Here is a 115,343-nt window from a genome sequence, read left to right as displayed (position 1 = left end):
GAATATCTGTAATTTGCTCAAATATGGAAGAAATAAAACGTGTTTTTTTGTTTGGAAATTTTTTCTGCAAATAAGCAAAAAATGATTGTGACGCCAACCGGTACGATAATTTCCGGCTAGCAATCACAATCATCCATAGATTCATTTCTATAATCGTTCGCGAGCCTTCTTGAGTGTGAGCGAATTGGCAATCGCCGTCCACATATCGGTAGATTCAGAACCGACATACCAGTAGGCCAAGCCGCCAATTTGCCACTGCAGGCTTGCTTGTACTTTTAATCCCATTGATCGGCTTTCCTCCAGCCAGATCGTATGTGTCACTCCTTGTTTTTGATAGGTAGAACGGTATTGTCCAAGAGAGTCATCCCACTTTGTGGTTGCTTTGTACTGGGAGATCAGTTGATACGATTCTGGGATGCTCAGATCGACTGACTGCAGCTGTTTACCAGACTGATACCAGTCACGGGTGTATAGCGGCAGGCCGACAATCAGCCTTTGCGCAGGCACTTCACGCAGCAGATCAGAGATGATTTGCTTGATCCATGGCAAGGAGGCAACAGAGCCTGATTTGATCCCGCCGACCCAATGTTCTTCATAAGCCATCAATACAAGATAGTCTGCATATTTCGCCAGCTTCGCGAAGTCATAAGGCTCGCTCCAGTCTGTACCCGAGTCAGGTGGGATATCGACGGACAGTACAGCTCCCTTTGCATGCAGTGCAGTAGCTAGCTCCTGAATAAACAAAGTAAAGTTGTTACGATCAGCAGGTGCGAAGCCTTCGAAATCAACATTGATTCCATCCAATTGGTACTTGTCGATAAAGCCTGACAATTTTTGCACAACCGCTTTGCGCTTGCTTGCATCCGAGAGTGCTGCATGCGTAGCTGCACTATCAAATTTATTGCCAAAGAGTGCCCAGACCTTCTTGCTATTGTCATGTGCCCAGTGAACAAGCGAAGTATCAGTCAAATCACTAACGGTGCCATCCTTTTGCAGGAAATACCAGCGTGGCGAGATCGTGTTGACACCACTCTTTTTGACTTGTGCAATAAATTCCTCTGTCGTGGATTGATACTGCCATCCGAGTGATACAAGCGGCTTGGAGGAAACTGGTTTTTCATTCAGATCATCCAGAATTCGCTGTAAGATCACGGCTGTTTCCTGTCGAGACAGAGCAGCTTGTGGGCGGAAGTATCCCTGGTAGCCGACCAGCCAATTTTTTTGGATCGCTTTGCTAACCGAGTTACGTGCCCAGCTTGAAACAGTATTTGCATCCTTTACGCCGAGGCTAGTTGTAGTAGAGGCGTCTTGTTCCAGTGCGCGAACGAGAAAAGCGGCAGCTTCCTCCCGGGAAATCGTCCGCTTTGGAGCAAATGTCGATGGGCCAATGCCGTTCGCGATGTTCAGAGCGGCTGCGGCCTGCACGTATCCGTATGCCCATGAGCTTTTTGGGACATCTGTATAGGAGACGACGGTTCCCGATACAGGCTTAATTCCCAGTGCGCGACCCAGCATCGTTACGAACTCCGCACGGGTGACAGGGCTGGTGGGATGGAAATACCCGTTTTCATCCCCAGCAATGACACCAGCTTCATAAAGCGAGCGAATTTGCTGCTCTGCATAGCTGTTTCCAATATCACGCAAGCTGTTCGTAGATGCAGTGGAGGCAGGAACTCCGATTGCCAGTGTGAGGCTGTACATCAGCAAAACAAGTGAAACAAACCAAATATGTATACGTTGTTTATTCATCATACATCCAGTATAAGGAGAGATAACCAGTCTTTCATTGGCTATTTATTGGAAAAAGGGATGGCAAGTGAACTCTTTAGAGAGCTTGGCGATGTGGTATGATAAGAAGGCAATGGCAGGAGAGAGAAGATACGAAACGAGGCGGGAGAGAAATGGAAGACGTACTTATCGTAGGAGGAGGACCATGTGGCCTGGCAGCGGCGATTGCTTGTAAACGAGCAGGGCTGGATCCGATCATTATCGAAAAAGGATCGCTTGTCCACTCCATTTATCGGTACCCCACATATATGATTTTTCACAGCACGCCAGAGCTTTTGGAGATCGGCAGTGTTCCATTTGCAACGGCGAACGACAAGCCGACAAGACAGGAAGCTCTCAACTACTATCGTTTGGTAGCCTCGCGTGAAAACCTTCGTGTGAATGTCTATGAGACAGTTACCGGAGCAGTACAGACTGCAGGTGGGTTTCGCGTGACTACGACAGATCGTTTTTCGACGTCGCATGTATACGAGACGAAAAATTTGATTATTGCAACTGGCTATTTTGACAATCCAAATCACTTGGGCGTACCAGGTGAAGAACTGCCCAAGGTCTCCTCTTTTTATAAGGAAGCTCATCCTTTTTCGGGAATGAATGTAGCGGTGGTAGGTGGTAACAATTCGGCAGTTGATGCTGCGATGGAGCTGGAGCGGGCAGGGGCACATGTGACGGTCATTTGCCGCAGACCTGAGCTGTCCGAAAAAGTGAAGGCATGGACAAGACCCGTTTTTGAGAGTCTCATCACTAAAGGGCGCATCCGTATGTATTTTGGAGCAAATGTAACAAGTATCGAGGAGCGTTCGATCCACGTAAATACGGGTTCAGAGGTTATCAGCCTGGACAATGATCATGTTTTTTCCTTAATTGGCTATCGTCCAGATCGATCCTTCCTGCATTCGCTTGGCGTGAAGACCGACCCAGATTCAGGAATTCCACAGCATGATCCAGAAACGATGGAAACGAATGTCCCACATCTCTACATCGCAGGAGTGATTGCAGCGGGCCACCACGCGAATGCTATCTTTATCGAAAATGGCCGTTTTCACGGGGAAGGAATTGCCCGCCACATCACATCCGGTATAGAACGCTAAGTCATTACATGGTCCACTTGAGCTGCTTGCCGCCAATCAGGTGATAATGCAGGTGGAAAACGGTTTGCTGACCATGCTCGCCGATATTGGTCACGATTCGGAAGCCTTGTTCTGTAACGCCCATTTCTTCCGCAACTTTTTGCAAAGAGAGGTGGAGATGACCGATCAGCTCTTTGTCTTCAGGCTCAATCGCGAGGACAGATTGAATATGCTTTTTTGGGATCATGAGTATATGAACTGGAGCAATCGGATTGATATCGTGAAAGGCGACCACATGCTCGTCCTCATATACTTTTTTGGAAGGCAATTCACCATTTACGATTTTGCAAAAAATGCAGTCCATTTCAGTCAACATCCTTTCTTATATGGAAATACGTGTAAAGCCTACTTCGTCATGAAAGTAGGCTTTACCTGTTTCTCTATCGGAATCATTAGGCAGCTGTAGACAAATCCGTTCCTCGTATGTAGGGACTTGTCCATTACAAAGCTGCAGATTAGCAGAGGACAGCCAGTAGTTTTAGGCAAAAGTAGTTTCCAGAAAACGAAGTACCTCACGCCACGAGTGCTCGGAGGCATAGGCATTGTTTTTTGCTGTTCCACCGTTTAAACGTGTACGCGTGGTCGGGATATAGGGAAAACGAATGGCGTGACCAGTGTCCTTATATGTAAGATGCACGATACGGTGCGGAAACTGATTCGCTTGCAAGCGTTGGACCATTCGCTCACAATGCTCGGCGGCTGGCCACCAGTGATCGTCATCAGATGAGAGCAGCAGAATGGGACCGTTGATCCTTTCGACCGGAATCGCAGCATCCTCCAGCCATTCGCACGCCCTCCAGGCAGCGGCGTGAATATGGTCGATGCGCTCGCCTGCATCCAGCAGCACCTGTGATTCAACCGATTGCTCCTGCGTCCAGTGAACAAAAGGGAGCGGTTCACCACGGAAGGACCAGGAGGACTGAGGGGAAAAAATCTCGGAGTCAGCCGATTCGCGATCGCACCCAATGGATACCGTAGAGCTGGGACTAGAGGCAATGACTGCTTTTATTTCAGGATCGATGGAGCCCATGACAAGCGCCAGTTCTGCTCCTTTTGAACGTCCAAAGACGACGATCTTCTCTGGGTCAACAGTCGGTTGGTGCTTGAGCCATTGAACTGCTTTCTGTACATATTCGAGGGGAATTTGACGAATATCATCAGGTAGGTCATCACACTGGAAGTAAGCGAGGGCAAGTGCTGGAAAGCCATTGGAAGCAAAAAGGGCAGCGAATTGCGAGGACGAACCAATACCACCTTCACTTCCACCCAGTACGAGAACAGCAGGACGATCCTGTGCTTGTGAGTTGTAAAAAAATTGCCCGATCAGACCATTCTCGCGGACCTTCACAATCGAGACATCACGGGAGGCAAAGAAGCGTTTAACGGTAGCTGTCGAGACGGGCTTTTCGTTTACCTCAGCGGTCAAGACAATCTCGGTAGAGCGAGGTGAAAACTCAAAATCATCGAGATTGTATGGACTGTAAAAACGCATCGCCTTGACATGCATCGACCAGAACAGTCCCATCGGATCAATACCTTCGTATGTGCCGAATAGAGGGGCCTGCGAAACCAGATCAACATTGCCGTCCTCATCTGCTTGAAATATGGCGTGAGAGGAGGCGGTTAACTCGCCTCCGGGAAGTCCGTTATTTAAAGTAGCGTGTAGTGTGATTAATTGATGAGGAGCAAAGCCGCTTAGTGTAATATGAACAGGTACGTCTAACAAGGCCGTTGCTGGTGAGACATCAATCTGTGGACGCATCATGCAGACAACACTCCTTTTCAAAAAAATGGAATCAAGACAAGGTAATTATAGTTGACTGAAGAAAGATACGACAAAAACAGATGTGACGGAATGGTTAACTTGACTTCTGTCTGTCGATGTAACTATAATCATTACAACGAAAGGGTGACCTTTATGAAAATTAGTAGCCGCTTCTCGGTAGCTGTCCATATTTTATCGCTACTTTCGATAGAACCGCATGCTCACAATACATCCGAATGGATTGCAGGAAGTGTCAATACGAATCCAGTTATCATCCGCAGAGTGCTGGGGCAGTTAAAAAAAGCGGGGCTCGTCAACGTCCGTGCAGGCGCTGGTGGAGCGACCCTCGCAAAAGATTTGGAGCAGATCACGCTTTTGGATGTCTATCGTGCTGTTGATGTGGTCGAAGAAGGGCAGCTTTTTCATATCCATGAACAACCAAACCCGCAGTGTCCGGTGGGGGCCAATATCCAGTTTGTGCTGGAACTGATTCTTACTCGTGCCCAAAATGCAATGGAGGATATTTTAGGAGGCGTGACAATGTCTCAATTGGTTTGTGATCTTCGCGTACAGATAGAGCAGTCCAGCTGATAGCGCCTTGTTTCTATCGTGCTTACCATCTTGCTTCAAGCAGGGGATATTTCCCGACGTGTCGTATGATATTACAAAGGAGACTTCATTGTATCGGAGGGACGCGGACGTATGACCATGCAAAAAATCATGCAACCGATTACCACCTACCTACGCCCAACCGACACACTGGAAGATGCCGCTCGCGTGATGCTGGAGACGCAGATGGATATGCTTCCGGTAGGAGACGCTCAGGGCAAATGGGTAGGTGTTTTTTCGCATCGCGAGTTGTACCGGATGATACTGGACAAGCTACCTGTGACTACGGCAATTGAAAGCTATATGAACACGGATATCATGATGGCGTTATTGGACCTGATTTGTGATACGAGTGGAGACAGGGGTGAGCCTGGAAGGGTGATCAGTCAGGTCCGCGCACACATGATACTCGATAAAAGCGACCAAGGAAATCGTCAATTGGATAGAGGTGCACAAAAACAGTCTCCGCAAGCACAGTATGACTGGGGACATATTTTATCGCTCGATAAAGCGGTGATTCAATTGATTGACCTTGCGAAAAAGGCGGCACGTAGAAATACGGCTGTCATGATTCGTGGGGAGAGTGGCACGGGCAAAGAATTGTTTGCACAAGCCATCCATAATGCCAGCCCACGAGCTTCCAGACCGTTTGTTACCATTAACTGCGCATCTGTTCCAGAGCATTTGTTGGAGGCTGAATTTTTTGGCTATGAAACAGGAGCCTTTACAGGGGCAGATCGGGCTGGACGCATTGGGAAATTAGAGCTGGCTCATGGGGGTACCTTGTTCTTGGATGAAATCGGAGACATGGCTATGCATCTGCAGGCCAAGCTGCTTCGGGTCATCGAAGGAAAGGAATTTTTTCGAATCGGCGGGACCAAATCGATTCAAACAGATGTCCGCATCATCTCTGCGACGAATGCCCCACTGGAGGAGTTGATGCTGCAGCGGAGGTTTCGAGAAGAATTGTACTACCGGCTGGATGTGGTCACATTTACACTCCCTCCGCTACGAATGCGCGGCAACGATACACTGATGTTGGCCGATGCATTTATCAAGCAGCTAAATCCGATTCTGGATACTTCCATTACGGGAATAGATGAAACCGTTCAAAAGCTGTTTGCGCAATACGATTGGCCTGGGAACATTCGTCAGCTGCGTAATGTAATTGAGCGTGGCATGATTATGGCAGAGCATGGGCTAATCTCCGTTACAGATTTGCCCGAGGAGATGATCAAGCAAGCTGATGAGCGGGACTGCAAGTTATTGGTTCAGAGCGCAAAAAAAAACGAATTGGAACGTGCACTGCGCGAGACAAACGGGAACAAAGCAAAAGCCGCACGGATGCTCGGGATAAGCAGATCTGGATTTTACGAAAAATTAAAAAAATATCAATGATAGCTCTTGATGTATAACTCTCCTATTAATTCAGCTCTCTCAATGAATCGGACTATTAAGGGTGGAAATAGTAAAAAAATACGGATATAATGTTATTATTCTGAAAGAACGAAGAATGATCGACAATGGCGTCGATTTTTGTAGAACATTTCTTGAAGTGTTGGCACGTCCATTCTCTTATGATCAGGAGGTGGAATTTTGCGTCATCATTATCGAATCATTATCGTAGACGATGATCCTATTACCCGAATGGACCTGATTGAGATGCTGCAGGCGGAGGGCTACGACGTAGTGGCAGAAGGAAAAAACGGGGAAGAAGCTGTTCGATTGACGCAAAAGTGGAAGCCTCATCTTATCATCATGGACGTGAAAATGCCGGTCATGGATGGATTGACTGCTGCTGGAATTATTCACAGAGAATCAAATGTAGACGTAATGCTCTTAACCGCCTATAGCCAAAAGGATATGGCGGACCATCCCAAGGCAAAAGGAATTTGTGCTTATCTGGCTAAGCCTGTTATGGAGGAAGACTTTTTACCGGCTGTAGCATCGGCTTTAGCCAAACACAGCATTGTTATCGAAAAGTAAAAAGAAAAAGCAAAGGCGCTTGGATAGAGATGGAGAAATTCCGTCTGTTATTCAAAGCGCCTTTTTGTACAAATAGGAATGAACACATTCCTGTCCAGTATAAGTAAAGCCGCGGTTCCGCCATCGACATGACGCAGCCAGGCTTGCTACATTTCATTCGACTCAAACGTGAAAGAGAGTGAAGCTGAATATGAAGTTGGCATGTGTGATACGTAAACAAACATATCAGTTTGGGTCCCTGCGAGAAGTATTGGCAAAAGCAAGTGAAGAAAAGTCTGGAGATCGCATGAGCAAGCTGGGTGCCGAGTCTGCGCTGGAGCGTATGGCAGCCAAAGTCGTATTGAGCGAAATGCGTCTTTCAGACATTTATGAAAATCCGGTCATCCCCTATGAAACAGACGAAGTGACGCGGATTATTTATGATGATCTGAATCTTTCTATTTACGATGAGATTAAAAATTGGACTGTTGGCGAGCTGCGTGAGTACATCCTGTCGTTTTCATCAGGAATGCCTGAATTGACGAGAATTGGCAGAGGGCTTACGAGTGAGATGATCGCGGCTACGGCCAAGCTGATGTCGAGTATTGACCTGGTTATGGCCTCGCAAAAAATGCGGCATCAGGCTTACTGCAACACCCTGATTGGGGAGCCGGGACGACTCGCATTCCGTTGCCAGCCTAACCATCCGATTGATGATCCAGACGGCATTCTGGCTTCGATAAAAGAAGGACTTTCTTATGGTTCAGGAGATGCTGTCATTGGGATTAACCCGAATAACGACTCTGTTGAAAGCGTAACCAAGCTGCTAAAGATGACGCATGACTTTATGCAGAAATGGCAGATCCCGACACAAAACTGTGTGCTCGCACATATTACGACACAGATGCAGGCATTGCGCGTGGGAGCGCCGATCTCGTTGATGTTCCAAAGTTTGGCAGGCTCCCAGCGGGCGAATGATGCTTTCGGGGTAAGCAAGGATATTTTGGATGAAGCGATGGAACTGATGCTGCGTAAAGGAACTGCTACAGGACCAAACGTCATGTATTTTGAAACTGGACAAGGCTCTGAAGTATCCTTGGAATCGCATGAAGGCGTGGATATGCAAACCTTGGAGGCGCGTACGTACGGCTTTTGCAGACATTGGAAGCCATTTATGGTCAACAATGTGTCCGGCTTTATCGGACCTGAGACATTGTACGATGGCAGACAGATGATCCGTGCCGATTTGGAAGACTTGTTTATGGGCAAACTTCATGGTCTGCCTATGGGAATTGCGCCTACTTACACGAACCATATGCATGCAGACCAGAACGATCAGGAAATTGCCGGTATGCTGACGACACTTGGCGGAGCCAATTTTTATATGGGAGTGCCTGGTGGAGATGACGTCATGCTGAGCTATCAGGATACAAGCTTCCATGACGACGCTAGCTATCGCGAGCTTCTCGGGCTTCGTCCACTGCGTGAATTCGAGAAATGGCTGGAAAAAATGGAGATTATGGAGAATGGACGCTTGACAGAGCGAGCAGGGGATTTAACGATTTTTGACTAGCGAGAATGGGGGAAGCACAATGAAACAGATTAATTTGGATGACCTGGTCCAACGCGTACTGGAGGAGCTTACCCGGAAAGAGCAAGACGTGATTCAATTTCCTGAGGAAAAACAGCAAGGCGTAGAGCGGCCGAACAATCCGGAGGCTCTGGAGGCTGCGATGAAGCGGACACCGGCACGAATCGGAATTGGACGCGCTGGTACGCGCATGAAAACCGGTAGCTACTTGCAGTTCCGTATTGATCAGGCTGCTGCTCAGGACGCGGTCATGAAAACCATCAGTCCTACTTTGCTCGAAACCTTGCAGCTTCCAGCTCTCCATACCAAATCCGCGGATATGTCCGATTATTTGATGAATCTGGACTCTGGGCGGGCGCTTTCAGAAGAGTCGGTCCGCTGGCTCGAGCAAAATGGCGATAAAGGCAAAGACGTTCAAATCATTATTTCGGACGGACTCAGTACGTCTGCTTGCGAAGCAACGATCCCAGATCTGCTGCCTGCACTCCTGCAAGGCTTGGCGATGCGCAATATTAGCGTGGGAAAACCGGTGTTTATCCATCGTGGGCGGGTATGGGTGCAGGATCAGGTAGCCTCTATCGTCAATTGCAAAGTCGTGATTTCATTAATTGGCGAGCGACCTGGACTGGCAACCGCAGAAAGTCTCAGTGCTTACATGATTTACAAACCGGATACGAATACGGTAGAATCAGATCGTACAGTCATTTCCAATATTCATCGCGGAGGTACTTTGCCGATTGAGGCAGGTGCTTATCTGGCGGAGCTTTTAGAGGATATTCTGAAATATCAGGCGAGCGGAGTCAAATTAATGCAGCTTCGTGCAAAATAACGGGTTGATTCCTGCTAGTAGTTCCTCTTATCTTGCTCTAGAATACAAGGGAGAAGACCATTATTTATGAGGGGTTGCTATGCATGTCGGAACAAAATCAAAACGAAAAAGAAACCGTAGAAGCAAAGCCTGCAAAAATTAGCCTGCAAGAGGCGATGAAACGCAAATTGGCAGAAAAAAAGCAAGCACAAGCGCAAGCGAATAACCCTGCCAATCAAAAGGCAAAAAATCAAACGGTGAAAAGCCAACATACGAAAAAACCAAACAACCAACGCAGACGCACAGGTGTTTAAGATTGAACGATACCGAGTGTCAGGAGGGGATTTACAGCAAGCTTCATTGCTGTGAATTCCCTTCTTTGTATTTGCTCTTAATGGGCAAGGAGAGGACTGAATACCATTGAAGCTAGAACGATTGCTAGCCATCATCATGATGCTTTTAAATCGGCGCAGGCTAAGCGCCAGAGAGCTTGCTGACCATTTTGAAGTTTCATTGCGCACGATTTATCGCGATCTGGATGCCATCAATGCAGCAGGAATCCCGATTGTTGCCTATCCAGGCTCAAGTGGCGGCTACGAAATTATGGAGAGCTTTACGATCGATCGGCAATATCTTTCTTTGGAAGAGCTCGTGGCGGTTATTGCAGCGCTAAAAGGTGTACACTCTTCCACAGAGGATAAGCAGATTGGGCAGCTTTTGGAGAAAATCAATGTGCTTCTATCTACTTCATCGCCCTCGATTGCCTACAATCAGCATCCAGTAGTCTACGACTTTAATCCGTGGGGCAGCACACCTGCTATCGCACAAAAAGTCAGCACGCTACGAGATGCGATTGCGCGCAAAATGCGAGTGAGCATCGTCTATACGAAAATCGGTGGACAGTCTGAAGAACGAACGATAGAACCGATTTCGCTGATCATCAAAGGCTATGTCTGGTACGTCTATGCCTATTGTCTACGCCGTATGGAATATCGATTATTTCGACTCTCGCGGATTGAGCAGCTGGTGGTGCTCACGGAGGAATTTATGCCCCACAAAAGTGAAGTAGACAAGCTCGTATGGCAAGAGGATTGGGATACAGGGCCGCGTGTGGAGCTCGTGCTTCGTTTTGCTCCAGCGGTTCATGTGCGAGTGCGTGATATGTTTCAGCCAGAAACGATTGAAATTCAGGAGGATGGTTATTTGCTGGTGCGGACCGTGATGGCAGACGATGAATGGCTGCACGGAATGCTGCTAAGCTATGGTGAATCACTTTTTGTGCTCGAACCGGCTTATATCAAAGAGCGCATGGGGGAAACGATAAAAAAAATGCTCCTTCAATACGAAAAAGCTTCTAACGTTGACAGATAGATGTCAGGGTAGGATCGGTATACTGTTTCTTGTAAATAACGATTTCGAGGAGCGTGGAACCATCATGGACCATAAAATTGTAAAGCTGGGCGAAAAGCGAATCGCTGGACTCAAAGTTGTCACGACCAACGAAGCAGAACACGGACCAAATGCAAAGATCGGAGCACTGTGGCAGCGTTACTATGCAGAAGGCTTTCCAAACAGCACTCCAAATCAAGCAGAGCAGGGAGTCGTTTACGGAGTCTATTCAGACTATGAGAGTGATGAAAAAGGCTCTTACTCTCTTTTAATAGGGGTGGAGGTGGAAAAAGAGGCTGAGCTTCCTGTTGATCTATCTATAACAACCGTCCCACAAGCAACCTACGCCGTTTTTACCACTCGCGTTGGTCCGGTAACAGAAGTCGTTATAGAAGCTTGGGAGAAAATCTGGGAGTGGTCGAAGCAGCCAGGAAACAAGCGCACGTATACCGCTGATTTTGAACGCTATGATGGGGTTCGTTGTGCTGATCCTAATCATGCCCAAGTGGAAGTGTATATCGCCATCTCAGAAGAATAGGCTCGTATTCAAAACAAGCTGTTGTAGCTGTCAGGCTGCAACAGTTTGTTTTTTTACCCTTTTTTGGTTTAAAGTAATCACAGACATGGAATATAACGGTAAGAACACTGAGAGGAGCTTTCGCTGACGGATGGATTGGTTGACAAATGTGGACGGATTAGCAGAATGGATTCGTTCCTGGGGAATACTGGGTATCGCCGGAAGTATTGTGTTAAATATCGTGATCAGCGTGGCGGGCGTCTTGCCTTCCATTTTTTTATCGGGGGCAAATGCTGTCGTCTTTGGTTTGTATGGCGGATTTTTGATTTCATTGACGGGTGAGGTTGCAGGTGCTGCTATCGCTTTTTTGCTCTATCGTTATGGTATTCGCAGCAGCATGCGATTGCAAAAGCTGGATTCGTTCCAATGGGTTCAGCGAATAAATGGTACGTCACGATTTCGAAAATGTCTCGCGATTGTCCTGCTTCGATTGAATCCTTTTATCCCTTCAGGAGTGATCAATCTGGGGGCAGCGATTACCAGCCTGTCGTTTGGTGACTTTCTGCTCGCCACCTTCATCGGAAAAATTCCTTCGATGGTCTTCGAAACGTTTGTCGGGCATGATTTGATCTATTTTGGAGAAAATAAGCTCCGCCTTCTCTTCTCTCTACTAGCAGCTGGGCTTGTCCTGATCGTATTTTGGAATAGTGGGAGCAAAGGGAAAAAGCGAGAACACGAGGATTCGTGTTAATCAAAACAACATACATATGTAATCGAAATATTCTTGCAGAATCATACCTAGTAAATGGTAAAATCAAGATGTAGTGACTGAGTCTTTTAGTAATCATTCAATCATTCGCTTTAAGGGTCGACTACCAATCAAACCGTAGGAGTGATCGGGTGTGGGAGTGCAGGCAGACAAAATCTTTGTCAATTTACCGGTGAAGGATTTACAGGCATCCATCGACTTTTTTTCAAAGATTGGCTTCTCGTTTAATCAGCAGTTTACCGACGACAACGCAACCTGTATGGTGATAAGCGATCACATTTATGTCATGCTACTTGTTGAGGGCTTCTTTAAAACCTTTACCAAAAAAGACATTGCCGATGCATCGACGAGCACAGAAGTCATAGTGGCACTTTCGGCAGATAGCAGGGAACAAGTAGATGAGATCGTAGGGAAAGCACTTGCTGCCGGAGGTACTGCTTCCAACGAGCCAACAGATCACGGCTTTATGTATAGCAGGAGTTTTCAGGATTTGGACGGTCATCTATGGGAGTTGATTTATATGGAACATGGAGCGGTAGAACAGGCATAAGCGTGGATAACACCTCCTTTTTGGGGGTGTTTCTGCTTGGAAACAGCATGCCTCAGTACTGGACGAGTGGGGTAGATGCACGAAGCGCAAAAGGAAAAATAGTCATACGAGTAAAGTAGGGGAGGAAAAAGCAGAGGCAGAAAGGGACTTGGGCAAAGTTTATGACTGCCACTGCTTTTTATTTAACGATGAAAGTGTTTTGATGCGATCAGACGTCATTTCACTATGAAACGCTGGCGATTTCTTTTTCCACGCGATGAATCAGAGATTCCAGGTTTGCTTTCCATTCAGCCCAGCTTGATGATTCACTCCATAGTTCTATGATTTCCCTCGGTTGATCACCATCTTGGACTTCATCTCTGATGTCTGTTAAATATCGCAAAATGAATCTCAAAGATTTTTCGTCCGCTGTAACAGAATGAGCTTTTTCAAATTCGATGTCAGCCTCATAAATTTTTCCCGTATCAAGGTACTTCAGATAAAGCTCTGCAAGCGCCATTGCACTCGTATCGTAGAAAAAATCAACGTCCTCAAAGGTCTCTCCAAAAAAGCCCTTGTCTTTCATTGCAGCAACGAATTCTGACAGCTTCAGATGATTTGAATCCAAATGATTTTGGAGATAATCCTTTAAAAAATCGACTACATCCAAACCCTCATCGCTTTCTAATGCTTTGTATCCCCATGCTCCCATATTCATTCTCCTCTCTCATGATAGCTGATCCATTTTTTCTTTAAGCCTACCATAATTTTACTTCATAAGGAGCACAACTCCTGCTTCATGAAACTTTTTCCAGGCACTCGCGTAAATAGGGGAATGAGGTTAAGCTGGCATAGAGGTGCCAATAGCAGGGAGGTGATGAAAATACTATGACCAAGTGGGTTAAGGTTATTATAGCGGTGATCATGATTGCTTTGTTTTGCTTGAATTCGCTTCAGCTCCCTTTGGAGGCGGGAACAAGCACAGAGCAATCTTTACTCATAGAGCATCTGCCTTTTGATGAGCATGCAACATTTCTCAAGGAAAATCATCAGGCGCCGACTTTCTTTTCGTTCCTTTTCATGCTTTGCATCATTTTCACCTTACTGTTTGTTCGTTACCGATCCAAAATCAGGCGGTTTCTTTTCTCTGTGATTCCGATCTTAAAACAGACATTTCTTTTATACCCAATTCATTTTGAATCAAGATACATAGTTGTACCTCCCTTTCATCTAGCAAAATAGAATGAAATGGGGAGTAAGAAAGTGAAGAAATGGTCCAGAGTCGTCAGTTTTATCGTGATCGTCCTTGCTGCTAGCTGGTTCATGTTAGCCACTACGCCGGGCATCGCCCAAAAAATCAATTTGGGCCTGGATTTGCAGGGTGGCTTTGAAATCTTGTACCAAGTTGAGCCAATGCAAGAAGGAGAGGCCGTTACGAAAGATTTATTGAACGTAACAGCAACGATGATTGATAAACGAGTCAATATCGGTGGTGTCAAAGAGCCTGAAGTCACAATCGAAAATCCGGATCGCATTCGAGTCAAGCTGGCAGGTGTCACGAATGAGGACACGCTCCGGGATTTGATCGGGAAGCCTGCCGTGCTCACCTTTCGAGATGAACAGGGAAGAACGGTGATGGAAGGACGGGATTTGGCGCCGAATGGAGCCAGTGTAGATTTTGATGACCTAAAACGACCATTGATTGTTTTGAAATTTGCTGATGCGCAGAAGTTTGCCGATGTGACCAAACACAATCTCCATAAAAATGTAGCGATTTATCTCGATGATGAGATGCTGACCAATCCAGTGATTGAGGAAGTCATTACAGCCGGGAAGGCGCAGATCAGGGGACAGCACTCATTGGAAGAGGCCAAGCAGCTCAGGGATATTTTGAATTCAGGGGCTCTGCCTGCCAAGCTGGTCGAGCTCCAGACAAACTCTGTCGGAGCCAGCTTAGGGGCAATGGCGCTCGAGAAGACACTGTTTGCCGGTTACGTAGGGTTTGGTGTGGTCCTTTTGTTCATGCTGTGGATGTATCGGATGCCAGGAATGATTGCAAACATCACGCTTGTCTTTTTCACCTACATTTGTTTACTGGTGCTGTCTTGGATGAACGCAACTCTGACTCTGACTGGGATCGCAGGCTTTATTTTGTCAGTTGGCATGGCGGTTGATGCAAATATTATTACGTATGAGCGTATTCAGGAGGAGCTGCGCAGCCACAAAACAGCATTATCGGCATTTCGTACTGGTCAGCGCCGATCATTCATCACCATTTTGGATTCTCATGTGACGACCATTATCGCTGCACTTGTTTTGATGGCATTTGGTTCCAGTTCCATCCAAGGCTTTTCCACCATCTTGATCATGACGTTAATCGTAAGCCTGTTTACGAATGTTTTCGGGTCGAGGTGGCTGCTTTCTCTGCTGCTCAAAGCGAATCTATTTAAGCGGCCAGAATGGTACGGGGTGGCGAAGCGAGATATTGGGGAGAGGGAGGATGCCCAGCTCGTACGATTTGACATCGTGAAAAGGCGCCGCAGCTTTTACGTGCTCTCTACAAGTATTCTGGTACTGGGACTTTGCTCGATGTTTTACTTTGGTTTACATGTAGGAGTTGATTTCAAAGCTGGCACAAGACTAGACATGTATATCGGAAAAGAATTTCACTCAGCGGAAATCGAAACCGTCCTTAACCAAAAGGTCCCTGAAAGTGAGTTCAAGCCTGTCGTCAAGTATGGCAGTAAGAATGAATGGGCGACGACTACTTTTGAGAAACCGATAAACAAGCTGGAGCTGGAAGAGATTCAAAAGAGTCTCAAGCAGAACTATGGGAGCCAGGTAAATATGCAGGAATCGACTGTTGACCCGATGATTGCAGATGAAATGGTGAAGAAAGCAGCTATCGCAGTAATTCTGGCGGCGGTTGGCATTACGATTTACATCGCTATTCGCTTTCAGTTTTTGTTTGGCATTGCCTGCATTGTCGCCTTGTTACATGACGTCTTTGTTCCACTGGCGCTCTTCTCACTCTTTCAATTGGAGATTGATTTGACGTTCATTGCTGCGATCCTGACGATTGTAGGTTTCTCTATCAACGATACCATCGTCATCTTTGACCGCATACGTGAAAATATGCGAAATCGCAAAGTAAAGACCTTCGAGGAGCTGCAGCAGCTCGTAAATGTAAGCTTATGGCAGACAATGCGCCGCTCAGTTTTTACCGTATTGACGGTATTCATAACGGTCATGGCGATTGCCTTGTACGGCAGCGAGGGAGTCTACCATTTTTCGTTGGCCTTGATCTTTGGTCTGATCAGCGGAACCTATTCGTCGATCTTTATCGCCGCTCAGGTATGGGTGAGCTTGAAAAAACGGGAAATCAGGACGCAAAAAGCATTAGCTGAGAAGGAATTAACAAAGTAATGAGAACTTGTCGCAATGTTCTGTAAGGACTATAATGAAAAAGTCTGCGAGCGATGTTGAACAGAAGGGAAGAAACATCATGATTGACTTTTCTACATTGGGTGCTTTTTTGGCTGTTGTCATTGGACTGTTCTTGATTCCGGGTCCAGCCGTATTATTGACCGCGACTCGAACTGTACAGGGCGGTCGAAAAGCAGGGATCATGGCAGGCTTTGGCATTGCGACAGGTGATTTCATTCATACGGTTTTTGCAGCGGTAGGACTTTCTGCGATTTTGATGACCTCTGCACTCGCATTTCATGTTGTAAAGTACGCGGGAGCTGCTTACCTGATTTACCTGGGAATTCGCGCCTTGCTGGAAAAGCCAACTGATCCAGAGCTGCCAAAGGTTGCTCCGCTGCCACCATTTAAAGCGTACGTGGAAGCGATCGTTGCGGAGGTCCTCAATCCAAAGACCGCTTTATTTTTCCTGGCATTTTTACCGCAGTTTGTACACCCGGAGCGGGGAGCATCCATGATGCAATTTCTTATCTTGGGATTGATCTTCGTGATCCTGGGGTTCTTTTACACGACTTTGATTGCAGTAAGTATCCGCCCATTGGGACATCTGGTTAAGCGGATTTCCTGGCTTGGCCCTTGGAGTGGCAGAATAGTCGGATCTGTTTATATCTTGCTGGGCTTGAAGGTAGCATTCCAACAGAGGTGATGACGATTGGACAAAAACGCGAACATTCTTTATCGGACGCTGCAGTTGCCTGACTTTTCTCCCACCTTGCTCGGTTCCTTTCATCGCTATCAAGAGACGACACGTGTCTGGTACGAGAAGGATGGACAGTATCTCCAAAAAGAGGATCACTTTATTGATGAGTGGGATGATCACAAGAAGGAGCAGGTCATCTCATCATTACGCGCGTGCGTGGCTTCAGGTGGTGTAGTCGTAGGAGCTTATGTAGAAGATGCATGCATCGGCTTTGTCAACGTAGAGGGGGCACGATTTGGCTCCAAACAGCAATATGTTGAGATGCCGTACATCCATGTCTCAAACGACTGGAGAGGGGCTGGACTAGGAAGAAAGCTGTTTGCCCATTGCTGCGAGCAGGCAAGACAGTTAGGGGCCACAAAGCTTTACATCGCAGCACATCCATCTGTAGAAACCCAGCATTTTTATCGCTCAATTGGATGTACGTACGCGAAAGAGATCAATGAGGAAATTCTGGCCAAAGAGCCGCTGGATATTCAAATGGAGTTTCTCTTGTCAGAAAACCATTCATAAAAATGATAGGCCGGGGGAAGCACGAATGGCTCTCCCGGTTTTTCACTGATGGGCGCCCCATCTTGTTTGATGAAAGCACTACATATATTGAGAGGATGTTGACCCGTGGAAAAGGTGAATATTCAGGAAAAGTTCTCACTCTTTCATGACTACTGGAGTCCCAAAATAGCTGGAGAAATCAACGATTCGTATGTAAAGCTTGTCAAGCTCAAAGGAGAATTTGTTTGGCATCATCATGACCATGAAGATGAAATGTTTCTTGTAGTAAAAGGAAGACTACAGATGAAATTCAGAGACAAGGATGTATGGCTGGATGAGGGTGAGTTTATCGTTGTTCCAAAAGGTGTAGAGCATATGCCCGTTGCTGAGGAAGAAGTACATGTACTGCTGCTTGAGCCAAAAACAACCCTCAATACAGGGAATCAAGTGAACGAAAGAACGGTTTCTGACCTACCAACCATCTAAAAACTCTTAAAAAGAAGATCCCCTCTCGATTTTTGACGACGAGAGGGGATTGCTATTTCTTATTTCACTTCTACCGTAAAATCCTTAAGAGGACGACTAGCCCAGCCCTGTTTCAGAGAAACGATAAATCTGTAGCTTGCCTTCGGAGCGCTTTTGCTCGTTTTGACCTTGATTTGGACAGTTGCCGTTTCTCCAGGCATTAATTCCAGATTCTTTTCAGGATCGGTGATGACCTTCACCATATTCGGACTGTTGTAAGCAAAAGAATAATTAATATCAATAGTGTACTTGGCAGAGTGAACTTTGCTGCTGTTGGTCACCTGAACATTTTCAATGAGGAGTTCTTCCCCAGGAGACATGACGTAGCTACCGTCGGCATTCTTCTGTTCCTTTTTCGTGTTGTTTTTACTTGGTGGAGTTGGTGCTGGCGTTTGGACAACCTGAGATGGTTCTGGTGGCGGCGGTGTGGCCACATTTTCAGTCTGTGGATAGTTTTTAAGTAGGTACACCACTACATCATTCGATTCAGGATAATGGTCCACCTTTACCATCGTATAACCGGTCGGGGAATCATAGAAATCAACATTGCCCGTATCCTGTGTTTTCGTTAGCTTTGACAGCCATGGCTTGCTCAGTAAATCCTTTTTGCCATCATAGGACATGTAGCTTATGTACTGGTCGTTTTCATCGAAGAAAATAGAAAATGAACCGTAGTTATAGCACAAATTCGTTGTTTCCCCATCTACGTATGACTCAGACTTCGGCTTACCAAGAAGCGTCTTCACTTCTTCTTTTGTCAAATGAAAGGAGAGTACCTTTTCCGTCCCAGCTTGATTGAAGATCGCTACATACTCACCCATCTCCAAAGAAGCGCGGAAAGGCTCAACAGCTTCTACAGACGCAGTGTTACTTACCGGAATCGCGACTGGTGGTGTCTGTGTCTGCGAGGACTCAGGGGAGCTGCTTTCTCCAGCGGTCCCTTCACTGGCCGTCTGAATTGCTTCAGTACTGATTTTCTGAGCTGGTTGCTGAGTAGCTGTCGTTTTAACAGTGGGGGCTTTGTTGGAGTCAAATACAAACTGATTTAACACAAAGATGGACCCGGCTGCTACTCCAAGAACGGCTCCGATTACCGCAATAAATTTACCTAACTCGCTTTTTGTGTCATTCTTTTTTGCCAAAATACATCCTCCTACATCGTTACGGGCCAATAAAGGTTGCAATTTGAGCCAACGTACGTCTGTCATCTATTACTTATTACCCAATATCGGTGTTTGGCTAAACATTCTGAAGACCGAGAATGTAGATGAAAAATGTCGAGATGTTTTTCACAGAAAAACTCCCGGAGCAGGACGCTTTTACAAACAGGGGCGTCAAGCATGCTCACAGGGAGTTATCTATTTCTTACGCTTATTTGGTTGCTAGTTGTGGATCGTTTACGGACTGCTTCCTATTCTGGACTGCTTTATCTGGCTTCTTATAGTGAATGAGAATAGCTGTTGCCAAGAGCGCGAGCCCGTTGATGATAAACACGGTACGGATCGGAATAAGTCCACCAAGTACACCACCCAAAACCGGTCCGAGCATGGTGGCCATCTGCATGGAGGATTGATTGAGACTAAATGCCCTGCCACGAAACTCTGGCTCCGTTACCTTGACGATCATGGCATTGATGGAAGGATAGACAGCTGCAAAAAACAGTCCGTACATAAAGCGCAAAATGCCAAAGCCGTACAGATTCGTGAAGAAAAACTGCAGCAGATTTCCCACGGCGCCGCCCATGAGACCGATGAAAAGAATCTTGGAATAGCCGACCTTGGTCCCGAGCTTACCCCATTGAGGTGCGGCGATGACAGTCGCGATTCCCACTGCTGCGAATATGATTCCGGCACTCAGCGATGCTTCCTGCTGGGACGCTCCCAATTGTAAAACATAGACGGTCAGCAATGGCTCGAGTAGCATGACCGACACAGTAACCATCAGGCTCAAGCCGAGGATGGACATGAGAGGACGATTGGCAATAGCCGAGCGTAAATCCTCGCGAACATTGGAGCGTACACCTGAGCGATTCATGTTAGTCTCCTTGACGAGGAAAGTCGCAATCAGTGCCGCTACCAGAACGACAACGCCCGAGAACAGGAAGGCTTCTGCATTCCCGAAAAGATGACTGACAACCCCACCGACCAAAGGACCGACGATACCGCCCGTTGCCCCTGATGTCGCCATGACTCCGAGCGCATAGCCTACATTTTTCTCAGGCGTATTCGTTGCGACCAACGCGATAGCTGCCGGTACGTACCCAGCAAGCAAGCCTTGGAAAATACGGAGGACAAGAAACAAGTAAGGGTCTGTAATAAAGTAAGTCAGAAAATACAGCAAGGCCAAACTAAATCCAGAACGGATCAACATTGGTTTACGCCCATATTTATCCGCAAGCGACCCCCAATAAGGAGAGATAAGTGCACTTGCCAGGAAGGTAATGCCGAACGAAATACCAGACCATGCTTCCAAATGCTCATTGACACCGAGAGTGGTGTGCAGGAAGATCGGCAGGAATGGTATGGAGATTGAGTAGGCGGTACTACAGAAAAAGACGCCGACCCACAACACGATTAAATTACGTTTCCACGAAAAATCCATATTTCTGTCACAACCTTTGCAGTTAAAAAGCAGGGATATTCTTTATGGATCATTCTAGCACTGGTTCTAAAAGGTGACCAATAAAGAAATATGATCGCACTATTGCAAAAATGAAATAAGGAAAAACCTTGACGTATTGATTTTTCTTTCTAATTAGTTAAAAATGCTAACAAAGCTTATTTTTTCGATCACCCAAAAAGGGAGGGTTTCTTCCGATGAAAGCAGTCGTTGTAGAAAAACCGGGCGGTCCCGAAATGCTCAAGCTGGTGGATATTCCGGCACCTATCGCAGGTGACGAAGAAATTCTGATTCGAGTTCAGGCAGGTGCGATTAACCGCATGGATATACTTGGCAGACGAGGAGGCGCCTCTGATTTCAAAAAAACAACAGCACTTTTAGGTGTGGAGGTTGCAGGAATCGTCGAGCAGGTTGGACAAGGTGTCACTTCCTGGAAGCGGGGAGACAAGGTAATGGGGCTTGTCACGGGTGGATATGCCGAATATGCCGTCATGCCAGCGAATCGTGCCATGCCCATTCCTGAGGAGCTCAGCTTTGTAGAGGCAGCAGCGATTCCGGAAGTCTTTTTGACCGCGTATCAAACACTGTTTTGGATCGGGAAGCTCCAGAAGAAGGAGACGGTATTGATTCATGCCGGCGCAAGCGGGGTAGGGACCGCAGCGATCCAATTAGCCAAAAAAGTCGCAAAGGCTACAGTCATTGTGACGACGGGTTCAGACGACAAAGCAGCATTTTGCAAGGAGCTAGGTGCTGATTACGCTATCAACTATAAAAAGACATCATTTGAAGACGAGGTAGCGAGCATCACCAATGGTCAAGGAGTCAATCTGATTCTTGATTTTATCGGAGCGTCCTACTGGAAGAGAAACATTGCAAGTGCTAGCATCGATGGGCGGATCGTCCTGATCGGAATACTGGGTGGAAGAGAAGCAGAGCCGATTGATCTGATGATGCTGATGGGGAAAAGGCTGCAAGTAACAGGCACGCTGCTTACCCCACGAAGTGACGAATACAAAGCCCAATTAAGCAAGGAATTGTCCACTCATATTTTGCCGCTGTTTTCGAACGGTGAAATCAAACCGATTATCGATCGTATTTATCCGCTCGAAGAAATAGCGCAGGCACATATACGGATGGAAGACAACCAGAATGTAGGAAAGCTGGTTTTTCGTATAGATGACAATAAGTAAATAAGAAAAAGCCCCTCCTACAGATGTATGAAAGTGCGTACCTTTCAAAAGCTTGGGAGGGGCTTTCAGGTAGGAACCAGGTCGCTTGGTCTATTTCTTTTCTCTCAAATGCAGTTGGAAGGATTGAGCATGTCGTCAAATCGGTTTATGATACTAATAGACGGAACTTTCAGATAATCATTGACATCCATCATATTCTTGGAAAAAGGTGGGTATGACAATGGCCAATGACTGGAAGCAGGAAGAAACGAGCGCGCAAGGAGCTTTGACAGAGCAAGGGAACGAAAGTGTTTCGCGGCGAAAATTCTTGAAAAAGACAGCCATGCTTGGATTGGCTGCTGCTGTACCTGGCTCGTTATTGGCACTGGGTTCCGCACTGGCAGAGGAGAAAAGCGGGATCAAAGAAGGGGAGCTAGGCGCAATCGTCGCAGGAAAACCTACAATAGCAAGCGGGACAATCGTAGATGTACCTGGCGTCAAAGTGGGACAAGTCCAAGATGAAGCAGCATTAACCGGGTGTACAGTCATTGTCTTGGAAAAAGGCTCTGCATGTGGCGTTGATGTGCGAGGTTCTGCCCCCGGTACACGAGAGACAGACCTGTTGAACCCGATTAACCAGGTACAGGAAGTGAATGCAGTCGTTTTGACGGGCGGCAGTGCCTACGGGCTGGATGCAGCTAGCGGTGTCATGCGGTATATGGAAGAGCAAGGCCTTGGCTACAATGTCGGAGTGGGGGTTGTGCCGATTATTCCGGCAGCAGTCATTTTTGATTTGTCATTAGGCAGTTCAAAAGTGCGTCCGGATCAAAAAATGGGATATGAGGCGGCGCGAATAGCCAGTAAAGAGCCTGTAAAGCAAGGGAACGTTGGAGCGGGAACCGGCGCGACAGTCGGAAAGATGGCAGGAATGAAAAGAGCGATGAAGGGCGGATTAGGCTCTGCTTCCCGCCGCTTGCCCAATGGCTTGGTAGTCGGTGCCATCGTAGCGGTCAACGCTGTAGGAGAGGTACGTCTTCCAACAACGGGTGAGATTCTAGCAGGTGCTCGAGGGGATGATGGCAAGATACGTGACAGCCTCTCCTGGATGATTGACGCGAGCACACCGCCTGTGCCAGCGGGAACGAATACGACGATTGCCGTAGTCGCGAGCAATGCGAATCTGACCAAAGTACAAGCCAACAAAATAGCGCAAATGGCGCATAATGGGCTAGCGAAAACCATTCACCCTGTACATACGATGAGTGATGGGGATACGATTTTTGCGATTGCGACAGGTGGCGTAGATGCTTCTGTCAATCTGGTTGGAACCTTATGCGTAGAGGTGCTTGCCGAAGCCGTAGTCAATGCCATTCTCTCAGCCAAAGGCGCTGGTGGTGTGCCAGCCTATCAGGATTTGCATTAGGCTCGTGTAACAAGCATCGTTTAGGCCTCCAAAACCTTGATAGAAAAGGTTTTTGGGGGTCTTTCCTTTTCTCGTCACCTACACGTAAAAACAGTTGATCACGAAAAAATTACCAACAAAAGATCGAAAATGTAAGGAAATACATATATAATGACAATGATTATCACTATAAAAGGGGGCGTCATGAGAAACGCTTCATGAAAAGAGAGAGGAGTTGCCTAGATGATTCGCAGATTTTTTTCCTATTATCGTCCTTATAAAGGATTGTTCGTGCTAGATTTCGCATGTGCGATTTTCGTAGCTCTGCTGGAGCTAGGTTTTCCACTTGCGGTTAATATGGTTGTCGATCAATTACTTCCCAGCAAAGATTGGGAGCTGATCATTTGGGCGTGTATCGGCTTGCTCGTCTTGTACGGCATTAATTCTGGCATGAACTATGTGGTAACCTACTGGGGTCATATGCTCGGGATTAATATTGAAACAGACATGCGCAAAAAGCTCTATGATCATATTCAAAAGCTATCATTTCGATTCTTTGACAATACGAAGACAGGACATCTGTTATCGCGCCTTACCAATGATTTGATGGAGATCGGTGAAGTCGCCCACCATGGCCCTGAGGATTTGTTTATTGCGATCATGACATTGGTCGGTGCGTTCATGTTGATGTTTAGCATCAATGAAGAAATGGCGATCCTTACGTTCCTCGTAATTCCGATCATGATTTTCTTCGTCGTGTTCTTTAATCGCAAAATGACCGCTGCTTTCCATCGTTTGTATGGAGATATGGCAGATTTCAATGCACGCGTGGAAGACAACGTAGGTGGAATGCGTGTTGTTCAAGCGTTTGCAAACGAAAAATTTGAGAACAACCGCTTTGCTGTGAATAACCAACGCTTCCGCTTGACGAAGCTTTTGTCTTACAAGATCATGGCGCAAAATGCCTCGGTTAGCTACATAATGATGCGCTTGGTTACCTTATTTGTTTTAATTTGCGGAAGCTGGTTTGTCATTCAAGAAAGCTTGACCTATGGGGAATTCGTCGCATTCCTGCTTCTGACAAACGTATTTTTCCGTCCGCTCGAAAAAATCAATGCCATTATTGAGAGCTATCCAAAAGGCATTGCCGGCTTTAAGCGCTATATTGAAATTATCGACACGGAGCCAGATATCGCTGATGCACCTGATGCAGTTGAAGTGCAAGAGCTTCGCGGTGATATTCGCTACCAGGATGTTACATTCAGCTATGACCGGGAGTCCAATGTCCTGCAAAAAATCGACCTGAACATTAGAGCAGGAGAAACAGTCGCATTCGTGGGTCCGTCTGGTGCAGGTAAAACTACACTTTGCAGTCTGCTGCCACGTTTTTATGAAATCAATGGCGGCAGCATCACGATAGACGGTATCGATATTCGCAAGATTACACTTGCTTCTCTACGTAGTCAGATCGGTATCGTACAGCAGGACGTGTTCTTATTTTCGGGCACGATACGGGAAAACATTGTCTACGGAAAGCAACATGCGTCGGAGGAAGAAATTTGGGATGCCGCTCGCCGAGCAAGGCTGGAAGACTTTATTCGTTCGCAACCGGCAGGACTCGAAACAATTATTGGGGAGCGCGGAGTGAAGCTGTCAGGAGGTCAAAAGCAGCGTCTTGCTATTGCCCGGATGTTTTTGAAAAATCCACCGATCCTGATTTTAGACGAGGCGACCTCAGCGCTTGATACGGAAACCGAAGCTGCGATCCAGCAATCGCTCGTAGAACTGTCAAAAGGACGCACGACACTTGTGATCGCTCACCGTTTGGCAACGATCAAGAATGCGGATCGAATCATTGTCGTCACAGAACAAGGGATTACCGAGCAAGGCAATCATGATGAGCTGTTAGAGCAAGAAGGAATTTATAGCAGACTGTACCAAGCACAGTTCGGTACGTATCTCAATCAGTCTCGCAGTGTATATTCAGGCTCTTAGATGACTGTGTGCTTAGAAAGTAGGAGACAGGATGAGCAAGATTGACTTTCAACAACTGAAGGAGCATTTTTATATTACTACACAACCAAGTGAAAACCCCCTACTGTCATTTGGGGCAAGTGAGCTGCTGGATCCTCCAAATATGGAGCTGCTGATCAACACGTATGCCCCACTGATAAAGGGGCAGGATACGACTCCGGCAGGTACTTATTTTGCGAGTTGGCTAGGCGGACTTGCGCTTGCACATCAATATACGATCTCTGTTTGGAATTGTTCACTGGACATGACTTTAGAAAATTGGATAGTCGAGCTGTATATGGAAGGGGATTACGGCAAATTCGCTTTCGTCTGTCGGGATACGGAGCCTCTCGGAGCACCAGAGGACGATGAACTGCGTAATCATTGGCGAGAGCAGAGATATCGTGGCTTTTATCTGGAAACGCTGAAGCCGTTAATGGAAGCGATATCTGCTGCATCTGGCAATACTCCGGGGATACTCTGGGGGCAGCTGCCTTCACGCTTTAATTATTACCTGGAGCTTTTCATAAACGCACTAGAGGAACCCGTAGGAAAACAACAGCTGGAAGAAGATTATCATTTTTTGAGCCGAGCACTGGATGGCGAAAGCTTTGGCTTGAATAAAAATCCATTCGATGTGAAAATCCGCTGGGTGGAGGATTTGCGTGATCCAGGGAAAAAGGTTCGCATGAAAAACCAATGCTGCTTGTACTATAAAACAGATGGTGGTACGTATTGCTACACATGCCCGCGATTGAAGGAGAGTGAGCGGGCGGAGCGGAGAAAGCAGGCATAAGGGACTAAAGGCAAGCAAGGCTCAGTACAGACGAGATGTGTTGGGTCTTGTTGTCTTTTTGCCATGGAGCATAGTGAACAGAAGAGCAGGTTCGAAAGTGTACACTCGATCTAAACTCTTATCTAGACAGGGTGTATATTTATCTTATAAAGTAAAGAAAGGGTAGAGATGTAAAGGTTTACAGGTGGATCGCATCAGGAAAATGGCTTTGTGCAAAAACGACAAGAGGAAGTGGTGCGTATTGCAAAAATGGGAGCAAAATCATGAAGCTGTGGAGCCAGATCTCCCTCAACCACTTGACCGCCAACAAATGACTTTACACTATTTACCACTCGTTGATTTACAGTCAGGTAAGTGGATTGGTGCAGAGGTTTTATTGGTTCGGAATTTTCTGGAAACGGATGCGGAAACATTGCCAGCAGATCGTATTGTGACACAGAACCGGGGAGAAGACGAATCTTTGGAAAAATGGATGCTCCACATGGCCTGTATACAAAACAGACAGTGGCAAGAAGCGGGAATAACTCCTTTTGTTGTATCAGTTGATATTTCTGCTCCATTATTCCTGAAGGAGGATTTCGTCCAGACAGTCGAGCGCATTCTCCTGGAAAGCAGGCTCCCGGCTCGTTATTTGGAATTGACCATTACCGAGGCGGTCGCTTCAAAAGCAGAGCACAGTCTCGATATTTTCATACAGCTTAAAAAACTCGGGGTGCAAATTTGTCTGAAGGAGTTCGGTAAAGGTCTTAGCTGTCTTCAGCAATGGAGTCGGATTCCACTCAGTCGAGTAAATATAGACAGAACATTCGTTCAACAGTTCGTGATTGATCAGCAATATAGCACGGTCGTCAAAATGATTATTGGCATTGCGAAAAACTTGCAAGTGCGAGTAACGGCAGAAGGTGTAGAGACAGCGGAGCAGCTACATCGGCTACAACATTTTTCCTGTGATTCCGCACAAGGAAAGGTACTGTGTGGACCTGTGTCTGCTGAGCAGCTGCAAAAGGAATGGATGCGTGCAGGAAAACAAGGTGAGAGCGAAAGCGAGTCAACAGCCTCAATTGAGCCAGTTCGGCAACGAGCTACACCTGTCCAGACTCAGGAGGAGCTGTTCGAAACTCTCCGAAATCAGCAAGGAATGACCTTTTCATTTCGAAAGCAGGGAAATCAGTTTATACATACCTTGTGTCAGGGAGAGCTGTTATATCGGATTGGCTTAACTCCTGAACAAGTGGTCGGAAAACCATTACTTGACATTTTACCTGCAGCTCAAGCTGTCAGAAAAGAAAGATATTACGAGCGAGCCTGGGCGGGCGAAGACAACGTAAACTACGAAGGCTATGTAAACGGCGTGTATTATTTGGCGGCCCTGCGACCGATCTTTCAGGAAGGAATCGTGCAGGAAGTAATCGCTTCCTGTGTAGATATTACCGAGCTGAAAAAAGCGGAGGAAGAAAAGCGAATCAGTGAGGCAAAGTTCAGGCTGATTGCTGAAAATATGTCAGATGTTATCGTGATTCTGGATCGCCAATTTTTGATCACCTACGTGTCTCCATCCGTGAATCAGGTGCTGGAGGTAACCCCTGAAGCCATTTTGCATCAATCAATCCTGTCCTTTTTATCTGCTGAAGAAGGGATAAAGGTTGAAGCGACCCTACGGGAGATTATGCTAGACAAGCATCCTAAGCTCATCACCTTTACATGGGGACAGCAAGAGGGAAGAAGGACCATATTGGAAGCAAAAGGAACGCCTGTTTTACATGATTGTGGGGAAGACGGACAAATCATTTTCGTTATTCGGAATGTAACGGCGCAATTACAGGCAGAGGAGTTTTTGCGCAAGATGGAAAAGCTGTCTGTAGTTGGACAGCTGGCAGCAGGGGTAGCACATGAGATTCGTAATCCTGTTACCTCGATAAAAGGGTTTGTACAATTGCTTCGACGGGATCAAGGAAAAAAGGAGTATTTCGATATCATGCTTCAGGAATTTCAACAGCTAGAGAGTATCCTGCGAGAATTCGTGTTTCTCACACAGCAGCATTCCAATCATTATGAACTGACCAATGTTGGTGAGATGATTCGTAGCATCACGTCCTGTATTCAGGCGGAAACGGACAGTCACAGGCTAGAGCTCAGTCTGCAGGTAGCGGAAGAACAGCTCATGTGGTGCGATCCAGGACAAATCAAGCAGGTGATCAGCCATTTATTGACCAATGCGATAGAGTCCATGCCAGAAGGAGGAATCATCCTGATTCTTGTCAGGCCGGAGGGGGAAGACAAAGTGATGATTCGCATTGTAGACTACGGGTGTGGCATGAGCGAAGAGCGATTAAAACGTATAGGTGAACCATTCTATAGTACAAAAGAAAAAGGAACAGGTCTGGGACTTATGATCAGTTATAAAATAATTGAAAATCACGATGGGTACATTCATTTTTGTAGCGAGCCCAACAAAGGAACGACTGTGGAAGTATACTTCCCTATGAAGCATCCATTGCCATTATCTGCTCAGGGAGGAGCACCGACCACTTGAGGAAGCGCGACGCTTTCTTTTCGATAAATAAAGAAGGTCCGATGATGTATAATCGTCGGACCTTCTTCTGTTGACGCAGACAGTTATTCGCCTTGCTTTTCCCGCGAACCATACTGGCGAGCAACAGCTTCCAAAAACTGATGCCAAGCAGCAGGCAGCTCTAATGACTGTTCCTGTTTATCAGCATTTGACGGTAGTTCAGCTGATTTTTCTTCAGGAGTTTGCACGAAATTCATCTATCCTTTCTTGTCTCACCAATCATCCCGCAGCGTAAACAACTCTCGAAGCTCGGCAGTGGAGAGCTCGGTGATCCATGATTCCCCGGTACCGACGATTTGCTGACTAAGAGTAAGCTTTCTTTCCATCATTTCATCGATACGCTCCTCAATAGTCCCAAGTGAAATAAACTTGTATACGTGAACGTTGCGCTGTTGTCCGATTCGATGGGCACGGTCTGTTGCCTGATTTTCTACTGCTGGATTCCACCAACGATCCAGATGGATAACGTGATTTGCTTCCGTCAGATTGAGTCCCGTTCCACCTGCACGCAGGGAAAGGATAAAAATCGTGCCCCGCTCGTCATCGGGGAGCTCAGGGTTTTGGAATCGAGCAATCATCTCATCCCGTTTCTCTTTTTTGGTCGAGCCGTTTAGAAACAGCACAGGACCATGACCCTCGCGAGTTAAAACACGTTGCAGCATGTTACCCATCTCAATGTACTGTGTAAAGATCAGGCAACGTTCGCCTTTTTGCCTGATGTCTCCTACGAGTTCCAAAAGCCGTTCCAGCTTGTGTGAACGAGCGGCTTCATTCGTTGTCGTAATTTCATTGAGAATGAGCGCTGGATGATCACACAATTGCTTCAAGCGAGTTAGCGTTCTGAGGATGAGACCGCGTCGTTCCATCGGGGAAGTATTCGCCATTCGATCAAACATATCCTGAATAGCCGTTTCGTACAGTGCTCCCTGTTCAGCTGTGAGCGGAACGTATTCTTTTCCTTCGCTTTTCTCTGGCAAATCTAGCTGGATGTTTGGATCGGTTTTCACTCGTCTCAACAAAAACGGTTGAATCAGACGCTGAACCTGGATAATCAAGGCTTGGTCCTGGTCTCGTTCGATCGGCTGCACGTAGCGATGCGAAAAATCGCCGAGACTGCCGAGGTAGCCTGGATTTAAGAAGTCAAAGATCGACCACAGCTCACTCAGCCGATTTTCGATTGGTGTACCGGTCAGGGCGATTCGATGCCAAGCCCGCATGTCCCTGACAGCAGAGGCTTGCTTCGTGTACGCATTTTTTATGTTTTGTGCTTCGTCGAGACAAATCGTATTCCAGGTAACGGAGGAAATCTCCGCTTCATCCAGATGAGAGAGAGCATAAGAGGTAATGACCAGATCTGCCGACTGTATGGCAGGGAGGAAATCATCTTTTTTCTTGCGCCCGTTGCCATAGTGAATAAAGACTTTCAACGATGGCGCAAATCGCTCCAGCTCCTTTTGCCAGTTTCCGATCACGGACGTTGGGCAAATCAGTAGTGAAGGGGTTTCAGAGAGCCCGTTTTGCTTTAGCTCAAGCAGATACGTTATAAACTGAACGGTTTTCCCAAGTCCCATGTCATCAGCCAAGCAAGCGCCAAGTCCAAACCGCCGCAAAAATAACAACCACGAGCTGCCTTCTAATTGATAGTTCCGCAGCGTTCCGTGAAAGCTATCCGGCTGAGGTAATAGTGGGATATGCTTGGTTTCCTGTAGCTGGCGCATGAGTTCACGAAGATGCTGATTTAATTCGACCTCCACGGAAAGTGAATAGGAGTTATCGACTTCATCGTCATCCTGCTCCTCGACTTCTATGGGCGTTGTCAGGTGCATTTTCATGACATCGCGCAAAGTCAATGCATTTTTGCCTTTGGTTTTCTTCAATGCCTCTTGCATTTGCAAAAACAAGTCAGGTGTAAGCTGTACCCAATGTCCTCTGATTTTCAAAAGCCGTTGCTTTTGTTTAATCAATTGCTCAAATTCTTCTTCACTCAGCTCTACAGGCCCCAGAGCTAGCTTCCACTCAAAATCCATCACTTGCGATATTCCTAAAAAGGACTGTCTACTGGACCCGACAGAGGAAGTCACTTTTGCTTTTAATTTCGGCTTCACACGGCGCACTTGCTCCCACCATGCGGGCAAAAATACATGAATGCCTGCCTGTACGAGTTGGAGGCTGCTAGAGGTCAGAAAGGTCCATGCCTGTTCATTGGTCAAATAGGTGACAAACGGATAGTCGCGTTTTTTGCTCGATTGCAGCCAGGGCAGGATCTCCGAGCACTTCTGGATATCGGCGAGGAAGCGACTCCAATGCTCACGCCATGCATCCGGTATTTCAGCAGAGGTGACGCCTTCTGGTCGAAGCTGATCAGGCTCAAGCAAAAAGAGTCGATCGGGCTGGGAGCGGTCTTGCAAATAGACATGCAAGGTCCATTCGTCGGAGCTGCTTTCCGCCTCCACGATTTGCAGACACGTGCGAAAAGGAGTCAAATCGGGCAACCAGCCGATCGACTGCAGCCATTCGCTCTCCTTTAGGTGTGGGGAAAGCTCTGCACCCAGTACAGAGAGAGCAGGAAATTGCGTTACCAGTTGATCCCATGCGCGTCCTACGAGTCCACTGTCAGCGATTGTTTCCTCAAGAGCAAGCGAGAGCCACTGATTTCCAAGAATCGAAGCCTCATCTGTCACGCCGAGCATTTTGAAGCCCGGCTGTCCTTCTTTCCATTTGGAAAAATCAGGAGCGATTGCACCGCTGCTAAGTGCATCCTGGATGAGGCTTGCGGTATCGCAAAAAGCTGCAAACGAATGGTCCCAGTTGTACGTCCGATGTGTGAGCCATGGTGGATTGGTGAAAAAGGATAGGGCTTCCGAAGGACTAAGGAGCAGACCGCGCTCTGAGGTTTCCACGAAGGTCCCATAAAACGAGCTCTCATCCCAGGCAAACAATGTCGCTGCCAATAGCTCAGGATCAATCCGTTCTCCGTGCTGACCTGTGGCGGCAATCAGGAAACGTCCGTCTGCAAGGAGCTCTCCGGTTAGAACGAGTGTCATGATGGTACTCATAGATTCAGATTTCCTCTCCTTAATTCCTCCTGAAAAGCACGCAAGCGGTTATACTTGGCTGACAATTGATCTACGTAGCGTTCGAAGCGAGCCTCTTCATTTGCTTTGCTGTATGCAGACCGTACTTTCTTTAACAGCTTGATTGCTTCCTTGTAAGCAGGGCGATTTCGTTCATTGATCAACCGATTTACTTCACGCAAGTAAAGGGGAAAGAGAAGGGCGGGGACGGAATCCTCGATTTCCTTTGCTTGCGCTGCTGTAATGTCGGAAAGTGGGACTTGGTACGACATATGCAAATCGATCCATTGCTTGTATCGCTTGTTTTCGTACAAATAGGTGGCGTACTCATGAAAACTGTTGGGCAAAAACCGCTTGAGCATGGCGCCGGATTCTGTTAGCTGCCCAGTTTGCTCCATGGCTTCTAACCAGATGGCGGTCACCAATCGGTATTGTCCAGTTTCAGCTTGCCCGACGAGCTGCTCCAGCCATTCCATCCAAAAAAGAAAGCGTGGCCAGTCGTTCTCTCGGGCAAAAGATTTCAGGTAGGTGAGATAGAACGATAAAGTCAGCTGTCGATTTGGCAGCCAAATGCGAAGGGCCGCCTCATCATTGTGCTCCATCACGTAAAAGAGGGCTCGGAGGAGAAGATACCGTTCTTTCTCATTCGCCTTTGTCTCAGGATTGTGAATGAGCTGGTCTAATTCAGACGTTTCATCAAGAACCCAGCTTTGGTCATGCAGCAAGTACCACCACATCATGTGATAGGCAAAGCTCCAGTACAGGGAGGAAGAATCGTGACTTTTCATCCTTTTGACAATGAGCAGGGTTTCTTTCACGGCTTCCGCATGGTTTTGTCTCAAACTAGCGAGGTCCGCATAGTAAAGGGACGCTTCCAATTGTTCCAGCAATCGCTCAGCTGTTTGTGTCAGATCCAGATACCAGAACGATTGCCGGTATTTTTTTACGAATTCTTGCAGGGTCAGCAGATGAAACAGGTTCGCGTGTATGGTAAACAATTGCGCGCGATCACTTGGCCAAGAAGCAGCGACCCCAAGCACATTTTGATAACTGGAAAACAGCTCAGTAGAAGCGCGATAGGTTTCCATTGCCGCAGAAAGATTTCTTGTCCAGCTTTCAAAAAAAGCCCACCAGTCACGAACAGTGCTTGTTGCCGTAAGGGAAGATTGGACAGCGTGCGCTTCGCTTCCCGCGATGAGCTGACTTCCATTTTTATAAGCTGGGGTGAGCATCGCTTTCGAGAACTGGACGCGCCGAGATTTTTGGGCGCGCGCTAAAAAATGGCGCGGATTTTCGAATACGCTATACATCTGAAAAAAGGTAGCTGCAATATGTTTGCACAGCCTGGAATATGGACAGCTGCAGGTGCTGTTTTGCACCGTGTCGAGGTCCAAGGCGATATGATAGACTGCGCTGCCTTGCACATCACTTAGTAGAATCGTGCCTTTTTCTACACGGGTGTTAAATACGACGCCATCGGAAAAGTAGTGGTAGCCCCGTTCGATAATATGTCCCTCGATTTGTGCGAGGATTTGCTCTCCTACTTGATTGGCTTGGTCCCGTGTCAACTCTCTTTGTAGCATCAGCCCAGATCCTCCGAACGAATTGTCATCCCTCCATTATAACCCAAAAACCGGGGAATGGAAAAAGGAAGAGAATCTAAAGCTCTGTCGTTGCATTTATAAAATGAAAAATTTCATCGTAAAGCGGATCGTTTGATTGATATAAACTAAGGAGTGCTTGCTTACGGCCATTTTTGCCAAAAAACCAGCCACCCGTATACCAGGCGATCGGGGCTTCATACATGTAGGGAGAAAAAGGGTGCCCTGCAATGTCTGAACCACCTGATTCCCCTGCCTGTAAATATGCTCGCAGACGTTCGCGCTTCGCCTGATCGTAGGTCACACCCAAATCAAACTCAATTTCCACTCCCATTCCGTATTGAAAGGCAGAAGCAGCAGCCTGCTCCAAGCTTTTTTGCGGATTGAAATACGCATTCGGCTGGAGAAAAGCAAGATCAAATCCAAGCGAATCCCATTCATTCCACCCATTTGCTTTTTGATAAGGAATCCAGATTGACCGCAATGGATGTCTATTGTACGTGCAAGCATGAATTTCCTGGTTCATTGCCTTGATCAACAGTCGGTCGTCATTTTCCGTCCCTTGGAAGTACAAGCTTTCTTGTAGCCAATAAAAGCCCTGTAGCTGGAGGCAATCGCTCCAATCCTGGTGTGACCATCTATCGAGGAACAAGCACATCCAATCCGTTACCGCTTGCAGGCGGAGCCGATCATCTGGAAAAATTTGTGGATTCGGGTAGGGGAGAGCTATCCAAACATTGATCCGGCAAAGTGGTGAACAGCGTACAGCCTGACAGAGAGCATCCAGATTGCGATCACAAAGAAATAGCTCATTCATGTAGCGCACCCATTCATTCCAGTTGGCTGGCTTTTTGTCATCTCGGGTCAACAGTCTTCCTTCCCCGTTTTCATTTAAAATTCCTAAAGCCAGGAAGAGAAAATCGCTGAACATGTTTCCATCCGGGCAGCCTGATCCCGGATCTGTATGTGTCAGCAGGGGAAGAAAATCGGCAGGCTCCCAAAATTGATAATGAGGCGTGCCATCTAACCCGATGCTATAACCTGTATAGGCAAGAAACAATTGATCAATCTGACCTTTTCCAAGTGCAGCATAAGGAGACACGTAAGACCATCTCTTTTCTATATAAAATGACGAGCGAGTACCATTTACACGTATGTATGCAAGAAGCTGGGCAGAAAAAACAGGCGTGACAAAGAATGTCTACATTTTTTTGAAAAGAGGGTGTATACTGAACGAACAAAAAGAAAGACAATCAAATGAAGTGAAAAACACTTTTGTTTTTGTGTGTTTCTTCGAGCGGGAAGAAATCGATTGACATCGAGATAGGGGGTGGCATTTTTGTGGTTCATCACATTACCTACGACGTTACTTTTATTTTCTTTCTTTATTCGTGATCTGTTACGTATCGAATGGACAGTTGCATTCATAACATTACTTCTTCTTTCGTTTCTCTTTCAGTGCTGCTATACGGTGCTGATTTCAAAAGCGTATACCTACGGCGACATTTCCTTGGTTTATCCGATTATGAGGGGGACAGGTACGCTGTTTATCCCTTTCTTTAGCGCCGTTTTTTTTTTTCAGGAATATTTCTCGGTGCCGGGATGGCTCGGTATTTTGTGCATTGTGTGTGGCGTCTTCGCGATTAGCGGGATTTTTGGCTCGCTGCGGAACAAAAAGGGGATGATCCATCCACTCGCTCTGCGTTACGCATTTGCCGTAGGGGTTTGTATCACGGGCTACACCTTGGTGGATAAGCAAATTGTCCAGCAAATGTCACCATTTGGTTTACTGGAAATCTCCAATCTGGCTTGTCTCATGGTAACTTCCTGGTTTGTTCGGGAAAAGGCAAAGCTATGGCGTGAATGGAAAATAAACTGGAAGCCGATTTTGCTTGGAGCTGTCTTGTCGCCGGGCTCGTATTTGCTGTTCCTGTTTGCCATGACAGTGGCACCGCTTGCATCGATTGCGCCTATTCGCGAGGTGAGTACCGTTTTCGGCACTCTGCTCGGTGTGTTTCTGTTGAAAGAGGGTCACCGCTCATGGAGGTTGGTGATGTCTTCGGTCATTACAATTGGGATTATATCGTTGGCTGTTTGGGGGTAAACGGACGCATACATCATTAGTCAATCAGGATTCTTTCCTGATTGGCTATTTTTTTTGTCCATGCGGGGAAAGATGGAGCAGAATACAAAACAAACGTTTTTCACAGAAAAATACAGCTAAGGATGATTTTTATGGTAGAAGAGATTTTGCGAGGTCCTCGAAAGCGAACGAAAAAACGCAGGCTTTTGATGCGTGCCCTGGCTATCATTATCGGGGCGATGCTGGTCGCAGTCGGACTCGAAATCTTTTTGGTTCCCAATAACATCATAGATGGTGGCGTGACTGGTTTGTCCATCATGATGTCCCATCTGACAGGTCTTAAGCTGGGGTTATTTCTATTTATTTTAAACCTGCCTTTTTTAGTTATTGGCTACAACCAAATCGGCAAGACCTTTGCGATCTCAACCTTGTTTGGCGTAGCTGTAATGTCAGTTGGCACCGCACTGCTGCACGACGTGCCGAGCTTGACAGAGGATCTATTGTTATCTGCGGTTTTCGGAGGGATCATCGTCGGTATAGGAGTAGGCTTGGTCATTCGGGCAGGGGGCTCGCTGGACGGAACGGAAATCGTTGCCATTCTTTTAACAAAGAAGAGTCCTTTTTCTGTAGGCGAAGTCGTTATGTTTTTTAACCTGTTTATTTTAGGAAGCGCGGGATTTATTTTTGGGTGGGATCGCGCGATGTATTCTTTGATCGCGTACTATATCGCCTACAAAATGATTGATTTGACTATGGTTGGATTGGAGCAATCAAGGTCTGTCTATATTATCAGCGAGCAGCCGGATGAGATTGGGGACGCGCTTGCAGCACAGCTCGGAAGAGGGATTACGTATTTGAGCGGAGAGGGCGGCTATTCGGGTGAAGCCAAAAAAGTCATTTTTTGCGTCATTACCCGTTTGGAGGAGGCAAAGCTCAAATCTATTGTGGAAGAGATCGACTCCTCGGCTTTTCTTGCTATCGGTCATATTCACGACGTTTCGGGTGGGCGATTCAAGAAAAAGAACATCCACTAACGAAATAGATACAAGGAACCCCTCTCATGCAGGTAGTACGAACTGCTTGACGGGGGTTTTAAAAATATATTGACCGTAATAACAGAATATTTTAAAATGACAGCATACCAAAATACAAAATATGGTTCCGTATTTTGGGACGGAGAAACGGTGATGAAAAATGGAGAAAACAACAGCAAATCGAAGTGTTCTCAAAACGCTTGATTTTTTGGAATATTTCATTCAGAACAACGAGTTGAGCTTGAGTGAATTGGTGGAATTGTCGGGCATGCCGAAGAGTACGGTGTTTCGGATTCTCCAAACCCTTGAAATTCGTGGATTTGTCTCCAAAACAACGACACATAATCCACCACGCTATCAATTAGGCTTGAAGCTGCTTGAATTCGGTAACATTGTTGCCCAACGCCTGGAGATCAGGAAAATCGCGCTTCCTTACATGCTGCAATTGCGGGATCGGGTAGATGAAGCGGTAAACCTGATTATTCGTGACCAGGACGAGGGTGTTTACATCGAGAAAGTCGATACGCGACAATATGTTCGGGTGTATACGCAGGTAGGACGAAAGTCTCCATTGTACGCTGGGGCGTGTCCGCGCATACTCCTTTCATATTTGCCAGATGAAGAAATCGAAGAAGTGCTGAATCGCGTTGAGCTGCAAAAAATCGCTCCCGATACGAACACAGACAAAGAGCTGCTTTGGCAATGGATTCACGCCGCTCGTGAAAGCGGATACACGCTGAGCTACGGGGAGCTAGAGCCGGATTCTGCTGCGATTGCCGTGCCCATTCGAGACTTTACTGGACAAGTCATTGCGGGTCTAAGCCTTGCTGGAGCTACTTCCCGTTTTCAGCAGGATCGGTTGGAGTATCTGGTCAAAGAAACAAAAGAAATTGCCAAAAAGATTATGAGCAAGCTTGGGTATGTCGAACAAAAGGGGGGAATTTGATGCTGGAAATTAAGAATCTTCAAACGAAATTTCGCACCGATAATGGCGAGATTACCGTTCTGGATGGGGTTAGCTTCCAAATTAACAAAGGCGAAACCATCGGAGTAGTAGGGGAGTCGGGATGCGGTAAAAGCGTCACCTCCCTTTCCATCATGGGATTATTGCCAAGGACGGCACGAATCACTCGCGGAGAAATTTTGTACAAAGGTGAGAACCTCGTCAGCTATTCGAAAGATCAGATGAGAAAGGTTAGAGGAAAAGAAATTGCGATGATCTTTCAAGAGCCGATGACCTCTCTGAACCCTGTGTATACCATTGGCTCGCAAATCATGGAGCTGGTCTTGAATCATACGGATATGAACAAGAAGCAAGCCAAAGAACATGCGGTTCAGATGCTGAAGCTGGTCGGAATTCCACGCGCAGAAGAAATCGTCGACGAGTATCCCCATCAGCTTTCTGGTGGGATGAGACAGCGTGTGATGATCGCAATGGCGATGTCCTGTAGTCCTTCTCTTTTGGTTGCGGATGAGCCTACGACAGCTTTGGACGTAACGATCCAGGCGCAGATTCTCGATCTGATGCGCGAACTGCAACAAAAAAGCGAGATGACGATCATGCTCATCACCCACGATTTGGGCGTCGTTGCCGAAATGTGTGATCGTGTAGTCGTGATGTATGCGGGACAGGTAGTGGAGGAAGCCGAGGTAGAAAAGCTGTTCGAAACGCCAAAGCATCCTTATACCGTCGGATTGCTCGGCTCGATTCCGGATATGGATGTAGAACAGGAGTATCTTTTCACGATCGGTGGAACTGTACCAAGTCCGGGTCAAATGCCTGTGGGCTGCCGCTTTGCAGAAAGATGCAACAAGGCATTTGACAAATGTATCGCGCAGGCTCCTCCACTGTTTGATTTATCTGATGGGACAAAAAGCAGATGCTGGCTACATGAGTCCGCAGCAAATGAATAGCAGCAGCAACGATGATGGAGAAAAGGGGTTGAAAAGAAGTGGAGAAGTCTGAATCGAAACCCTTGCTGGAAGTGAAAGGCTTAAAGAAGTACTTCCCGATTCGCAGCGGATTGTTAAAGAAGGTAACCAATCATGTCAAAGCAGTCGACGACATTTCCTTTTCGGTTGATAAAGGCGAAACGCTAGGAATTGTCGGGGAATCGGGCTGTGGGAAATCGACGACAGGCAGGGCAATCCTGCGTTTGATCGAGCCCAGCGGAGGGGACGTCATTTTTCAGGGAGAAAATTTGGCAAAGCTTAGCTCCTATGAGATGAGAATGAAACGCAAGGATTTGCAAATCATTTTTCAGGACCCGTTTGCCTCTCTGAATCCACGCATGACAGTCGGAGACATCATTGAAGAGCCGATGATTATTTACAATCTGTATCCGACACCAAAGGAACGCAAAGAGAAAGTCGCGGAATTGATGCAGGTCGTGGGCTTGAAGCCAGAAAATGCTGAGCGCTTTCCACATGAGTTCAGTGGAGGTCAACGTCAGCGGATCGGCATCGCACGAGCCCTCTCGCTCAATCCCAAGCTGATTGTGGCGGATGAGCCTGTTTCCGCACTGGATGTATCGATTCAATCGCAGGTGTTGAATCTGATGAGGGATTTACAGAAGCAATATGGACTTACATACATATTCATTTCCCACAACTTGAGCGTGGTCAAGCATTTTTGCGATCGCATCGGTGTGATGTATTTGGGACGCATGGTAGAGCTGGCACCGAAAAATGCCCTATATGAAGAGCCGCTTCACCCGTATACACGCTCCCTGCTCTCGGCGGTTCCGATTGCCAAGCCGAAGATGAAGCGTGAACGAATCATTTTGACCGGTGATGTACCAAGTCCGGCTAACCCGCCTAGTGGATGTACATTTCATACACGATGTCCTGATTGTATGGAGATATGCAAAACAGAAAAACCCCAGTTTCATTCCATGGGGGATGGTCGATATGTCGCTTGTCATTTGTACAATCTAATAGGTATGGATGACGGCTGCCATATAAATGAAAGCATGCCTATCAGAACAAACAAGGGGGATTTGAATTGAAAAAGTTAGGTATCACAGCGTGCTCAGCTTTGTTGGTGCTTGCAGCCGCACTTGGCGGATGTGCAAGCAAGCCAGCGGACTCTGGCACACAAGCGAACCCGCAGCCAAAAACAGAAACTGCAGCGCCTGCGGCAGGAAAAAACGAGCTGACACTCGGTGTTAACGGCGACCCGCATTCCTGGGACCCAATCGATACGTTCCTGCTCGACTGGAGTACAGTAGCCACATCTGTATTCGAGGGCTTGGTAGAACGTTCGACAGATCTGAAGCTCCAGCCGGGACTTGCTGAATCTTGGGAATTTAAAGACGACAAAACACTCCAATTCAAGCTTCGTCAAGGAGTTACCTTCCATAATGGCGAGCCATTCAATGCAGAAGCTGTAAAATTTACGTTTGATCGTCTACTTGGAGAAGAAGGCAAAAAAGGACCACAACAAGCAAACTACGCTTCGATTGACCATGTAGAAGTAGTAGACGAGTTTACGGTAAACATGATTCTGAAAGAGAAGGATCCCGTACTGATTACAAAGCTGGCTGGTTACGGTGGTGTCATCGTTCCTCCACAATACTACAAGGAAAAAGGGGACGAGTACTTCAATACTCATCCAGTAGGTACTGGTCCGTTCAAAATGGAAAGCTATGAAAAAGATAATAAAGTGGTACTCGTGAAAAACGAGAACTACTGGAAAAAAGGTCTGCCTAAGCTGGACAAGGTTACCTTCCGCTTTATTCCAGAAGCAACCACTCGTCTTGCAGAAATGCAAACAGGTGCGATTGACGTAATGAAAAAGGTAGAGATCAGCCAAACTGACTCTATCAAAGGCATGTCTGATCTGGAACTGATGCAAGTAGGTTCCCCAACTGTTTATGCACTGCGTTTTGATACAACCAAGAAGCCAGTTGACAATGTAAAAGTACGTGAAGCGATTGCCTATGCGATCGATGCTGATTTGATCATCGACACATTGCTCGGTGGCTATGGTAAACGCGTGAATTCATTCCAAAGTGAAATGTCTTTCGGCCATGATCCTAGTCTTCCATTGCGTCAGTACGATCCGGAAAAAGCAAAGCAATTGCTGACTGAAGCTGGCGTGAAAGAAGGAACTGAGCTGGAGCTCTTCCTGCCAGGTACAGATGCAACCTTTAAAGAAGTGGCGCAAGCAATTGAGCTTCAATTGGGTCAAGTTGGTTTGAAAGTAAAACTGAATCTGGTTGATTCCTCGACGTTTACTTCCGATCTGATTCCAAACGGAAAAGCTGGCCATATGTATCGTAACGGTTGGGGTGGCTGGACGCTTGACTTTGACAACACAGCATACCTGATGTATCACAAAGGCGAGTTCTGGAACCCTGATTTCTATGATGAAAAAGTAGAAGAATTACTGGCAGCAGAACGCTCCACATTCGATCAAGACAAACGTCTCGAAGCTTTCAAAGAGCTGAACAAACGTCTTTATGAGCTGGTACCAGAAGTACCACTGTACCAAACCATCAACCTGTGGGCAGTTAACAAACGCGTAAAAGGATTCCAGCCTCCAGCAGATGAGCGCATCGATCTGCGTGAGGTATCGGTAGAATAGGAAACAGATTGAACAGGGGAGTAGAAGATGTCTCTTCTATTCCCCTCATTTATGAAAAAGGAGGAGCGGGATGACAACCTTTTTGATTCGACGCTTGCTACATAGTATTTTTGTCGTTCTTGCTATCACTCTTGTTATCTTTGTACTCGTTCGTATGACTGGTGATCCGGTTTCGATCATGTTCCAGGCAGGCGAACCTACAAAAGAAGCCATTGAGGAATTGCGTAAAAACCTTGGCTTGGATGAGCCCGTTTACATTCAGTTCGCTCTGTATTTGAAAGATATGTTTACAGGAAATTTGGGTACTTCGTTTCGTACAGGTGAGAGCGTAATTGGAATGATGCAAGAGAAGATGGGGGCAACTTTATTGCTCGCATTTGGCGGAATGTTTGTCGCCCTCTTAATTGCGATTCCTGTCGGGATTATTTCTGCAGTTCGCAGAGGAAGCGTAGCCGACTTTTTTGGCCGCATCTTCTCCTTGCTCGGTATTTCCTTCCCGAACTTTTGGCTCGGGATCATGCTGATCATTATCTTCGCTGTAAAGCTTCGCTGGTTCCCGGCTTCTGGCTATCAAGGTCTGGAATATCTGGTGCTGCCTTCTGTGGCGCTTGGTCTCATTTTGTCAGGAATTCTGGCACGCCTTGTCCGCTCTTCGATGCTGGAGGTTTTGAATCAGCAATACATTAATACAGCTCGTTCCAAAGGGATCAAGGAATGGATCGTGATCATCAAGCATGGCTTACGTAACGCACTGATTCCAACGGTCACGTTTATCGGCTTGCAATTCGGAACACTGCTCGGTGGTACGGTTATTATTGAACAAGTCTTTTCTTGGCCGGGGATTGGTCGAATGCTGATTGATGCGATTTCCCAGCGTGATTTTCCAGTGATTCAAGGCTCGGTAATCATCTTGTCCTTCTTGATGATTTTCGTGAACCTGTTGGTTGATATCAGTTATGGCTTTATTGATCCACGTATCAGGCAGGGGGGAGGAAAAAGCGAATGACAACAGCGGCAGTTACTAACAATCAGACGAATCCACCAGTAAAAAGACGTGGAAAATGGAACAAGATGGGAAGACGCTTTGTTCGTAATCCGTGGGCGATGGCAGGGATGGTTTTACTCCTGATCGCAGTGTTATCAGCTCTTTTTGCACCTGTCCTGGCGCCAACTACTCCTGACAAGGCGGATTTGCGTGCTCGGTTGACAGCCCCATCCTGGATGGATGCTACGGGAAAATCGGAGCATATCCTCGGAACGGATCAGGTTGGACGCGATTTGCTCAGCAGAATTATTTATGGGGCACGCGTCTCGCTACTCGTAGGTGTCGTTTCCGTATTAATCTCGATGGTCATCGGCGTCATTCTCGGCTTGATTGCCGGGTTTTACGGGCGTTGGGTTGATGATCTTTTAATGCGATTGGCAGATGTCCAGCTTGCTTTTCCGTTCATTTTGTTTGCGATCATTGTCATGACGGTTTTTGGGGCGGGGCTATGGAAGCTTATCCTCGTATTGGGGATTAGCAACTGGGTCGGATTCGCCCGATTGGTTCGAGGTCAGGTTATGAGTGTAAAAGAAATGGAGTATGTGCAAGCGGCGAAGGCAATAGGTGCGACGAACCTGCGCATCATCAGAAAGCATGTTCTGCCGAATGTTCTTTCTTCTATTATTGTACTGGCTACGCTGAATGTAGCGGTTAACATTTTGCTAGAAGCGTCCTTGACATTCATTGGACTCGGTGTTGATCCATCGATTCCAACGTGGGGCGGCATGCTTGCAGATGGTCGCAACTATTTAGAAACAGCCTGGTGGGTAGCTACTTTCCCAGGTATTGCGATCATGCTGACGGTATTTGGTATTAACTTGCTCGGAGATTGGCTCCGTGACGAGCTTGATCCTAACTTGCGCGTGTAGGGAGGCAGACAGGTGAAAGGACTACGTGACATCTTTACGACTGCAGGGTTGATTGGCGATCAAAATCAGGATGGAATAGCTGATTGCTTGTCTGTTACATTTTTTCAGCAAACGGGCATTGTGGTAGAAGGCTTGATAGATTTCTGTGCCCGCCTGGGGCTGGAAACCAGTGAGCTCGATTTACCACAGATTTACGCGATAGATACACCTGCTGGAGCAAAAGCAACGAATGAAGAAGACTGGTTGTGCACGATCTTTATTGATCCTGCATACGGTTTAGATGATGCAGCTTGTCAGCTGCATTCGGAGAAGAAGCGGATCGACTTCGTAGGCGGAAGTGAAGCTAGTCTTTCGCGGATTTTGCGCTGGATGGCAGCGAGTTGGCCTGCGGGTGCTTCGCAATTCAAAATGAAAGCATTGAAATGCAGCTCTAGCATGGTACATCTGTACACCGAAGCTGATGGACAAGCAGTCGAGCAAATCGAGATTTTACCAGCCAATGCGGCTGTTTCTGAAACAAAGTCATCAGAGAATCGTCCGGTGCCGCTCGACAATCTCACGGACTTGTGGACGACTGCCGGATTTTATCAGGCAGGGCGTATCGATGTTACAAATCAGACAGATGTCTTCTTTTCAGGCTTGACGACAAGCGCATCGGTGACATCCGCTGCACGCTTTGCAGCTCGCATTGGGCTGGCTTCTACAGGGCTGCGTTTTCCGCTTACAGGTGAATGCGACCGATTAGCTGAGCTGACATTTGCATTACACATCGAACCAAATCAAATAAGCTCGCAAGCTGAGGTCGAAATAAAGGCTGATGAGCGTGAAGCTACTGCCAGAGTGATGCATTTCACAGGGCAAGAAGGTTCCGTTGTTTCGGCACTGGATTACTTCGGAAGTGCAACTCCATACCAAACAGGTGGAACGTATGGAGAGTGGGAGAAAACAGCGGAAAGCGACAAAGCACAGCAGGATTTTCCGCTTTTTATAGAGAAAACATGGAGCGATAAAGGCGAGAGAAGCGAAATCGAACAACTCTTTCAAGAAAAGGTGGAATCGCTCGCACAACAAATGGCTGATGGGGAAAAAACTGTCTCTCCACTTGTGATTACTGCCTTTTTGTCCGAGCCCAGCGAGATTCGACGTGCGCTGGAACGAAGCTGGAGTCAGCTAATTTCTCGTATGTTCCCACAAAGGGAACATCAGGTACAGATTCACTCCGCTTTCAAACCAGGCCTGTGCTGGGTAAAGGAAACGATTCTTCCACTTTTGCAGCATTCCGGGAAGAAGATCGAGCACGTGGCTATCTCTTTTCAACGAGAATCACGCAGGGATGGGATGGAGCTATCGCACCGCTGGTTACAAGAGCTGTACCCGGTTGATCAGCTACTCGCAAAAGAGTTAGGCATTTCCTTGACCCACATTTCATTCGTCATGAATGAACTGCTGCCGACGACCTATCAAGTGGACGTATGGGGAGAAAATGAGGAATTGCTGGGAACCTGGCAACTGGATGTACCCGTATCTGCTGTTCCGTACGCCGATCAAGTGAAACGAGCGTATCCGACGACGTCTGGTCTTGCGATCAACGCTGGCGGGACTGTATACGAGTATGCTATCCCTACAGATCGTGAAAGATTTTGGCAATTTTATACCCAGCAATTTTTGCCTGAGTTAACGGAGGCACTCCTGAAAAAGCAAAAGGAGCCATACCGAGGAGATGTCCCACTGTTTTACTCTATTGATGTCAATGTGGTAATGAGTGAGCAAGAAGAGCGACTCGACATTGATGAAGAAACCATATCGTCTCTGGAAGCCTTGCATGAGGACATCTACTTTTATACGCTGGATTACTATGCCTATCTGGGTGAAAGAGAAACTGGTGTGGCATGGAACTCTCCGGGAGCTGTCCGTCCATTCGTGCAAGTTGAAACGGGTATTTCTCCAAAAGCGACAATTCGTGTAAAGGAATATCAAGAGAAGCAAGCACTCACGGTAGCCACCACTCATTTGTACTTTAAGGAGCAACAAGCACATCCTGTACATGCTCGCCTATTGCTGGCAAATAATACGGTAAGCAAGGTCGAAGAGAGGGAGATTCCACCGGCTGAGCCAAAGGAAGCTCCAGTCATTGCTGATTGGGCAGAACTCGCTGCACATCCCTCTGTCCATATTTGGGAAGTCGAAAAATCGTTTGAAGGTCGACCGATTTATACGGTGGAGGTCACAACACCACCTGTTTCCTCGTATGTGTCGACGCACAAGCTGACTTTATACAAGCCGACTGTGCTGATTGAAGCGGGGCACCATCCGAACGAGGTGTCTAGTATGCCTGCCCTCCGTGAGCTCGTAAAAGAAGTGGTTACTGAAAAAGCGGAGTGGTTGACTCGTTTCAATCTGGTCGTGATTCCTTTTGCCAATCCGGATGGGATCGCACTACATCAGGAGCTGGTAAAAGACAACCCGTTTTGGAAGCATCACGCTGCCCGCTATAATGCAGTGGGTCTGGAGTACACGAATCATCGCTTTAAACCGAGTATTTTTGGTGAATCACGGGTCGTTCCCCTGTTATTTTATCGCTGGATGCCTGATGTCATTATTGATGATCACGGAATTCCATCACATGAATGGACGCAGCCTTTTGCAGGGTACAACAGTCCACCGCGATTCCCTGTATCTTATTGGGTTCCGATATCGCTTTTCTATGGAATCGGTCGCGAGCTGGATCGAGCTGTTTATCCTCAACATGCACTGGCTCTTGATACGATCCAGAGGGCAACCGAGGATGGCATGCGGGAAAATCTGCAGTTGTGGAACAAAAACAAGCATTATGTGGAACGCTATAGACGATATGGACATAATTGGGAGCCGTCCATTTTCCCATTGCCAGACGATCATGAGTTGTTATTTTATCGCTGGCCGACGAAGCCTGATCAGTCGTCGACTTCCCTGGTTTCGCGTTTTCCACAGTGGGTAACGCTTGACTTGATTACGGAGGCAGCAGATGAAACGGTAGAGGGTACGGCACTGCTCGATTGCATAGAGACACATAAGGTGTTTAACCGGGCTGTACTTGGCAGTGTGGCAGCTTGTCCGCAAGTTGTTTTACGTCAAAATGAACAAAATAGCATCCACATGAAACGGATGCGCCCCATACAGATAGGAGGAGAAATGTCATGACAACCGTTCTTGTAACCGGGTTTGACCCGTTTGGGGGTGAGAGTATCAATCCAGCTTGGGAGTCGGTAAAAGAGCTGGCGAAAATCGAGTCAGAGCAATACAAGGTGGAGGTACGACAAATTCCTACGGTTTTTGGGAAGTCCATCGAGAAGCTCTATGAAGCGATTGAGGAGACAAAGCCGGATATCGTATTGTGCATCGGTCAAGCTGGTGGGCGTGGTGATCTTTCCATCGAACGCGTCGCAATCAATGTAAATGATGCACGAATTGCGGATAATGAAGGAAATCAGCCAATCGATAAGGCGATTGTGGAGAATGGACCAGTTGCCTACTGGTCGACACTTCCGATCAAGTCGATGGTTCATGACTTGCAACAGCAGGGAATTCCCGCTTCCATTTCACAGACGGCTGGTACGTATGTTTGTAACCATCTGTTCTATGGCTTGATGCATTACGTTGCGGAGCATCAATCATCGATTCGTGGAGGGTTCATCCATATCCCATACCTTCCTGAACAAGCTGCCAGACAATCGGGACAACCAAGCATGGCGCTGGAAACGATTGTAAAGGGCTTGCGTTTGGCCATCGAGGCTGCCATTTCCCATGAGCAAGATATGGTCGTAAGTGGTGGACAGATCAGTTGATCCAGAGGAGTGTAGCTCCTCTTTTCTTTTCTAACCAAGTAACGTGACAGTACCGATAATCGAAATGGAGGGGGAAATGTTGCCTAACCATGAATTCTCTCCTCTTGGGGATTCGGGTGTCATTGTCAAACTAGGGGACGTCATTGATCAAACGACACATGAGAAGGTCGTAACGTTTTCTGAGTGCCTTCAGAAGAATCCTTTCCCCGGAATGGTAGAATTCGTACCAGGCTTTACTACGGTAACGGTCTATTATAATCCCATCCTTCTCTCTGACCCTGGTAGTGATGTCATACCTTACGAGCATGTCCTCGCAATTCTCAAGAAAATGTCTGAACAGCTTCCAGAAAGGTACGCGAGAGAGGCTAGACTCGTAGAAATTCCGGTTTGCTATGGCGGTAGCTTTGGACCGGATTTGGAAGTAGTCGCACAGCATAACGGTATCACGAGCGAAGAGGTCATCGCCATTCATGCTTCAGCAGAGTACCTGGTCTACATGATCGGATTTGCTCCCGGTTTTCCGTATTTAGGGGGAATGGATGAGCGGCTCTCAACACCAAGACGTTCTTCACCACGGCTTTCTATACCAATGGGGAGTGTTGGGATTGGGGGTTCGCAAACAGGGATTTATTCGATTGAAAGCCCTGGTGGATGGCAAATCATAGGGAGAACACCACAAAGCTTGTTTCAGCCAGACGAAAACTCCCCGAGCTTCTTGCGCTCAGGTGACAAGATTCGCTTCCATCCTATTTCCGAACGGGAATACGAGGAGAGGAAGAAGGTGTCTTCGTGAGTATAGAAGTCATTTCGCCCGGACTTAGTACAACTGTGCAAGATCGCGGCAGATATGGATATCAACAGCACGGTGTCAATGTAGGTGGAGCGATGGACGAATTGGCTTTGCAAATGGCTAATCTGTTAGTCGGCAACAAGTCTACTGATGCAGTTCTTGAGATCACGATAAAGGGTCCAACCTTGGTGTTTCAAAAAGATATGATGATCGCAATTTGTGGTGGAGATTTTCGTCCCATGATCGGCGACGAGCAGATCGCCTTAAATCGCCCTGTATGGATGAAAGGCGGGACTACCATACAGTTTGGGCAGGCCCAAAAAGGCTGCCGCGCATATTTGGCGGTTGCGGGTGGCTGGGACGTTCCACTTGTCATGGGGAGTCGGAGCACCAACCTGCGGGCAGGCTTCGGGGGCTACGAGGGAAGGATGCTGAGGGCTGGCGATACGCTCAGCCATCATATCCCAGGTCCATTTAGTCTTTTTCTCGCACAACAATTGAAAAAAAAGGCGGGCACAGCCCCCTATTCCCATATGAAATGGTTCATTTCTGCAGAATCTCATGCGATAAGTTCGAAAGAAGCTGTGGTACGTGTCATCCGCGGAGATCAGTTTGAGGATTTCACAGCCGAAAGCAGGCACAGCTTTTTTAGTCAAGCTTTTCAAGTTTCTCCACGCTCAGATCGGATGGGATATCGATTAACGGGACCAACGCTTTCTCAAACGACTCCAAACGAACTGATTTCCGCTGCCGTTACTGCTGGGACGATACAGGTGCCGCCTGACGGTCAACCAATTATCCTCATGGCGGATCGACAAACCATTGGTGGCTACCCCAAAATTGGTTACGTAGCGAGTATCGATCTGCCTGTCATTGCACAATTGCGACCAGGTGAAACGGTTCGATTTGTAGAAATCTCACTGCGTGATGCACAGACTGCGCTCTATGAAAGAGAGAAGTGGATGAGACAGATTCAACTGGGGATGGAAATGAATGTGGGCTGGAGGTAAAACGATGAAGTCCGTAGACATCAACTGTGACATGGGAGAGAGCTTTGGCGCTTACCAGTTGGGAAATGACAAAAAGATATTGAACTACATCAGCTCAGCCAATATCGCCTGTGGCTACCATGCTGGAGATCCTGCCACCATGAAAAAGACGGTACGTATGGCTTTGGAGGCAGGAGTAGCCATCGGAGCACATCCCGGATTCCCTGATCTGATCGGGTTTGGACGCAGAAATATGGAGCTGTCAGCTGAAGAAGCCTACGATATCGTCGTGTATCAGATAGGCGCGCTGCAAGCCTTTGTTCATTCGGAGGGCGGAGTGATGCAGCATGTCAAGCCGCACGGCGCTTTCTATAACATGGCTGCCACAAGACCCGCACTGGCGGATGCGATCGCAGAAGCGGTGTATCGAGTCAACCCCGAACTGATTTTGTATGGACTGGCGGGAAGCGAGCTGATCAAGGCAGGTCTAAAAATAGGCTTGCGTACAGCTCATGAGGTATTTGCCGATCGGACTTATCAAAAGGATGGGACGCTTACTTCAAGAAATCTCCCGAATGCCATGATTACGAATCACGAGCAGTCGATCTCACAGGTCGTGCGAATGGTGAAAGAGGGTCTCGTTTTATCCCAGCAAGGAATTGACGTAGCTATTACCGCAGATACCATTTGTATTCATGGGGACGGGGTCCATGCGCTAAAATTTGCCGGGCACATTCACCAGGCACTGACAGCTGCGCAAATATCCGTTCTGGCTGTTGGCTCACACTAAGTGGAGTTTATTCAAGTGTGACATGCTTCGGATGCTTTTGTCACCAGATGGGAACACTTAACCGTAAGGGGAGTTCTGTAAACAATTTGGTGATTGAGGGGTTTCCATGGAGCATGTGAATTGTGATACATCGCTATTGAAGCAGGAGCTACGAGAAGAATTAGTTGCGATTTCAAAAGCAATGGAAGAAAGCATAGACGCTCTGGCACACGAAGGCGGATGTCTTCTCGGTACCTTCGAAAAGATCAGAGGCAGATTCAACAGATTGGAAACAGTCGCCGCCTCCTTCTATTTGCAATGCTATTTAGCACCGTACACGGAAAAATACGTGGATGTTTCGGTTGCTGTCCAGCACTTAGCAGAGAAAAGACAAGGGGCTCTAATCGTGATTGAACGAACTGATTCCTTGGGCACTCTTTTACAAGCGGGGATTCCAATCGGAGCATTGCTCAGTCATTCCTTGTTAGAATCGATCTTTTTTCCGGGTGGCCCGCTTCATGATGGAGCGGTGCTCGTTCGGCAAAACCAGATCATCTCGGCCGCAAATGTACTTCCACTGTCACAGGTCGTGGTTGGGGAGAAAAAGCTCGGCACTCGCCATCGTGCTGCTATTGGACTGAGTGAAGTCAGTGATGCCTTGATTATCGTTGTCTCTGAGGAGACGGGGAAGGCCTCGTTTGCTCTGCAAGGCCATCTTTATCCGATCATTTCTCAGTAATGATTAAGGGTTAACAAACAGCTCTGCCAAGTTTCGCGGATGGCAGAGCCTTTGGCATGCCTGCATGATCCTATTTACTTTCATCACATGAAAAAAAGAAGAGGGGCGGTTCCCTCTCCTTTACTGTCCACTATGCCCAATTGCCCTTGCGGAAAATAGGCTCACGGCTTCCCTCGGCCGTTTCTCCATCGATATCCATCTCAGCAGAACCAATCATGAAATCAACATGAGTCAAGCTCGTATTGATCCCGTATTGCTCCAGCTCTTCATTGCTCATCTTGGCGCCATTCTCGATATTGACGGAGTACGCGTTGCCAATTGCCAGATGGTTGGAGGCATTTTCATCAAACAACGTGTTGAAAAAAATGATATTGGATTGCGAAATGGGCGAGAGGTGAGGAACCAAAGCAACTTCACCCAAGTAATGAGAGCCCTCGTCCGTCTCGATCAATTGCTTGAGAGAGTCCTCGCCTTTTTTTGCTGTTGCTTCCACAATTTTGCCGTTTTTAAAGGTCAGTGTGAAATCTTCAATCAGATTACCGTGATAGCTAAGCGGCTTGGTGCTGGAAACGGTTCCGTTTACACCGTTTTTGAGCGGTGCAGTGAACACTTCCTCCGTCGGCATGTTGGCCATGAAGAAGACACCGTTTTCGTTATGTCCGCCGCCGCCAATCCATATGTGCTTGGGAGGGAGCTCAATCGTCAATTCCGTTCCAGGAGCTGTGTAGTGCAGGTATCGGTATTGCTTTTCATTTAGCAAATCTACCTTGCTGTTCAGCGCTGCATGATGGTCATGCCATGCCTTCACAGGGTCATCCATGTCGGCGCGGGTTGCCCGGAAAATGGCATCCCACAGTGCTGCTTCCTGTTCCTCGGCAGGAAGGTTTGGAAACACCATCGAAGCCCATTGCACTGAAGGGACAGCGAGGACGCACCAGCTTACTTTATCAGACATGGTGTAGTTTCTGAGTGTATTCAAGGCTTGTCCAGCTGCTTTATTGGAGGCAGAGATTCGCTCTAGCGCTACCCCTTTTAGCAGGTCAGGATTGGATGCAGTTACGTACAAGAAGGCAGCACCGTTCTCAGCCATTTCTTCCAGCCCTTTTGCTTTCCATAGAGGGTATTCGGCAAAAGCCTCGTCTGGAGCCAGATCGAATTTCAGGCGTGTCAATTCATCGTCGGTCCAATCCATGACGACGTGCTTCGCTCCTGCTTCATACGCCTTTTTCGCGACAGCTCTTACGAACGGTGCAGTAGAAATAGGGGCAGTGATGACGAGCGTTTGCATTGGCTGAACATTTACCCCAATTTTAACAGCAAGCTCGGCATAACGTTCAAAATAAAGATCAAAAGACATGGCATTAACCTCCTCATCCATTACAAAACAACATTCTTTCTCTATTATATCTATTTGTCTGGAAATACTTGCTACTTATTTTTCAATTTCCTAGGAAAGCGCAGAAGTAGACAGATCATAGGGAATTTCGCGCTTATCGATGATAGGGAGTGTATGAATCAGTCGAAATGTGTAAATAGTAACAATGTTCTTGATATTATCTAATCGTTTACAAAAAAATAATAAAAGATTCTTTTATTTTTGAGAATTAGAGGAAAATTCAAAAGAGAATCAAACTTTAATAATAGAAATCATTTTATTGAACTACTGAGGGAGGCACAAACAGTGAAAACAAGAAAGTCACGTGATCAAGTCGATGTAGCGTTAACATGGAATTTAAACGATTTGTTTGAAAGTCAAGAAGCGTGGGAAGCAGAGCTTACTGACATTGTAAGTCATCTGCCAGTAGTTACCGCGTTTCAGGGTCAACTACATACGGGTGCTGAAACATTGCTGGCTTGCCTCGAAGCCAAAGAAGCTATCACGATTCGTGCGCAGCTCGTAGCGTCTTACGCAAGTCTGCGGACGTCAGAAGACGGGACTAATCCACAAAACCAGGCGAACTCTGCTCGCGTAGGGGATATGGTTTCTCATCTCAATGCATCGCTTTCCTTTATTCCATCAGAGATACTAGATCTGCCAGAAGGAACAATTGAGAAATATTTGCAGGAAGAGCCTGGTTTGGAGCCATTCCGTAAACACTTATCTGACTTGCTAGAAACCAAACCATACCGTCTCAGTGCAGATACAGAAGCAGCTTTGGCAGCATTGGGTGAGGTCTTTGCAGCACCGTATACCATTTATCAGCGCGGAAAGCTCTCGGATATGTCCTTTGAATCCGTGACAGACAGCAATGGGGTGGAGAATCCTGTTTCTTTCGCTTTGTTCGAATCTGACTACGAAATGTCTTCTGATACAAAGCTGCGCAGATCTGCTTTCGAGTCTTTCTCCCGTACGCTTTCATCCTATCAGAATTCCTTTGCAGCAGTGTACGCGACAGAAGTGAAAAAACAGACGGTCATGTCAAGATTGCGCGGCTTCGAGTCTGTTACCGAGATGCTCCTGCATCCACAGCAGGTTACATTGGAGATGTACCATAACATTTTGGACATCATCGGCACTGAGCTGGCTCCGCACATGCGCCGCTTTGCAAAGCTGAAAGCAAAAGAACTGGGGCTGGAGAAGCTTTCATTCTGCGATTTGAAGGCACCGCTTGATCCTGAGTTCAGCCCGCCTGTTACGGTTGAGGAAGCAGGTCGTACGATCAAGGCAGCTTTGCAAGTAATGGGGCCAGAATATGCAGAAATCATGGAAGAAGCACTGAATGAACGCTGGATTGACTATGTAGACAACGTAGGTAAGTCCACTGGCGCATTTTGCTCTACACCATACAGCAACCACTCCTACATCCTGATTACATGGTCAGGCAATATGCGCAGTGCGTTTACACTTGCGCATGAGCTTGGACATTGCGGTCACTTCACGCTGGCTGGCCGTAATCAGACGTATACGAATGCTCGTCCTTCCTTGTATTTTATCGAAGCGCCTTCAACGATCAATGAGCTCTTGCTGGCCCAGCATATCGTACAGCAATCAGACGATCCTCGCTTGAAGCGTTGGGTAATTCTGCAGCTCATGAATACGTACTACCATAATTTTGTTACTCATTTACTTGAAGCGAGAATGCAGCGTAAAGTATATGAAGCTGCCCAGCAAGATGTTCCTTTGACGGCGAAGAAGCTGTCTGAATGGAAAGGTCAAGTTCTTGCCGACTTCTGGGGAGATGCAGTGGATCTTGACCAGGCAGCTAGTCTTACCTGGATGCGTCAACCACACTACTACATGGGCTTGTATCCATACACGTATGCAGCGGGTCTGACTGCCTCTACCGCGATGGCAGCGAGCATCCAGAAAGAAGGACAGCCTGCGGTAGATCGTTGGCTGGAAGCTTTGAAGGCGGGCGGAACAAAAACACCATTGGAATTGATGCAGCTGGCTGGTGTCGACATGGCAGATCCGCAACCGATTCGCGATGCCGTGGCGTATGTAGGCAGCCTGGTTGATGAATTGGAAAAACTGTTTTAAACTCACATCATAAACAATGCTTTGGACTTGAGGGAGGGGGCTTGTGATGCTAAACGCGTCACAAGCTCCCACGCCTTTTCGCAAGCAGGGTAAGGAGTGTCACAAAAGCACACATGAGACCGTTTACGGAAAGAGCAATCTCGATTATAGCTGGCATCCCTGAAGGAAGGGTCATGACCTATGGACAAATTGCAGCACTGGCGGGAAGCCCTCGGGGAGCAAGACAAATCGTTCGCATCCTCCATTCGATGAGTAAAAAGCACAAGCTGCCCTGGCACCGGGTCATCAATGCCAAAGGGAGAATCGGACTGATGGATGATGAATCATTCCTGTTGCAAAAAATGTACCTGGAGGGTGAAGGAGTCGCGGTATCTGCGGAAGGGGAGATTGATCTTGCCCAGTATCAGCATCTTCGAGCAAGTGAGAGCGAGGAATAAGGATGATGCCCAAAAAATACCTCCTATCAGTCGTAGTGCAATGTACGCTGAATAGGAGGTATTTTCTTTTGTGAAAGCGCAGGAATACTGGATTAGTAGCCTACCTCTACGGATGCGATGACCACATAGGCCAGATCGTTTTTATCCTCTTTTTCAGCAATGACGACACCGCTGCTGGTTAACATCCCGCCGTCGATCACTTCAAACGAAACCGTTCCATATGGCAATTCTGTGCGTACCGTTTCCAGATCAAGCTTGTCCTTGTCTGCTGGGACAGCCAATCGCACATGGACTTTCATATTATGGATGTCATTGCCAGGGAGAACGGAACGCAAACCTGGCATCGAGTTATGATGAATGGCATTTTGCACAGCACGAACAGCTGCTTTGGTCACGTTTTGACCGTGCAGATCAATCCCCATTCCGATTTCGATAAACATGACTTTTTCCATTGGACAATCACTCCTACTAGAAACTTCGGGTATGTATCTCTTCTCTTTCATCTTACCACGATTCTACAAGAAAGCTTATCTTTCTATAAATTTAACGCTAGCGTGCTTTTTTTGAAGGCCGCATATTGTGTTTATTGCTAGGACATGTCATCATTAAATGTTGGTATAACCATCGATGATTCTTTTCATTAATTGGAGGCAGGACAGAAGTGGAACGGTATCCTTTTGCGTACGAACCGTCACAACCATTCATTTCACAAGTGAGCGATTGGGTAGCGGACGTATTTTATGAGATTTTGCCTGAGGCGGGATTTGAAGTCAGAGATGAGCAAATCTACATGGCTTTTCAGCTTGAACGCGCTTTTGCCGAAAAACAAACGATTTTTGCCGAGGCGGGAGTCGGTACAGGAAAAACCCTTGCCTATTTGCTATATGCGGTCTGTTATGCTCGTTATACGAGGAAGCCTGCGATTATTGCCTGTGCCAATGAGTCATTGATTGAGCAGCTGGTCAAGCCGGAAGGGGACATTGCCAAGCTTGCACGACATTTGAACCTGACGATTGATGCGCGACTGGGGAAATCTCCGGACCAATACGTCTGCCTGAAAAAGCTGGATGAGGCCAGATACCAACTCGACGAGGGGGAGGCCTATCAAGAGATTTATGTGGGGCTGCCTTCCTTTGTACACACGCATGAAGCTCTTCAATCCTTTTATCCATATGGGGATCGGAGCACCTACCCGGATTTGGATGACGAGCAATGGGCTAAAATGAATTGGGATTCGTTTCAAGATTGTTTTTCCTGTGAGAAGCAGCATCGCTGTGGACAGACTTTATCCAGAAATCATTATCGCCAATCGGCAGATCTGATTATTTGCTCGCATGATTTTTACATGGAGCATGTGTGGACCTATGAAACGCGAAAACGGGGTGGGCAGCTACCTTTGCTACCTCCGCACAGCTCGGTTATTTTTGATGAGGGCCATCTGCTTGAGCCTGCTGCGCAAAAGGCCTTGACGTATAAGCTGAACCATACGGTGTTCGAAGAGATCATTACTCGCTTGCTCAAAGGAGAAATTCGGGAATCGCTAGCTGTAGCAATTGAAGAGGCTATCGCCCAAAGTGAAGAGCTGTTTGCTCGTTTGGATGAAGAGAGTAAGGCAGTAGTCGGCTCCAATCGCAAAGAGATTCAATTTCATCCAGAGCTTCTTCAAGCGATTCACCGCTTTACCAGTCTTGTCGATTGGATCGAGGAAGAGCTGGCCCTTGAAAGCGGTCTCTATACACTGGATGAATTCCAGCTGCGGATTGTCGGCGAGCATTTGGAAATGATGCAGCTGGCGCTTCGTTTGTTCCAGGACCCTGGACACGTCATTTCGTGGATGACGGAAGAAGTAACCGGACCGACACTAATTGTCATGCCAAGAATGGTTCAGGAAATCCTGCGTGAGCGTGTTTTCTCCCAAAGCATGCCGATCATCTTTTCTTCTGCAACTTTGTCTGTTGAAGGCGGATTCGATTTTGTTGCTGATAGCTTGGGGATTGAAAAATATCTTTCTTTCTCTGTCCCATCGCCATACGAATATGCAGAGCAAATGAAAGCATTTGTGCCTAGGCTGTCCAGCGATGATCTTTTCCATGAAAAAATGAGCAGTACAGTCAAACGACTCAATGAAACAGAAGGGAAGGCATTGCTGCTGTTTTCGTCAATGGAAGAAATGAAGCAGTTCAAACAGGCCATCTCCTCTTACTCGGAGTGTTCGCATCTGCCATTCTTGTTTGAGGGCGATCAGGAAATCAGTCATTTGATCTCTTGCTTTCAAAACGATGAAAAGACTAGCCTCTGTGCAGTCAGCTTATGGGAAGGGCTCGATGTACCTGGACCTTCTCTCTCAAATGTGATTATCTGGTCTTTGCCATTCCCGCCAAATGATCCTGTGTTTACTGCAAAGCGAAAAGGGGCCGCTTCTGCTTTTGAAGAGGTAGATTTGCCGTATATGCTGCTTCGTCTCCGTCAGGGGATTGGTAGGCTAATTCGCACGAGAGAGGACAGCGGGATCGTTACGATCTTTAGTCCAGAGCTGCATCAAGGTGAAAAGCTGCGCAATCATGTGAAAGCGATCTTCCCGGATGGGGTAGAGTGGAATGAAGAGCCTGTTGATACGTTGATGTAAGATAGAGCCTGGATAGGTATGACACTTCTGTTACGTTCGCCACAAACTGGTATCTACCGAATATCTTGATGTTATAATAAGAGTTCATACAAGAAAGAATGAATAGTAGAATCAAACGGGGAAGGTGTTCAGGAGTGGGTAACATCGATTTTGCCAACTTGCCGTGGAGTTTGTTTTGGGTTGGAATCTCCTATTTTCTGGTAACTGGTGTTTTCTTTTGTCTTGGATTTATGCGACTCGTTTCTCAACGTGTGCGCAGCGGGATTGTTTGTATGGTAATCGCTGTGGTCAGCGGTGGACTTTTCTTAAATTATTTATTTACCCATCACGTATAAGCACCTGACATAGCGGATAGGTTTTTCCGTAAAATGGATTTTCTTCAATAAATAAAGGGAGCTATTTGGCAGATGATCAAAGCCAGTAGCTCCTTCTTTTTTTGGTGAGATTTTCCGGGAAAAAATCCGTGTGAAATTGTAAACAATTTGTAACGCGTTTCCCCTCTGAAGCGTCTTATAATCAGGATACACGAGGTTCGGATCATAAATGTGATGGACCTGGCAAAGTCCGGAGCATTTCTTTTACATACCGGGCAGGAATGAGGCGATGCAGTATACATAAGGTAAGAAGGAGAACGAAAAAGATTTGACTGTGAGTAGTTATTCACATCCTGAATACGGGCCACGATGTTTGGAATAATTCATCATCCATAAAGATTATGAACGAGACCAACCCCGTTTTCTTCCTCTTCTTGGAAATCAGGGGTTTTTGCATTCATTCAGCACGCATTTCCCGATGTGTATAGGCTGCCCCCGTCCACCAACAAAAGGAAAACAGAACAGAAGTAAAAGGGGAGTATGCAGATGAACTGCATGACGAGTACGGTAATCAAACAAAGCAATCACACCTGGGATCACCAACAACGAAGAGCAACACATGGCAACAAAACAAGTAAGAATCGCCAAGCAAAGAGCAGAGGAGGCCGTCACGATGCCTGAACCACTCAAAGGCTCCAGCCGCTACATGGCTGGAATAGACGGACTGAGAGCTCTGGCGGTACTTGCCGTAATCGTCTATCATCTGAATTACAACTGGGCGCCTGGAGGACTTTTGGGCGTAGGTATTTTCTTTGTCCTCTCGGGATATCTGATTACCGATTTGCTCATTGCTCAGTGGACTCGTCATGGTCGCCTCGACATGAAGGACTTTTGGATACGAAGAGCACGTCGGCTGCTGCCGGCATTACTGCTGCTCTTGATGCTCGTCGTGGCATGGGCTGCCATTTTCTCTCCCGCTCAAATGTCGAGTGTACGCGGAGATGTTCCCGCTGCCATTTTGTATGTCAGTAACTGGTGGCTGATTTTTCAGGATGTCTCCTATTTTCAAAAATTTGGTCCGCCTTCTCCACTCGGGCATTTGTGGTCGCTTGCCGTTGAGGAGCAATTTTATTTGTTCTGGCCACTGCTCCTAGCCTTCGGTTTGCATTTCGTGAAACGTCGCGGTCCACTTATCGTTCTCACACTGCTAGCAGCTGCCATTTCCGCGCTGGCGATGGCATTCCTCTATGAACCAGGTCTAGATCCAAGTCGGGTCTATTACGGAACGGATACACGGGTTTTTGCCCTTCTGATTGGTGCGGTGCTGGCAATGGTATGGCCCAGTCGAAAACTATCCCCCGATATATCTGCGAAAGCTCGCATTACCCTTGATGCCACAGGATTTCTCGGTCTTGCTATCCTGCTCTATGGGATTTGGAAAACGAATCAATATGATGATTTTTTATACCAAGGAGGATTAGTCCTGCTGTCTGTCGTGAGCGCTGTTGTAGTGGCTGTGCTTGCGCATCCAGCGAGTCATTTTGCCAAGTGGATGGGATGCAAGCCGCTCCGCTGGCTCGGTGTACGCTCGTACGCCATCTATTTATGGCACTATCCGATTATCGTTTTGACTACCCCAACGGTTGAACAAAGTGAATGGAGCCAAATCACACGCGCTATTCTTCAATTGACCGCGACGCTCGTCCTTGCAGCACTCTCCTGGAAGTATATCGAAGAACCGATTCGACGCGGTGCCTTGGGCAAGGTTTGGGCAAAGCTGCGTCCTGTAAAACAAGGCCAGCAGTCCAAGCGATATACACGATGGATCGCATCAGGGTGCGCGATCATTTTGTGTGTGACGTATTTCGGTGTTGCATCCCTCCGCTCCGATGCTACAGCCAGCCAGCCACAAACGGATTCAGAAGCAATGGAATCCGCGCAATCCTCTGGCTTGGCACAATTGCCAGAAGAGCAAGGGAAAAACGACAGTCAGTTCGATGCTGGGCTTGGTCCACATGGTCCTATCGTTCCACCAGCTAGCAAGCCCGAAACAGGGAAAAAGCCTTCTGCACCCGTTAAAACGAATGAAACGGCGACAACACCTGCAAAAACGGAAAAACCAACCCAAGGAAAATCAGAACCAGATCAAGCACAGAGTACGGCGAATGCGAATCATCCTGATGCCTCCGATGGTGCAAATCCACAAGATACAACCAATTCCGGGAAACAGGACCAGGCAGTACGCCCTGAGGAGGCTGCAGTTAGCTCTGGTAAAGGGATTACGGCATTAGGAGACTCGGTGATGCTGGATGTGGCTCCGCATCTGGAAAAGCTTTTGCCGGGAATCGTGATCGATGCCAAAATCGGCAGACAGATGTCACAGGCTCCAGAGCTGGTAGAACAGCTCAAAGCAAAGGGCTTGCTCGGAAATCGAATCATCATTGAGCTTGGTACCAATGGGGCCTTCAGCAAAAAACAGCTGGAGAAGCTGCTGCAATCGCTGGATGGTGCTGATCAAATCATACTCGTGAACACTCGTGTACCGAAGCCGTGGGAAAGTGTTGTGAATGCGACCTTGGCGGAGGTTGCCGCTGCTTACCCCCACACAAGCTTGATCGACTGGTATGCAGCGAGTGCAGGGAAAAGTTCGTATTTCTATAACGATGGCGTTCACTTGAAGCGTGAGGGCTCGGAGGCTTATGCAGCGCTTCTTGCCAAGTCTGTTCGACCGGAACAAGCAGAACAGCATGTGAATCCAGAAAAAAAGCCAGCATCCGATGAAGCGGTGCAGGCTGTAGAGACAAAAAGCGATACTCCAGGTGGGGAGTCGTAATTCTTTTGCCAGAAAGCAGGAATTGCATCCTTTCTTTCCGAACTGGATAGAAGACCAGCGAATCATTAGGTTCGTTGGTCTTTTTACTTCGAAAGCGAGGATGAGTACACATGAAACCAAAAGTGATTATTTATAAAAAAGTAGAGCCGGTCATTCTGGAATATGTACGTGATGCTTGCGAGGTTGTTTATTTTGAAAATATGGACGACAATACATCCGCTTCTTTTTATGAGGAGTTAAAGACAGCAGAAGGACTCTTCGGTGCGGGATTAAAAGTAGATGAGGAATTGCTGGAAAGAGCACCACAATTAAAAATTGTGAGCAATATTTCCGTTGGCTATGATAATTTGGATTTAGCTGCGCTAAACAGTAGAGGCGTTATGGCGACAAACACACCGGATGTCTTAAATGAAACGGTTGCGGACACGATGATTGGTTTAATGCTGGCAGTCGCCCGCAGAATACCTGAGCTTGATCATTACGTGAAAGCAGGGGAGTGGACGGCAAATTTAACCCCGACCCATTTTGGGGTCGATATGCACCACAAAACCCTCGGGATAATCGGGATGGGAAGAATCGGTGCGGCCATTGCCAAGCGGGCTCATTTTGGATTTGGCATGAACATTCTTTACCACAATCGCTCGCGCAACGAAGAGGTAGAGCGTACCTATCAGGCTACCTATTGCTCTCTGGAGAAATTGTGCCAGGATGCCGATTTTATTTGCTTGATGGTTCCGTTGACGCCTGAGACACAAAATTTAATTGGCGAAAAAGAATTCGCTCTCATGAAAAAGACCGCGATTTTTGTAAATGGTTCACGGGGAGCAACGGTTGATGAGGAAGCTTTGGTAGAGGCGTTGCAAGAAGGAAAGATTTTGGCAGCAGGTACAGATGTGTTTGTACAAGAACCGGTGAGTCCAGATCATCCACTTCTCTCGATGCCCAATGTGGTTACGCTGCCGCATATTGGCTCGGCGACTGCTGAGACGAGACTTGCGATGGCCCGTTTTGCTGCAGAAAATCTCGTGATGGGACTTGAGGGGAAACAACCACCGGCTTTATTGACAGCCATTCCTTCCAAGCGTTCATAATTACCATTCCGAGTAAAAAGGTAAACCCCCTTGGGATCGAGCTTTTTCCAAGGGGGTTTGCGTTTTTACAATCCGAACAGGATACCCATGAGCGAGTAAATAATGACTGTCGAAAAAAGAACGGTCATATGAACCAGAGAGAAAATAAACATCGATTTTGCCCATTTCTCGGAATCCATCTTTGAATAGCCAAGAACGCTCAATGCCAGCCAAGCGACACTCAGAAGTAGAGCAACCAGCATCAGACCAATACTGAGTGATTCAAAGAGAAAGCTGGCAGCAATCAGGACAACCAGATAAATATTCGTTTGGATATAGGTTCGTTTTATTCCTTTAACAACAGGGAGCATCGGAACCTTAGCTGCCTTGTATTCGTCATGCTTGCGAATAGCAATGGTGTAGAAGTGCGGCATTTGCCAAATCACCATAATAATAAACAAACCGAGAACAGCAGGATGAGTGATATCCGGGTAAATGGCAGCCCATCCGATGAGAGGCGGCATCGCTCCCGAAATACTTCCGATCTCCGTGTTGTAAATCGTTCTTCGCTTGCTCCACATGGTATAGGGTACAACATAAAAAAACAATCCTAGAAACCCTAGGATAGCTGCTAGAGTAGTGGTAAATGCGAGAGCGGTCAAGCCCAGAACAGTCATGATGATCGCCAGCCACAGGACCAACTGAGGCTCGATCTCACCGGTCACGGTAGGTCTTTTTTTGGTTCTCTCCATAATGGCGTCAATATCGCGATCATAGAGATTGTTAAATGCACCGGCTGCCCCCATGATCAGAGACGAACCTACAAAAGAAAGCAAGATTTCCGGTAGCTTTTCAAGCAGGCTGTAGTGATATGTAAACATAGCCAATGTCAGACCTGCGAACATTGGAACCAAGTTCGATTTAATGATACCGGTTTTTACGGTTTGCGACAAAATAGATGGCAGACTTTGTTTCTGCGCTGCAGCGTGAGCTTCTCCTCGCATGCTGAGCCACCTCCCCTTACTAGAATATATAAAAGTCAGCTCATAATCTAGAGTGACATGATTGGTAGTTTGTTTCTTGCGTCATCCAGCGATAAAATTATTTACATACTTATACGAATTTATATACTATGTGGTATATTAATGCTACAGAGTACGAATGTCAAGCGAAGGAGAAGGAAGAATGGTCAGACGCAGACTAACCCAAGTGGAGCGAAAGAAGGAAACACGGCAGTTACTTCTGGAATCAGCTGTAGAAACCTTTGCGAAATTCGGCTTTCACGGGGCTTCTGTGGATAAAATTGCCGAAACTGCTGGATTCAGTAAAGGAGCGGTATACGCCCATTTTCATTCCAAAGAAGAGCTTTTTCTGGCAATCATGGAACAACAGATGCACGTCCATGTGCAAAATATCCTGAAAGTCATCGACCAGCATCAATCCATCTCCCATTTTATTGAAACTATGCAGGACTATGTTCATTCCATCCGCCAAGAAAACCGGGCATGGAGTATGCTGAATATGGAGTTTTTACTCTACGCCATGCGGGAAGAGTCCGTTAGTCACAAGTGGTCAGAAATGATTCGAAAGTCTATTCGTCAAATGTCTGAAGCTATTGAACAGCTACTAGTCAAACAGAGCCATCAGCCTCCGCTTTCAGCAGAAGAAATGGCTTGGACGATTTTGTCGCTGGAGAATGGCATGGCGATTTTCTATTATATCAGTAAAGAGGATATGCCCGTGCACATCTATGGAAAAGCATTGCATAATGTTCTTTTTAATACGGTTCAGGAAAAGTAGCGAAACAATCCTCGTGGCAGGATATACATACAGAGTTGGAAAGCTGGCGGAGGAGTACGAGGTGACAGAATTCATGATCCTTACCGCTATTCCTGATTATTAGAAAACTTGGCTTTGCCATGCCTTTTGGCTGAGGTCGTATGCCTTACTTGCCCAATCCATGATTGTCCCTGGTGTCAATGTGTTTGATCGGACATAAATTAGATAAAAGTATAGCAGGTAAACTCATGGACTTTTTTCAGTTTCTCATGTAGTATTGCTACGATATGATTAATGCAACGGGCGAAAGAAGGCTAATCCATGATTCGGTCCTACATGCTATTGTTGTTTTGTGTGACGTTATGGGGCAGTAATTTTGTGTTTGGAAGTATGTTGGTCAAAGAATTTCCACCGCTATTTCTTGCAGATGTTCGGCTGTTATTTACCTCAATGTTTTTGCTGATTTACGCTTGGGTGACCAAAAAGTTTGTGAAAATCAATTCAAAAGAGCTAGGCTTGCTGATCATGCTCGGACTGATCGGAACGTTAGCGAATCAAACTGCTTATTTTAACGGTTTGCTGACAACAGATGCTACGACAGCTTCCTTGATTTTATCCATGGCACCAATCGTGACTGCAGTACTCGCTTCGCTGTTTTTAAAAGAACAATTTACTTTGCGCATGAAGATCGGTTCTGGGCTGGCACTCGTGGGTACTTTTTTTGTCGTGGGGATAGGGGCTGGCTTATCAATTTCCAAAGGCGTATTACTCATTGTGATCGCCATGGTTACATTCTCGTCTTCAATGATCATTATTCGAAAGCTGACGCAGACCTTGCACCCGTTCATTTCAACGGTCTATTCTACGACAATGGGAACACTTTTTCTGACACCTGCAGCACTGCTTACAATCGATCCGGCAGCCAAGATTAGCCATGAGGGCTGGGCGTGGCTCCTGCTCATTTTCACGGCGATTTTGATGCAAGGTGTATGTGGGATTGTTTGGAATTCACAGCTGCAAATCGTAGGTACTGGGAAAGCAGCCATTTTTCTTAACTTACAGCCGTTCGTCGCGATGCTTGTTGGCTTTTTATTACTCGGGTCTCATGTCACTGCAGTGCAGATAGGAGGTTCTCTGCTCATTGTTGCTGGAGTTGTCGTAGCATCCCTGCGATCGAAGCAGGCTCCACAGGGTGCGAGTGGGAGAATGCTGGCAAAACAGACGAAATCGGTGTAATGTTGCCGTAACGGGAAAAAGAGTGAATAGCAAAAGTAGCGTAAACATGAAAAAGAGGGGAGAAATCGCCCTCTTTTTTTGTGTTTTGAATCCGCCTTTATTTTTTGTATAGTATAAACAGATAAAAAATTCAGAAAAAGGTGACTGTATGATCTTAAAGGATGATTTACGATCTTTTCCTTTTCCCTTTGGTGATAGTCAAGCCTACAAGTACTCGAACAATGCAGTCCCATTACGTCCACCGAATCCAATTGAAGTGACGGATAAGTACTTGGATGAAATTCGTTTGAAAAGAGAGCTGCTTACAAACCATCCAGAGCGCTGTTATCAATCATCACCACATACAATGGATGCACAATGGGAAGTTGTTGATCTCATTTTACATCATCTTGTCTATTTTTATCCAGAACTGTTTGAATTGGAAAAGAATGATGAACAGTGGATTTTTTCAAACGTCCTGACAAATGAAAGAGTAGCTTTTATCTTCGGAGATCGAACAACACTAGAGGAAGAACCTTTGGATTTTATCGGTCGTCATGTTCAAGAAGATTTACTTTTGATGATGCAGCGGGACGGCGACCTGTTTCTAGACGCTGGCCAGCTATGCTTTCCAGCCAATTGGTCTTTGTATTTTAACGTAGGGATGACTTTCAAAGAAATCCATTCGCCAATTCCGGGGTTTCAGTCAGAATTACTGGATGATCGAATCCTGCAATTTCTCATGCGAATCGAAGCAGACACTCCGTGGGGAAGAAAAAATTGGTCACTCATGGCGGGCAACAAGCTAGATACCTCGCTTGAAACGTTTGCAGAATGGGGGCAGGCACGCAAACAAGTGACAAAGGAAAATGCAGGATGGCTCGTGCATTTGAGGGTAGAGATGCAAAAGCTATTTCGTCTGCCGAAAAGCAACGGAATTTTATTCACCATTCATTCACACATGCTTCCTTTGGAAAGGTTCATTCAGCATCCACCTTGGTTAGAGCAATTTTATGCTATTTTGCACGGACTCCCTGATTTTATTTCTGATTACAAAGGGATTTCCCACTATCGGCAACATGTACTTGAATATCTTGTAGAGGAAATGAAAAAGAGATGATAAGACCAGTGCAAAAGGAGCTTTTATTTAGCAAGGGGAAAAGGAAATATTTATTTTGCACCGATTCAGCGGGTGCAGAAGCGTTATATCCACTCGTTCGTCAGACCATGGAAGATCATGTCCCATTTGATTTCCTCGAAATTGAACATGAATCTGATTCCTTCCTTGAACAGTGGTTCAGTCAACAAAAAATGGGAACCTATATGTACTTGTCTGGTAAGTGGGAATTTGTTAGTCGAATAAAAAATCTGGCTTTGGAGGCAGGCTTTACGGAATTTGAAATGCAATTGAAAGTCATAGGACCTGCTAGAAAGAAGTTACTTTGCAGTAAATGCTATGGGATTCATGAGGTCGAGGAAGTATTGCACGTTATCTGTATACATTGTGGACTATACCTGGAAGTTTCGAACCATTATTCACGTCGTTTAGATGCATTTCTTGGTTATTCATCGATCAAATAACGGAATACAGGAGGAACATTGAGTTGTATCGAAACAGAGCACTTCAAGTGCGTGTAGCAAATATAAAGGAAGAAACTTCCACAATCAAAAGATTCACATTGCAAGCAATAGATGATACCATACTTCCGCCCTTTAGTGGCGGTTCTCACATAACAACTTTTTTACCACAACCCACCGGAATATTGGATCGGCATTATTCTGTTTTTAACCTAACGGCAAAGACGGGACTGCTTGAAATCGCTGTCCGCTTAGCAGAAGATTCAACTGGGGGCTCTTATTATTGGCACCATCACGTTCAAGTAGGTGATGTTTTATCAGTAAGCTACCCGAAGAATTACTTTCCATTGAGCTTTCAAGCGAAGCATCACGCATTTTATGCAGCCGGGATTGGGATTACCCCATTTTTATCTATGATGGCGGAGCTCACTGAAAAGAATAAGACCTTTGAACTGCATTATGCGGCAAAATCAAAAGAGCAGTGTGCTTTTTATGACTACTTGCATGAGGCCTTCCCAAATCAATGTCACTTTTATTTTTCGAATGGTGAAGACAAAAAACGTATATCTCCAACGCAACTTTTGAATCATCGAATTGGTACGCATGTTTATTTTTGTGGTCCTGAGAGCATGATTCAAGACTTTGCCACTTCAGCCAAGACATATGGCTATCCTCCCTTCCATGTTCACTTCGAGCGATTTGCTCCGAGGCCAATGAAGGAACAACATGCGTTCCAAATAAGAATGAAAAGAAAGGAAACAGAGCTTGAGGTTCCAGCGAACGCTACCTTGTTGGACGTGCTGTTGCAAAATGGAATCAAGATCCCATACTCCTGCCGTGTAGGCGGTTGCGGGACTTGCGAAATAAAGGTGACAGAAGGAGAGATTGTTCACTTTGACTCGTTTCTATCCGAAGAACAGCAAAAATCCAATCGAACCATGTTAAGCTGTGTATCGCGAGGAAAGGGGAGGCTGGTTTTGGATCTATAGCGGAGATTACCTATCAAACAAGCGGCAGACTAGGAATTTGTACTCATCCTAGCCTGCCGCTGTTTTCTGTACCAGTCAGTTATTTTATACCAGGCTGCTGTCTACAGGAGAGGGGAGAACGCGATAAATCTTGCGTGGCCGTCCCCGATTCATGGGGGTTTCTTCTCCAATTTGCTCGATGATATTGTGTTCAGCCAAATCACTCAAGATTCGTCTTGCATTTCGTGGGGTCATCCCCATCCACTCGGCCATGTCGGTAGCGCTAATGTAATTTTGACCCAGTGCCTTTTGGACAGAAATGATTTTGTTTAAAGTGGTGATACTCACGCCTGCTTTTTTCAAGTTCTCGCTGATTTCCTTATCTTCTGTCCAATAGCCATAGCTGATGCTTTTTGCCTGACGTAACGGTCCTTCAATCGAGCCGTCTGTATCGACGAGAATCGCCGAATTCGTATACTTTTTGGCGTGAACGAGAGCAAGCTGTGCATTTCTTTCTGCAGCGAGTGCGGTTACGCCAAAACCAATTCCCATGTTGGCTGTTGAATGGGTCAGCAGCATGAGCTGCTCGAGGATGATGGTAGGGTGAAAAGCAGGATTGTCGTCCAGTGAACCTCGGGTGGAGAAGATAATAAATTTATAGTTGCCCAGTGCGACGAAGCTGCCTGAAATAGATTCGGTGTAATCCAAAATGATCTCCTGTAGCTTTAGATCGAGTCTCCTCAAATCGTAAGCGTTTGCAGGTTCATTGACGAGCCTCTCTACATCGGATACTTCAATCAGTTGAACAGCAATCTGTGATCGCTTGAAGTGGAGGGTTTCTCCTTCTTGTACAATTTGCTTAAAGATTTCTCGAAATGTCAGCCTCGTAAAACCCATCCTGTAGACCTTGATGCCCTGCTGTTTCAACTCCTCCGCTACGGACAGCATCCCCGTCACACAAGCGTCAACCTTTCCTGTGTTGTATAAGGCCGTATGATAACTAACCCATTGATTAGTGAGCCTTAATTCTTCATAGGGATTCAAATACGGATTCTCACAGGTAAGGTCAAGCTCTTCCAGCGTCTCGCGAAAATGCATTTCGGAAACGGTGTCAAAGCTAACGCGATCAAGGGAAATCCCATCACGGTAAACCAATTCGAGCAAGACCTTTGATAGTACACTGGCATTTATTTGAGGATAAAACGCTTTTTGCTTTTGAAGTTGTTCCCTTGCAATCGAGTAGGGACCAATTCCGGAGAAAAACCAGATATCTACGTTTTGATTGTTTTCTGCTACGAATGCGCTGGCTTCTTCTGCGCGCTGATACGTATAGGGGATGAGCACGAGCTGATCAGCAAACTCTCGGCCGACACCTAACATCAATTCGACTGAATCCTTAGGACCTACTAGGCCGACTCTTATGATCATTAGTTCCTCCAACCAAACGATAAACTACCGAGTTTCTATTCGGCATGAAAAATAGCTATCCTCTTTTCGGCATCATAGTACGTTTTTTGGTTATATGCAAATACATAATACCTCCCATCGACGGAAAGAACTTGGTTAAAAAACTAGAAAATGGTTTAATTAAAGGATTCATTAGGGAAAAATTCCGTTTATAATAGACTAAATTAGACACGATTTCCGAAATTCCTTTAAAAAATAGTTAGAAAAAACTAAAAATCAGAATTGACATGAAATACAGATAGCACGTATATTGTTGAATTAAGGAATGATTTAGGCGAATTTCCGTTAAGGGGGGTGCGAATAGGGTCGAAAATCTATTTCTTTGAAAACGTCTCGGCGTTTTCACGAGGATGGATATGATCGTTTGGCGGTCGTGACCGCTTTGTATGTCTGAATAGGGGGCCTGTGGATGTCGCGTTATTTACTAAAGAGAATTCTAATGATGGTACTCACCTTGTGGATTATTGTGACGCTGACGTTTTCACTCATGCATATGATTCCGGGTGACCCGTTTGCATCTGAATCAGATCAACTGCCCGAGCAAATATTGCTGAACCTGCGTGCGAAGTATCATTTGGATGAGCCATTGCCTATGCAATATCTTTCTTATCTGAAAAGTTTGGCAATGCTTGATTTAGGACCTTCGATCAAATCAGAGACACGTGGTGTTAACGACATGATCAAGGATGGATTTGGAGCTTCTGCACTAATCGGCTTGCAAGCAATCGCCGTCGCCTTGTTTTTCGGACTTCTTTTCGGAACGATTGCCGCTCTGAATCGGAATACATGGATCGACTACGCTGCAATGGTTATGGCCGTACTCGGAATTGCCGTTCCGAGCTTTATCATGGCACCGTTGCTCATCAATTACTTGGCGATCAAATTGCCGCTCTTTCCAGTTGCCACACTTGCGAGCTGGAAGCATTCGATTTTACCGTCACTTGCGCTCGCCTTTGGGCCGTTGGCAATCATTACACGCTACATGCGGACAAGCATGATTGACGTGATGAATCAGAATTACATAAAAACAGCGGAAGCAAAAGGCATTCCAACGTTTTTAATTGTAATCAGACACGGGATTCGCAATGCGATCTTGCCGGTAGTAACCTTCTTAGGGCCGCTTGTAGCTGGCTTGCTCACAGGAACCTTCGTTGTAGAAAAGATTTTCGCAGTTCCCGGTATCGGTAAATACTTCGTAGATGGCATTTTCAATCGAGATTATCCTGTTATTTTGGGAACGACTGTGTTTTACAGTGCGATCTTGGTACTCATCATTTTCTTGATTGATTTGGCTTATCTGTTTATCGATCCACGAATCAAATTGTCGAGTAGGGGGAGGTAGCCTATGGCGATGGATCAATCGGTAAATGAGTTGTTTCGACCAAAGGCACAAAAAACAGATGGACAGATCGTCCAAATGCGACCAAGCCTCACTCACTTTCAACAGGTTGCACGAAAGCTGATAAAAAACAAACTGGCGATGCTTGGTCTCATTCTCATTCTAGGCATGGTGCTCATGGCAGTAATTGGCCCGCATCTGGTGCCATATAGCTACTCCGATCAGAGTCTGCTTACGGCGAATCAGGAATTATCGAGCGAGCATTGGTTCGGGACGGATGAGCTGGGACGTGATATGTTCTCACGTACCTGGTACGGAGCACGTATCTCACTCGTCATTGGAGTTACAGCAGCTTTGATTGACTTGGTTATTGGCGTTACAGTCGGCGGGATTGCCGGTTACATGGCGGGAAGAGGAAAACGCGGCGACCGGATCGACACGATCATCATGCGCATCATTGAGGTTTTGTATGGTCTGCCGTACCTGCTCGTTGTCATCATGCTGATGGTCGTCATGGAGCCAGGTGTTCTTACGATCATTATCGCACTGTCCGCAACAGGCTGGACAGGCATGGCTCGCTTGGTGCGTGGGCAAATCCTGCAACTCAAAAACCAGGAGTTTATCCTTGCCGCACAAGTGCTGGGAGCCAAGTTCCCGCGCATCTTGTTGCGTCATCTGATACCGAATACGATTGGAGTAATCATCGTAAACCTGACCTTTACGATTCCATCCGCAATCTTTGCGGAATCTTTTCTCAGCTTCCTCGGTTTAGGTGTACAAGCACCTGTTGCCAGCTGGGGCACGATGACGAACGATGCATTAGGGGTCATTTTAACGGGGGATTGGTGGAGGTTGTTCTTCCCGGCCCTGATGATCTCACTGACGATGTTCGCTTTTAACGTGTTTGGAGATGGCTTGCAGGACGCATTAGACCCGCGGATACGCGAATAACCTCACCGAAGGATAGGAGGAATCAGACATGACAGAGTATTTGCTGCAAGTAGAGAACCTCCGGGTGCATTTTAAAACCTACGGAGGAGAGGTGCAGGCGGTAAGAGGAGTGACGTTTCATGTGGGACGCGGTGAAACGGTTGCTGTTGTAGGAGAGAGTGGCTGTGGAAAGAGTGTGACGGCACAAGCCATCATGGGACTAATCCCGAATCCTCCTGGTCGCATCGTCGACGGGAAGATCACATTTGATGGGAAGTCCATCACAGATATGTCCAAAAAAGACCTCTTGGCCATACGTGGATCTGAAATCGGAATGGTTTTTCAAGACCCGATGACTGCTCTCAATCCAACGATGAAGGTCGGTACGCAAATTGTCGAAGGATTCGTCCGTACCCACAACGTCAGCAAAGAGGACGCTCGTAAAAAAGCAATCGAAATGCTGCGCTTAGTAGGAATTCCTGATCCGGAAAAACGGATAGACCAATATCCACACGAATTTTCCGGAGGGATGAGACAACGTGTCGTGATCGCGATTGCACTGGCGAATACGCCCAAGCTCGTCATTGCGGATGAGCCGACGACAGCGCTCGATGTGACAATTCAGGCTCAGATTCTCGATCTGATGAAAGATCTCCAAGAGAAGCAGCAGCTATCCATTGTTATCATTACGCATGACCTCGGGGTTGTGGCAGAAATCGCGCATCGCGCAGTGGTCATGTATGCGGGGATTGTTGTAGAAACAGGTACGGTTGAGGATATCTTCGCGAGTCCGAAACATCCGTACACCTGGGGCTTGATGCGCTCCTTGCCTCGTATTGATGGCGAAGAAAAAGAGCGTCTTGTTCCGATTGTTGGCTCTCCGCCAGATTTGTTCGACCCGCCAAAAGGGTGCCCGTTTGCGGCTCGTTGCCAGTTTGCGATGGAAATTTGTGAACAACAAATGCCTACCGTAACAGACTTTGAGAATGGTCATCAGGCTGTGTGCTGGCTGCATGATTCACGAGCACCAAAGATTGAGGAACTGGTGGCAGCAGGGAGGCAGGCAGGATGAGTGAAGCAATGGTTGAGGTCAAAAATTTAAAAAAGCATTTTGATATTGGCAACGGTGTTCTCTTAAAAGCAGTTGATGGCGTTACCTTTTCGATTAAACGAGGAGAGACACTCGGTCTAGTAGGCGAAAGCGGATGCGGCAAGTCGACGTTAGGCAGGACGATCATACGCCTCTACGAGAATACAGATGGCGAGGTCCTCTTTAAAGGAAAGAATGCCCATCAGCTCAAAGGAAGGGATGCCGCCCAGTTCCACCGCGATGTCCAGATGATTTTTCAGGATCCGCAAGCAAGTCTCAACCCGCGAATGACTGTTATGGATATCATCGCTGAAGGGCTTGATATTCACGGCTTGTCAAAAGGTGCGAGAGCGGATCGGGTGAAGGAGCTGCTGGAGCTCGTCGGTCTTTCCAAAGCTCATGCCAGCAGATTTCCGCATGAATTCAGCGGTGGTCAGCGGCAGCGGATTGGAATTGCCCGAGCACTAGCGGTAGAGCCTGAGTTTATTATCGCGGACGAGCCGATTTCTGCACTCGATGTGTCGATCCAGGCGCAGGTTGTCAATCTTTTGGAAGACCTGCAGCAGGACAGAGGACTTACTTACTTGTTTATCGCCCATGATCTCTCCATGGTAAAACATATCTCGACGAGGATTGGCGTGATGTATTTAGGAAAAATGGTGGAAATGGCAAGCAGCAATGAGCTGTATGCCGAGCCGCTGCATCCTTATACGCAAGCACTCCTATCGTCTATTCCGATTCCAGATCCAACCGTTAAGCGCGAGAGAATTATTTTGCAGGGAGATTTGCCAAGCCCTGCCAATGCTCCTAGCGGTTGTGTGTTTCGAACACGCTGCCCGAAGGCGATACCGCAGTGCTCTGCGGAAGTGCCTGAGTGGAAAGAAGTAGGCTCAAACCACTGGGTTGCTTGTCATCTCTATCAGTAGTTCGATTTTATCTTAATTATACAGGGGGAAACATTGTGAAGAAATTTGCAGCCTTCGCTTTGTCACTATCGCTTGTTGTGCCAGCTCTTGCTGGTTGCGGTGGTGGCGGCGGCAACAGTACAGCACCGGCGGGTGGAGGATCATCCACGAGCACGCCTGGCGCTGCGGTGAAACAAGAAGTGGTATTTAATGCCAAATCAGAGCCACCAGATTTGAACCCGCTCACTTCGACAGACACGACATCCTTCTGGATCATGGACCACTTGGGTGAAGGTCTGTACACGAAAGACAAAGACGGCAACCCGATTTTGGGAACAGCCAAAGAAGTAAAGCTCTCCGACGACAAGCTGAAGTACACGTTCATTTTACGTGACGATGCCAAATGGACAAACGGAGAACCAGTTACGGCTGAAGATTTTGCTTACGCCTTCATGAAGCATATCGATCCAGCTACTGCTTCTACAACTGCTTACCTGCTGTACTACATTAAAGGGGCAGAAGCATATAACAAGGGTACTGGTAAGGCAGAAGACGTAGCAATCAAGGCAGTAGATGACAAAACATTGGAAATCGAATTGGTAGCTCCAACTTCCTATTTCGATAAGATGCTGGCGACTCGCTACTGGCACCCAATCAACAAAAAAGCGGCTGAAGCCAACCCGAAATGGGCAGCGAATTCAGACACGTACATCTCCAATGGTGCATACAAGCTGGTTTCCTGGAAGCATGATTCCGAGCTAGTTATCGAAAAGAACGAAAATTTCTGGAACAAAGACGATGTGAAGATGGACAAGATCACCTGGAAAATGGTGAACGACGCGACAACTTCGTATCAAATGTATAAGAGCGGTGAGCTTGATTTTAACAAAGAGATGCCATCTGACATTCTCGCACAAGAAAAATCCAGCCCTGACTACAAATCCGTTCCTTACTACGGTACGTATATGTACATGTTCAACGTAACGAAAGAGCCATTTACGAACAAAAAAGTACGTCGTGCATTTGCGATGTCGATCGACCGTAAAGCATTGACAGAGATGGTTAGCCAAGGTGGAGAAACACCTGCATACTCCATGGTACCTCGCGGAGCAATCACGCCATCTGGAAAAGACTTCCGCGAAGAAGGCGGCGACTACTTCAAAGAAGATTTTGAAGAAGCGAAGAAGCTGCTTGCAGAAGGGTTGAAGGAAGAAGGCTGGTCTACACTTCCTGAAGTAACCCTCATGTACAACACGGATGAAGGTCACAAGAAAATTGCGCAAGCGATGCAGGAAATGTTCAAGAAAAATCTTGGCGTCGACATCAAAATGACAAACCAAGAGTGGAAAGTATACCTCGATACAACAAGACAGAAAAACTATCAAATGGGCCGTATGGGTTGGGTAGGTCAAATCAGTGACCCGGCATTCAACCTCGACTACTACCTGGGTGACAGCCCGAACAACCGCACTGGTTGGGTCAACAAAGACTATGATGCTTTGAATATGGCTGCAAAAGTAGAACAAGATCCTAACAAGCGTATGGAGCTCTTGCACAAAGCGGAAGAGATCTTGATGGATGACATGCCGTTCATCCCATTGTACCACTATCAACAAAACTACCTGGTGAAACCAGGCATCGAAGGTCTGACTTACCCAGTCAACGCATTCCCAAGTGCGCGTTGGGCAACAAGACAGTAATGACTGTTTTCCCTTATCATCGGGGGACAAAAGTGTTTGAGCGCAAGCGATCACATTCGCTTTCATGACAGAGTGCCTCAGCGTAACATCTAGCATCAGCTTCGGTAAAAACATCTCGACGTTTTTCACAGAAATAAATAAGGAAAAAGAGGAGATTCTCCTCTTTTTTCTCTTTACATACGAACACCGAACATACAAACACCGACAAGAGAGGATGATTTCCCATGATCATGGACTATCTACAAGTGAAATCAGCATATCAATTGAAGGTGGTACCGAAAAAACGAGAGTTGACCTTTTTAAGCAAATTGACAGGTATCGCGCAATTGTATCGATGGAACGAGGAGGGACAGACCGCCGAGCAGATCACATTTTTGCCGGATCGGGTTGTCGAAGTAGATCATTCCCCATGCGGGACCAAAACGATCGTAGGAATGGATTGCAAAGGCGATGAACGTCAGCAGTTCTTTTTACTGACAGAAAATGGCACACAAGTAAAGCCCTTGACTGAAGCACCTGCCTATTTTCACTACTTAGGGGGCTGGTCGCCATGCGGCCAAAAAATCGCGTGGTCCAGTAACCGACGTCATCCCCGCTGCTTTGATATTTTTGTTCAGGATGTGGACAGTGGCGAATACGAGGAAGTGTTCCGCTATGACGGTCGATGTGATCCGGTAGGCTGGCTTCCGAACGGCACGGGTCTGGTCTTTAGTGTCCAGGAAACCAATATCGATAATTCGCTCTATCTTCTCGATTTGCAAACAAAGTCAGCTCACAAGCTTCCGATATGTACACATAACGCGCGGTTTCATTCATTGCAGCTAACCAAGGATGGGAAGCAAGGCTATATTGTTACGGACCGGGACGAAAATACGATGGCGCTATGCAGCTTTCATCTCGACAGTGCCGAGCTGCAGCAGCTTGTTCATGTACCAAAATGGGATATTGAGGAAGTGAAGCTGTCTGCGGATGAAAAGACATTGGCGTTTTCTACGAATGAAGGCGGCAGATCGACCCTTTCTCTGTTCCAGGTGGATGACAAGCAGTGGCAAAAGATTGAAAACGTCCGGCAAGGAGTCATCACTTCTCTGTCTTGGATCACAGAAGATCAGCTAGGATTCGTGTTGAAAAGTCCAACACTCCCAGGAGACGTGTGGACCTATACGATTTCCACGAAAACCAGCAAGCAAGTGACGACAATCGGGCGATCAGAAGCAATCGAGACAAATTTGATCGAGCCAGAATTACGCTCCTTTGCTTCATTCGATGGTCTGGAGGTTCCGTATTTTCTGTATGCCAAGGAACAGAAGAAAAATAGTCCTGTCGTAGTTTATGTACACGGTGGGCCAGAAAGCCAAATTCGTGCGGAATACCATCCCGTTTTTCAGTATTTGGCCAACCAGGGCTTTACAGTAGTGGCACCAAACGTCCGTGGAAGTATGGGATACGGTCGCGAATATGTCAAATTGGATGACGTACGCAAGCGGATGGATTCAGTTGCCGATTTGGCATGGCTCGTTAAGGACTTGTCCAAGCTTGAGACGGTAAATCCACATGCGATCGGGATTATGGGCAGAAGCTACGGGGGCTTTATGGTACTCGCAGCGCTTACCCATTATCCAGACCTGTGGGCGGCGGGTGTCGACATCGTCGGGATATCCCATTTCCGGACCTTCCTCGAAAATACAGGGGAATGGCGTCGCAAGCTGCGCGAGGTAGAATACGGCTCACTTGAGCACGATAGTGACTTCTTCGAAGAAATCGCGCCACTCAATCACTCGGAAAAAATCCAGGCGCCGCTGCTTGTATTCCATGGACGCAATGATACGCGCGTACCAGTGACGGAAGCGGAACAATTGGTAGCAGATATGAAAAATAGAGGACAGCAGGTAGCTTTGCACATTTTCGAGGATGAAGGTCACTTCACAGAAAAGCTGGATAACCACATTACATTGAATCAAAAGATCACCCAGTTTTTTATGCAAGAGCTTGTGGTGTCTACAAATGAAAAGGAGTGAATCAGAAATGACAGCGACTAAACGTTGTATTAGGGCAGAAGATTTGTATCAGATCCGGTATACGAGCGATCCACAGCTATCTCCTAATGGAAAATCGGTTGCTTTCGTGGAGACGATGATTGACGAACAACGCCAGTACCGAAATCATTTGGTATTGCAATCGTTGGATTCCAAAGACCTGACATCCTTGACCGTAGGTGCCGTGCGCGATACGTTTCCTCGCTGGTCTCCTGATGGAGCGACAATCAGCTTTGTTTCTAACCGTTCGGGTACGCCGCAAATCTGGTTGATCGATGCAAAAGGAGGGGAAGCACGGCAGCTGACCCGTTGCAAAACGGGAGTATCTAACCCGATATGGTCACCAGATGGCAAACACATCGTCTTCTCCTCCATGCTTTCTCCGGAAGATTCCTTTTCTGATGTAGAGGGCGAGTCCAAAAAAGAGGTACAAAAAGTGATCGTAGTCAATCGGATGAAATACAAATCCGATGATCATGGATACATCTATGACAAAAGCAAACAGATCGCTATCGTCAACGTAGAGAGCGGAGAAATGAGAGCGATCAGTGAAGGCCCGTACAATCATACAGTTGGCGCATGGTCTCCAGACGGTGAGTGGCTGGCGATAACTGCAAACCGAGCTGAAAATCCAGACAAGCAACATAGCATCGATGTCTACCTGGTTCCATTTTCAGGAGGGGAATGGAAAAAGGTAACGAAAAGTAAAGGAACATTCTTTTTTCCGACCTGGTCACCTGACGGGAAAAAGCTAGCTCTTATTGGAAGTGAGTCGGATACTCATCTTCATGCTGCACAGAAAAGAGTTTGGGTCTACAACCTCGAGAATGATGAGCAAACATGCATTACAGCTGAGTGGGACGTTCAGGTGGGAGATTCGACGATTGGGGATGTACGTTCCCCGGGTCATCCGAATCCTGGAGCTGTGTGGAGGGAAGATGGCAAAGGAATGTACTTCATCGCGAGTGAGCGTGGGAATTCCGGTATCTATCATACGACGCTGGACGGCCAAATCACGCAGATTGTAGGAGGAAGTCGCAATGTATACGGCTTCTCCCTGCATGAAAAAGCGCAGAAGCTGATTATGGTCGTAAGTGATACCGCAAGTCCTGGTGATTTGGTTGAGGTGGATCTCGATACCAAGGAAGAACAGCGCTTGACCGATGTCAATCATGACCTGTTTGCCGAGCTGGAGCTGCCTGCTGTGGAAGAAATCGAATTCGAAGCGGAAGATGGCTGGAAGCTGCACGGTTGGTTGATGAAGCCAGTTGGATATCAGCAAGGTCAAAAATATCCGATGGTTTTGCAAATTCACGGTGGTCCTCACTCGATGTACGGAAACACGTATTTTCATGAATTCCAGGTTCTGGCGGCAAAAGGATACGCGGTTCTCTATACCAATCCGCGCGGCAGCTTTGGTTACGGAGAGCGTTTTGTCCAGGCGTGCTGCGGAGATTACGGCGGAAACGATTATCTCGATCTGATGAGTGCTGTTAAATACGCGTGCAACCATTTTGACTTCGTCGATGAAACCAGACTCGGGGTAACGGGAGGCAGCTACGGCGGATTGATGACCAACTGGATTGTCGGTCAATCCAATCAATTCAAAGCAGCAGTTACCGATCGCAGCATTTGCAATTGGCTGAGCTTTTATGGGGTCAGTGATATTGGTTACTATTTTACAGCCGAAGAAATTATGGCCAATCCGTTTAACAATCCAGAAAAAATGTGGCATCATTCACCGCTCCGCTTGGCAGCCAACATCGAAACGCCACTATTGATCATGCACGGTGAACAAGATCATCGTTGCCCGATTGAACAGGCAGAACAATTGTATATTGCACTGCGCTACCACGATAAGGCACCCGTTTCGTTCATCCGTTTCCCTGGTGCGAGCCACGAGCTGTCGCGTAGTGGCGATCCACAGCAGCGTGTCCTTCGTCTGGAGTATACAGCAGACTGGTTTGAAAGCTATTTGCTGACGGCTGAGAAGGCGTCGGTTTAGTAGACATTCTAATAGGAAGCGATAAGGAGGCATTCCGTTATGGAAAAAGAACAAGTGCTCGGTTATGTGAAGGAAAGCTTGCCAGAAGCAGTTGAAAAGCTGAAAGAATATTTGCGCTTCCCAACCGTGTCTGCCCAGCATAAAGCCATCCCGGAAACCGTAGCGTACGTCGTGAAGATGATTGAGGATATTGGCGGCGAAACAAAAGTGTTAAGCGGACTCGGTGGCAATCCTGTCGTTTACGGATTTTTTGCCGCAGGAAGCAAGGGTGATGCAAGCAAAACACTGCTTTACTACAACCACTATGACGTGCAGCCACCTGAACCATTTGAAGAATGGAATACAGAGCCGTTCGAGCCAACAATCCTAGAGGGCAAGCTCTTTGCGCGTGGCGCGGCAGATAACAAGGGCGATCTGGTAGCCCGACTGACTGCTATCCAGATTCTTCAACAAGCGGAAGGTGGACTACCGTGCAACATCAAATTCATGATCGAAGGCGAAGAAGAGATCGGAAGTCCCAATTTGGAGCCGTATATTCAGGAGTATAAAGAGGTTTTTGCTGCCGATGCATGCATTTGGGAATTCGGTGGAAAAGATGAGGCTGAGAGAATCGGCATGGTGGCCGGTATTAAAGGCATGGCTTACATGGAGCTGACATGCGTCGGAGCCGACATCGACATGCACTCTTCTGTAGGAGCCTATGTCGACAATGCGGCATGGCGACTCGTGCAAGCACTGGGAACGATGAAAAATCAGCAAAATGAAATTCTCGTAAAAGGCTTCTATGATGGCATCATAGAGCCAACCGAAGATGAGAAAAAGGTCGTTGCCGAGCTGCCATTCGATGAAGCTGCGGTAACGGAGCTGTATGGACTGAAGCGCCCACTGATTACAGAGGCAAAAGGTACGGATCCCCGCGATGCAATGGTATTTCATCCGACCATGACTATTTGCGGTCTGGTTAGCGGATACATTGGCGAAGGAGCCAAAACCGTTTTGCCGAAAAGTGCAAAGGCAAAGGTGGACTGCCGTTTGGTCCCAGGTCAAGACCCCGATCACATTCTTGCGTGCATTCAGCAGCATTTGAATGATCACGGATTTACGGATATTCAGGTAAAAATGATTAACGGACAAAAAGCGTATCGCTCCGATTTCCACCATCCGTTCGTGGCTCATGTGCTAAACACTGCCCGCCTCGTTTATGAAAATGAGCCGGTGCTTGCACCTAACGCAGCAGGTACAGGTCCGATGTTTGCCTTCGGCGAGGCGCTACAGCTTCCGATTGTTAGTACAGGGGTAGGCTGGGTAGGCTGCAAGGTACATGCACCAAACGAGTCGATTCGCCTGAAAGATTTCGAAGAAGGCATCGCCCACATGGTATTTTTGATCTCCGGTTTTGCACAAGCGCTTGATCGCACAAATTAATGATGGAAAAGGCCTCGCACACAAAGGTGCGGGGTCTTTTGTATTCTGACAGTTCCAGAGTGGACTTTCTTTTTGCAAAACAGGTACAATCAATCATAATAAGGATGGGTACAACTTCAGGAGGCGAAAAGCGTGAACAGTGAAAACTCCCAAATTGAGATCGCAACCTTTGCGGGTGGATGCTTTTGGTGCATGGTCAGTCCATTTGACAAAATGCCTGGTATTGTAAAGGTCGTCTCAGGTTATACAGGCGGTCATGTTGAAAATCCGACGTATGAACAAGTCTGCTCCGATACGACAGGGCACTTTGAGGCCGTGCAAATTACATATGATCCAACTCTCATGCCTTACAAAGAGCTGCTGCAAATCTTTTGGCGTCAAATCGATCCGACAGATGCAGGAGGGCAATTTGGGGATCGCGGACAGTCCTACGCTCCCGTGATTTTCTACCACACTCCAGAGCAGGAGCGTCTCGCTTTGCAGTCCAAGCAAGAACTGGATGCAAGTGGTCGCTTTTCCAAACCGATTCAAACCCTGATTCTGCCCGCGAAGCCTTTTTATCCAGCAGAAGATTACCACCAAGACTACTATCAAAAAAATCCTCTCCGCTATCAGTATTATCGTGCTGCATCAGGCAGAGCCCAATTCACCAAGGAAGCATGGCGCGACCATGGCAAGCTGGAAGAATTGAAGAAAAAGCTTACTCCCCTGCAATACGAGGTTACACAAAATAGCGGAACCGAGCGTCCTTTTTCCAATGAATTTTGGGATCACAAGGAGGAAGGCATTTATGTAGATATCGTTTCAGGGGAGCCGTTGTTCAGTTCATTGGATAAATTCGATTCAGGCTGCGGCTGGCCATCATTTACGAAGCCGATGACGGAGGAAAATGTTTCAGAGCATATCGATCTGACTCACAATATGGTGAGAACGGAGGTACGCAGCAAAGGTGCTGACTCGCACTTGGGACATGTTTTCGAGGATGGTCCCGGTGAAAACGGACTTCGTTACTGCATCAACTCCGCTGCTCTTCGTTTTATACCAAAAGATCGTTTGGAAGAAGAGGGATTTGGAGCCTACAAGACCATCTTTGAAAAAGGCCAACGTTAATCGCATGCTTTCGCCAAAATGAATAACCTGACCGCCACTCTTGCACTTGCTAAAGAGAAGGCGGTCTTTTTGCACAAAATAGTAGAGGGATGAACCGGGAGAAGTATGAGGAGGGTCTATGAAGGAAAAGGTGAAACATTACATCTGGCTGATCGGATTGCTATTGGTGGTAGGAGCCTCCCTAACTGCCTGTACTCTGGGTAAAAAGCCATCAGATGAACACAAGCTCCCACCGAGTAAATCGGTAGTCGAAGGCGGTACATTGGTCATAGCCCGCAAGTTCGACGCAGGGAATCTGGACCCTCATTTCATTTCAACGATTAGCGCAGCGAGTGTAGTTTATCAAAAAGTATACGAAGGCTTGGTCACACGAGATATCAATATGGTGATTCAGCCCCAGCTTGCAACGGAATGGAGGCAAGTAGACGATGTGACATGGGAGTTCAAGCTGCGTCATGGCGTCGTATTTCATGATGGGACCCTGTTTCGTGCAGATGCCGTCAAGCAGACGTTTGATCGCGTATTGAGTCCGCAAGTAGCTTCAACCAGAGCGGCGATGTTTGACAAAATCAAAGAAGTAAAGATTATCGATGACTATACGGTGCAGATTCGTCTTTCTGCCCCGTTTACCCCGATTTTGTCCATTTTGGCCAGTCATGAAGGAAGTATCCTGAGTCCTAAAGCAATTGCTGCGTTCGGAAACGATTTGTCCCATCATCCGGTTGGGACAGGACCGTTTACGTTTTTATTGTGGACAGCGGGGAAGGAAATTGTCTTGAAGAAGAATCAAAATTATTGGGGGGAAAAGCCAAAGCTCGACCAGATTATCTTTCGAGTGATTCCTGATGATGAAGAAAGAATCGAGCTGGTAGAGCAAGGAGAGGCGCATATTGCTGAGTCGATCCCGGTTACAGAGATTGATCGGATACAAGCCTCTTCGCAGATGAGGATTTACCGCAGTGAAGCTTTGGGGACGGAATTTGTCGGGTTCAATGTTGCGAAAAAGCCATTGAATGATTTGCGTGTTCGCCAAGCAATCAGCTATGCCATTGAAACAAGCTCGATTATTAAAGGGATCTATAACAATGTCGGTACACCAGCAAACTCCCCGCTTGGGCCAAAAGTATTCGGGTATTCCTCTTCGTTGAAAAAATATCTGTACGACTTGAATAAAGCCAGAGATTTACTGGAACAGGCAGGATATCCGAATGGCTTTTCTACGACCATTCTTACCTATGACCGAAAAGACCGCGTGAATGTGGCAGGCGTAATCCGATCACAGCTAAAAGGCATCGGGATTGATGCAAAAATCCAGGTAGTCAGCTACGATGATTTTGTGGAAATGATTGAACACACAAAGGAGCACGACATTTTTGTGAGCGGCTGGGGAAATGCAACCGGTGATGCTGATTACAATCAGTACAATCTCTTCCATACGATTGGCGGTGGAAGAGGGAACAGCTTTATGTACAGCAACCCGGAGCTGGATCGATTTATTGAAGCGGGCAGAGAGGAAACAGACACACAAAAACGATTGAGTATATATGCGAAAGCACAGGAGCTGGAATTGCAAGAGGCGCTAATCGTGCCGTTTCGGAATCTGGAAAATCTGGCGGCCATTCATAATAGCATCGAGGGCTTTGCCATGAGTCCGGCTGGTTATCTCATGCTGGATAAGGTCATGATCAAGAAATGAAAATGATCAAAGGCAAAGGGGCACTCTGGAATTCAAGAGTGTCCTTTTTACATGAGAAATCCCCGCAATGCAGGTTTACTTATAACCGAAAAACTATAGGCACATAGTTAATAAGTATAAATAGAATAATGCTATTGTATAGAATTGCAAAAAGAATTGCAGTATAATTGAAAAATATTTTTAGTTAATTTGAAAAATTAGGAGAGAGGCAAAGTGAATACCGTAGAGAGAATAAGCAAATTTGTAGGGGGAACTTTTTCTGTTTGGGTTATCCTGTTTGCGATTCTTGGATTTTTTGCACCAGAAGCTTTTGTTGGAGGAAAAGGGTACATCTCGTTTTTACTTGGCGTGATTATGTTTGGGATGGGGCTGACTTTATCATCAGCTGATTTCCGGGAAGTGTTTCGCAGACCTGTTGATGTTTTGATCGGTGTGGTTGGTCATTACTTGATCATGCCATCGCTGGCGTACGTACTCGCAGTTACACTCAATCTTCCACCAGATATTGCGGTTGGCGTAATCCTCGTAGGCTGCTGTCCGAGTGGTACTGCTTCCAACGTCATGACGTATCTATCCAAAGGGGATGTGGCACTGGGAGTCTCTGTCGCAGCCGTTTCCACTTTGATTGCACCGATTGCGACACCTGCACTCATTTCGCTTTTGGCAGGTCATTGGATGGAGATTAATACCCAATCCCTGTTTATGGATATTATCATGGTCGTCATTGTACCGATTGTGTTCGGAGTGATTGTCAAAGCGCTGTTTAACAAGCAGGCGGAAGCAAGCGCGAAGGCATTGCCGCTCGTATCAACGATTGCGATCGTGCTGATCGTAGCGATTGTCGTTGCCATTAATAAAGGAAAGATCGTAGAAACGGGTCTGATTATTTTTGCCGTCGTCATTCTTCACAATGTATTGGGCTATTTACTGGGATACTTTTTTGCCAAGCTGTTCGGATTGAATTTGGCGAAGCGTAAAGCGATTACCTTGGAAACAGGAATGCAAAACTCTGGATTAGGAGCTGCTTTGGCTGCAGCGCATTTTAACCCACTTGCTGCTGTACCGAGTGCGATTTTCAGTGTATGGCACAATATTTCGGGGTCCATTCTAGCAACCTGGTTTGCCAAAAAAGAAGAGCAATAAGTATAACCCTCGTAAGACTCTCAGGACAAGTCTTGCGGGGGTTTATCTTTGGGTTGGGGCTAGTCCAGTTGTTTCGTTTTAGAAAAAATGATTACAATGAGATAAAATACCATGATCAAGTGACGAAAACGGGACAATTTATGTCATAATAGTAGGTACTCTGCTTGAGGTAGGGATCCATAATCCGTAAAGGGCTCTACGCTTCACCTAGCCCAAGCGAAAGGAACGTCACGATGAGAATGCTACATTACCGAAAAAAGTACCAGCTTGCTCTGGTAACATCTGCGATCGTATTACTCGCGGGGTGCAGCAGTCTGGCCGCTCCTGGCCAACCGAACACCACAACTCCTGAAACCCCTACCGTACAACCGGAAACGACACCACCAGCGGAAACAAAGCCTACAGAGCCAAATCCGCCTGTCACTGATCCGGTAAAAGAAAATCCAGAAAAACAAGAGAAGCCCCAAGAGACCAAGCCACCCAAGCAAGAGCCAGCGAACAAACCTTCTGACTCATTCGAGTTGCCAGATATCGAGGTTGTCGCTGAGCCACAAAGCATGACGGTGCTGGTCAATAAGCAGAAGAAGCTGCCTGAAAACTATACGCCACAAGATTTGGTTTTCCCGAATGTCCCGTACTTGCTCCCGGAAAAGAGTGAAAAACGAAAGATGCGCCAGGAAGCGGCTGGGGCTCTTGAACAGCTTTTTGCCGCGGCAAAAGGGGACGGTGTTTCCCTGGCAGGAGTATCCGCTTATCGCTCCCATGCCTACCAGAAGGCGCTCTTTAATCGCTACGTGCAAAAAGACGGATTGGAGAAAGCACGCACCTACAGTGCTGTACCGGGTACAAGCGAGCATGAGACGGGGCTTTCCATTGACGTTTCCGGGATAAATGGAAAGTGTGCGGCAGAGAGCTGCTTCGGGGGAACAAAAGAAGCAGAATGGCTTGCCCAGCACTCCGTGGAGTATGGCTTCATCATCCGTTATCCGGAAGGGAAGGATGCGATTACGGGCTACATGTATGAGCCGTGGCATATTCGCTATGTTGGAGTCGATGTCGCAAAAGAAATCAGCGAAAAGGGAACTACGCTAGAAGAGTATTTCGGTGCAGTGCCTGTTTCAGCAGAAAACAACAAGTAAGAGTAGTACGATAAAAGATGGCAAAGAGCTGGCTGGGCCGGCTCTTTTGTCTTATAGGTGTATAGCCTAGGCGCATTTTTGCACGCTTGCTTCGCGAAGTCTGGTTTTGGCAAAACTATGCTATAATGATCACGGGTGAAGATAATGAGCGAAAAATCAATTAGAGAACGAATTATTGAAACATCCATGCGCTTGTTTGAAGCGAATGGCTACCATCGGGTGACCGTTGATCAGATTGTAAAAGAAAGCGGTACGTCAAAAGGGGGCTTTTATCACAACTTCAAGTCCAAGGATGAACTGCTTTACATCATTCATGATCAATTTATTACATACGTGCTGGAAAAGGCAGAGGAAGCGTACGAGCAATGGGAGACACCTACGGAACGGCTGCAAGCAATCGTAAAGTCCTTTGTTATGATGATTGATTTATATCGGTCACAGGTTACGATTTTTTACCAGGAGAGCTTGTTTTTGGCTCCAGAGTATTTCAAGGATATCGAGGTCAAGCGGGATCGCTACAAACAAATCATGTTCACTGTGATCCAGGATGGAATCGAATCAGATGAATTCCGCCCCGAACTACCTGTACCGATTGTCTCTATGGCAATTTTTGGAATGGTCAACTGGATTTATAAGTGGTATCAGAAATCAGGTACTTATTCCATCGAGCAAATTGCGGATATTTACGCAGATATGGTATTACACTCAGTACTGAAGCGCGGCGCTATGGAAAATCCGGATTTTAATCGCTTTTTCCTGCAACAGCCCGATTTACCGTATAAGCCTTCGTAGAAAATGAAAAGGAGAACCAAGGAAACAGCGGCTATGCTCAGCTAGCCTGAACAGCAGAGTTCTAGTCGCTTGGCAGCCTTGATGAAAATTTGAGCTCGACAGACCAACTGGTTGGTCTGTACTAGTATTCAGACATTTGGTATAATGAACAAGAGACCAACTGGTCGGTCCTGCACAATCATACGAAACCAACCAGTCGGTTTGTAGGCGAATAGAGGCTGACATGGATAACAGGAGGAATCATTGTGCTTACCATTTATGAACTGAGAGAGCTTGTAAAGCTATTGGAACAAACGGATGTAGAATCATTCGAAGTAAAGAATGAAGATTCTCACTTATCGATAAAAAGGAGACTTGGCGAGCAGACGATTGTTGTGCAAGCACCTGTGTCTCAACCAAAGCTCGCGGTGGTTCCCTCAGTCGCGCCACCGCAGACAGCAGCAAAAACAGAGCAAACCTCTCCTGCTGTCACCCCATCGCAACCACCTGTTCAGAAAATCGAAGAAACAGAGAACCTTTACCAGATCATTTCTCCGATGGTCGGTACGTTTTATACAGCACCAGCAGTAGACGCACCTCCTTATATATCTGTAGGCGATCAGGTACAGCCTGCAACGATTGTTTGTATCGTGGAAGCTATGAAGCTGTTTAATGAAATCGAAGCCGAGGTTAAGGGAAAGATTGTCAAGGTATTAGTGGAGAACGGACAGCTGGTAGATCAGGGACAACCGTTGTTCCTGGTAAAGCGGGCATAATAGCACAAGGATAGAGTGAACCGGGGGAGGTCAGGTTTCGTGAAGAAAGACTCATTATTTACAGCGTTCGCCGTTCCAACATACGAGCAGTGGAGAGCAGCAGCGGAGAAATCACTGAAGGGTGCCTCGTTTGACGCAAAGCTCTTGACCAAGACATACGAAGGGATAACGCTACAGCCAATATATCGCAAAGAAGATACAGAGAAGCTGCCACAGATGGACGAACTGCCGGGAATGGCTCCCTTCGTGCGTGGAACCAAAGCGATTGAAGAGAAGCCAACGCAAAGCTGGCACATCAGTCAGGAAATTGTGGCGAATACAGCTGAAGCCTTTAACACGGCGGCTCTACATGATTTAGCCCGTGGACAAACGATGGTCAATATCGTTTTGGACCAAGCTGCGCTTCGTGGTCTCGATCCGGATGAAGCAAATTCGGAAGAGGTCGGCCATAGAGGATTGTCTCTTTTTTGCAAAAAAGATGTGGATGCAGCGCTCCAGGGAATCGATCTGGAAAAGGTTCCGCTTTATGTTGAAGCAGGTGCACTCGGACTACCTGTAGTTACTCTCTTTCTCGCACATTTTGAAGCAACTGGCAAAGACCTGAGCAAGCTGCGTGGCTGCATCGGACAGGACCCTTTTGCCATCTTGCTCGCAGAAGGCAGACTACCGTATTCACTAGAGACTTCCTATGATGCGATGGCACATACAACCCGCTGGGCCAGCAAGCACGCACCTGAACTAAAAACCATCCTCGTCGGAGCACAAGCGTATCAGAATGCAGGAGGCAATGCCGTCACCGAGCTCGCTTATTCACTCTCAGCAGGAGTGGAATTTATCCAGGCGCTGCTTGCACGCGGACTGTCGATTGACGAAATTGCGCCACGCATTCAATTTTCGTACGCGATTGGTTCAGACGTCTTTATGGAAATTGCCAAGCTGCGAGCAGCAAAAATGCTCTGGTCAACGATCATCACTTCCTACGGCGGATCTGTAGAATCGCAGAAAATGACAATACACGCGCGCACATCTGCGTGGACAAAAACGATTCTCGATCCGTACGTGAATCTGCTTCGCTCAACTACGGAAGCGTTTTCAGCAGTACTTGGCGGAGTGGACAGCTTGCACGTCTCAGCGTTTGATGAAGCCATCCGGCCTGCGAATGAGTTTTCCAGACGGATTGCGAGAAATACGCAAATTATTTTGGAACAGGAAGCGCATTTGGCAAAAGTCGTGGACCCTGCAGGTGGTTCCTGGTATGTCGAATGGCTGACAGATGCGCTCGCACAGAAGGCATGGGAGCTGTTTTTGCAAACGGAAGAAAAAGGTGGCTTGCTGGATTCCCTGAAAGCATCCCTTCCCCAAAACCTTATCGAACAGCTGGCGCAGACCAAGTCTGCAAGTATCGAGCAGCGGAAGGTGAGAATTGTTGGCTCTAATATGTATGCGAATGTACAGGAATCGGTTCCGCAGCAAGAAACGCTTCCTGCTATTCAGAAAGACCGGATAAATGAAGTAAAGAGCCATCGTGCAGGGCAGGATCATGATTCTTTATCCAAAGCGCTGGAGAATTTGGCAGCCTCATCGGATGACTTGATGCCGGCGGCTATTGAGGCGGCACTTGCTGGAGCTACCCTCGGAGATCTTTTTAAAGTCGTCAGAAAATCTGATCAGACCGAAACCGTCATTGCACCTCTGCGTTTTCATCGTGCAGCGGAGTCATTTGAAGCATTGCGCAAGCATTCAGCTATGCATTTGGAGAAAACGGGGAGCAGGCCAGCCGTCTTTTTGGCGAATATGGGTCCTGTTTCCAAACATAAAGCCCGAGCAGACTTCTCTGCTGAGTTTTTTGCGGTTGGCGGCTTTTCTGTTATTCGTGAGCATCACTTCCAAACGCCCGAGGAAGCGGCGCAATCTGCAGTGGAGTCAGGTGCTGCAATTACGGTGATTTGCTCTGATGACGCGAGCTACCCCGCGATTGTACCGCCTTTGGCCCAAGCGATCAAACAAGCAAATCCACAAATGCTCGTGCTGCTGGCGGGATTACCCGAGGCAGAGCAATTGGCGAGCTACCAAGCAGCTGGCGTAGAGGATTGTATCCATGTTCGAACGAATTGTTATCAGATGCTGCGCAATCTTCAGGAACGAATAGGGGTGATCTCATGAAGATGAGGCCTGATTTTTCAAAAGTGGCATATCGTTCGAAACGGGACATTTCCGATTTGTTCCCAAGCCAATCGCTGAGTGACGAAGCAAAAAAAGTATTGGATGAGCAGATTTGGCAAACAATGGAGCAAATCCCCGTTAAGCCGCTCTATACCAAAGAAAATATCGAAGGAATGGAGCATCTGGGTTACATGCCAGGTTTGCCTCCGTATTTTCGTGGACCCTATCCAACGATGTACGTGGCCCAGCCATGGACCGTTCGTCAGTATGCCGGATTTTCAACAGCCGAAGAGAGTAATGCTTTCTACCGACGCAATTTGGCGGCTGGGCAAAAAGGGCTTTCGATCGCCTTTGACCTGGCGACGCACCGAGGCTATGATTCCGACCACCCGCGTGTCGTTGGGGATGTAGGAAAAGCTGGGGTCGCGGTTGATTCCATCCTCGATATGAAAATTTTGTTTGACGGTATTCCGCTGGATAAAATGTCGGTTTCCATGACGATGAACGGCGCGGTGCTTCCGATTATGGCGTTTTATATTGTGGCCGCTGAGGAGCAGGGCGTTTCGCAAGCAGAACTGACGGGTACGATTCAAAACGACATCCTCAAAGAATACATGGTACGCAATACGTACATTTATCCACCAGAAGCATCCATGAAAATTATTTCCGACATTTTTGCGTACACCTCCAAGCATATGCCGAAATTCAACAGCATCAGTATTTCCGGTTACCATATGCAGGAAGCAGGGGCGACAGCAGATATCGAGCTGGCTTATACACTGGCGGATGGGCTTGAGTATGTGCGAACCGGGTTGAAAGCAGGAATTGATATTGATGCGTTTGCTCCACGGCTGTCTTTTTTCTGGGCAATCGGGATGAATTACTTTATGGAGATTGCAAAAATGCGAGCAGGACGCTTGATTTGGGCGAATCTGATCAAGCAATTCGATCCGAAAAATGAAAAATCGATGGCACTTCGGACACATTCGCAAACATCCGGTTGGAGCCTGACAGAGCAAGACCCGTTCAACAACGTCGTTCGTACTTGCGTAGAAGCGATGGCAGCAGCATTGGGTCATACACAATCCCTGCATACAAACGCACTTGATGAAGCCATTGCCTTGCCGACGGACTTCTCGGCGCGAATTGCCCGCAATACACAGTTGTTTTTGCAAGACGAAACGCAAATTACCAAAGTCGTCGACCCTTGGGCAGGCTCATACTACGTCGAATCGCTGACCAAGCAGCTGATAGAGAGAGCATGGGAGCACATCGAAGAAATTGAGGCATTGGGTGGGATGGCAAAAGCGATCGAAACCGGATTGCCAAAAATGAAGATTGAAGAGGCAGCTGCACGTCGTCAAGCTCATATTGATTCGGCCAAGGAAGCGATTATTGGTGTGAATAAATATCGCTTGGACAAAGAAGACCCGCTGGAGATTCTCGAAGTGGATAATACAGTGGTACGGGAAGCACAGCTCAAACGGTTGCAGGAGCTGCGCGCAAACAGAGACGAAGCTCGCGTTCTGGCAGCATTGCAAGCCATTACGACTTGTGCTGAATCTGGCGAAGGAAATCTGCTCGAGCTGGCTATCGAAGCGGCACGTGCGCGAGCATCTCTGGGTGAGATTTCGGATGCCTATGAAAAAGTCGTCGGGCGCCACAAGGCTGTCATCCGTTCGATTAGCGGTGTCTACAGCTCTGAATACGCAGATGCGGACGAGGTAGCTGCGGTTCGCAAGATGGCAGATGAGTTCGAGCAATGGGAAGGCAGACGCCCCCGTATCATGATCGCAAAAATGGGTCAGGATGGACATGACAGAGGGGCAAAGGTCATTGCGACCGCTTTTGCTGATTTGGGCTTCGACGTCGATATCGGTCCACTGTTCCAGACGCCAGATGAAACGGCGAAACAAGCTGTGGAAAACGATGTTCACGTCATCGGCTTTAGCTCGTTGGCCGCCGGACATAAAACATTGCTGCCTCAGCTTGTCGATGAATTGAAAAAGCTGGGGCGTGAAGATATTGCTGTCGTCATCGGTGGGGTCATTCCGCCACAGGATTACGCATTCCTGAAAGAGCACGGAGCGGCTGCCATCTTTGGTCCGGGAACTGTCATTCCGATCGCGGCTCAAAATGTGCTGCAAGAGGTTGTGCGCCGCCTGGAGGCTGGTAGTCTATGAGCGATGGTGCAAGCGACAAAACTTCCTTGACCTTTTCTTCGAAAGTCCGTCTACCCAGACTCAGTGTTGATCAGTATGTACAAGGCGTGCGGGAAAACAATCGCACGATCCTTGCGCAAGCAATCACGCTGGTGGAGAGTAATTCCCCGTTTCATATGGAGATGGCGCAGGAAGTGATCAAAAAGCTTCTTGCCCATACAGGAAACGCCATTCGGATCGGGATTACAGGGGTTCCCGGTGTTGGAAAGAGTACGTTCATTGAAGCGTTCGGCACCATGCTTTGTGAAAAAGGACATCGCGTGGCTGTGCTGGCTGTGGATCCGAGCAGTACGGTTACGCGTGGCAGTATATTAGGGGACAAGACGAGGATGGAGCTGCTGTCGCGAAATCCGCACGCGTTTATCCGGCCATCGGCAACAGGTGGTACCTTGGGTGGTGTCAATCGGAAAACACGCGAAACCATGCTGATTTGTGAAGCAGCAGGCTATGATGTGATTTTGATTGAGACTGTTGGGGTCGGGCAAAGTGAAACGACGGTCAGATCAATGGTCGATTTCTTTTTGCTGCTCATGCTGACAGGCGCTGGAGACGAGCTGCAAGGGATCAAGAAGGGTGTCATCGAAATCGCGGACGCCCTCCTGATCAACAAAGCAGACGGAGAGAACCGTACAAGGGCATTGATTGCAAAGGGCGAGTATAACCGTGCTCTGCACTATTTGCAACCGGCCACGGTAGGTTGGGAAACGAAGGCATATATGTGTTCGGCACTGACGGGTGAAGGTATCGAGGAGATATGGAATGTCGTGAACGTGTTTCGTGAAAAAACGACACAGACTGGTGGTTTTGAAGCCCGTCGTAGTGCACAATCATTGGACTGGATGTATAGCATGGCAAACGATTATTTGCGCACCATGTTTTTCAGTCATCCGCAGATTGCACTGCTTTTACCGCAAATGGAGGGGGCAGTCACCAGTGGACAGCTGTCTCCAACCAGTGCCGTACAGCAATTGGTGACGATTTTTGAGAGTGCCATTTCGAAAAAGGAATAGAGAGAAGGTCGGACGAGTGAGCAGCATGTATGAAAAAATCGATGATTTAATGGAGCGAAAGTATAAAATTCAGCTAGGTGGCGGCGATGCACGAATTGACGCACAGCACAATCGTGGTAAGCTGACGGCACGTGAGCGTATTGAGCTGCTGCTGGACCCGGATACCTTTATGGAGCTAAATCCGTTTGTAGAGCATCGTGCAACCCATTTTGGCCTCGATCAAATGGAAGCGCCAGGGGAAGGTGTCGTGACAGGCTACGGGAAGATCAATGGAAGACCCGTTTATTTGTTCGCCCAGGACTTTACGGTTTTCGGTGGCGCTCTTGGTGAGATGCACGCCATGAAAATTGCCAAAGTGATGGATCTGGCTGCAAAAAATGGTGCGCCGTTTATCGGGCTCAATGATTCTGGCGGAGCACGCATCCAGGAAGGCGTAAGCTCATTAGATGGCTACGGAACGATTTTTTACCGGAATGCGATCTACTCTGGCGTCATCCCGCAAATTTCCGTCATTCTCGGACCGTGTGCCGGTGGCGCGGTTTATTCACCAGCGATTACAGATTTTGTGTTCATGGTTGAGAAAACAAGCCAAATGTTCATTACTGGGCCAAAGGTAATTGAAACCGTAACTGGGGAGAAAATTTCGGCAGAGGACCTGGGTGGTGCGAAGGTTCATTCATCGGTGAGCGGAAATGCACACTTCACAGCTGAATCCGAGCAGGAAGTGCTGGAGAGCGTGCGCAGACTCTTGAGCTTCTTGCCGCAAAACAATCAGGATCGCGCACCCGTGATAGAGCCAGGTGAACGTGAGGACTGGCAGGAAGAACTCATTGAGCTTGTCCCTGCCGAAAGCACGAAAGTGTACGATGTACGCAAGGTCATTGAAAAAATCGTGGATCATGGCGACTTCATGGAGGTTCAGCCCAATTTTGCACGCAACATCGTAATCGGCCTGGCGCGTATCGATGGACATAGCGTAGGAATCATCGCCAACCAGCCGAAGGTGATGGCAGGTGGTCTGGATATTCACTCATCGGATAAGCTGGCTCGCTTTATTCGATTCTGCGACTGCTTCAACATTCCCCTGTTGACGTTTGAGGATGTTTCCGGCTTTTTCCCGGGAGTCAATCAAGAGCACGGCGGTATTATCCGTCATGGCGCGAAAATCTTGTATGCGTACTCGGAAGCAACCGTTCCTAAAATTACTGTGATTTTACGGAAAGCCTATGGTGGCGCGTACGTAGCACTGAACTCCAAATCGATCGGTGCCGATGTCGTTTACGCATGGCCGAATGCGGAAATTGCCGTAATGGGACCAGAGGGTGCTGCCAACATTATTTTTGCAAAAGAAATTGAGCAAAGCGAAGACCCTGTTGCGACCAGAGCAGAAAAAATTGCGCTCTACCGTGAAAAGTTTGCCAATCCTTATGTAGCTGCAAGTCTCGGCATGGTGGATGACGTCATCGATCCGCGCGAAACACGCAAAAAAGTTGCCGAAGCGCTGGAAATGCTACGGAATAAAAAAGAGGATCGTCCCTATAAAAAACATGGGAACATCCCATTGTAAGAAAACTTCTATCGAGGCATTTTCAAGGAGGAGAGCGGGGAATGAAGCTTCATGACCTTAGGGAATTTATCAAATTGGTAAACCAATCGTCCATCGAAGAGCTGGAGTGGAAGGATGGCAAGACCAGTATTGTGATTAAAAAAGGTGCGCCTGTCATGATCCAATCCATAGAACAACCACAACAAGCGAAGGAAGCAGAGAGCGGTTACCAGGAGGCGGCAGCCACTGCCGAAGCACTTGAGACATCGCCTATCGTGCCCGTTCCCATACCAGTGCAAGAGACACAGTTGGTCGTCTCTGGCGGGGTTGGACTTTTCCATGCGGACGTGACTATTGGACAATCGGTTAAAGCTGGCGAACGGGTCGGGCGTTGTACCGTTGACGCCCTGCAGCTTACCTCCGACATCCTTTCTCCTCTTGACGGAGAAATTACAGAAATACTTGTGATGGATGGCCAGTTTGTAGACTTTGGAAAAGCATTGCTGGCGATCAAACCAAACTAGGGAGGGGCACAGAAATGTTTACAAAAGTCTTAGTTGCCAACCGCGGTGAAATCGCCGTCAGAATTATTCGTGCGTGCAGAGAATTGGGAATTGCAACGGTTGCAGTCTTTTCCGAAGCGGATCGGGAAGCGCTTCACGTAGAGCTGGCAGATGAAGCGTATTGTATCGGTCCGACTGCCTCCAAGGACAGCTACTTGAATATGGCACGCATAATGACGGTGGCATTGCAAACGAAAGCAGATGCCATTCATCCCGGGTACGGTTTTTTAGCAGAAAATGCATCCTTTGCCCAGCTGTGCCAGGACTGCTCCATTACCTTTATTGGTCCAGACCCGGAAGCGATCTCGAAAATGGGGGACAAGTCGGTAGCAAAATCGACGATGAGCATGGCGAATGTTCCACTCGTACCGGGAACAGAAGGGTTGATCGAGGACATCGAGGAAGCGCTGGAAGTGGCAAAAGAAATCGGTTATCCCGTCATCGTAAAAGCAACTGCTGGTGGCGGCGGTAGAGGAATGCGTGTCGCTTATGACATGGAGGAGCTGGAAAAATCCATTCGCCAGGCGCAAAAGGAAGCAGAAACAGCGTTTGGCAATGCAGGCGTCTACTTGGAGAAATACGTGGAGGAGCCTCGCCACGTAGAAATCCAGATCATGGGAGACAAGTATGGCAATGCCGTTTATCTTGGCGAGCGAGATTGTTCCATTCAGAGACGCCATCAAAAGCTCGTCGAGGAAGCGCCATCTCCTGCTCTGGACGAATTGCTTCGCGACAAAATGGGGCAGGCAGCTGTTGCAGCTGCAAAAGCCGTTCAGTATCATGGAGCTGGAACAGTAGAATTTTTGCTGGATAAGCATGGGAAGTTTTATTTTATGGAGATGAATACGCGTATTCAGGTAGAGCATCCCGTAACGGAGATGATCACGGGAATCGATCTCATCAAAGAGCAGATTTCCGTAGCAGTAGGCAATCCTTTGTCTTTTTCACAGGGTGACGTAAAAATAAATGGTTGGGCGATTGAATGCCGGATAAATGCGGAAAATCCTGCAAAAAACTTCATGCCTTCTCCAGGAAAAGTCACCAACTATTTGCCTCCAGGAGGCTACGGCGTACGCGTAGACAGTGCAGTCTATCCAGGGTATGAGATTTCGCCATTCTACGATTCCATGGTCGCCAAGCTGATTGTTTGGGGCAAGGATCGCAATGAAGCGATTGCCCGCATGAAGCGTGCCTTGGGAGAGTTTGTGATTGAGGGTGTACATACTACGATCCCTTTCCACGAAAAACTGCTGGAGCACACTGATTTTGTAGAGGGCCATTTCGCTACGAACTTTTTGGAAAAGCATACACTGGAGCTATAATCAGAGGGTGAAGACACCTCGGATATAGCGGCCTAACGATAAAAAGCTCTGTAATGGCAATTTCTTTGCTGTTACAGAGTTTTTTCTTACAGCTTCCTTTCACCACATCCCTGGGGTTCCGAAACACGATTAGTCAGCAATGGAAAAAAATTCATATAGATTCTTGACCATTACGTAACGGAACGGTTTATAGTGAAGGTACCGGTAAAACGCTAGCGACCAAGAAAGGAGCTGATCATGAAGCGACAATGGAAAGTCGGAGAAATTGCGAAAATGGCTGGAATTACAATACGAACCTTGCGTTTTTATGATCAGATCGGCTTGTTTTCACCATCCGACTATTCGCCATCTGGATACAGACTCTACACCGAAAAGGACATTTCACGCTTACAGCAAATTTTGTCCTTGAAGGAGCTGGGGCTATCGCTGGAGGAGATTAAAGGCGTTATGTCCGGTGATCAACTAAGCCTGTCAGACATCGTTACCATTCAAATAGACCGCCTGAAAGAAAATATCCGCATGCAGCAGAAGCTTTTGCATGAGCTTGAGAATGTATCGAGTCGGATGCAAAGAAACGAACCGTTTACCGTTGAGCATGTCATGAATATCATGCGGACAATGAAAATGAATCATGAGAAATTTTTCGCCGAGAGAAAATCGAGTATGGATCTCCATCTCGACCGACTTGGTGAATATTTAGACGAGCATCCGGAAGAACCCGGACAAGGAGGCTTCAAAAATGAGTGATAGATCTACCAAACATTCCACATTTGTCATCGAAAGGAACTATAAACATACCCCTGCTCGCGTATTTGCCGCATGGGCGGGTCAAGCAGCCAAAGCCGCCTGGTTTCCTAAAGCTGACGAGTTCGACTTTCGCGTTGGCGGACGCGAATTCAATCGTGGTGGACCACCTGGAGGACCAGCTTACACATTCGATGCCTGCTATCAGGAGATCGTTGAAAATAAGCGAATTGTATACTCATATACTCTGGACGTGGAAGACAAGCGGATGTCTGTCTCCGTGACGACGGTGGAATTTGAGTCTGTGGACGGCGGCACGCACTTGATCTATACCGAGCAGGGCGTTTTTCTGGATGATCTCGATACGCCTGAACAGCGTGAGCACGGAACGAGGTTGATGCTGGATCGGCTCGGAGAGGTTCTGGAGGGCCAATGAAAGCTGCTGCGATAGAATCTAATATGCGAGCTGGTTTGAAGGAATGGATTGGACTTGCGGTGCTTGCATTGCCTGCCTTGCTCGTTTCTGTAGACTTGTCCGTAATGATTCTCGCACTTCCACACATAAGCGTCTCTCTCGGCGCTAACAGCACCGAGCAGCTATGGATCATGGACATATACGGGTTCATGCTCTCAGGGCTTCTGATCACAATGGGCTCGCTTGGAGATCGACTCGGTCGCCGAAAGCTGCTTCTAATCGGCGCAGCGGCATTCGGTTCGGCTTCGGTGTTGGCCGCTTTTTCCTACACCTCTGGAATGCTGATTGCGGCACGCGCGTTGCTCGGCATAGCCGGAGCGACAGTAGCGCCTTCATCTCTGGCATTAATCAGCAATATGTTCAGCGACCATAAGCAGCGCGCCCTCGCCATAGGTATATGGTTCATGTGCTCCATGGGAGGCATGGCGCTTGGCCCTGTAGTCGGCGGGATGGTGCTGGAGCATTTTTCGTGGGGCTCGATTTTTCTACTTGGCGTTCCAGTCATGGCGCTGCTGTTGTTGACAGGGTCCCATCTTTTGCCCGAATATCGAGATACCGCATCTGGTCGATTGGATATGACTAGCGTTATGTTGTCGATGGGAACCATTCTTCCGGCAATTTACGGCCTTAAGGAAATTGCGAAGCAAGGTCTACAGACATGGCCGCTCATGGCCGTTATGGCTGGAGTTGTTTTCGGAGTGTTATTCGTAAGACGGCAGCAACGGTTGGACAGTCCGCTAATCGACTTGCGTCTATTCGCAAACCCTTCCTTCAGCACGGCACTGGGTGGCCTGTTCGGCATTACTTTGACAGGGGCTTCCATGCTTTTCATTTCACAGCATCTTCAATTCGTGGAAGGACTATCACCGCTGCGTGCAGCGATGTGCATGCTGCCGGGGGTGGTTGCATCGATGGCAGGTATGTTGTTTTCACCGATTATTGCTCGGTGGATCAGACCGTCGCTCCTTATCGGAGCAGGTCTTGCCGTCTCAGCGACAGGTTGTATTCTACTATCACAGGTAGGGGAGGGATCTGGACTCTCCATCCTGATCATAGGTTATATCCTTTTTAATGGGGGAGCAGCCCCGCTCGCAAGCTTGTCCAGCGATCTAATTGTCGGCTCGGCCCCGCCAGAGAAAGCGGGTTCGGCGGTGTCCTTGCTTCAGACGAGCGGTGAATTCGCATTCGCTCTAGGAATAGCCGTATTAGGCAGCATTGGTACATACGTGTACCGCACTAACATTGCCGGTTTCCTACCGAAAGATATTCCGACGTTAACAGCTGAAGCCTCCTTCGAAAGTCTGGCTGGGGCTGTCTCGGCCGCAAAAGCTTTGCCCGAATCTAGTGGTTCAACCCTTCTTCATGTCGCCCAGACGGCATTTACCGATGGCATGCATGCTGTTGTGGCGGTTAGCGGCGGACTCATGCTTGCTATCGCCATACTCACCGTGATCATGCTTCGTCATATCCCGCCCATTGGGCAGAAAACACCAGCTGAGCTGAAATTGACTAACCAAGAATAAAGAAGGTCTTGAAAAGCTCACAACGAAAAAAATGGCTGCCCGAAAAACTGGGCAGCCATTTTTGGTAGACTAAACGCCATTCGGGCGGTCACTGAGCAGTCGGAGCAGTGCTTCTGGCAACTGAAACTGCTGGTTGCTTATACTGATTTGCTTTAAATCCTCTCCCCAATCCTCAGCCTGAGCATCTTTTACCTCACTAATTTCGTTATGCAGTCGTTCCATTTTTCGATCGAGAGCTGCGGCGGAGTCGGAAGCTTCCTTTAATTCCTGGAGCAGAGTAGGTGGTACAGTCCGATTGTATTTGTAATAGATTTTATGCTCCAGGCTAGCCCAGAAATCCATTGCGATTGTGCGAATCTGTACCTCAACGCATACGTTTTCCTGTCTGTCAGACATGTAAATCGGAATCTCAATGAGCATATGCAGACTGCGGTACCCGTTTTGCTTCGGATGGGAGATGTAGTCCTCGATTTCGATAATTTTCAAATCGCTCTGGTTTTGCAGCATATCACTGATCCGATAAATATCAGCGATAAAGGAGCAGGTAATTCTGATTCCTGCGATGTCGGTAATATTAGCTTTTATGCTTGGTAACGAAATATCGAGCCCTTTTTTATACAGCTTTTTCAATATACTTTCAGGCGATTTTAGCCTGGATTTAGTATGCTCGATCGGATTGTAATCGTGAAACAGCTGAAATTCCTCTGTCAGGATGTCTATTTTTGTTTCGAATGCATCTAGGGCAAATTTATATGCCATCAAAAATCGAGTAATGTCGTTCTTAAATTTGCGAAATTGTTCCACTGGTAATGTGTTCATCGTATGTATCCTTTCAATAGGGGATAGTGTCCAAAAAACGGATAATCTCTACGGTAAGCTGTACATGTCGTAAAGCAAGATATGTTTTTGGCAAAGGACTGCTTCGAATTATTTACCTAGCTATAGTTAATACGGTCGCGTGTGGGGGTTAGTTACTCATCTCATAGTATAACGTCTCGGCTCACGCAAAAGCCAGAGCGTGGGTCATCGATTCTTTGCGTAAAGTGTTTTCTAGTAACTTAAATGCACGGCATACTAGTTGTCCTGTTTCGCCCGGAGCGGACATATCCTTTAGAGAGGTAAATATACTACGGGGTGGTATCATGAACGCGACAGCACAAGTGTTGTTCTATTTAGTTTTCACATACGTATGCTTCACTTGGTTTGTTTGGCGCAAGCGAAATAAGCTCGAACCGATGATCTGCATGGTAAGCGGAATGACTCTCGGAATGATGGTTGGACTGATCGCTGGACTGGTTCTCGGTGTCTTATTCAAAGGCGAGCTTGCCTATTCTACGATGCTGGCCATTGCGATAGGCACTTTTTCCGGATTGATTTTCGGTATTCCTCTATCCATTCTGACCATGATCGAAGGAGCACTTGCAGGATTAATGGCTGGAATGATGGGGGCGATGCTCGGGGAAATGGTTCCTTTTGAACAGGTAGAGTCTCTCTTGTTCTTGTTCATCATGCTCTACACGTTTTGCATCATGCTCCTGACCAGACAGATCGCGATTTCTACAGATGAGAAAGGTCATCCACAAAAACGCTTTGGTTTGCAGCACCCTCTAGTTGGAGCGATACTACTGATCGGAGTGTTTCTCTGGTTTCAATCTTTCCTGTCGCCATCCCATCCTCCCACACAGGAAGCAAAGCGAAGTGTCGAGCTTGTGGCCTCTGATTATTTTTATCATCCCCAGCAAATTGTGCTAAAAAAGGGAGAGGAAATAAAGGTAACCTACCATAATCAAGGAAAGCTCGAGCATGTCGTAGAAATCGTCTCTAAGGGAAATATCGTCGTGGTACCATACGCAGACGCATCCGCGCATGTACATATGCATGCCGCAAAGTCGACGGGTGAGCTGCATTTGTATGCGCAGCCAGGAGAGAGTGTATCGTATATGATTCGAGCGACGGCTGATGGCGTGTACCCTTTTTACTGTACGATACCGGGGCACAAAGAAAAGGGAATGGTAGGGAGCCTGATAGTAAAATAGACGGATTGTCATTTCCGGATCGATAGTCGTTTGAATATGCCTTTTTCATGTTTATAAAATAATGTCGTATGCCAAGGGAACTTTTTCATTTTGAGAAAGGTCTAATGCGGTGAAAGGAGGTCTAATATGAGGGAGCATCAAGATTTTTCAGGATTAGAAAAATCTCAGTTGGTAGAAACCTTGACTACGCATCAACAGGATGTCCGGAATTACGCTTACTATATCACCGGGAAACAAGACTGGGCTGATGAAATCACACAGGAGGTTTTCCTAAAGGCATGGAAAGCATTGCATTTATTCCGCCAAGAATCCTCTCTGAGAACATGGCTGTTTACCATTACCCGAAACGTATCTCATGATTACAGACGCAAATGCTCAGACAAGCGAATATGGCTGGAAACCACCACTCTCCGATATATCGAAGCAAGCCCTTCCGCTGAGAACGATTTTTTTAAGAATAATGACAAAAAGACAATCTGCAAGCTAGTAGGTACGCTGCCATCTGGCTTTCAGGACGTATTTGTGCTGGATGCGAACTATGAGAGGAGTATGGAAGAAATCGCGCATATCCTGCAAATTTCCATTGGTACCGTTAAATCTAGGCTGTACAGAGCACGGAGAAAACTATCTACTTCGCTTGTAAACGAGGGGATTCAGATTCGGATTTAGGATTTGATGAATAAAAAAGGAAGTAATGAGGAGCGGATAGGATTGGATTGTTCATTGTCAGAAAAAGTGATTGTCATTATCGGGGGCAGCTCTGGTATTGGATTTGCCACGGCACAAGCCGCATATAAAAAAGGCGCCAACGTCGTTATCTCAGGACGTTCAGCAACCAGGCTTCAGGAAGCAAAAAAAGCAATCGGCGAACACTTACAAACATTCGTAGTCCATATGACAGATGAATCTTCTATTCAAAACATGTTTGCACAGTTAAAACAGGTAGATCATTTATTTGTCACCGCTGCAAATGTGGTTTTGGGTCCAATCCTAGAGACGGAGTGCGACGAATTGAAATCGACGATGGAGAGCAGGTTCTGGGGATCTTATTATGCTGCAAAATATGCAGCGAAAAAAATGAAAGAAAATGGGTCTATTACCTTCATGTCCGGTACATCAACATGGAAACCAACTGTCGGTGGGGCTGTAGCGGCTGCATCTGGAGCAGCTGTTGAAGCGTTATGCCGGAGCCTGGCAGTAGAGCTTTCCCCCATTCGTGTAAACACCATTAGCGCTGGAGCTGTCGATACGAATTTGCTGAACTCCATTTTTGGTGAGAAGCGAGAAGAAATTGTAAAGCACTTAAGAAATACATTACCTGTTAGGTGTATAGGGGAGCCAGAGGATATTGCTGATGCCGCTTTGTATCTGATGCAGAACCGATACACTACTGGCACGGTACTGTCAGTGGATGGAGGGTCCCTACTTACGTAATGACCATTGAAGAGAGCCAACGCGAGCAGCTCATCATTCTAGGCTTCAAAAAATGGGCTCATTCAATAGGAACGAACACCCATAGCCGCTTCATAAATGTAGAGTAGTAACACGAAGTGGCGGAGGTGAAAAGGATGGATGATTTTAAAAAAGAAGTAAAAAAGCTTAAAGCAGCTGAATTCAAGTCAGATCAAGTAACCCCTTGGGATAAGCAAAGAATGAACGAAGGCACTATGGTACGACATGGTTGCGGTAGATGTGGCGGATGTGGACGTTGTGGAGGAGGTCGTTGTAGCTGCTCATGTAGTTGTTCATGCAGTTGTTCATGCAGTTGTAGTTGCTCGTGCAGTTGTTCATGCAGCTGCTTCTGTACCTGCTCATGCAGTTGCTTTTTCGTCATTCCGATATCCAACCGTTGTAATTCGAATTATTGAAAAGATAAGCCTTCCAGTACAAAGCTCCTGTCAAGCAATACAAAAGCGACAGGAGCTTTGCTTTTTTATGTTGGAATGATGGACAAAGAGCGACTCATAGAATGAGCGTGACACACATGGCGCAAAGTGGTAGAAGATTCGAGGTAAGGAGGAATAATATGGTGAATTTGAATCCAGCGATGCGTCTAAAAGTGAAGCGTGACACGTTTTATTTGCCGAATCCGGATGGAAGCGTGTATTTTCGCAATAACATCGGAACCTTTCAGATGGAAGGAGAAATGATTGATCAGTGGGTCGAGCGACTGCTACCCATGTTCAACGGAGAGCACACTCTCGAAGAAATAACGGATGATCTGCCGGAAGAATACCAGAAGCAGATATACGAAATAGCAAACAGTCTGTTTCAGAATGGATTTGTTCAGGATAAAAGCAAAGATATTCCCCATCAGTTGCCCGCTCATGTGCAAGAGGTGTATGCAGCACAAATCGCGTTTTTAGACGAGATGGAAGGGTCTGGGGGATACCTTTTTCAGTCGTATCGGAGTGAAAAAGCTCTGGCTGTCGGTTCTGGACCGTTTTTTCTTGCCTTGATATCGGCATTGCTGGAGTCTGGGAAGGCACAATTTCATTATTGGATCACCGGCAACGATCACACCAATCGAAAGCGATTGGAGGAGTTGATTGCCTATGCGCGACAAAAAGATCCAGATGTAGAGCTGACTGAGCTATATATGGGCGAGCAGACGTCAGGCACGTGGCGAGAGGCAATTTCTCCATTTTCAGCTGTTTTATACGTATCGGAGAAGGGAGAGATGAATGAGCTTACAGCGCTCCAATCACTCTGCAAAGAGAATGGAAAAGTATTTATCCCGGCTACGTTTTTTTGCCAAAGAGGGATAGCAGGTCCATTGGTTCATTCATCCTCCGAAGCGTGCTTTGAATCGGCATGGCGTCGTTTGCATCAATGCTCGCTTGGCGCAGATCCCATGCAGCATTCTTTTTCAATGACGGCTGCCGCGCTTTTGGCAAATGTGATTGTTTTTGAATGGTTCAAATACACAACAGGGCTATCAACCTTTGATAACACTAACAAGCTGTACCTATTGAATCTGGAGACGTTGGAAGGGGGATGGAAATCCTTTTTGCCCCATCCGCTGGTAAAAGGACTAGAAAAGCTGCAAAAGGAAAAGCCAAGTGAGCAGCTTTTAGAGGCTAGGGAAAAACAAGCTGCGGGGAGATACCATTCCGTTTTTCATTCGTGGACGTCCGAGGAAACGGGAATTTTTCATACCTGGGAAGAGGGAGAGCTAAAGCAGCTGCCCCTCGCACAATGCCAGGTTCAGTCCGTTGATCCACTTTCGTCTGGACCCGCCGAGCTATTGCCCGTTGTTGTGTGTGCTGGTCTCACCCATGACGAAGCGCGTAAAGAAGCGGGCTTGGCTGGTGTAGAGATGTACGTGTCGCGGATTGTTTCTCAGCTACTTCATGAGCACGAGGATATGCCTTTTGCGTTCCAAAAAGCTGTTGGCTTCGGGGCCGGAGAGACAGTCGAAGAGGGGCTGTGCAGGGCGCTTCGTCACTGCTTGACAGAGGTATTCGGGAAACAGCAGGGGAGAAAGATCACGAAAGCTGCTCGTGTGCAAATCACGTCGCTGGATGATAAAAGATCGCAATTTTATTTACGTTCACTGGCAACCATGGGAGAAAAGCCAATCATCGGGATAGGTGAAAAGGTACTGGGATTTCCTGTGTATTGGGTTTGCACGAAAAAAGGCTGGCATGGCAGTGTTGGTTTAGATGATACAGAGGCCTTGCGCAGTGCATTGTTATATGCGCTGATGGAGGTACAGAATCAGCCTATATACAACAAGGGGATGTATTCCTTGTCAACACATGCGATTGATCTGACTGAATCAGAAAAAGAGTGGGCTATCATTACCCAAAATGACTTGACTGAAAGCGATAGTTGGGATGAGGCGCAGATTGTACTCAAGCGTCATAACAAGTGCCCGGTTGTATTTTCAGCTGCAGTTGAACCATTTTTGCGAGAAGGACTCGGTGGGGTGTTCGCTCTGCTCCTTAGAGAGGAGGGCACATAGTGAAAAATACGAAAATTACGGTGATTGGGGAAGGCTTGCTGGCAAATATGGTATCTGAGCATCTAGAAATGGACTATGATATCATTCGCCAGTCAACCTGGAACCCGGATATGCCGCACGTGAACCTCGTACTTGATATGCACGATGCATGGCATCCTTCTGAAATTCTTGAGCAGGAAAAATGGCTGCAGTCTTCAGGCATTACATGGTTACGTGCCTTCATTTCGTTTGGAGAGGCAATCGTAGGTCCCGTGGTACGTCCCGGTATTCCTGGGTGCTCTAGGTGCGCTGATATGCGGCGTCTCATGGCAGGTAGGGATCGCAAGGAAATGTGGGGAATTCAATCCAAGCTCAGCGCAACCGGCGGGAATCAAAGGGATGCTTGGATTTCTCACAATGGTCTCATACAGGTGACCCAATATGTAAAAGCCGAAGTACACCGGCTTGTAAAGGGGGAGAAGCCACAGCTTCATGAACATGTACAGATCATTGATTTGCAATCATTGACGAGTACGCGACACTTTTTTCTCGCTGATCCCTTATGTCCCGTATGCAGTCCGTTGCCTGACGACACTCCGGAACGAGCGCGGATTACCTTACAGGCTAATCCAAAGCCGAATCCAGACAGCTATCGAACAAAATCGATGCATGACTTGAAAAAGGCATTGCAATCCGAATATTTGGATTCGCGAATCGGTTTTATCAATGGAAAAATGCGTGATCTCACCTCTGTGTTTGCAGATGTCAGCGTCAATTTGCCCTTGTTCACGCAGGATGAAGGCACGGCTGGCAGAACGAATTCGTATGCAGACAGTGAGTTGACAGCCATTTTGGAGGGGGTGGAGAGATATTGTGGTCTTGCTCCGCGTGGCAAACGGACGGTCGTTCGTGATTGCTACGACAATTTGGCAGAGCATGCCCTCGATCCGAGATTGGTTGGCTCGCATACAGAGGAGCAGTACGCGCAGTCAGGCTTTCCTTTCCGCCCATTTGAAACGAAGCGACCGATGAATTGGGTCTGGGGCTATTCTTTTTTGCAGGAGCGCCCGATTTTAGTGCCGGAATTGATCGCTTATTACAGTTTGGGCTTCGGGGAAGGAATCGTTTTTGAGACGTCCAATGGCTGTGCGCTCGGTGGGAGCCTGGAGGAAGCCATTTTTTACGGAATACTGGAGGTTGTCGAGCGTGATGCGTTCTTACTGACCTGGTACGCACAATTGCAATTGCCGCGACTTGATCCGTCTTCAGCAGATGATCGAGAGCTCCAATTGATGATCGATCGACTGCAGACCGTTACGGACTACGATTTCTTCATCTACAATGCGACCATGGAAAACGGTATTTCGAGCGTTTGGACAATCGCAAAGAACCGTACGCAAAAAGGGCTCAATCTGGTTTGCGCTGGTGGAGCACATCCCGATCCGATCCGTGCGGTTAAAAGCTCGCTTCATGAGTCAGCAGCCATGTTGATTGGATTGACCGACAAATTCGAGGCGAATCGGGAAAAATACCTCCGCATGTTTCACGACTCAGCGCTCGTGCAGAAAATGGATGATCATGCGATGCTCTATAGCTTGCCAGAGGCAGAAGAGCGTCTTCGTTTTTTACTCGATGACACCAGACCGATACAAACATTCGCAGACGCGTTCACAGCAAGGAAGAAGCATCATGACCTCACAGATGATCTGCGTGACTTGCTCGGAATTTTTCGGAACCTGGATATGGATGTGATTGTTGTTGACCAGACTACCCCTGATGTTCGCAGAAATGGGCTGACATGTGTGCGTGTACTCATTCCCGGGATGCTTCCTATGACATTCGGACATCATCTTACGCGGATAAAAGGCTTGGAAAGAGTCCGACAGGTTCCTGTAACACTGGGCTATGCAAAGGAACCACTTCGCGATGACCAATTAAATCCGCATCCCCATCCATTTCCATAAAGCATAGCTGGGAGGAAGCAGGATGAGTCTGGATTCCTTTATCCATCACCTTCATTTTGACATTGAAAAAGTCAATCCGCCTGAATTTGATGTTGACTGGGAGGATGCTCCGCTCCCATACAAGTTGTATCGGGGTTTGCCTACTCTATCGCTTCCTACGGAAATTCCGTTGTCGCTCACTGGACAAAAAATACAAAGCGGTAACAAGCAACCATCCTTGCCGCAAATAGGTGCTATTCTATGGTATTCGTATGGTGTTACGCAGCTGAGTCAAGCTGTTTTGCCAATGTCTTCCGAGCAGGATGAAGTTCTATATTTCCAGTCCAATCGGCGGTTTCTTCCTTCGGGCGGGGGTTTGTATCCAAGCGAATTGTATGTATATTTGAAGCTAAATGATCTGGCCCATGGTATTTATCACTACGATGCTGCGCACCATCGCTTGGTACTCTTGCGAGAAGGAAATTTTGATACGTACCTCACCCAGGCAGTAGGATGGAATTGTGACCTGAACGCTTGTTTTGGAGCTTTCTTTGTATCTACCTTTTTCTGGAAAAATTTCTTTAAGTACCATCATTTTTCGTACCGACTGCAAGGACTCGATGCGGGTGTGCTGCTCGGACAATTGCTGTCTGCAACGAAGGAGCTTGGCGTATCGTCAGGAGTATGTTTTCAATTTTTGGATCGTGCGGTGAATCATCTGCTTGGTCTATCGGAACAGGAAGAGAGCGTGTACGCCATAGTACCTCTTACTGTCCAACCGGATTTAACATGGGATTCAATGAAAGAGACAGAAGGAAAGAGGCGGCAGAAGGCTGCAACTGCAGCGCAGCTGATACAAGAGCTACCACAGCTTTTTCATACACATTATGTGAAATCGAAGAATAGAAAAGATCCATTGCTCCCCCGCAGGATGAATGAGGCAGCAATGATCGAATCCACCAGCTCCTTTTTTGAGGGTGCTGCCAGTAAGCTTTCAAAAATAAAAGGTTCAAGAATTTCTTTGCCTATAGAGGATTGGCCAGAGATTAATTTTGCACAATACTGTCGGAATCGATTATCGCCTGAAATGGATTTTATGATGGGGCAGATCAAGCTTTCACAACTCTCGCGATTGCTGCATGAAGCCATAGGCTCCTTTTCGTACCGGAATGATTTGGGGGACGGGCAGGAGGTAGTAGCGCAGCGCCTGGCGTTAGCTGTTTGTCTTCATCAGGTTGAAGGGCTAGGGGATGGTGCGTACCAATTTGATTACCAAGACAACTCTCTTGCTCTCATTCAACATGGAGATCATCGCTTAAAGCTGCAGATGGGATTGACGATGGATAATGTGAACTTGTATCAGGTGCCGTTGTGCTTTCACGTGATTGGGGAAAGTGATCAAATGATGAGTCATAGAGGGCCACGCGGTTATCGTATTCAACAGATGGAGGCAGGCATGGTTGTCCACCGCTTGCTGGTGTCTGCCTATGCGAGCGGTATGGGAGGGCATCCATTGCTTGGGTATGATGCGCGGCTATGTGACGAAATTTATCAAATCCGACCCAAACAGAAAACAAGTCTGATTCAAATACCAGTAGGTCCTTATCGCCATCGCCCGCGGTTGCAGGGAGGCTTGCATGGATAAAAGAGAGATCAGACACAAAGCTGCCCATTTCTAGTAGAACTGTACTGGAGATGGGTATCTTTTTTTCAAAATGATGTGAAAAAGAAGTATACTAGTTATGTAGCCATGAACATAGAAAAACGGTCATTCGTTTTTCTTAAAGCAAAGGAGAAATGTATATGGAAAAGGGAAAAGCCCAACAAACTGTATATGTGAATACCTTTATTAATGGCATTTTGGACCCTTCGCAGCCGATGCTTGGACCCGTGAAAGACGGAGGATACATCGTGGCGAATACGACGCCTGGATGCTGGGGGCCGATGATTACACCTGCTCTTCGCGGTGGTCATGAAGTAACCCAGCCTGTCTATGTAGAAGGGGCAAAGGTTGGGGATGCGATCGCAATCCGTATCAAATCGATCGAAGTGACCTCTATGGCGACTGCCTCTGGGAACGAAAGAACGATCGAAGGAAGATTTCTCGGTGATCCGTTTGTAGCGGCAAAATGCCCTGGTTGTGGTACGCTTTACCCGGCGACCCGGATCGAAGGAATTGGCCCCGAATCCATTCGATGCGCAGAATGTGGCTCGGATACGACTCCATTTACTTTTACAAATGGCTATACCATCGGTTTTGATGAGAAAAAAGAATTCGGTGTCACTCTGCCGAAAGAAGCAGCTGAGAAAATTGCCCAGAATGGCCATTACTATATGAATACACCTGAGCATTCGGTGCAAAATCCGGTTGTGACCTTTGCACCGCATGATCTCGTTGGTGTGGTGGCACGTGTTCGTCCTTTTCTGGGACAACTAGGGACAACCCCGTCACATCCGATGCCAGACTCACACAATGCGGGAGATTTCGGTTCATTTTTGCTCGGTGCTCCACATGAATATGCATTAACCCAGGAACAACTAAATCAGCATAAAACAGATGGTCATATGGATATTAACCGGGTCAGAGAGGATGCCGTTCTGATTTGCCCGGTGAAGGTTCCCGGCGGTGGTGTCTACCTGGGAGATATGCATGCTATGCAAGGCGATGGAGAAATTGCTGGTCATACGACGGATGTTTCCGGAATCGTTACCTTGCAGGTTCATGTCATTCCAAATTTAAATATTGATGGACCGATCCTGCTGCCAGTGGAGGAGGACCTGCCTTATTTGGCAAAGCCTTTTACTGAAGCAGAAAAAGAAAAAGCGCTGAAGTACGCGAAATCGTGGGAGCTACATGCGATCGAGGATTCTCTTCCCGTGTCCTTTATCGGGACAGGCGCTAATTTGAATGAAGCAACGGAGAACGGGTTGAACCGAGCTGCTGAAGTGCTGGGTGTGACCGTACCAGAAGTGTTGAATCGCGCGACCATCACAGGCTCGATCCAAATTGGCCGTCACCCTGGCGTCGTAACCGTTACTTTCCTGGCGCCTACTGATCTACTTGACAAGATTGGAATACGAGAGCTAGCCAAGGAACAATATGGACGTGTATAAATGTAACAAAGTCAAAGACCCGAGATATCTGTCTCGGGTCTTTCCTATAGTTGCATCTAATAATCGGTATCAGCCAGCAAGGATTTGTTTTAGTCCGTCAATCAATCGCTCTACCTCTTCCTCCGTATTATAGGGAGCCAGCCCGGCTCGAATCCAGCCGCCATGCTCTCGAACCCCGATCTTTTCTGCCAGAGTCGATGCGTAAAAATCACCGTCAGCAATGAAAATACTGTACTCCTCACATAGCCTAGAGCAAATATCACGTGGTTCATAGCCTGCTATGCGAAACGCGATGGTTGGTGTTTTCGGTACATGTTCATCAGCTTGATACAGCGTAACACCGTCGATTTCTCCCAGACCTTTTCTCAGCTTTTCGGCCAGCTTATTTTCATAGTCTTCGAGTAGCGCATACCCCGAGCGGATTTGTTCGTAAAGCGAATCACCTGCACCCAATCCGGCAATGAATTCAATGGCTGGCTTGATTCCCGCGATGCCTTCATGATTTTGTGTACCTGTTTCCAGCTTATCCGGGATAAAGGAAGGAGCAGGTGCCAATTTATATACATCCAGCGCTTCAAATATCGGTTTTCGGATAACTGCAATCCCGACATGAGGACCGAAAAATTTATAGGCAGAGCATAGCAAGAGATCGGCACCGATAGCATCACGATCAATGGCAAAATGCGGAGCAGCATGTACGGCGTCTACAGCGACGAGAATGCCTTTGTCCCGCGCTTTTTGCGAGATGAAAGCAAGATCGTTAATCGTTCCTACTGCATTGGAGGCGAGGCCAACGGCAATCAGCTTTGTCTTCGAGGTGAGCAGTGAATCGAGCTCATCTAGCTGAAGCGTAAGGGTATGGGGGTCCACCTTTAACCAGCGGATCGTCATTCCCCGATCTTTGGCGATGGCAAGCCATGGATCAACATTGGCGCGGTGATCTAGCTCGGATACCACGATTTCGTCGTCTTCCTGCCATTGCCGTCCGAGTGCTCGGGCAATCGCATATGTAAGGGTAGTCATGTTTGCGCCGAAGGCAATCTCTTCCGGATCGGCATGAAAAAGCTGCGCCACAGCTTGCTTTGCGTCGGCGATGTGCGTTTCCGTTTCACGACTGGAAGGAAAAGCTCCGTGTAGATTCGCACCTCCGTTTGCCATATACGCATAGATCGCATCCATGGAGGACTTTACGACTTGGGAGCCACCAGGTCCATCCAAATAAGCGACAGGCTTTCCTTTGTAGGTGCGTTTCAATGCAGGAAATTGTTCACGAACAGCCTCAATGGGGAATCGTTCGGTCGTCATTGTCATACGCCACGTCTCCTTTATTCATCAATGAGTAGAGCTGTCTACCTGCCTTCATTATTATCCATTAATTCTGAATAATCAATGCATTTGTCGTGATTAAACGGTCTAGTAAAAACGTATACGATGCGCATTTACTGTAAAAAATGAAGTTATAAAAGAAATAATTATTGTATTACAGCAATTAATTGTAGTATTATCATAACAGTTAAAGAATATATGGAATTGTCATGCTACTTCTTCAATTCTGTAAGTAATCGAATGAGAAGGTGAATCCTATGGACGATATTCATAAGAAGATCAAGGAAATACGACTGGAGCAGGGACTTACACTCAAGGATTTGAGCGAAAAGACAAGTCTATCCGTCAGTTTTTTATCACAAATTGAGCGTGGTGCATCATCCGTGGCGATTACGTCTTTGAAAAAAATTGCGGATGCCTTTGGGGTGACCATGACTTTTTTCTTCGAAGAGCAAGTGAATCCCAACTACCATGTGAAATCAGAGCAGCAAAAGCCGTTTCAGGTAGAAGGCTCCGCTACTTCCTTTGTTCGATTGGGTGGAGAATTTCCGAAGCGTTCACTGGAACCGATGATCGTCAAGCTCGCTCCCAACCAAAAGAAAGAGCAAACCTTCAGCCACCCTGGCGAAGAGTTTTACTATGTGCTAAAAGGTGCGGCATTGTTTGAAATTGCAGGGGAGGAATACTTCGTTCGTCAAGGCGAATCGATTCATTTTCCATCTCACATCGAACATGAATATGAGAATCCGCTAAGCGAAGAGACGATGCTGCTTTGCGTATTGACGCCAGTCATTTTTTAAACTAGAGCCTTATTTACCCGAAACAAACATGATTTCGCATCGGTATAACAGGGAGGATTCCTATGAGAGTGGCAACAGATATTGGTGGCACGTTTACTGATCTTGTTTATGTGGATGAGCAGGGAGATATCGGCGTTGCGAAAAGTCCGACAACGCCGCCTAAGTTTGAACAGGGTGTTCTGGACGTAATTGAAGTGAGCGGTATTGAAAAAGAAGCGATTCATACATTCATTCACGGCTCTACAGTCGTCATCAATACACTGACTGAACGAAAAGGGGTAAAGACAGGGCTGATTACGACAAAGGGCTTCCGCGATGTGCTGGAGATTGCTCGTGGGAACCGCCCTGATCTGTTTAACATTCGCTATGACAAGCCGGAGCCGTTCGTTCCTCGGCATTTGCGAATGGAGGTAGAAGAACGCTTGAATCATTTGGGGGAAGTTGTGACTCCTCTTCAAATTGAGCAAGTGAAAGGGCTTGTCGCTCATTTTCAACAAGAAGATGTGAAAGCGATTGCAGTGGCATATTTGCACGCGTACGTAAATCCTGCACACGAGCAGCAGACTGTTGCGCTCATCAAGGAATTGTGGCCTGACGTCTTTGTAACCGCTTCGCATGAGGTAACCAAGGAATGGCGCGAGTATGAGCGAACGAATACAGCGGTGCTGAACTCTTACGTGAAGCCGACCGCTGCCTCCTATATAGACAAGCTTCAAGGAAAATTGAAGGCGAATCAGGTAAATAGCTTTAACTTCATCATGCAATCAAACGGTGGAACGACAACATTTGAGCAAGCGAAGGAAACGCCGATCAATATGGTCGAGTCTGGTCCGGTAGCCGGTGTATACGGTGCGGCTGTCTTGGGCGAATTGATCGGTGAGACGAACCTGATCGCCTTTGACATCGGGGGAACGACTGCCAAATGCTCGCTGATCGACAAAGGCGAAGTGAAGGTATCAACGGATTATTACATTGAGCGCTCCGAGAGAAGTGCAGGCTATCCGATGAAGGTGCCAGTGGTGGATATTATCGAAATCGGCAATGGCGGCGGTTCCATCGCATGGATTGATGACGCAGGCTCGTTAAAAGTAGGGCCGCAATCTGCTGGCGCACTGCCAGGTCCAGTCGCCTACGGCTTAGGTGGAACCGCACCAACCACAACAGATGCCAATCTCATCGTCGGTCGCCTGGCAGCACGCAATTTCGGATACAATGTCGATCTGGAAAAAGTAAAGGCAGCGATAAAAGAAACGGTAGCTGACCACTTCGAGCTGTCTGTCGAGGAAGCGGCATTGGGAATGATTCGCATCGCAGATTCCAACATGCTGAATGCACTGAAGCTCGTTTCCGTCCGAAAAGGGTATGACCCTCGAGACTTTACCTTGGTAGCGTTTGGCGGTGGCGGACCGATGCACGCTCCGATTTTAGCTAAAGAGCTTGGTGTAAAAAAGGTCGTCGTTCCAACAGCCTCTGCCGTCTTTTCTGCATGGGGAATGCTCATGACCGACTTGCGTCGCGATTACATCCAAACCTACATCAAACGTTTGGAACAGGTTGATCCGGCTGAAATCAACCAGGCATGGAGCTTTTTGGAGGATGACGCGTGGCAGCAATACGAAAAAGATGGGCTTTCGCGTGAAGCAGTTGTGTTTGCTCGCTTTGCCGATATGCGTTACGTCGGGCAAGAGCACACGGTAAAAGTACAGGTACCGAATGGCGAATGGACAAAAGAATCATTCACTGAGGTTGTGAATCGATTCCATCAGCTCCATGAAAAAACGTTCACGTATAAGCTGGAGCAAACCGAGACCGAAATCGTTTCTTTGCACCTGACAGCGTTTGGCAATGTGAAAAAGCCAACACTGAAGCAGCTCGAACAAACGGGAATAGCTGCAAATGAAGCGATCATCGAAGAACGGGATGTCTATTTTCAAGGCGCTGGCTGGGTGAAAACCAAAGTGTATGACAGGAACAAATTGGCAGCAGGCGCAACGTTTATGGGACCCGCTATTGTTGAAGAGCGGTCTTCGTCGACAGTGATGCACCCTGGGCAGTCACTTGTTGTGGATGAATACGGCAACCTGATTATCCATACGGGAGTGAACTAAGATGACAGCGAAGAAAGTAGACCCATTTAGCCTCGAAATCGTAAAGGATTCCTTGATTGCCATTGGTGACGAAATGTTTTATACCTTGGGACGCACCTCCATGAGTCCAATCATTTATGAAGTGCTGGACTACGCATGCGGCTTGACCGATGCGCGTGGACAGCTATTGACCCAGGGGCACGGGATTGCCGGATTTATTGGAAACCTCAGCTTTATGGTTCGCGATACAGTGAAAAAGTTTGCAGAGAGCAATCAGCTGGAGCCTGGCGACATTATCATCATTAACGATCCATATAGTGGCGGGGGTTCTCACTTGTCTGACGTGGGACTCGTAATGCCGATCTTCTATGAGGACGAAGTCGTGGCCTTTTCAGCGAATAAGGCGCACTGGACGGAAGTAGGAGGAAAAGACCCTGGCTCTTTTACCAATGACGCCACAGATATTTATCAGGAAGGGCTGCAATTTCCTTGCGTAAAGCTGTTTGATGCAGGAAAAGTCAATCAGGCGCTGGTGGATATGATTCAAGCAAACGTGCGCTTTCCTGACTTATCTCTCGGAGATATGTGGGCACAGGTAGCGGCACTGCGAACAGGAGAAAGACGCTTTCAGGAGCTATGCGAGAAGCACGGGAAAGAGGTAGTGCTGGCGTCCATCGATCACCTTCTGGATCATGGCGAGCAAATGGCGCGCAAAGAGCTGACATGCTTGAAAAATGGAGTCTATGAAGCCTTCGATTATATTGATTCCGATGGCATAGGCAATGGTCCCTTCCGTGTACAAGTGAAAGTGACGGTTACGGATGACGAGTTTATTTGTGATTTCCGAGGAAGCCATCCACAAGTAATAGGGCCAGTCAATTGCTCCTTTACTACGCTTGTATCCGATGTGCGTACGATCTTTTTGGCCATAACGAATCCTTCACAAGATATTAATGATGGCGTATTTCGTCCGCTGTCCATCATCACTGATCCCGGCTCGATCTTTTCTGCCGAGCGTCCGGCACCAGTTTCTGTTTACTGGGAGAGTGGCTCAGCTGGTGGAGACCTGGTGTGGAAAGCATTGGCTCCGATTTTACCGGACCGTCTAAGTGCCGGACATTTTCTCTCTGTATGTGCAGTTACTCTGTCAGGGAAGCATCATGTAACGGATGAGCCGTTCCTGATTGTAGAGCCATCTGTCGGCGGATGGGGAGCAGGAGAAGGACAAGACGGTGTTCGTGGACAGTTCTGCATCGGGGATGGCGAAACGTACAACATGCCAGTCGAAATTGCTGAAACCAGATATGGCGTGATGGTTGATGAGTACAGTCTGCGCTGCGACGGAATGGGAGCTGGTGAATACATTGGGGGCTCAGGGGTTATCCGATCCTACCGGGCGATGACAGACAAGCAGGCGGTTACAGTAACCTTTGGGCGCAACAAGTTTTTGCCGTGGGGTGTCAATGGCGGAGAATCGGGTTCACCGAACGAGTTTTATGTGGAAAAAGCGAATGGCGAAGTAGATGGACCGTTTGGCATTTATGCTCGCTATCCGCTGAATAAAGGAGATGTCGTAAAGCTAGTTACGGGTACTGGTGGTGGCTATGGTCACCCGCTAAAACGTCCAGCGGGAAAAGTCGCGAGTGACACGAAAAATGGCTACTTGACAGTCAAACAGGCAGAGGAGAAATACGGCATAGTGCTCGATCCCGATACGTTCAGTATCCTGCGAGAGACTGCCGAGCGCCAAGTGTTTTATCCGTAACCAAAAATGAACAAGCTTTACATCCACATCACGAGTTCACTTCTTTGTTATGGAAGCAAGCTGCGGGAGTGAAGACAGGGGGAAAGTCAAAACTCCCGCACCAGCTTGTTATTGATCAAAACTGGGGAGGAACTGGAATGAGTACAAAGCTGCTGTATATCGATCCCATTTACAGTGATGAGGATGTGGGGCTATTTGAGTCACATTTTCGGAAGATGGTGGAGCAAGACACGGAAATCGATGTCATTTCCTTGGGCAACAAAAAGGGACCGCTGCATATGGAGTACAACTGTTATGAAGTCTTGGCTATGCCAGATTTGATACGCCAAGTCATAAAGGCAGAACTGGATGGATATGACGGGACCATTATCGGTTGCTTCTATGATCCCGCGCTTCGAGCTTGCCGGGAGGTGTCTCGCAAAATGGTAATCAGCGCACCTGCAGAAGCCTCCCTGCACCTATCAGCAACAATCGGGGAGAGTATATCGATCATTGTGAGGTTGGTTGCTGTGAAATATGCAGAATCTTTGGTTAATGTTGGACGGAAGTTAGGGTGGAGTCAAAGCAAACGCGTGGGTTTTCAATCGCCTACTTAGAAGGAGTGACAGCAATGGAAGTCTCCCAAAACAATAAGACCGCTACAAAAGTAGGGGAATTATTTGAGCGCATGCCATTTACAAAAAAGCACTTATTTGTAGGGATGGTCCTGTTTATTGTCTCTGTCATTGAAGCATGGGAAATGATGTTGATCATTTTTTTGAGCAGCTCGATTGCGGCGGACTTCCAGCTTACACCGCTTGAAGAAGGCTCGCTTATAGGCTCAATTTACTTGGGAATGATCCCAGGGACGTATATTTGGGCAATCATTGCAGACCGAATTGGTCGA

The 115,343-nt window shown here is 47.2% G+C and carries 97 protein-coding genes (1 of these 97 only partly in view); 81 read left to right on the top strand and 16 right to left on the bottom strand.

What is annotated here, in order from left to right:
* Positions 1-147: 147 nt before the first annotated feature.
* The gene (locus tag ADS79_RS19140) at positions 148-1,749 is read right to left on the bottom strand and encodes an S-layer homology domain-containing protein (protein WP_236700043.1); all 1,602 of its coding nucleotides are present in this window, start codon (positions 1,747-1,749) and stop codon (positions 148-150) included.
* A gap of 152 nt (positions 1,750-1,901) precedes the next feature.
* Between ADS79_RS19140 and ADS79_RS19135 the strand changes: the two genes are divergently transcribed.
* The gene (locus ADS79_RS19135; protein WP_049739984.1) at positions 1,902-2,879 is read left to right on the top strand and encodes a YpdA family putative bacillithiol disulfide reductase; all 978 of its coding nucleotides are present in this window, start codon (positions 1,902-1,904) and stop codon (positions 2,877-2,879) included.
* A gap of 4 nt (positions 2,880-2,883) precedes the next feature.
* Here the strand turns inward: ADS79_RS19135 and ADS79_RS19130 are convergent, their stop codons facing one another.
* Together ADS79_RS19130 and ADS79_RS19125 are read right to left on the bottom strand one after the other, a co-directional pair.
* A complete protein-coding gene (locus ADS79_RS19130) occupies positions 2,884-3,222 on the bottom strand; it encodes a histidine triad nucleotide-binding protein (protein WP_049739983.1) in 339 nt (112 codons plus the stop codon).
* A gap of 174 nt (positions 3,223-3,396) precedes the next feature.
* Positions 3,397-4,683: an acyl-CoA thioesterase/bile acid-CoA:amino acid N-acyltransferase family protein gene (locus ADS79_RS19125; RefSeq protein WP_049739982.1), complete on the bottom strand. Its 1,287-nt coding sequence runs from the start codon at positions 4,681-4,683 to the stop codon at positions 3,397-3,399.
* Between the two features lie 153 nt (positions 4,684-4,836).
* Here ADS79_RS19125 and ADS79_RS19120 point away from each other — a divergent pair, with 153 nt between their 5' ends.
* The 10 genes from ADS79_RS19120 to ADS79_RS19075 all read left to right on the top strand — a co-directional run bounded on the left by ADS79_RS19120 (position 4,837) and on the right by ADS79_RS19075 (position 12,881).
* The gene (locus tag ADS79_RS19120) at positions 4,837-5,274 is read left to right on the top strand and encodes an Rrf2 family transcriptional regulator (RefSeq protein ID WP_049739981.1); all 438 of its coding nucleotides are present in this window, start codon (positions 4,837-4,839) and stop codon (positions 5,272-5,274) included.
* A gap of 111 nt (positions 5,275-5,385) precedes the next feature.
* The gene (locus ADS79_RS19115; RefSeq protein WP_049739980.1) at positions 5,386-6,690 is read left to right on the top strand and encodes a sigma-54-dependent Fis family transcriptional regulator; all 1,305 of its coding nucleotides are present in this window, start codon (positions 5,386-5,388) and stop codon (positions 6,688-6,690) included.
* Positions 6,691-6,888: 198 nt separating this feature from the next.
* Positions 6,889-7,278, top strand: a complete 390-nt coding sequence (locus ADS79_RS19110; RefSeq protein ID WP_049739979.1) for a response regulator — start codon at positions 6,889-6,891, stop codon at positions 7,276-7,278.
* 190 nt (positions 7,279-7,468) lie between these two features.
* Positions 7,469-8,830, top strand: a complete 1,362-nt coding sequence (locus tag ADS79_RS19105) for an ethanolamine ammonia-lyase subunit EutB (protein ID WP_049739978.1) — start codon at positions 7,469-7,471, stop codon at positions 8,828-8,830.
* A 19-nt stretch (positions 8,831-8,849) separates the two neighbouring features.
* Complete coding sequence (eutC, locus tag ADS79_RS19100; protein ID WP_049739977.1) at positions 8,850-9,677, top strand: ethanolamine ammonia-lyase subunit EutC; 828 nt, start codon at positions 8,850-8,852, stop codon at positions 9,675-9,677.
* 83 nt (positions 9,678-9,760) lie between these two features.
* The gene (locus ADS79_RS19095; protein WP_049739976.1) at positions 9,761-9,970 is read left to right on the top strand and encodes a hypothetical protein; all 210 of its coding nucleotides are present in this window, start codon (positions 9,761-9,763) and stop codon (positions 9,968-9,970) included.
* A gap of 106 nt (positions 9,971-10,076) precedes the next feature.
* Positions 10,077-11,027: a helix-turn-helix transcriptional regulator gene (locus ADS79_RS19090; protein WP_049739975.1), complete on the top strand. Its 951-nt coding sequence runs from the start codon at positions 10,077-10,079 to the stop codon at positions 11,025-11,027.
* 64 nt (positions 11,028-11,091) lie between these two features.
* The gene (locus ADS79_RS19085; protein WP_049739974.1) at positions 11,092-11,583 is read left to right on the top strand and encodes a GyrI-like domain-containing protein; all 492 of its coding nucleotides are present in this window, start codon (positions 11,092-11,094) and stop codon (positions 11,581-11,583) included.
* Positions 11,584-11,713: 130 nt separating this feature from the next.
* Entirely contained in the window at positions 11,714-12,313 is a 600-nt protein-coding gene (locus ADS79_RS19080) for a TVP38/TMEM64 family protein (RefSeq protein WP_049739973.1), read from the top strand.
* A 151-nt stretch (positions 12,314-12,464) separates the two neighbouring features.
* On the top strand, positions 12,465-12,881 hold the full coding sequence (locus ADS79_RS19075; protein WP_049739972.1) for a VOC family protein: 417 nt from the start codon (positions 12,465-12,467) through the stop codon (positions 12,879-12,881).
* 223 nt (positions 12,882-13,104) lie between these two features.
* Here ADS79_RS19075 and ADS79_RS19070 read toward each other — a convergent pair whose 3' ends face one another.
* The gene (locus ADS79_RS19070; RefSeq protein ID WP_236700042.1) at positions 13,105-13,578 is read right to left on the bottom strand and encodes a DUF4259 domain-containing protein; all 474 of its coding nucleotides are present in this window, start codon (positions 13,576-13,578) and stop codon (positions 13,105-13,107) included.
* Positions 13,579-14,123: 545 nt separating this feature from the next.
* Here ADS79_RS19070 and ADS79_RS19060 point away from each other — a divergent pair.
* The 4 genes from ADS79_RS19060 to ADS79_RS19045 all read left to right on the top strand — a co-directional run bounded on the left by ADS79_RS19060 (position 14,124) and on the right by ADS79_RS19045 (position 18,024).
* Positions 14,124-16,286, top strand: a complete 2,163-nt coding sequence (locus ADS79_RS19060) for a protein translocase subunit SecDF (RefSeq protein WP_049739969.1) — start codon at positions 14,124-14,126, stop codon at positions 16,284-16,286.
* Between the two features lie 79 nt (positions 16,287-16,365).
* A complete protein-coding gene (locus ADS79_RS19055) occupies positions 16,366-16,992 on the top strand; it encodes a LysE family translocator (RefSeq protein ID WP_049739968.1) in 627 nt (208 codons plus the stop codon).
* Positions 16,993-16,998: 6 nt separating this feature from the next.
* A complete protein-coding gene (locus tag ADS79_RS19050) occupies positions 16,999-17,559 on the top strand; it encodes a GNAT family N-acetyltransferase (RefSeq protein ID WP_049739967.1) in 561 nt (186 codons plus the stop codon).
* 105 nt (positions 17,560-17,664) lie between these two features.
* Positions 17,665-18,024, top strand: a complete 360-nt coding sequence (locus ADS79_RS19045) for a cupin domain-containing protein (protein ID WP_049739966.1) — start codon at positions 17,665-17,667, stop codon at positions 18,022-18,024.
* 59 nt (positions 18,025-18,083) lie between these two features.
* On the opposite strand, the gene ADS79_RS19040 is transcribed toward ADS79_RS19045, so the two are convergent.
* The gene (locus tag ADS79_RS19040) at positions 18,084-19,205 is read right to left on the bottom strand and encodes a hypothetical protein (protein ID WP_236700041.1); all 1,122 of its coding nucleotides are present in this window, start codon (positions 19,203-19,205) and stop codon (positions 18,084-18,086) included.
* 229 nt (positions 19,206-19,434) lie between these two features.
* On the bottom strand, positions 19,435-20,664 hold the full coding sequence (locus tag ADS79_RS19035; RefSeq protein WP_049739965.1) for an MFS transporter: 1,230 nt from the start codon (positions 20,662-20,664) through the stop codon (positions 19,435-19,437).
* 215 nt (positions 20,665-20,879) lie between these two features.
* Here ADS79_RS19035 and ADS79_RS19030 point away from each other — a divergent pair, with 215 nt between their 5' ends.
* From ADS79_RS19030 to ADS79_RS19010, 5 genes are all read left to right on the top strand, one after another.
* Positions 20,880-21,872: an NAD(P)H-quinone oxidoreductase gene (locus ADS79_RS19030; RefSeq protein ID WP_049739964.1), complete on the top strand. Its 993-nt coding sequence runs from the start codon at positions 20,880-20,882 to the stop codon at positions 21,870-21,872.
* A 220-nt stretch (positions 21,873-22,092) separates the two neighbouring features.
* The gene (locus ADS79_RS19025) at positions 22,093-23,274 is read left to right on the top strand and encodes a P1 family peptidase (RefSeq protein ID WP_236700040.1); all 1,182 of its coding nucleotides are present in this window, start codon (positions 22,093-22,095) and stop codon (positions 23,272-23,274) included.
* A gap of 222 nt (positions 23,275-23,496) precedes the next feature.
* Positions 23,497-25,248 carry an ABC transporter ATP-binding protein gene (locus ADS79_RS19020; protein ID WP_049739963.1) on the top strand — a complete coding sequence of 584 codons (1,752 nt, stop codon included), beginning with the start codon at positions 23,497-23,499 and terminating at the stop codon, positions 25,246-25,248.
* A gap of 31 nt (positions 25,249-25,279) precedes the next feature.
* Positions 25,280-26,062 (top strand): (2Fe-2S)-binding protein, encoded by a 783-nt coding sequence (locus tag ADS79_RS19015; protein ID WP_049739962.1) that lies wholly within the window; start codon positions 25,280-25,282, stop codon positions 26,060-26,062.
* A 241-nt stretch (positions 26,063-26,303) separates the two neighbouring features.
* Positions 26,304-28,595 (top strand): EAL domain-containing protein, encoded by a 2,292-nt coding sequence (locus ADS79_RS19010; protein WP_236700039.1) that lies wholly within the window; start codon positions 26,304-26,306, stop codon positions 28,593-28,595.
* An 83-nt stretch (positions 28,596-28,678) separates the two neighbouring features.
* Here the strand turns inward: ADS79_RS19010 and ADS79_RS35350 are convergent, their stop codons facing one another.
* The 4 genes from ADS79_RS35350 to ADS79_RS18995 all read right to left on the bottom strand — a co-directional run bounded on the left by ADS79_RS35350 (position 28,679) and on the right by ADS79_RS18995 (position 34,411).
* Positions 28,679-28,831, bottom strand: a complete 153-nt coding sequence (locus ADS79_RS35350; RefSeq protein WP_161807310.1) for a hypothetical protein — start codon at positions 28,829-28,831, stop codon at positions 28,679-28,681.
* Positions 28,832-28,846: 15 nt separating this feature from the next.
* On the bottom strand, positions 28,847-31,690 hold the full coding sequence (locus tag ADS79_RS19005) for a DEAD/DEAH box helicase (RefSeq protein WP_049739960.1): 2,844 nt from the start codon (positions 31,688-31,690) through the stop codon (positions 28,847-28,849).
* Positions 31,687-33,291, bottom strand: coding sequence for an SWIM zinc finger family protein (locus ADS79_RS19000; RefSeq protein WP_049739959.1), 1,605 nt, complete (start codon positions 33,289-33,291; stop codon positions 31,687-31,689). The genes ADS79_RS19005 and ADS79_RS19000 overlap by 4 nt, the downstream gene beginning before the upstream one ends.
* 76 nt (positions 33,292-33,367) lie before the next feature.
* On the bottom strand, positions 33,368-34,411 hold the full coding sequence (locus ADS79_RS18995; RefSeq protein ID WP_049739958.1) for a DUF4855 domain-containing protein: 1,044 nt from the start codon (positions 34,409-34,411) through the stop codon (positions 33,368-33,370).
* A 237-nt stretch (positions 34,412-34,648) separates the two neighbouring features.
* Between ADS79_RS18995 and ADS79_RS18990 the strand changes: the two genes are divergently transcribed.
* The 14 genes from ADS79_RS18990 (at position 34,649) to cdaS (ending at position 50,039) form a co-directional block, all read left to right on the top strand.
* Positions 34,649-35,413 (top strand): DMT family transporter, encoded by a 765-nt coding sequence (locus ADS79_RS18990; protein WP_049739957.1) that lies wholly within the window; start codon positions 34,649-34,651, stop codon positions 35,411-35,413.
* A gap of 131 nt (positions 35,414-35,544) precedes the next feature.
* Positions 35,545-36,426: a YitT family protein gene (locus ADS79_RS18985; protein ID WP_049741064.1), complete on the top strand. Its 882-nt coding sequence runs from the start codon at positions 35,545-35,547 to the stop codon at positions 36,424-36,426.
* Between the two features lie 160 nt (positions 36,427-36,586).
* Positions 36,587-37,372: an IclR family transcriptional regulator gene (locus tag ADS79_RS18980; RefSeq protein WP_049739956.1), complete on the top strand. Its 786-nt coding sequence runs from the start codon at positions 36,587-36,589 to the stop codon at positions 37,370-37,372.
* Positions 37,372-38,340, top strand: a complete 969-nt coding sequence (locus ADS79_RS18975; protein ID WP_049739955.1) for an ABC transporter ATP-binding protein — start codon at positions 37,372-37,374, stop codon at positions 38,338-38,340. Before ADS79_RS18980 ends, ADS79_RS18975 begins: the two co-directional genes overlap by 1 nt.
* A 38-nt stretch (positions 38,341-38,378) precedes the next feature.
* Complete coding sequence (locus tag ADS79_RS18970) at positions 38,379-39,434, top strand: ABC transporter ATP-binding protein (protein WP_236700038.1); 1,056 nt, start codon at positions 38,379-38,381, stop codon at positions 39,432-39,434.
* Positions 39,431-41,014 (top strand): ABC transporter substrate-binding protein, encoded by a 1,584-nt coding sequence (locus ADS79_RS18965; protein WP_049739954.1) that lies wholly within the window; start codon positions 39,431-39,433, stop codon positions 41,012-41,014. The genes ADS79_RS18970 and ADS79_RS18965 overlap by 4 nt, the downstream gene beginning before the upstream one ends.
* Before the next feature lie 70 nt (positions 41,015-41,084).
* Complete coding sequence (gene nikB, locus ADS79_RS18960; RefSeq protein ID WP_049739953.1) at positions 41,085-42,020, top strand: nickel ABC transporter permease; 936 nt, start codon at positions 41,085-41,087, stop codon at positions 42,018-42,020.
* Positions 42,017-42,928, top strand: a complete 912-nt coding sequence (locus tag ADS79_RS18955; protein ID WP_049739952.1) for an ABC transporter permease — start codon at positions 42,017-42,019, stop codon at positions 42,926-42,928. The genes nikB and ADS79_RS18955 overlap by 4 nt, the downstream gene beginning before the upstream one ends.
* A 12-nt stretch (positions 42,929-42,940) precedes the next feature.
* Positions 42,941-46,108: a M14 family metallopeptidase gene (locus ADS79_RS18950; RefSeq protein WP_236700037.1), complete on the top strand. Its 3,168-nt coding sequence runs from the start codon at positions 42,941-42,943 to the stop codon at positions 46,106-46,108.
* Positions 46,105-46,752 (top strand): pyroglutamyl-peptidase I, encoded by a 648-nt coding sequence (gene pcp / locus ADS79_RS18945; protein ID WP_049739951.1) that lies wholly within the window; start codon positions 46,105-46,107, stop codon positions 46,750-46,752. The genes ADS79_RS18950 and pcp overlap by 4 nt, the downstream gene beginning before the upstream one ends.
* A 76-nt stretch (positions 46,753-46,828) precedes the next feature.
* The gene (gene pxpB / locus ADS79_RS18940) at positions 46,829-47,545 is read left to right on the top strand and encodes a 5-oxoprolinase subunit PxpB (RefSeq protein ID WP_049739950.1); all 717 of its coding nucleotides are present in this window, start codon (positions 46,829-46,831) and stop codon (positions 47,543-47,545) included.
* Positions 47,542-48,552 carry a 5-oxoprolinase subunit C family protein gene (locus ADS79_RS18935; RefSeq protein ID WP_049739949.1) on the top strand — a complete coding sequence of 337 codons (1,011 nt, stop codon included), beginning with the start codon at positions 47,542-47,544 and terminating at the stop codon, positions 48,550-48,552. The genes pxpB and ADS79_RS18935 overlap by 4 nt, the downstream gene beginning before the upstream one ends.
* A gap of 4 nt (positions 48,553-48,556) precedes the next feature.
* Positions 48,557-49,321, top strand: coding sequence for a LamB/YcsF family protein (locus ADS79_RS18930; protein WP_049739948.1), 765 nt, complete (start codon positions 48,557-48,559; stop codon positions 49,319-49,321).
* Between the two features lie 106 nt (positions 49,322-49,427).
* Positions 49,428-50,039, top strand: coding sequence for a sporulation-specific diadenylate cyclase CdaS (gene cdaS / locus ADS79_RS18925; protein ID WP_049739947.1), 612 nt, complete (start codon positions 49,428-49,430; stop codon positions 50,037-50,039).
* 130 nt (positions 50,040-50,169) lie between these two features.
* On the opposite strand, the gene ADS79_RS18920 is transcribed toward cdaS, so the two are convergent.
* Positions 50,170-51,396, bottom strand: a complete 1,227-nt coding sequence (locus ADS79_RS18920; protein WP_049739946.1) for an aminopeptidase — start codon at positions 51,394-51,396, stop codon at positions 50,170-50,172.
* Positions 51,397-51,720: 324 nt separating this feature from the next.
* Here ADS79_RS18920 and pepF point away from each other — a divergent pair, with 324 nt between their 5' ends.
* Together pepF and ADS79_RS18910 are read left to right on the top strand one after the other, a co-directional pair.
* Positions 51,721-53,520: an oligoendopeptidase F gene (gene pepF / locus ADS79_RS18915; RefSeq protein ID WP_049739945.1), complete on the top strand. Its 1,800-nt coding sequence runs from the start codon at positions 51,721-51,723 to the stop codon at positions 53,518-53,520.
* 113 nt (positions 53,521-53,633) lie between these two features.
* Positions 53,634-53,957 carry an MGMT family protein gene (locus tag ADS79_RS18910; protein WP_049739944.1) on the top strand — a complete coding sequence of 108 codons (324 nt, stop codon included), beginning with the start codon at positions 53,634-53,636 and terminating at the stop codon, positions 53,955-53,957.
* Between the two features lie 92 nt (positions 53,958-54,049).
* On the opposite strand, the gene ADS79_RS18905 is transcribed toward ADS79_RS18910, so the two are convergent.
* Positions 54,050-54,409: a Lin0512 family protein gene (locus tag ADS79_RS18905; protein WP_049739943.1), complete on the bottom strand. Its 360-nt coding sequence runs from the start codon at positions 54,407-54,409 to the stop codon at positions 54,050-54,052.
* Positions 54,410-54,618: 209 nt separating this feature from the next.
* On the opposite strand from ADS79_RS18905, the gene ADS79_RS18900 reads away from it, so the two are divergent.
* The 4 genes from ADS79_RS18900 to ADS79_RS18890 all read left to right on the top strand — a co-directional run bounded on the left by ADS79_RS18900 (position 54,619) and on the right by ADS79_RS18890 (position 60,821).
* Complete coding sequence (locus tag ADS79_RS18900; RefSeq protein ID WP_049739942.1) at positions 54,619-56,583, top strand: ATP-dependent DNA helicase; 1,965 nt, start codon at positions 54,619-54,621, stop codon at positions 56,581-56,583.
* A gap of 134 nt (positions 56,584-56,717) precedes the next feature.
* Positions 56,718-56,918, top strand: a complete 201-nt coding sequence (locus tag ADS79_RS34530; protein WP_084765994.1) for a hypothetical protein — start codon at positions 56,718-56,720, stop codon at positions 56,916-56,918.
* Positions 56,919-57,570: 652 nt separating this feature from the next.
* The gene (locus ADS79_RS18895) at positions 57,571-59,730 is read left to right on the top strand and encodes an acyltransferase family protein (RefSeq protein ID WP_084765993.1); all 2,160 of its coding nucleotides are present in this window, start codon (positions 57,571-57,573) and stop codon (positions 59,728-59,730) included.
* Positions 59,731-59,840: 110 nt separating this feature from the next.
* Positions 59,841-60,821: a 2-hydroxyacid dehydrogenase gene (locus ADS79_RS18890; protein ID WP_049739941.1), complete on the top strand. Its 981-nt coding sequence runs from the start codon at positions 59,841-59,843 to the stop codon at positions 60,819-60,821.
* 65 nt (positions 60,822-60,886) lie between these two features.
* Here the strand turns inward: ADS79_RS18890 and cyoE are convergent, their stop codons facing one another.
* Positions 60,887-61,804 carry a heme o synthase gene (gene cyoE, locus ADS79_RS18885; RefSeq protein ID WP_049739940.1) on the bottom strand — a complete coding sequence of 306 codons (918 nt, stop codon included), beginning with the start codon at positions 61,802-61,804 and terminating at the stop codon, positions 60,887-60,889.
* Positions 61,805-61,985: 181 nt separating this feature from the next.
* Here cyoE and ADS79_RS18880 point away from each other — a divergent pair, with 181 nt between their 5' ends.
* The 5 genes from ADS79_RS18880 (at position 61,986) to ADS79_RS18860 (ending at position 66,361) form a co-directional block, all read left to right on the top strand.
* Positions 61,986-62,600 carry a TetR/AcrR family transcriptional regulator gene (locus ADS79_RS18880; protein WP_049739939.1) on the top strand — a complete coding sequence of 205 codons (615 nt, stop codon included), beginning with the start codon at positions 61,986-61,988 and terminating at the stop codon, positions 62,598-62,600.
* Positions 62,601-62,900: 300 nt separating this feature from the next.
* A complete protein-coding gene (locus ADS79_RS18875; RefSeq protein WP_049739938.1) occupies positions 62,901-63,815 on the top strand; it encodes a DMT family transporter in 915 nt (304 codons plus the stop codon).
* A 148-nt stretch (positions 63,816-63,963) separates the two neighbouring features.
* The gene (locus ADS79_RS18870; RefSeq protein ID WP_049739937.1) at positions 63,964-64,914 is read left to right on the top strand and encodes a heme-dependent oxidative N-demethylase family protein; all 951 of its coding nucleotides are present in this window, start codon (positions 63,964-63,966) and stop codon (positions 64,912-64,914) included.
* A complete protein-coding gene (locus ADS79_RS18865) occupies positions 64,911-65,375 on the top strand; it encodes a dimethylamine monooxygenase subunit DmmA family protein (RefSeq protein WP_049739936.1) in 465 nt (154 codons plus the stop codon). The genes ADS79_RS18870 and ADS79_RS18865 overlap by 4 nt, the downstream gene beginning before the upstream one ends.
* A 23-nt stretch (positions 65,376-65,398) precedes the next feature.
* Positions 65,399-66,361, top strand: a complete 963-nt coding sequence (locus ADS79_RS18860) for a PDR/VanB family oxidoreductase (protein ID WP_049739935.1) — start codon at positions 65,399-65,401, stop codon at positions 66,359-66,361.
* Positions 66,362-66,445: 84 nt separating this feature from the next.
* Here the strand turns inward: ADS79_RS18860 and ADS79_RS18855 are convergent, their stop codons facing one another.
* Positions 66,446-67,765 (bottom strand): helix-turn-helix domain-containing protein, encoded by a 1,320-nt coding sequence (locus ADS79_RS18855; RefSeq protein ID WP_049741063.1) that lies wholly within the window; start codon positions 67,763-67,765, stop codon positions 66,446-66,448.
* 451 nt (positions 67,766-68,216) lie between these two features.
* Here ADS79_RS18855 and ADS79_RS18850 point away from each other — a divergent pair, with 451 nt between their 5' ends.
* The 23 genes from ADS79_RS18850 to ADS79_RS18740 all read left to right on the top strand — a co-directional run bounded on the left by ADS79_RS18850 (position 68,217) and on the right by ADS79_RS18740 (position 97,440).
* Positions 68,217-69,149, top strand: coding sequence for an ABC transporter permease (locus ADS79_RS18850; RefSeq protein ID WP_049739934.1), 933 nt, complete (start codon positions 68,217-68,219; stop codon positions 69,147-69,149).
* Positions 69,150-69,152: 3 nt separating this feature from the next.
* A complete protein-coding gene (locus tag ADS79_RS18845; RefSeq protein ID WP_049739933.1) occupies positions 69,153-70,097 on the top strand; it encodes an ABC transporter permease in 945 nt (314 codons plus the stop codon).
* 28 nt (positions 70,098-70,125) lie between these two features.
* Complete coding sequence (locus tag ADS79_RS18840; protein ID WP_049739932.1) at positions 70,126-71,148, top strand: ABC transporter ATP-binding protein; 1,023 nt, start codon at positions 70,126-70,128, stop codon at positions 71,146-71,148.
* Positions 71,145-72,092, top strand: coding sequence for an ABC transporter ATP-binding protein (locus tag ADS79_RS18835; protein WP_049739931.1), 948 nt, complete (start codon positions 71,145-71,147; stop codon positions 72,090-72,092). Before ADS79_RS18840 ends, ADS79_RS18835 begins: the two co-directional genes overlap by 4 nt.
* A gap of 35 nt (positions 72,093-72,127) precedes the next feature.
* Positions 72,128-73,771: a peptide ABC transporter substrate-binding protein gene (locus ADS79_RS18830; protein ID WP_049739930.1), complete on the top strand. Its 1,644-nt coding sequence runs from the start codon at positions 72,128-72,130 to the stop codon at positions 73,769-73,771.
* 224 nt (positions 73,772-73,995) lie between these two features.
* Positions 73,996-75,789: a S9 family peptidase gene (locus ADS79_RS18825; protein WP_049739929.1), complete on the top strand. Its 1,794-nt coding sequence runs from the start codon at positions 73,996-73,998 to the stop codon at positions 75,787-75,789.
* A 7-nt stretch (positions 75,790-75,796) separates the two neighbouring features.
* Positions 75,797-77,812, top strand: coding sequence for a S9 family peptidase (locus tag ADS79_RS18820; protein ID WP_049739928.1), 2,016 nt, complete (start codon positions 75,797-75,799; stop codon positions 77,810-77,812).
* A 39-nt stretch (positions 77,813-77,851) separates the two neighbouring features.
* Complete coding sequence (locus tag ADS79_RS18815) at positions 77,852-79,237, top strand: M20/M25/M40 family metallo-hydrolase (RefSeq protein ID WP_049739927.1); 1,386 nt, start codon at positions 77,852-77,854, stop codon at positions 79,235-79,237.
* A gap of 132 nt (positions 79,238-79,369) precedes the next feature.
* Positions 79,370-80,347 carry a peptide-methionine (R)-S-oxide reductase MsrB gene (msrB, locus tag ADS79_RS18810; RefSeq protein WP_049739926.1) on the top strand — a complete coding sequence of 326 codons (978 nt, stop codon included), beginning with the start codon at positions 79,370-79,372 and terminating at the stop codon, positions 80,345-80,347.
* A 118-nt stretch (positions 80,348-80,465) separates the two neighbouring features.
* A complete protein-coding gene (locus tag ADS79_RS18805) occupies positions 80,466-82,043 on the top strand; it encodes a glutathione ABC transporter substrate-binding protein (RefSeq protein WP_049739925.1) in 1,578 nt (525 codons plus the stop codon).
* Between the two features lie 213 nt (positions 82,044-82,256).
* On the top strand, positions 82,257-83,186 hold the full coding sequence (locus ADS79_RS18800) for a bile acid:sodium symporter family protein (protein WP_049739924.1): 930 nt from the start codon (positions 82,257-82,259) through the stop codon (positions 83,184-83,186).
* A 233-nt stretch (positions 83,187-83,419) separates the two neighbouring features.
* Positions 83,420-84,325, top strand: a complete 906-nt coding sequence (locus tag ADS79_RS18795; protein WP_049739923.1) for a M15 family metallopeptidase — start codon at positions 83,420-83,422, stop codon at positions 84,323-84,325.
* A gap of 144 nt (positions 84,326-84,469) precedes the next feature.
* On the top strand, positions 84,470-85,117 hold the full coding sequence (locus tag ADS79_RS18790; RefSeq protein ID WP_049739922.1) for a TetR/AcrR family transcriptional regulator: 648 nt from the start codon (positions 84,470-84,472) through the stop codon (positions 85,115-85,117).
* A gap of 245 nt (positions 85,118-85,362) precedes the next feature.
* Complete coding sequence (gene accB, locus ADS79_RS18785) at positions 85,363-85,872, top strand: acetyl-CoA carboxylase biotin carboxyl carrier protein (protein WP_049739921.1); 510 nt, start codon at positions 85,363-85,365, stop codon at positions 85,870-85,872.
* Positions 85,873-85,911: 39 nt separating this feature from the next.
* Positions 85,912-88,035: a methylmalonyl-CoA mutase family protein gene (locus tag ADS79_RS18780; protein WP_049739920.1), complete on the top strand. Its 2,124-nt coding sequence runs from the start codon at positions 85,912-85,914 to the stop codon at positions 88,033-88,035.
* A gap of 2 nt (positions 88,036-88,037) precedes the next feature.
* Positions 88,038-90,218, top strand: a complete 2,181-nt coding sequence (scpA, locus tag ADS79_RS18775; protein WP_409362406.1) for a methylmalonyl-CoA mutase — start codon at positions 88,038-88,040, stop codon at positions 90,216-90,218.
* On the top strand, positions 90,215-91,267 hold the full coding sequence (meaB, locus tag ADS79_RS18770; protein ID WP_049739918.1) for a methylmalonyl Co-A mutase-associated GTPase MeaB: 1,053 nt from the start codon (positions 90,215-90,217) through the stop codon (positions 91,265-91,267). Before scpA ends, meaB begins: the two co-directional genes overlap by 4 nt.
* Positions 91,268-91,292: 25 nt before the next feature.
* Positions 91,293-92,834, top strand: a complete 1,542-nt coding sequence (locus tag ADS79_RS18765) for an acyl-CoA carboxylase subunit beta (protein WP_049741062.1) — start codon at positions 91,293-91,295, stop codon at positions 92,832-92,834.
* A 41-nt stretch (positions 92,835-92,875) separates the two neighbouring features.
* Positions 92,876-93,337 (top strand): acetyl-CoA carboxylase biotin carboxyl carrier protein, encoded by a 462-nt coding sequence (locus ADS79_RS18760; RefSeq protein WP_049739917.1) that lies wholly within the window; start codon positions 92,876-92,878, stop codon positions 93,335-93,337.
* Positions 93,338-93,351: 14 nt separating this feature from the next.
* Positions 93,352-94,698, top strand: a complete 1,347-nt coding sequence (gene accC / locus ADS79_RS18755; protein ID WP_049739916.1) for an acetyl-CoA carboxylase biotin carboxylase subunit — start codon at positions 93,352-93,354, stop codon at positions 94,696-94,698.
* Between the two features lie 237 nt (positions 94,699-94,935).
* Positions 94,936-95,445 carry a MerR family transcriptional regulator gene (locus tag ADS79_RS18750; RefSeq protein WP_049739915.1) on the top strand — a complete coding sequence of 170 codons (510 nt, stop codon included), beginning with the start codon at positions 94,936-94,938 and terminating at the stop codon, positions 95,443-95,445.
* Positions 95,438-95,878 (top strand): SRPBCC family protein, encoded by a 441-nt coding sequence (locus ADS79_RS18745; protein ID WP_049739914.1) that lies wholly within the window; start codon positions 95,438-95,440, stop codon positions 95,876-95,878. Before ADS79_RS18750 ends, ADS79_RS18745 begins: the two co-directional genes overlap by 8 nt.
* Positions 95,875-97,440: an MFS transporter gene (locus ADS79_RS18740; RefSeq protein WP_049739913.1), complete on the top strand. Its 1,566-nt coding sequence runs from the start codon at positions 95,875-95,877 to the stop codon at positions 97,438-97,440. Before ADS79_RS18745 ends, ADS79_RS18740 begins: the two co-directional genes overlap by 4 nt.
* 69 nt (positions 97,441-97,509) lie before the next feature.
* Here ADS79_RS18740 and ADS79_RS18735 read toward each other — a convergent pair whose 3' ends face one another.
* Complete coding sequence (locus tag ADS79_RS18735) at positions 97,510-98,259, bottom strand: GTP pyrophosphokinase (protein ID WP_049739912.1); 750 nt, start codon at positions 98,257-98,259, stop codon at positions 97,510-97,512.
* 323 nt (positions 98,260-98,582) lie between these two features.
* Between ADS79_RS18735 and ADS79_RS18730 the strand changes: the two genes are divergently transcribed.
* The 8 genes from ADS79_RS18730 to ADS79_RS18695 all read left to right on the top strand — a co-directional run bounded on the left by ADS79_RS18730 (position 98,583) and on the right by ADS79_RS18695 (position 108,479).
* Positions 98,583-99,476 (top strand): cupredoxin domain-containing protein, encoded by an 894-nt coding sequence (locus tag ADS79_RS18730; RefSeq protein WP_049739911.1) that lies wholly within the window; start codon positions 98,583-98,585, stop codon positions 99,474-99,476.
* 126 nt (positions 99,477-99,602) lie between these two features.
* Entirely contained in the window at positions 99,603-100,145 is a 543-nt protein-coding gene (locus tag ADS79_RS18725) for an RNA polymerase sigma factor (RefSeq protein ID WP_049739910.1), read from the top strand.
* Positions 100,146-100,151: 6 nt separating this feature from the next.
* Complete coding sequence (locus ADS79_RS18720) at positions 100,152-100,910, top strand: SDR family oxidoreductase (RefSeq protein WP_049739909.1); 759 nt, start codon at positions 100,152-100,154, stop codon at positions 100,908-100,910.
* 134 nt (positions 100,911-101,044) lie between these two features.
* On the top strand, positions 101,045-101,344 hold the full coding sequence (locus tag ADS79_RS36755) for a heterocycloanthracin/sonorensin family bacteriocin (protein WP_084765991.1): 300 nt from the start codon (positions 101,045-101,047) through the stop codon (positions 101,342-101,344).
* A 158-nt stretch (positions 101,345-101,502) separates the two neighbouring features.
* The gene (locus ADS79_RS18710; protein WP_049739907.1) at positions 101,503-103,443 is read left to right on the top strand and encodes a putative thiazole-containing bacteriocin maturation protein; all 1,941 of its coding nucleotides are present in this window, start codon (positions 101,503-101,505) and stop codon (positions 103,441-103,443) included.
* A gap of 47 nt (positions 103,444-103,490) precedes the next feature.
* On the top strand, positions 103,491-105,386 hold the full coding sequence (locus tag ADS79_RS18705; protein WP_049741061.1) for a TOMM precursor leader peptide-binding protein: 1,896 nt from the start codon (positions 103,491-103,493) through the stop codon (positions 105,384-105,386).
* Between the two features lie 22 nt (positions 105,387-105,408).
* Positions 105,409-107,010, top strand: a complete 1,602-nt coding sequence (locus ADS79_RS18700) for a SagB family peptide dehydrogenase (protein ID WP_049739906.1) — start codon at positions 105,409-105,411, stop codon at positions 107,008-107,010.
* Between the two features lie 158 nt (positions 107,011-107,168).
* Entirely contained in the window at positions 107,169-108,479 is a 1,311-nt protein-coding gene (locus ADS79_RS18695; RefSeq protein WP_049739905.1) for an acetamidase/formamidase family protein, read from the top strand.
* Between the two features lie 69 nt (positions 108,480-108,548).
* Here the strand turns inward: ADS79_RS18695 and ADS79_RS18690 are convergent, their stop codons facing one another.
* Positions 108,549-109,790 (bottom strand): cysteine desulfurase-like protein, encoded by a 1,242-nt coding sequence (locus tag ADS79_RS18690; protein WP_049739904.1) that lies wholly within the window; start codon positions 109,788-109,790, stop codon positions 108,549-108,551.
* A gap of 272 nt (positions 109,791-110,062) precedes the next feature.
* Between ADS79_RS18690 and ADS79_RS18685 the strand changes: the two genes are divergently transcribed.
* From ADS79_RS18685 to ADS79_RS18665, 5 genes are all read left to right on the top strand, one after another.
* Positions 110,063-110,605 carry a helix-turn-helix domain-containing protein gene (locus tag ADS79_RS18685; RefSeq protein ID WP_049739903.1) on the top strand — a complete coding sequence of 181 codons (543 nt, stop codon included), beginning with the start codon at positions 110,063-110,065 and terminating at the stop codon, positions 110,603-110,605.
* Positions 110,606-110,667: 62 nt separating this feature from the next.
* Positions 110,668-112,713 (top strand): hydantoinase/oxoprolinase family protein, encoded by a 2,046-nt coding sequence (locus ADS79_RS18680; RefSeq protein ID WP_049739902.1) that lies wholly within the window; start codon positions 110,668-110,670, stop codon positions 112,711-112,713.
* Position 112,714: 1 nt separating this feature from the next.
* Complete coding sequence (locus tag ADS79_RS18675) at positions 112,715-114,457, top strand: hydantoinase B/oxoprolinase family protein (protein ID WP_049739901.1); 1,743 nt, start codon at positions 112,715-112,717, stop codon at positions 114,455-114,457.
* Positions 114,458-114,594: 137 nt separating this feature from the next.
* The gene (locus ADS79_RS18670; protein WP_049739900.1) at positions 114,595-115,053 is read left to right on the top strand and encodes an aspartate/glutamate racemase family protein; all 459 of its coding nucleotides are present in this window, start codon (positions 114,595-114,597) and stop codon (positions 115,051-115,053) included.
* 14 nt (positions 115,054-115,067) lie between these two features.
* Positions 115,068-115,343: the 5' portion of an MFS transporter gene (locus tag ADS79_RS18665; RefSeq protein WP_049739899.1), read on the top strand. 1,062 nt of this gene lie beyond the right edge of the window; only the first 276 of its 1,338 coding nucleotides appear in the window; its start codon is at positions 115,068-115,070; its stop codon lies off the right edge, out of view.

Origin of the sequence: Brevibacillus reuszeri (assembly GCF_001187725.1) — a bacterium.
Classification (GTDB): domain Bacteria; phylum Bacillota; class Bacilli; order Brevibacillales; family Brevibacillaceae; genus Brevibacillus; species Brevibacillus reuszeri.
This window is presented reverse-complemented; position numbering and strand designations above follow the sequence as displayed.

Bases quoted from the DNA above. Each gene is read 5' to 3' on its own strand.
- ADS79_RS18890 (WP_049739941.1), top strand. From the start codon at position 59,841: ATGAAACCAAAAGTGATTATTTATAAAAAAGTAGAGCCGGTCATTCTG.
- ADS79_RS18975 (WP_049739955.1), top strand. From the start codon at position 37,372: ATGCTGGAAATTAAGAATCTTCAAACGAAATTTCGCACCGATAATGGC.
- ADS79_RS18820 (WP_049739928.1), top strand. From the start codon at position 75,797: ATGACAGCGACTAAACGTTGTATTAGGGCAGAAGATTTGTATCAGATC.
- ADS79_RS36755 (WP_084765991.1), top strand. From the start codon at position 101,045: ATGGATGATTTTAAAAAAGAAGTAAAAAAGCTTAAAGCAGCTGAATTC.
- ADS79_RS19130 (WP_049739983.1), bottom strand. From the start codon at position 3,222: ATGGACTGCATTTTTTGCAAAATCGTAAATGGTGAATTGCCTTCCAAA.
- ADS79_RS18735 (WP_049739912.1), bottom strand. From the start codon at position 98,259: ATGAACACATTACCAGTGGAACAATTTCGCAAATTTAAGAACGACATT.
- ADS79_RS19140 (WP_236700043.1), bottom strand. From the start codon at position 1,749: ATGAATAAACAACGTATACATATTTGGTTTGTTTCACTTGTTTTGCTG.
- ADS79_RS18825 (WP_049739929.1), top strand. From the start codon at position 73,996: ATGATCATGGACTATCTACAAGTGAAATCAGCATATCAATTGAAGGTG.
- ADS79_RS18870 (WP_049739937.1), top strand. From the start codon at position 63,964: ATGATCTTAAAGGATGATTTACGATCTTTTCCTTTTCCCTTTGGTGAT.
- ADS79_RS18905 (WP_049739943.1), bottom strand. From the start codon at position 54,409: ATGGAAAAAGTCATGTTTATCGAAATCGGAATGGGGATTGATCTGCAC.
- eutC (WP_049739977.1), top strand. From the start codon at position 8,850: ATGAAACAGATTAATTTGGATGACCTGGTCCAACGCGTACTGGAGGAG.
- ADS79_RS19015 (WP_049739962.1), top strand. From the start codon at position 25,280: ATGAGCAAGATTGACTTTCAACAACTGAAGGAGCATTTTTATATTACT.
- ADS79_RS19135 (WP_049739984.1), top strand. From the start codon at position 1,902: ATGGAAGACGTACTTATCGTAGGAGGAGGACCATGTGGCCTGGCAGCG.
- ADS79_RS18745 (WP_049739914.1), top strand. From the start codon at position 95,438: ATGAGTGATAGATCTACCAAACATTCCACATTTGTCATCGAAAGGAAC.
- ADS79_RS19005 (WP_049739960.1), bottom strand. From the start codon at position 31,690: ATGAGTACCATCATGACACTCGTTCTAACCGGAGAGCTCCTTGCAGAC.
- ADS79_RS19035 (WP_049739965.1), bottom strand. From the start codon at position 20,664: ATGGATTTTTCGTGGAAACGTAATTTAATCGTGTTGTGGGTCGGCGTC.
- ADS79_RS18985 (WP_049741064.1), top strand. From the start codon at position 35,545: ATGGTAGAAGAGATTTTGCGAGGTCCTCGAAAGCGAACGAAAAAACGC.
- ADS79_RS18880 (WP_049739939.1), top strand. From the start codon at position 61,986: ATGGTCAGACGCAGACTAACCCAAGTGGAGCGAAAGAAGGAAACACGG.
- pxpB (WP_049739950.1), top strand. From the start codon at position 46,829: ATGTTGCCTAACCATGAATTCTCTCCTCTTGGGGATTCGGGTGTCATT.
- ADS79_RS18765 (WP_049741062.1), top strand. From the start codon at position 91,293: ATGTATGAAAAAATCGATGATTTAATGGAGCGAAAGTATAAAATTCAG.
- ADS79_RS19030 (WP_049739964.1), top strand. From the start codon at position 20,880: ATGAAAGCAGTCGTTGTAGAAAAACCGGGCGGTCCCGAAATGCTCAAG.
- accC (WP_049739916.1), top strand. From the start codon at position 93,352: ATGTTTACAAAAGTCTTAGTTGCCAACCGCGGTGAAATCGCCGTCAGA.
- ADS79_RS19085 (WP_049739974.1), top strand. From the start codon at position 11,092: ATGGACCATAAAATTGTAAAGCTGGGCGAAAAGCGAATCGCTGGACTC.
- ADS79_RS18730 (WP_049739911.1), top strand. From the start codon at position 98,583: ATGAACGCGACAGCACAAGTGTTGTTCTATTTAGTTTTCACATACGTA.
- ADS79_RS18740 (WP_049739913.1), top strand. From the start codon at position 95,875: ATGAAAGCTGCTGCGATAGAATCTAATATGCGAGCTGGTTTGAAGGAA.
- ADS79_RS18695 (WP_049739905.1), top strand. From the start codon at position 107,169: ATGGAAAAGGGAAAAGCCCAACAAACTGTATATGTGAATACCTTTATT.
- ADS79_RS18910 (WP_049739944.1), top strand. From the start codon at position 53,634: ATGAGACCGTTTACGGAAAGAGCAATCTCGATTATAGCTGGCATCCCT.
- ADS79_RS18680 (WP_049739902.1), top strand. From the start codon at position 110,668: ATGAGAGTGGCAACAGATATTGGTGGCACGTTTACTGATCTTGTTTAT.
- nikB (WP_049739953.1), top strand. From the start codon at position 41,085: ATGACAACCTTTTTGATTCGACGCTTGCTACATAGTATTTTTGTCGTT.
- meaB (WP_049739918.1), top strand. From the start codon at position 90,215: ATGAGCGATGGTGCAAGCGACAAAACTTCCTTGACCTTTTCTTCGAAA.
- ADS79_RS19095 (WP_049739976.1), top strand. From the start codon at position 9,761: ATGTCGGAACAAAATCAAAACGAAAAAGAAACCGTAGAAGCAAAGCCT.
- ADS79_RS18875 (WP_049739938.1), top strand. From the start codon at position 62,901: ATGATTCGGTCCTACATGCTATTGTTGTTTTGTGTGACGTTATGGGGC.
- ADS79_RS18670 (WP_049739900.1), top strand. From the start codon at position 114,595: ATGAGTACAAAGCTGCTGTATATCGATCCCATTTACAGTGATGAGGAT.
- ADS79_RS18710 (WP_049739907.1), top strand. From the start codon at position 101,503: ATGGTGAATTTGAATCCAGCGATGCGTCTAAAAGTGAAGCGTGACACG.
- ADS79_RS18685 (WP_049739903.1), top strand. From the start codon at position 110,063: ATGGACGATATTCATAAGAAGATCAAGGAAATACGACTGGAGCAGGGA.
- ADS79_RS18895 (WP_084765993.1), top strand. From the start codon at position 57,571: ATGCCTGAACCACTCAAAGGCTCCAGCCGCTACATGGCTGGAATAGAC.
- ADS79_RS18760 (WP_049739917.1), top strand. From the start codon at position 92,876: ATGAAGCTTCATGACCTTAGGGAATTTATCAAATTGGTAAACCAATCG.
- ADS79_RS18795 (WP_049739923.1), top strand. From the start codon at position 83,420: ATGAGAATGCTACATTACCGAAAAAAGTACCAGCTTGCTCTGGTAACA.
- ADS79_RS18850 (WP_049739934.1), top strand. From the start codon at position 68,217: ATGTCGCGTTATTTACTAAAGAGAATTCTAATGATGGTACTCACCTTG.
- ADS79_RS18835 (WP_049739931.1), top strand. From the start codon at position 71,145: ATGAGTGAAGCAATGGTTGAGGTCAAAAATTTAAAAAAGCATTTTGAT.
- ADS79_RS18920 (WP_049739946.1), bottom strand. From the start codon at position 51,396: ATGTCTTTTGATCTTTATTTTGAACGTTATGCCGAGCTTGCTGTTAAA.
- ADS79_RS19000 (WP_049739959.1), bottom strand. From the start codon at position 33,291: ATGCTACAAAGAGAGTTGACACGGGACCAAGCCAATCAAGTAGGAGAG.
- ADS79_RS18865 (WP_049739936.1), top strand. From the start codon at position 64,911: ATGATAAGACCAGTGCAAAAGGAGCTTTTATTTAGCAAGGGGAAAAGG.
- ADS79_RS18955 (WP_049739952.1), top strand. From the start codon at position 42,017: ATGACAACAGCGGCAGTTACTAACAATCAGACGAATCCACCAGTAAAA.
- ADS79_RS19070 (WP_236700042.1), bottom strand. From the start codon at position 13,578: ATGAATATGGGAGCATGGGGATACAAAGCATTAGAAAGCGATGAGGGT.
- ADS79_RS18690 (WP_049739904.1), bottom strand. From the start codon at position 109,790: ATGACAATGACGACCGAACGATTCCCCATTGAGGCTGTTCGTGAACAA.
- ADS79_RS19055 (WP_049739968.1), top strand. From the start codon at position 16,366: ATGATTGACTTTTCTACATTGGGTGCTTTTTTGGCTGTTGTCATTGGA.
- cyoE (WP_049739940.1), bottom strand. From the start codon at position 61,804: ATGCGAGGAGAAGCTCACGCTGCAGCGCAGAAACAAAGTCTGCCATCT.
- ADS79_RS19125 (WP_049739982.1), bottom strand. From the start codon at position 4,683: ATGATGCGTCCACAGATTGATGTCTCACCAGCAACGGCCTTGTTAGAC.
- ADS79_RS19020 (WP_049739963.1), top strand. From the start codon at position 23,497: ATGATTCGCAGATTTTTTTCCTATTATCGTCCTTATAAAGGATTGTTC.
- ADS79_RS18845 (WP_049739933.1), top strand. From the start codon at position 69,153: ATGGCGATGGATCAATCGGTAAATGAGTTGTTTCGACCAAAGGCACAA.
- ADS79_RS19120 (WP_049739981.1), top strand. From the start codon at position 4,837: ATGAAAATTAGTAGCCGCTTCTCGGTAGCTGTCCATATTTTATCGCTA.
- cdaS (WP_049739947.1), top strand. From the start codon at position 49,428: ATGGAGCATGTGAATTGTGATACATCGCTATTGAAGCAGGAGCTACGA.
- ADS79_RS35350 (WP_161807310.1), bottom strand. From the start codon at position 28,831: ATGAATTTCGTGCAAACTCCTGAAGAAAAATCAGCTGAACTACCGTCA.
- ADS79_RS18980 (WP_049739956.1), top strand. From the start codon at position 36,587: ATGGAGAAAACAACAGCAAATCGAAGTGTTCTCAAAACGCTTGATTTT.
- ADS79_RS19115 (WP_049739980.1), top strand. From the start codon at position 5,386: ATGACCATGCAAAAAATCATGCAACCGATTACCACCTACCTACGCCCA.
- ADS79_RS18700 (WP_049739906.1), top strand. From the start codon at position 105,409: ATGAGTCTGGATTCCTTTATCCATCACCTTCATTTTGACATTGAAAAA.
- ADS79_RS18705 (WP_049741061.1), top strand. From the start codon at position 103,491: ATGGTATCTGAGCATCTAGAAATGGACTATGATATCATTCGCCAGTCA.
- scpA (WP_409362406.1), top strand. From the start codon at position 88,038: ATGAGGCCTGATTTTTCAAAAGTGGCATATCGTTCGAAACGGGACATT.
- ADS79_RS18790 (WP_049739922.1), top strand. From the start codon at position 84,470: ATGAGCGAAAAATCAATTAGAGAACGAATTATTGAAACATCCATGCGC.
- ADS79_RS18840 (WP_049739932.1), top strand. From the start codon at position 70,126: ATGACAGAGTATTTGCTGCAAGTAGAGAACCTCCGGGTGCATTTTAAA.
- ADS79_RS18675 (WP_049739901.1), top strand. From the start codon at position 112,715: ATGACAGCGAAGAAAGTAGACCCATTTAGCCTCGAAATCGTAAAGGAT.
- ADS79_RS18930 (WP_049739948.1), top strand. From the start codon at position 48,557: ATGAAGTCCGTAGACATCAACTGTGACATGGGAGAGAGCTTTGGCGCT.
- ADS79_RS18750 (WP_049739915.1), top strand. From the start codon at position 94,936: ATGAAGCGACAATGGAAAGTCGGAGAAATTGCGAAAATGGCTGGAATT.
- ADS79_RS19080 (WP_049739973.1), top strand. From the start codon at position 11,714: ATGGATTGGTTGACAAATGTGGACGGATTAGCAGAATGGATTCGTTCC.
- ADS79_RS18815 (WP_049739927.1), top strand. From the start codon at position 77,852: ATGGAAAAAGAACAAGTGCTCGGTTATGTGAAGGAAAGCTTGCCAGAA.
- ADS79_RS18720 (WP_049739909.1), top strand. From the start codon at position 100,152: ATGAATAAAAAAGGAAGTAATGAGGAGCGGATAGGATTGGATTGTTCA.
- ADS79_RS18725 (WP_049739910.1), top strand. From the start codon at position 99,603: ATGAGGGAGCATCAAGATTTTTCAGGATTAGAAAAATCTCAGTTGGTA.
- ADS79_RS19105 (WP_049739978.1), top strand. From the start codon at position 7,469: ATGAAGTTGGCATGTGTGATACGTAAACAAACATATCAGTTTGGGTCC.
- pcp (WP_049739951.1), top strand. From the start codon at position 46,105: ATGACAACCGTTCTTGTAACCGGGTTTGACCCGTTTGGGGGTGAGAGT.
- ADS79_RS19025 (WP_236700040.1), top strand. From the start codon at position 22,093: ATGGCCAATGACTGGAAGCAGGAAGAAACGAGCGCGCAAGGAGCTTTG.
- ADS79_RS18805 (WP_049739925.1), top strand. From the start codon at position 80,466: ATGAAGGAAAAGGTGAAACATTACATCTGGCTGATCGGATTGCTATTG.